Origin of the sequence: Bacillus sp. EU55, assembly GCF_038005925.1 — a bacterium.
GTDB classification, from domain to species: domain Bacteria; phylum Bacillota; class Bacilli; order Bacillales; family Bacillaceae; genus Bacillus; species Bacillus velezensis.
Map to the genome: position 1 here is coordinate 3,727,079 of NZ_JBBOUE010000001.1, position 115,343 is coordinate 3,842,421.

The following is a 115,343-nucleotide window of genomic DNA, read 5'->3' on the forward strand; positions in this document are numbered from 1 at the left end:
ACATATAGCCGTATGATTCAATAAGACCTAAAAGTGAGCCTTTACCGGTAAATGCATCCGCGTTGACCGTACTGCTGCCGACTGACACACTCGACACGAGGCCGCTGTCCTTGTCGTAGTTGATTTTCATTTCTGAAACTGTTTTTGTGTTACCGTCGAGCAGCGTACCGAGAGAATTGTTGTTCCCGTTCAGCAATTCGACGTTAACCGTGCCCTCAGCAGTCGCCAAGGCATGTCCGCCCGACTTATTATATGAAACTTTTATATTTGCCATAGAAGATAATTGATCAATTAATCTGTCTCTTTGGTCATACAAATCATTAGGGAGCATACCGCTCGGCTCAACTGCCGCTATTTGATTGTTAAGGTCATTCAGCTGATTGAGAATGGAATTGACCTGATCCGCTGTGTTATCCAGGTTCTTTTTAATATCACCCTGAATGTTAGTCAAAGAGGTAGATATATAGTTAAAACTTTCGGCAAGAGATTTCCCCTGCTCCTGCAAAACTGAGCGCGCTCCCGTATTTTCCGGATTCGTCGCCAGATCCTGAAGGGCATTCCAAAACGAACTGAGCGATCCGTTTAATCCGTTATCGTCAAGCTCTTTCATGACGCCTTCCATTTGCGACAATGAATTGGAACGGGCTGTATAGTACCCTAATTTTGTATTTTCAGTTCTGTACTGATAGTCTAAAAAACTGTCTCTGACGCGCTCAACTGAACCGGCTTTTACTCCTGTTCCGATTTGGCCGGCCGTCAGATCACTATTTTTTGATACTGCGGGATAAGGGCTCGTCGATTGTAATGTGACGCGCTGCCTCGTATATCCTTCTGTATTTGCATTTGCAACGTTATTTGAAACTGTGCTTAATGCAGTCTGCTGCGCACTCAATGCACGCCTTGCTGTTTCGAGCCCCATAAAAGTCGATGGCATTGAAAATCCTCCGTTCTAAGCTTTTGAATCGAATAATGTCAAACGGCTGACAGGCTTGCGCGCCGCTTGCGGCTCTTTATAATTCATATTCTCTTTTTCACCCGGCATGATCATATCGAATGCCCCGGAGATGAATTGTAAAGCCTGAATCGTGAGCTGTTTGTTCATCTCATTCACTTCTTTCAGACGGTCAAGAAGCGCAGACAAAGAGTGAAATAACCCTTCAAGCTCCTGTTTTTCACTGCCTGAAGTTCTGGAGATGCATGCAGCAATTGTATTGTCCTCACCGCGGCTGAGAAACTGAGAAGTTAACCTGATTCGTTCTTCCTCAGTCTGCCCGATTGCCTGAATATACTTTTGCTCTTTGGTCAATATGTTGGAGAGCTCTTTTGTTTTACCTGCTTTCAGCGCTTCCGTTTTCTCCTCAGACAGCGTGAGCAGATGTTCATGCAGTGCGCAAAGTCGCTTCAGTTGATCAATAATTGGCTTTGCTGACATTGGCTTTCTCCTTTTTATTGCTTTTTATAGAAATTCACTATATTTTCAGCGATGCTGTTTGAATCTATTTTATATGTTCCGCTCTCTATATCCGCTTTAAGCTGAGCGATTTTTTCCTGACGTGTTTTAGTGACCGCATCTGACGCATTTTGAAGCTCTTTTGCATGAGAAGAAATTTCCACTTTGTCCTTCGGCTTTGCAGCCTCTTTTTGTACGGCTTGCTTTTCGTAATTTTTTTGGTATGGATTAACGGATTGTGTTCCGTACTGATTGATTTTCATAGGATTCCTCTCGCTTTCTGTTCGCAGTCTAATTCTTTTATCGACTGCGTTATCAGTTAGTTTAGGGAATCAGGTGTTTTTGGTATTATAGGCATAGTATGTGTCTTTTGTACTGTTTTTTTCATCGAATTCAGCGGCTGTTTTTTGGTTCATATGGTCTAATTGCGACTCAATATCTGTCTGACAGGACTTGCAAAATTTCCCCGTCCTGATTGGATTTCCGCACCTTTCGCAAGGATATGCCAAATTTGGAAGGTGGCTGATCTGAATCCTTTTTTGTTTGATAAACTTGAGGATCAGCTCTTCATCCACACCTGTTTCCTCAGTGATCTGCTGCATCGTCGACTGTCTGTTGATCTGCTTTCTCAAAAATTTATAGACGGTTTCAAATGCTTTTTCTTCTTCTTTAATACATGCCTGGCACACGGTCTGCAGGTTCGTTTTAAAAAATAAAGCATTGCATTTTGGACAATTCGCCAATTCACCCATCGTATTAACTCCTATTCCTTCTTTAATCTGCCTTATATTTCTATCAATTATATCGGCAGAAAAAAAGAATGATTTAGCTCCTGATTAAAGTAAAAGAGGAGACCGATGACGCTTTACCCGCTGTCAGCAGGACTTCGGCGGCTTGATGCAGTGTGGCGCCCGTCGTATAAATATCGTCTATTAAGATGACGTTCATACCTTCGGCGGAGTTTTCGGCTGCTGAAAACTTTTTTTCTGCGGACAGCCTTTCTGTTTTGCTCTTTTTGGATTGTTTTTCATTGTTCAGTCGGATGAGGGGGGAAATGACGGGCATTCCGAGCAGAGAGGCCAGCAGCTCGGATTGATTGAATCCGCGTTCCGCCAGCCGTTCGCCGCTCAGCGGAATAGGGATGAGAGTATGTGTATTTGATGGATATGCCGCTTTAAAGCCGGCAGCAAAGTCACGTTCAAATGCTTGAATGATTTTCGCATCACCCCTGAATTTAAACCGGGCCAATGAGTCCTTCATCGCATCATTATACAAATATACCGAACGGTTTTGCCGCAGCAAAAAGCGCTTTTCCGTTTTTGATTCCCGGGCCGCACAATCAGCGCATTTTTCTTTTGACTCCCGAGGCCTCCCGCATATACTGCATACGGGACCTTCAATTTTTTCGAATTGGCGGCTGCATATGCTGCATATCTCTTGCTCGGGCGCCAGAGAAAACAGAGATCTCCAAGTCAATGAACTTGAAATTGGTGAGTCACACAATAAACAATTCAGAGATATTACGCTCCTTCCCGAGTTTCACAGGACTCGCTTGGTTTAACTGAAACAATCGCGGCTGATTCAGCCAGAATGACAAGCAGCGCCGTATTTTTCTGTTTATCAACCATCTCTGCTTTTGCATAAGCAACTTTCTTTTTATCAGTAACATATGCCGGTTCAGCCCGGTTTAACGAAAGAGCCAGTACATCATTTTTGCATACACGGCATGTGCATTTCATATGAAGCTGAGGCATATGGCGGTCGAGAAGTTCCCTTAATATGATTTCTTTAGAATTGACAAGCATGTTGACAGCTCCTCATAGGAAAGTATGAGTATACTGTATCACGTTTTCTGAAATTAACTAGTCCAACAATTTACTTTTTTGTGCCAATTTGTTCATATGTTCTATATGTTTTTTTGCTTCTTTCATTCCGTTTGTCATTCCGAAATGAAACATGACGACATCACCGCTGAAATGTTTATAGTGCCTTCCCGTTCTGCCTGCGATCTGCACGAGTGCGCTCTCAGTAAAGATAGGTGCTTCCGCGCCGAGGACACATGTCTGAACTTTGGGTACGGTAACTCCTCTTTCTAAAATCGTAGTTGTTACCAGCAGATCAAGCCGGCCGTCTCTGAACCGTTTCACTTTATCCTTTCTGAATGTGTCTTCCGCATGTACGCCTTCTGCCCTCACGTTTAATTTCTGAAAATAATCCGTTGTCTTTTTCAATACGTGTACAGACGGAACGAATAAGAAAACAGGCAGCCGTGATTGAAGTTTTTGCCGGACCCAATCCGTTAGTGAGTGCGGCAGTTTTCCTTTCTCAAGCTTCTTCTTCCAATTGCCGCACCACAAAAAACGCGGCTCCGGGAGAGGTTTTCGATGATATCTGGCCGGTATGCGGACGCTTTTCAGCAAACCGGCTTCAGCCTTCTTTTTTAATGCGTCTGAAGGAGTTGCCGTTACATAAACAAGGGCGCTGTTGCTCTTTCTGGCTTTATCAACCGCGAATCTTAATGTCTCATCGGCTGAAAAAGGAAATGCATCCACTTCGTCTATTATCATGACATCAAAAATGTCCCGATAGCGCATCAGCTGATGAGCGGTTGAAATCATTAGCGGAGTTAAACTGCCTTTGTCTTCACTGCCGCCGTACAGAGCAGAAACTTCAACATTCTCAAATGCTTTTTTCAGTCTCGGCAGAAGTTCAAGCACGACATCTGTACGCGGAGTCGCGACACAGACCCGCAATCCGTGATTCAGTGCAAACTCTATACCCGGAAACAGCATCTCTGTTTTCCCTGATCCGCAAACCGCCCACACTAACAGCTCTTGTTTCTCTTTTATCGCTTTTATAAGGGCGCCGGCCGCCTGCTTCTGTCCGTCTGTCAGTGTTCCTTCCCAAGCAAGCTTTACAGGCTCCCAGCTGCTTTCTGAGATTTGATTCCAAGAATATAATGACGTCAGTTCATCAGCCCTTCCCATGACGACACAGGCACGGCAATAGGTAATATGTCTTTTGGCAGAAGGCGCCCAGAATGCGGCAAAGCAGGATTGGTCAGACTGGCCGCATCGGCGGCAGACGTAACGTTTTTTCCTGCGGATGACAGACGGCTCGGCCGTTATATATTCTTTTTCTATAAAAGGACTGATACGCTGATCTGAAAACGGTATCTCAGATCTCAACAAATGCCTGCCGTAAAAGAAATCCCGCACCTCTGAAAATTCTGAAGCACCCTCGGACATCTCCCTGCCTCCTTTCTGCTCAAAGTATGCCTGCCGGGAATTTTTTTGTCGAATCACGAAAACTTAATAATAAAAAAATCTCCGCCCTTGAAAACGGAGATTTTCACTTAGTTTTTAAAGCACCAGCCGATTCCGATGGCGCCTTCCCCCAAATGGGTTCCGATCACGGCACCGAAATAGCTGTTATAGAATTCGACATGAGGATATTTACCGCTTAACTCCTGTATAATATCCGCCGCTTCTTCTTCCCTGTTTGCATGGATGACAGCTGCCCGCATCGGGATTCCTTTACTTGCATCCTCCCCAAACAGCTCAAAAATTCTCGAAATCGCTTTTTTGCGTGTCCGAATCTTCTCAAAAGGAACAATTACCTTATTGTCAAAATGAAGAATAGGCTTTACCTTTAACAGACCGCCGATAAAAGCCTGAGCACTGCTTAGACGCCCGCCCCGCTGGAGGTGTGATAAATCGTCCACCATAAAATACGCACGGACTGTTTTTTTCATTTCTTCCAGCTCTTTTATAATCTCTTCCGGTGAGTCAACACCGTCTTTAATGAGCTGTGCTGCCTTTAATGCATAAAAACCTTGTGCCAAACAGCTGATCTCTGAATCAAAGGGATAAACTTTAATATGATCAACCATAGTGTTTGCCGAGGCGGCGCTGTTATAAGTTCCGCTGATTCCGCTGGACAAATGTATGCTTATGACTGCGTCATATGTTTTGCCCAGTTCTTCGTACAATGCGATTAATTCACCGAAAGAAGGCTGGGACGTAGTCGGCAGCTCATCATGATTTTTTACTTCTTTATAAAAACTTCTCCAGTCGAGTTCTGTTTCTTCGCGGAATGTTTTTTCACCGAAAACCACTTGGAGAGGAATCATATGAATATGATGTTCTTCTCTCATCTCTTTCGGAATATATGCTGTACTGTCTGTTACAACTGCAATCTTCATCACTTTACCTGCCTTATTAAGTACTTAATAAGTATTTTAATAGATATGCAGCTGTAAAAAAAGACTTGCCTTAACAGGCAAGTCTTCTCACACATGGCTAACGCATCTCTACCCAGCCGTTTTTAATGGCTACGACAACGGCTTGTGTCCGGTCATTAACGTTCATTTTCTGCAAAATATTACTCACGTGATTTTTCACTGTTTTCTCACTGATAAACAATGATTCACCGATTCCGCGGTTGCTTTTTCCGTCTGCAAGCATTTGCAGCACTTCACATTCCCGTCTCGTTAATATATGTAATGGTCTCCGGATTTCCGGGTAAACCTCATGCTGAGGATGAGCAGAAACTCCGCTTGTCGCAAGACGGCGGAATTCGTTGACAAGATTGTGGGTTACTTTCGGGTGAAGGTAAGAACCTCCCTCGGCTACCACTTTCACTGCTTCGATTAAAGTATCTGCGTCCATCTCTTTCAGGAGATAGCCTCTTGCACCTGTTTTTAAAGCATGAGTCACATAGTTTTCATCATCATGGATGGAAAGGATAATCACCTTAGATTCAGGGTACAGCTCAACAAGCTGTTTAGTAGCCTCTACTCCATTTACATTCGGCATATTGATGTCCATTATGACAACATCGGGATGATAATGCTCGACGATTCGAGCCGCCTCATCTCCATCGTCACCTTCTGCTACCACTTCAAAGGTAGGTTCAAAATCCAATATTCTTTTTACACCCTCACGGAATAGTTGATGGTCGTCGATAATAACAATATTTACTTTAGTCACACGCTACGCCTCCTTATCCTATTGTTCTATATACGCCGTTGTTCGGTCAATATGTCTTTTGGCTCTATTTAACAAATTATAGGCCGAGAGATAACGGAACCTTAATCATGATAAATGTCCCAAGACCTATTTTAGAGTCTATCGTTATCGTTCCTTCAAGCAGATCTACTCTTTCTTTCATTCCCAGCAAGCCGAATGACTTGTTTTTCTTTTGTTTAGCATCCTTAATATCAAAGCCTTTTCCATTATCCTTAATGATGAGAACGACAAAATCAGCGGTTACTTCCACTTTTACTGTAATTTCCTCTGATTCTGAATGCTTGAGTGCATTTGTGACGGCTTCCTGAGCGAGGCGGAAAAGCGCCACTTCAAATTGCGGGGCAAGCCTTTGGTTCTCCGTGTCTCCTATGCACTGAAAATGTATTTTCACCTTTCCGTTGTATTCTTCAGTTGTATAAAGATATTTTCTCAGTGTCGGAATCAGCCCGAGATCGTCCAATGCCATCGGTCTTAAATCATATATAATCCTTCTGACTTCGTAAAGGGCATTCCGCACATTCTGCCGTAGATTTCTGATTTCCTGAAATCCGTCCTCCGTGCCGCGGTCGCGGAAGATCCGTTCAATTAATTCTGATCTCATCATGACATTTGCCAGCATTTGCGCGGGACCGTCATGAATTTCTCTGGAAACTCTTTTTCTTTCTTCCTCTTGGGCTTCAATGATTCTTAAACCGAAATCTTGTTTAGCCTGCGCATCGGCAAGAAGAAGCCCTACTTGGCGAAGGTCTTGATTCAGGTAATTCAGAACGACGGTTATTTGGCTGACCAATGATTCTGACCGTTCAATGATTTCCTGAAGCCCTAAAAGCCGGCGTTCTAAATCATCTCTTCGCTCCCGCAGCTGCTTTTCACGCTGTTGGATCATCGTCAGTTCCACTTGAAGTTTGTGCGCCTTTTCATAGGCGTTGCGAATTTCTTCTTCGCTGAACTTATGGAAATTTCTGCTTACTTCAGACAAGCGGTTTCGTGCGTGCCGCGTATGAACTTCAAGTTTGTCGCCCAGCTCAATGACTTCGTAGACCTGCTGTTTGATCTGTTTGAGTTCTTCAACCAGCTGCTCATATTGCTGGCGCGACTGCTCTCCGATTTGAAAAACCTCGTCCTTACTCCCGTCCACGGTTTTCAGCATTTTCATAAGTATAGAATCCAAAACTTTGGAGTCCATCTTCGATTTATTCATCTGTCTCCCTCCGTAACGGTGTTGTTATGTATTTTTATTATAAATGTAATTGAACTGCAATTTATGTCGAATTATAATGAAAGAATGCGTATATTCTAGAAAAAAACATTTTTATATAGTATCTTACTCTTTCATGATACCAAAATATGCGCAAAAATTCTAAAGTCTGTTCGAATTTGTAGAAACAAGTCTTTTAATGCTTGTCAGGAGGGTCCAGCAATCATGCTGCACAGCTATTTAACAGTTAAAGAAACGGGTGAACATGAGATTGTGATTGAAAAATCGCGTTTTATCTGTCACCTGAGCCGTGCTGCTTCTGAAGAGGAAGCGCAGGAATTTATACAAAAGATAAAAAAACAGCACTGGAATGCGACTCATAACTGCTCAGCTTATCTGATCGGCGAAACCGACCATATACAAAAGGCGAATGATGACGGAGAACCAAGCGGCACAGCCGGCGTCCCCATGCTGGAAGTGCTGAAAAAACGCGGTCTGAAAGATACCTGCGCGGTGGTTACCCGGTATTTCGGCGGAATAAAGCTCGGTGCAGGCGGATTGATTCGTGCATATGGGAAGTCAGTGTCTGAAGGCTTAAATCATATAGGAGTTACGGAGCGGAAGCTGATGCGGATTATGCATACATCAGCGGATTATACGTGGCTCGGCAAGATAGAGAACGAACTGAGAGAATCAGTTTTTTTACTGAAAGATATCCATTATGCGGATCATGTCGAATTTGAAACGTACGTTGAAGAAAAAGACAAAGACGAGTTTATCAAATGGATGACAGAACTGACGAACGGCAAGAGTAAGAATACAGAGGGAGAACTGACGTATTTAGAAACAGACGTCAGCCCTAAAGGAGACTAATGTAATGGCTGAACGTGTAAGAGTGCGTGTTCGAAAGAAAAAGAAAAGCAAACGAAAGATCATATTCAAACGGATTTTGCTGCTGCTTACCCTCGTTTTGTTAGTCGCTGCCGGGTTTGGCGGATACAAAGTATACAAAACGATCAATGCGGCAGATAATGCATATGATGCCCTTTCCCGCGGAGACAAATCAAAATTGCGGGATAAAGTCATCAATATGAAGAAAAAACCGTTCTCCATTTTGTTTATGGGGATCGAAAATTATGCCACCAGCGGAAAAGGCGGACGATCAGATTCCCTTATTGTCGTTACCCTTGATCCGAGAAATAAAACAATGAAAATGCTGAGTATTCCGCGTGATACGCGGGTGACGCTTGCCGGCGACACAACCGGTAAAAAATCAAAAATCAATGCGGCTTTTGCTAAGGGCGGAGCGGATGAAACCGTGTCAACCGTAGAAGATTTATTAGACATACCGATTGATAAATATGTCACTGTCGACTTCAATGGCTTTAAGGATGTTATTGATGAGGTAGGCGGGGTCGATGTAAAAGTGCCTTTTGACTTCGACGAGATGAGTGACGTCAGTAAAAAGAAACGGATCTATTTCAAGAAAGGAAACATGCATTTGAACGGTGAGCAGGCTTTGGCTTATGCGCGGATGAGAAAACAGGATAAGCGCGGAGACTTCGGCCGGAATGACCGCCAAAAGCAAATCCTAAATGCACTGATCGACCAAATGTCCAGAGCTGGAAATATTGCTAAAATCGATAAAATCGCTGAAACAGCGAGCAACAACGTCCAAACGAATATCCGAATCACTGAAGGACTCGCTCTTCAGCAGATTTACAGCGGCTTTACCAGCAAGAAGATTGATACACTGACCATAACAGGATCAGATTTATATTTAGGCGGCGGCGGAACCGCGTCTACGGGCGGAACATATTATTTCCAGCCCGATCCGACCAATCTCGAAAAAGTACGGCAGGAATTGCAGAAACACCTGGATTACCCGTCCGGAAGCAGCACGGCGTCCGATTCTTTCAGTAACTAAGTAAAAGAAGTACTATACTCCTCATTTAACCAGTACATGTCTAATTTCTGATATTGAATGAGGAGTATTTTTTTTAAAAAGTACTAAGGAGACTTTTGTGTTAATTGCTTAAAAAATGCATTCAGTTTTTTGTCATAGCTTATTTTCACCAAATTATTCAATATTTATACAATTCAAAAAATAAATCTTTTCTACTTGAACCTATTCACTATTTCAATCAATGAGTAAATTTACAAGTTATACTTAAAACTTTCTTATAAAGTATAGTATTCCACTTTATATAATTGTTATTTACAGAGTTTAATGAGGTAGTTCACATATTTAGTTTTTGTGCTTTCTCTTTTTAAGAGTCTTCATCTTGTTCAATTTATAGAAGTCTCCCCCTTTTTTTATTAAATCTCTACTGATCCCCATTTCAACACACTTCCCGTTTTTCATTACTAATACAGTGTCATTACCTTTAATCATACTTAATCTATGCGTAACTATAAATGCTGTTTTTTGTAAAATCAGTTCAGATAAAGCAATTTGAATTTCTTGTTCTGAATTATTGTCTAAAGCAGAAGTAGGTTCATCTAAAATAATAACTTCCGGATTTTTAATGAAAGCCCTCGCAATAGCTATCTTTTGTCTTTGACCTCCTGATAAATTGTTTCCATTCTCATTTATAATAGTATCTAGCCCCTTAGGTAAATCATTAATAAAATTATCCAGGGCAACTTTCTTTATTACATTTTGAAGAGTATTATTATCGATTTGGCCAGAACCATATGTGATATTTTTCCTGATTGATCCTGAAATTAATGTTGTATTTTGTGAAACCACAGCTAATTTATTTCTATAATTGTACAAATCAACCTCCCGCATATTATGATTATCTACTTTTAATACTCCCTTATCAGGTAAGCAAAAACCCATAATTAAATTTAGAATTGTGCTTTTTCCTGAGCCGGATTCTCCAACAATATATATATGTTCACCCTTCTCAACACTTATATTTAAATCTTTAACTGCTTTATAGGAACTATTAGGATAAGAATAACTTACGTTCTCAAATGTGAAATTCCCCTGTAAATTTATACAACTTAAATTTTTATCAGTGTTTTCATTACTTTCAGCTAATAAAACTTCTCCAATAGAATCAATTGACTTCATACCTTTAACAAAGATAGGATAAAAATTCACTATATTTATTATTTGATTAGTGATCGTTGAAAAGTAAACTTGATATAAAGCAATTTCCCCCACAGAAATAATACCTCTGAAAGCTAAAAAACCGGTAAAAGAAATACACAGAATTTGAATTAATTGGAAGGAAATCCAGCCTAAAGACGCAAATTTAGATGAATTTACATCTATTAGAAAACCTTTAGATTTCACTTTATGATTGATTTTACTATGCTCTTCTAATTCTAAATGATCCAAACCATGAGCTTTAGTCGTATAAAACATGTTTAACATCTCGAAAATTTTAGATGATAGCCGCTCATTTTCTTTATGAAAATCTTCATTGTTTGTAAGTATCTTTTTCCTCGTTAGTACAATTAATAAAGAAGCCACTGGGATTGTAATTACGAAAAAAATAGCGACATATACATTACTTATAGTCGTCAGTCCTATACCAATAATGATATTCATAACAGCAGGAAAAACTACTGTGTAAAATTGCATTGAAAGGTTTTGAAAAGCTTCGATATCTCTAGTCAACTTTGAATGTATTTTACCACTTTCCAAACTCTTTATAAATACAGGAGAAAAGCTAAATATTTTCTCGGAAATTGTCTTCCTTAGGCTGTACTCTACCATCCTTACTGAATTACTCAAATATCTTATTTGTAAAGATTGGGAAATGAGATTTTGGGTAATTATAAGCACACCTATGAATACGTTTATCCCAATATCAGTTATACTATTTTTTGTCGGATTTGATGCAATGTTAATAATGTTTGAAGCAATCAGCGGAATAACCCATACAGGAAGACTTTTCAATATAAAGAACACTAAAGATTTTAAAATGTCACTTTTCACAGTTTTAAATAAACCTAAAAATAGTTTTAGTTTTTTATCTTTTTTTAATTCAAATTCTTCAATAATTTCTTTAGTGATACTTTTATACTTCACAGTTGCACTCCCTTTGGTTCTAGTTTATCCCATACTGGTCCTTTAATTCATTTATTATTTCAAAAGTACTGGACAATAAAGATGTCTGTTGCCTATATATATTAGGTGTATATCCTTTAGTATAAATTACTTTATTTTTTAAGAATGGGTTATTAATTACTGCTTTTTCAATATATTTTTTTGCTATTTCTCTATCTTTTGTTAAAGAAGCAGCATTTAAATATAAATGAGATGCAAACGGCCAAATATTTAAAGCATCTAAGCAATATTTTTCTGCTAATTCAAAGTTATTATTTTGAACTTCTATTTCAGCAAGCATTACTAAAGCTCTTTGAGTTATATCATCTACCATTATTTTTATGTCTTCTAATAAACTTTCCGTAATGTTAAAATTCAACTTTTTTAAAACCTCTTTATAATCAATATCAAGTATTTTACTGATTATTATTCTGGCTTCAGGCAGTTTCTTCTCTAAAATATATAATTGTGCTAAGTAAAGATACGATAAGTAAGAATTTTGCATGTCTTTTTGAGCGGAAGTAATAAAACATTCTTCAGCTTCTTTATATCTATTAAGGGCTGTATATTCTACCCCCAAATAGTTAATAAGTCTGTATGCATTATTTTTTTCTATGTTGTGTTGTACTGTCTTTTTTATTTTATTGATGTAATTTTCTCTTTTTGCAGGTGTTCTATCTTTAATCAAGGCATCTAAGTGATGTATTGGTGATGGAATGAAACCTAAGTTTTTACCATTTGCATAAATAGTATCTGCAATTGTTGGATGAATATCTCCCTCAGCATAGTAAATTTTTTCTGTATTTTTAAATACCCTACAAGTTATTATAGAAGACCATTTACCATCTCCATAATAATTGTACATAGGCACCCTAAATCCCCATATATTATTGTTACATTTTCTGATTTCTTTATTAATAAGACATCCAAAATCTTTAGTTACCCTTTCATCTGCATCTAATGTGAGAATCCAATCGCCGTTTGCAATTTTTAAATACTCATTCCTTAATTCACTTTCTATACCTTCTTCTACAGTTATCACTTTACACCCTAAATCAGCCGCTATTTTATTTGTAGAGTCACATGATCCATTATCTATCACTATAATCTCATCAACAAATTCTCTTATACTCAAAATACATTCTTCAATATGTAATTCTTCATTTTTAGCTAAAATACAAGCAGATATTTTCACAGTTTAAACCACCCTTTACACAAAAGTTTTAGTTTTGTAATCCGTAATGTCACTACGTAAGAACAACTTATCAAAGTTAGCTTTTCCTACTTTAAAACCTTCAGCATATTTTTGGCCCAGCTTTATACCATTTATTCTATTTTTACATTCTATTAGTTCAATTAAATTAAAGTTCCTATTATTATACTTTGTTACTTGAGATTCAAACTTATTAATTATATTTTTTTTTCGTTCTATATAAATAGATATATCAAAGAAAATATTAGGTTCAAATCCTTTTGAAGAAAGCCCTTCATAGTAAAATACATTAGGGCAAAATCTTGTGGCAGATTCAACAATTTTAAACAGTTCCATGTGATCTTGGTGAGTATCATTTTTGTAGTTTGAAAAAACTATGTCTATATCATTTTCCAATATTATCTTTTCTATTTCATCAATTATTTTAGTATCTACTTTTAAACTGCCATCTTTTAATTTCATCCAGTATATCTTATCTACTCCCAATTCATTACAAGCATTTTGTTGTTCAATTATTCTTATATCTTCTTTCTTCATATTCCAATTTTCACCATTTGTCATAATTGCATATATGACATTACAACCAATTTCTTTAAACTTAAGCAAACTTCCTGCACAACCTAATTCAATATCATCAGGATGTGCACCTATTGCCAAGATATTATGCATAGTATCAATCCTTTCTTTAACAATAATTATCTTACCAATCTTTTGTATATTTGAATGTCTCTTAATTTATCTTTTTGCATACTGTATATATTATAATCGCCATTTAATCCTGAAATAGTTTTTATAAATCCGTTTTTTAAACACATAGAGTTCATTAGTTTATTTGATTTGTGTGTTGAAAATCTTATAACTTCATATTTAGATTGAATAAAAGCTTTTAATACTTCTCTAAGAAGAATTCTAAAAGCAGCAACATTTTTCCTATCCCTGGAATTTACAGTAAAGTTCTTAACATAAAAATTTTTATATTTTTCATCTTCTAGGAATGCTGTATACCCCATAATATTTTTCTTATTAAGCAATATTATATAAATAGTATTATTTCTCAACCTATTAATTAGTTCATTCCACCAACCTTCTAAAGAAAATTCAGTGTTATTATAAGAGTAATGTAAATCTCTATCAAATTCATATAATGATTTAATAACTTCGCCGTTTAACCCTTCTAATCTTTCATAGTTATTTAATCTTATTAGTTTCATTAATTCGATCCCTCTTAGAATTTAATAAATATGATTGAACTTCTGATATATTGTACCTTGCAACGAAATCTATAAAAGAAAAATTTCGCCAATCTAGTTGATCATCCTCACTTTCAAAACAAGGTTGTTGCCATTCATGCCACTCTACTAAAATATTTTCTTTGGAAAATAGCCCCGTATCCATGTAACTTTTTCCTGCGAGTCCAGATATATATGAAGTAGCATTAAATATTTTACATAATTCAACTAATCTCTTGGTTTTTGTATAATTTATATTAAAATTCGAAGAATAAGAAATGGTTTTTCTTATATTCAACATATTCAAAAAAGTTATTATACTGTTGACGCAAAAATCAGATAATAACTGATACTCATTTTTAAAAGCTTTATTGATTAATTCTTCTATGAAACACCAGTTCCTGGATTTCCCGTATAAATGCTTCATCTGTTGGATAGTAACTTTCTTAAATTCATTATAATCTTTAAATTTTATTTTATTGATTTTTTCCTTTTGAGATGCTTTTGAAATATTTGCCGTTATCCAGAATTCTTTTTCCGAATCTTTTAAATGTCTAACTTTGCATCTGTTTTGCCATTCTCTTCTTACAAATTGAACATCATCCAAAATTACCCATAAATCACCTGAACAAATTTTTTGAAGTACTTTAATGTTAGGAAAAAGATTAGGTTGATGTACTACAATTCTTTTAATTTTTTCTTTGTTTAGCCCATTTAAATAATAAGTGTTACTATCCATATTTACGCCCCTCCTAATTATTAATAACAATTATATTAACTCCATATTACTTTTTTTGTCAATTTTTGATTTATTTTTATCAACCAATCCCAAAAAATGTACATTTATTGTTATAAAAATTAAGAACAAAAAGCCAGTTACCTAACATCTTAGTAACTGGCTTCGTTTATAATTTAATTCCCACTCATATTATGCAGTATTGGATTAGTTTCTTTTTATCATCCTTTTATAGAACTTTATAAATGGTTTGAATTGTTCACTAACTAGTCCTGTAATTTCAACTATAATTTGAATGAATAATATTAAAATGAAAATGATAAACAGTGATAACCAAACGGTGGCACTTTTTAACAAAATAGCACTGAAACTAAAAATACAACCAATCAAGTAAATGATTACAACTGACATTCTGTGAGACAGACCATAGGCAATAAGCCTATGATGAATATGTGATTTGTCTGGAGTATAAAATGGTTGATTATTTATAATACGCCTAATTACCGCAAATGTTGTGTCAAAAATCGGAACCCCTAATATAATTATTGGAATTACGATGCTAAATAAAGTGACGCTTTTATATAAGCCTAACAATGAAAGAATTGAGATAACATAGCCTAAAAATAAAGATCCAGTATCGCCCATAAAAATTTTAGCTGGGTGAAAGTTATATACTAGAAAACCAAGAGTACTCCCGATAACAACTAGCGATAGTGACAAAATAAGCACTTTACCACCTGTAAATGCCATAAAAGCAATGGTAGATAATCCTATAACTGATAATCCTGCTGCTAAGCCATCTAAGCCATCAATAAAATTCATAGCATTTGTAATTCCAACAATCCAAAGAACTGTTAGTGGATAAGAAAGCCATCCAAGCTCTATGCGTTCACTTAGAAAAGGAACTGAGAAAAATTCCATTTTAAGTCCCGTACTTACAATCATAATTCCAACTGCTAATTGGATTATAAATTTAACTTTAGCACTCAACTGATATCGGTCATCGATGATTCCTAAAAAGATAATTACAAAAGCACCTACAATAATTGCTGTCATTTTTGTTTCATGATATATACCTGAACAAACAACACCTACAATTACTCCTATAAAAATAGCCAATCCACCCATACGTGGCATTGTTTTAGAATGAATTTTCCGATGATTAGGCTTATCTACAGCTCCTACCTTAATTGCAAGTTTTTTTATGAGAGGTGTAATTATTAATACTGTTAGTACCGATACAAAAAACGCAACAACTATGCGAAACATGCGTTCGTCAAGCATAAAGAAGTCTCCTTTGGAATTATATGAAGTCTTTTCTGATATTGAACCGTTCCTTCCATTATAATTCTTACTAGTTATTATAACAAGCATCATCAAAAAGAAACACGCAAATCAAAAAATGCGCTTTCCCTTTTAATGGGATTGCGCATTTTTCAATATACCCGTGCATTCGAGCATTCGGCCGAATAAAACATTCCAATCCCGTCTCCGGGCCAATTCACGGCGCAAAGCCTCATATGATCCGCTGCGGTCCGCTGCCAGAAGCGCGTCGCAGGCCGCGATGAAATCTGCGGGGTCACTCCCTTCAACGTATTCATAGACGAAAGGCCTTTTGATTTTTGACGTAGAAGAAAGGTTGCAGCCGACAACCGGTTTCCCGGCGGCTAAAAATTCAAAAAGCTTAAGCGGAAATACCGCATCATTATAAGGGGAATTTTTATACGGCATGATGCCGATGTCGACAAGCTGCATATAGGACGGCACTTCATTCGGGGCGGCAGGTCCCGTCCAGATGACATTCGGACGCTCCAAAAGCGACTCGAAATCCGGATCGTCCTGAGCCGTGTTCGGGCCTACCAATAAAATCGTCCAGTCAGGCCTCACATCTGCCGTTTCCGCCATAAGCGCAAAATCGAGCTTCGGTTTGATTCCGCCGATAAAACCGAGAACCGTTCCGTTCCGTCCCCGTAAAATGTCTTCATCCGGCTGTTTATTTTCCCGTGAAAACAGGTCATATTCCACTCCGTTTTCAATGGTGAACACTTTTTGGTGCGGATTCTCCAGCTTTTTTCCGACCTCCCGGTGCAGACAGTCAGATGTACATGTTATGGAATCGGCACGCTGAATGATTCTCATTTCCGCCTGTCTAATGATGTTTCTTCTAACATTTGACAGCACCCCGGACCGGCCGCTGATCGGAGCGGCCCACAGATCACTGCAATCGTAAATCACTTCATCCCAAGGAAACAGATCTGCCAGCAGCGGAAAACCGGGGAAGGTGTACCATAAGCAGCAGCGGGCCCCTTCTCCTTCTTCCTTCAGCATGTTCACCAATGGTGAAAGCTTATGCCTGTAACACATGTCTGTATACCTGCCGAAGCGGAAAGCTTTTTGCTGCATGAGATCCTTTACAGTGAACTGCCGGATTCCCTCGGCGATCCCGGCCATCTGACCATCATTGGCTCGCGGAGACGGGCATACCCAAATGACGCTTTTCGTTTCTTTTTGCCGGGCGAGAAATTCAGCCAGCCGGTGCCGTCTGTATCTCAGCCGGTCATGCCCCCATTCCGCCGCTCCGACGATTACGTGAATAATCGGTTCCACCTTCATCACCCAGCTCCTCTGACGCCTACAGTCTTTTCAAGACCGCGTTTTTTGCATATTGCATAAAACACCACGAAGCCTTGATAAAATGCAGGCGCTCAATTTCTCTATAAACAAACCACGTTTTTTTTGCGGCTTTCCACTTGTTGCTTGAAATCGAATTCTGCACAAGCCTGTATTCTGAAAGGCACTCATTCAGGCCGTAAGCCGTAAATCCCCTTTTCAGCAGGGAAAGCCATGTCGCTAAATCCTGCCGCGTTCTGATATCAGGCATTTGAATCTGCCCCGTCTGCTCTCTGTCAATCATGACCGTTAAACACCCGATAATCGTGTTTTTTAAAGCTTCATCATATGACAGGCTTTCAGGGGCTTGAATCGTTTTGTCCGTCGGCGTTCCGTCCTGCTCCATGACGCTGTAGCCCGTAAATGAAAAAGCGCAGGACCGCTCTGCCATAAACGCAAGCTGTTTTTGAAGCTTTTCCTTTTTCCATCTGTCATCGCTGTCCAGAAATGCGACATAACGGCCCTTGGCATGTTTAAGGGCTGTATTTCTGGCAGCCGCGGCTCCCCCGTTTTTATCTAAATAAACGACGCGGATCCGCTCATCCTTTTGTTCATATTGCCGTAAAATATCTCTCGTTCCGTCCGTTGAACAATCATCCGCAATGATCATTTCCCAATGGGGATGGCTTTGGTGTAAAACGGATTGAATCGTGTCTTCGATATATTCACTTGCGTTATAAGACGGTGTAATGACAGATACGAAAGGTTTCCAGTTTGTCATGGTCACATCTCCATCGCAGATTTTTACAAGGACTCTCTAAAAAACTCCGGAATGACAATGAACATAAAGGCAACTGCAATGCCGATTAAAACGCCCAGAACCGCTTTCTTTTTCGGCGGCATGCCTTGTCCCGCCGTTTCATTCATCGGCTCTGAATTGATGACGCCGGCCGCTTTCAGGTTCAGCTGCGTATTTTTCAATTCGTATAAAAATCGTTCCTTATCCACTTTGGCGTCCGCGCTGACGGTTTCTCCTTCAAGCGCAGCAATACTCTGCCGCACTACTTTTGCCCGTTTTTCAAACAGGTCCTGATCATTCTTCAGAAAAGTTGTTATGACGGCTTGAAACACCGATTCGGTCTCCTGTTTGTTTTGGCCGCTGTAGCTGACCGTGATCAATGAATCTGATTGTGTTTCGACAGTCAGTTTACTTTTCACGGCCGCTCTTTCTGCGTCTGTTTTATCAGGCAGAGCCTGCTTTAAAAAGGCATCGCTCGTCAAAAGGAGCGGGATTTCTTTTGTATTGTTATAAAGCGGATGATCATAATTTCCCGCCGCGATCGCGGCTTCTGATGTAAAACTGCTGTTTCCGCTGATTTTTGACGGCAATACATATCCCGCCGCCCCTAACACAACGGGCAGCGCAATGATCCAAATGATATTCTTTTTGATACGCCGGGTTATTCTTGTCAACATATCCTTCATCTCGCATCTCCCTGTTTTTCATAGTACGCCGTGACGGCAGGCTCCTTTTGTAAACGCCTCAATATATTGACCGCCGCGATCACGAGCGAGAGAAATACCCAGTGGAAAAATAAATTTGATACGGAGCTTGGGCTGATGCTGCTTACCAAAAAACCGGCCATCGCCGTGATAAGTCCTTCTGTGATCAGTCTTGACTGATTTTCCGATTTTCTTTCATGACATTTATAAAGTGTCCAAAAAAGGAACAAATAGACTGTCAGGTAACCGAGCATCGTAAGCACGCCGAAGTTCGCCATAATCTCGACGAGCCAGTTGTGCACCTCAACTACGCCGCCCGTATCATAAACGGGCTCTGCTTTTAAATAGTAAGAGACGTTTCCGGCACCCACTCCGAACCCCCAGGAATCAATCACATAGTGAAAGGCGTTTTTTAAAAGATTCGCCCTCGCGAGGTTGGAAGGAAGCGGTTGCTGTCCCGGCATCGCCTGCGGAGCTGAAAACAGATTCAAGACGGCATTGGTGATACGGCCCGCAAATAAAACCGCAAACAGCGCCGCACCCGCTCCCGCTGCGTACAGCGCGAGTTTTTTCAACAGGGAAGGCAGCAGGATGAAGACGTATACAGCCGCCCCCGCGCATATGCCCAGCAGACTCGCGCGCGAACCGGTCAAAATGATTAAATACAAAGCGCAGATCGCAAAGAGCAGGCTGACGGCCTTCACATAGCCGTTTTTCATATTTTTCACCGCCGCCGCATACAGAAAGAAACTGATGCACAAAAACGTCGCGAAATCATTTTGATTAAAGAAAACGGACGTCGGATAATGCTGTTTGTACTGCGGGCCGTTATAAAGCGTGGAGCTCGGCAGATGGTGGTGTGTAAAATGGTTGTAAAAGCCGATCGCCATCACAAAAATGGTCATCACAAGCCATATGCCGTAAAAAACCATCAGCTGATCAAAGCGCTGAATGAACATGACAATAAGATAAATCAAAAACATGCCCATTCCCATTAAAGCTAAATATTTAATCCCGTACGTCACGGATTTTGCCCACAATAACGATAGGAGACCGTATGTAAACCATAAGGCGAAAAACATCAGAACCCCTTTTACATTCACCCGATTCCATCTGTCAATATGATGACGGTTTGTCAGGATGCCGGCGATGTGAAGGGCGCCCGCTCCGATTAATAACAGCCGGTATATAAATAAGCTGAAAAATCCGAGATGGACCGCAAAGAAGGCCTGGTTTAAAAATGTACACGCGATCAGTACATAAATGAGCCCCATAAACATCTGACCGTTTGTTGTAAAGGCGGATAGCAAAGCAAGTCCGGCAATGCCGATCATGGCGGCAAGCAGCAGCACGGTGATTTTTCCGAAGCCGGCATCCGCCCTGACCGCCTCCAGCATGATGAATCCTCCTGTAATGAGAGCGGCAAGCAGCACAAGAACATGTGCCGCTGAACGATTGATACTCACATGGCAAACCCCTTTCCAAAACCGGCAGCCGAGCCGGGCTGCCGAGAGCCTGAAGACAAATCTTTTTCTATCTTGCCAGTTCTTTTATTTGCCGATCGGCATGAACCGCCGGACGTCCGACGGAATGATAAGTGAATCCTGAAACCCTCATATACTCCAGCGGAAATATATTTCTGCCATCAATGATGACCGGCTGTTTGAGCAGCTGCTTCACTCTCTGAAGATCCATCTCCTTGACTTCCGGCCAATCTGTTGTAATCAGGCATGCGTCCGCGTTTTTGATGGCACTGTACAGCTCTGTGTGATACTCAATGCCGCCGTCTCCTAATATCGCTGACGCTTCGGGAATCGCGATCGGATCATACGCTTTCACGTGAGCGCCCTGCTCTGTAAGACTTGTGATGATATCAAGAGCCGGGGCGGAGCGGACGTCATTTGTGTGCGGTTTAAAGGCCAGCCCCAGTACGGCCACGGTTTTCCCATTTAAGGGCCCGATGGCGCGGTTCAATTTTTCCGTAATACGGACCCGCTGCTTCTGATTGGTTTCAATGACGGCTTCCATCATTTGAAACGGATAGCCGGCGGTGTTTGCGATATGCAATAAAGCCGTTGTATCCTTCGGAAAGCAGGATCCGCCGAATCCGATGCCCGCCTGCAGAAATTTATTCCCGATCCGGCTGTCAAGACCGACGCCTTCTGACACGTGGGAAATGTCCGCCCCGACACGTTCGCAAATATTGGCGATATCGTTAATAAAAGATATTTTGGCGGCTAAAAAAGCATTTGCGGCATACTTAATCATTTCCGCGCTTTCAAGATTGGTCTTTACGATCTTCGTACGGAACGGCTTATGAAGCTCTTCAATGACCGAAGCGGCATGTTCGCTTGTGGCGCCGATAACCGCCCGCTCCATCTGCATCGTATCCCGCACCGCCGAACCTTCGCGGAGGAATTCAGGATTTGACGCGACATCAAACGGATATTTTCCCTTTGACGCTTCGCTGACGATTTGGTAAACGAGCTTTCCCGTCCCGACCGGAACAGTGCTTTTGGTGACAATGATTTTGTATCCGTTCAGCTGTTCTCCGATTGTTTGCGCCGCTGCCTTAATGTAGGTCAGATCGGCTTCACCCGTCTTTGACATCGGCGTACCGACGGCGATATAGATGATATCAGCGGCTTTCACAGCCGGCTCAATATCGGCCGTAAAGGATAACCGCCCGGCACTGACATTTTTTTCGGCTAATTCCTCAAGCCCCGGTTCATATATCGGGATGACTCCGTTTTGCAAGCTTCTGATTTTCGCTTCATTGATGTCACAGCAAGTCACATGATGGCCGATTTCCGCAAAACAAGTTCCAGATACAAGACCTACATACCCTGTTCCTAATACAGCGATTTTTTTCACAGCTTCATCCCTCTTTCGAAAGGTTCTCCTCTTGCCCGGCCCGGTTCATTACGGATCGGTATTTCTCTTTCAGCGCTTTCGCGTTTTGGCTTGCGTCAAAATACGTGCGGACGGTTTGATAAAGTTCCTCGGCTGTTTGCGGCGTCCAAGCCTCTCCTCCGTCATATCGCAGAATCGATTCTGCCAGCGTCTCAGGTGAACCCGGCTTGATCAGCAACCCCCGGTGTTTCCCGAATAAAGAAGCCAATCCTCCGACATCGGTGCAGATTACCGGCACCTTCAGAGCGAGCGCCTCAATGACCACAGTCGGCATGCCTTCGCTGTAGGACGGCAGCGCCATTACATCCGAGGCCAGCAGATAGTCCTGTACCTTGTCGTTCGGCACTTGCCCCGTGATGATATGAGCGGCTTCCCGCAATGAAGATGCGGCGGGACCGTCACCGACAAAGACAGCTTCATAATTTTCATCCAATGACTGAACGGCTTTTGATAAGTCGAAAACACCTTTCTCTTTGACAAGCCTGCCGATGAACACGATCAGTTTTTTATCCGGAGGAAGGCCGAGCCGTTTTCTGACGGCTTCTTTCGTCTCGTTCCTTTCTCGGAAGGCGTCAAGCGTGATGCCGATCGGAAGCACGCTGCACTCCGCTTCGATGAGCTTTTTCATTTGTTCCCGCAGACTGCCGCTCACAGCGTAAATATCGGCTGCTTCCCGCACCGCAAATGTAAATGCGCGATGAGCGCTTTTGCTGTAATGCGGATAGACATTGACATCACTGCCATGCAAGGTCAGCACATACGGAATGCCTAGAGCCTTCGACACAATGGCGGCCGCTCCGCCTGACGGCATGGCGAAATGCGCGTGAATCAGATCGGGCTTCAGGCCATGATTTCTAATCGCGGAAAGAACCGATGCCGTCATTCTTTTATGCGGCTGCGCCCATTTCAGCTGCCCGGGAACCGCCTGATAAAACGGCCGGTGGACGGACACGCCTTTCCGCCATTCATGCGCCGGCCTTATATCCTTTTGCCGATACGTCTTTTTCAGCACCCGGAATGGCGCGGCGAGTTTCGGCCGCGGACAAATGACGGTCATCTCCGCGCCAAGCTTTCTCAGTTCTTGCGCCTGTGTTTCATGAAAAACGCCTTCCCCCGGCTTTTCACTGCTCGGATAGACACTTGTCATCCACAATACCTTCATAGCAAACGTCCTTTTCTTAATTTACTTTTCATATGCGGATAAGCTTTTCCTAACAGGAATAAATAACACAACGCGCCGCAGACTACGGAGATTGCCAGACGCAGCTTGACATCAAGGCTGATCCGCTCCGTGCCGAAGCTGGCTGTAAAGGCGATGACACCCATTGCCGCCGTAAGCAGAAACGGTTTGGCCACGGCTTTGAAGTAAGCCGACAGACGCAGCTTAATGACATATGCCAACAGCCAGCGCCCGATCAGGAAATTCAGGATGCTGATGAAAGCGTACGTCCAGGCTACCGTCAAGAGATTTCCGGACAGCACGGCGGCGTACAAAGATGCACCATACAGCAGCATCACCCCGGCGTCCCAATAAAACGCCAGATCGGCCCGCCCTTTTGCGAGCAGCACAGATCCGTTCGGATTCATCAGAACCCTTAAAATCCCGACGATGGCGAGAACGTTTAAAACCGGGACAGCCGCCAGCCATTTTTCTCCGAATACCGAAGCCACGAATGCATCCGACACTGAAACCAAACCGAGCAAAAGCGGAAAGGATATCAGCGCGAGTATTTTGGTCATATTGAGAAATCCTTCTCTGATAACGCTGTTTTCATGCTTGTTTTTCGCAAAGACGGGAAACGCGACTCTCGTAATGATCGGATTAATTTTTAATACCGGAAGCGTGACAATCTGGTAGGCCAGATTGTAAATGCCAAGCGCCTCGGCGCCGATAAAACTGCCGATCAGAATCATATCAATATTCGCCCCGAGCCGGTTCACAAGCCGGGAAGACAGCTGAAAGGCCCCGAAAGAAAAGAAGCCTTTCATTCCTTTCAGATCAAAAACCAACGCCGGTCTCCATGTTTTTCTGTTTGACATCCAGTACAGAATGCCTTTTGACGATTGCAGCAGCACCTGAGAAATCACATAGGCGAGAATCGGGTCCGTATAAAAAACCGCGGCCGCCAAATACACGAAGGACAGCACATTTGAAAAGATTTCAATCTTGCTTAACGTGTTAAATGCCAGCGCTTTTTGCAGCATATACTGGTATTGCTGACCGATCGGCGCGATTAAAAACATGACGGCCAGCACGCGGATTAAATAGACAAGCTCCTCCCGCCGATAAAAATCGGCGATGAGCGGACTGCTGAAAAACAGCAGCGCAAACAGCGCAAGCCCCGTTATGATATTCAGCCAGTACAAGGAAGACATCTGTTTATCAGTCACATGATCTTTTTGAATGAGCGCGGCGCCAAAACCCATATCAAGCGCAATTTGGGCAAACACCACTACCGTTGTGATCATGCCGACAAGACCGAATTCAGCCAGTGACATGACCCGCCCGAGCAGGGCGAATTGGATGATTTGAATGACCGTAATACACGCTGTCGAAATACTTGTCCATTTGGCGCCGCTCAAGATTTGATTTGTAATACTAGGCATCGTTTTCCCTACTTTTTTGTCTGCTGACCAGAATTTTTATCGCGCCCCGTCACCGGTCCAGATCACTTTGCACGTTTTGAGCATAATCTTCAGTTCCAATGAAAAGGTCAGGTTGCGGATATAGTATAAGTCAAACATCAGTTTTTCCCTCGGTGTCATGTCATATCCCCCGTTGACCTGCGCCCACCCGCTTAATCCCGGCTTAACGGCCAGCCGCTCCGTAAACCCCGGAATCTCAGCCTGAAACTGTTCCGTAAACACGGGCCGCTCGGGACGCGGGCCGATCAGGCTCATTTCTCCCCGAAGCACATTTACCAGCTGCGGCAGCTCATCAATACGGGTCCTTCTGATAAAAGCGCCGACCTTTGTCACGCGGGGATCCTTTTTCAGCGCCCAGACCGCCCCCGATTTTTCAGCATCTATTTTCATAGAGCGGAGCTTATACAAATAAAACGGCTTCCCGTCTTTGCCTACCCGCTCCTGCTTATAAAAAGCCGGGCCGGGCGACTCCAAACGAATCAGTATGGAGAACAGGCCCATCACCGGGAGCGCCGCCAAAAGCCCCGCAAGCGCAAACACAATGTCCATGAATCGCTTAAAAGCCAAATAACGGGCCGTTCTTTCCGTAACGGCAGCGGAAGTCCCCTGCCGCACTGCATAGTTATTATTTACATTCATGCTTTTCTCTGCTCCCACTGACACACACCTCACGATTTGTTGGGATGTTTGATGACCTATGCCGTGAGTTTAGCAGATGGATGTTAATTGGAAGTAAAGGAAGCGTTAATGTTTATTAGAATGTTTCGATTATTGTTTTTTTATTGTAAATCTATTCATATCCATAAACGGCGGTTACTATAATTGAAAAGGATAATGATGAACTGATAACAGCGCAAAAAACCTGCCGGTCAAATTGACCGGCAGGTTTAATTTTTTTAAAATCTCCCCATAATTTCGAAACTTTTTTCGATAATATTCGACTATATTAGGATTTATTGTATTCTATTATAAAAAAATGCATTTGCTGGGAGTCCGATTTCCAATTAAAACAGATGAGGTGTATTGAGATGAGAAGTAAACGAAGAAAAAAGAAAAAGACTTTGTTACTGGTCTTTCTGACAATCATCGGTATTTTTATTTTAGTTTCCGGCGGCTTTACATACTACCTATGGCATAAAGCGGCATCAACCGTCGCAAGCATTCACGAAGACATTAACAAATCGAATAAACGCAGCACTGAGGTGAAAATAAATAAACACGAACCGTTCTCTGTCTTGATCATGGGAGTGGACGAACGTAAAAATGATAAAGGAAGGGCCGACTCGCTCATTTACCTTACTGTCAATCCAAAGACAAAAACAACGGAAATGGTCAGTATTCCGCGTGACACTTATACAAAAATTATCGGCAAGGGCACGATGGATAAAATCAATCATTCATATGCATTTGGCGGTACGCAAATGGCAGTAGATACTGTGGAGAATTTCTTGAACCTGCCTGTAGATTATTTCATTAAAGTAAACATGGAAAGCTTTAAAGATGTCGTTGACACTTTAGGAGGCATCACTGTCAACAGTACATTCGCTTTCAACTATGACGGTTATTCCTTCAGCAAAGGCAATATTTCATTAAACGGTGATGAAGCCCTCGCTTACTCACGAATGAGAAAAGAAGATCCTAAAGGGGATTTCGGGCGCCAAGACAGACAGCGGCAGATTATAGAGGGTATTATCAATAAAGGGGCAAGTATCTCTTCTGTCACGAAATTCGGAGATATGTTTAAAGTAGTAGAGAACAATGTAAAAACGAATTTAACCTTTGATGATATGTGGGATATTCAATCCGGCTATAAAGATGCCCGCAAGAAAGTGATTCAGCATGAGCTGAAGGGTGACGGCACTAAAATCAACGGAATTTACTATTATAAAGCAGATGAAAACGGTCTTGCTTCCATTACTAAAGAATTGAGAAGCAGCCTCAACCTTTAAACTAATGCAGAAAAAGCAGCTTCGCATACATTATGCGGAGCTGCTTTTTTGTTACACCTCGAAAGAATCAGGACGCTCTGAACGCAGTCCGAATTGATAGAGCAGCCCCTCAGCAATCCTTCTTGACGCCATGCCATCTCCATAGGGATTAGATGCCCGCGACATTTTTTCATATTCCTGCTTGTCTGTCAGCAGCTGTTTTGCCATCTGATAAATCGTTTCTTCATCAGTACCGGCTAATTTCAGAGTGCCCGCCTCCACTCCTTCGGGCCGTTCAGTCGTATCGCGCAATACGAGAACCGGCTTTCCTAAGGAAGGAGCTTCCTCCTGAACGCCTCCTGAATCAGTTAAAATAAAATACGACCTTGACGCAAAATTGTGGAAATCAATCACTTCAAGAGGTTCAATTAAATGGACGCGCTCCGAATCACCAAAGTGCTTATCAGCAGCTTCACGTACAGCGGGATTCAGGTGTACAGGATAAACGACTTGCACATCGCTGAATTCATCTGCGATCCGGCGGATGGCTTTAAACATATGTTCCATCGGCTGACCTAAATTTTCCCGGCGATGCGCCGTCAGTAAAATCATTCTGTCATTGCCGATTTTTTCAATAATGTTATGGGAGTATTCAGAGTGAACCGTTGTATGCAAAGCATCAATCGCTGTATTTCCGGTAACAAAAATGGAGCTTTCTTTTTTATTCTCATTCAACAAATTTTGCTTCGCTTGCTGAGTCGGAGCAAAGTGGATATCAGCAAGCGAGCCGGTCATTTGGCGATTCAATTCTTCCGGAAAAGGTGAATATTTGTTGCCCGTGCGCAATCCGGCCTCCACATGTCCGACTGCAATCTGGTGATAGAAAGCTGCAAGGCTTCCGGCAAAGGTTGTTGTCGTGTCACCATGAACAAGAACAATATCAGGTTTGATTTCCTTAAACAGGCCGTCCAGTTTTACCAGGGCGTTTGAAGTAATTTCAGCCAGCGTCTGCCGTTCTTTCATAATATTCAAATCAAAGTCAGGCTTAATTTGAAATGCGTGAAGAACTTGATCCAGCATTTGTCTATGCTGGGCAGTCACAGTGACATATGATTCTATTTCAGGGCGTTTTTTTAATTCGAGCACAAGGGGCGCCATTTTTATCGCTTCAGGCCTTGTACCGAATACCGTCATGACTTTAAGTTTTTTCATATCTCTTTCTCCTGTATCAAGTTTGTGATCATTTTTCATTATCAACCCATTTTACACGATATGATCCGCCGGTTAAATATCTTGTATTATTTTTCCCATAAATGAAAAAGGATATATCATTAAGGCTTTACGGATAAAACTTGTTTAATAATGGTTTATCTTATATCATTAAAAGTGTTAAAAATGAAATATCGGGTATACAGAAAATATCAGCAAGCCTGAGTCTGTATAGATATCTTAACTTATATTTAAGTGACGCTAAGGAAGGTGCTTTAAAGTGAAAAAAGTACGCAAAGCCATAATTCCCGCTGCAGGTTTAGGGACACGCTTTCTGCCGGCAACAAAAGCCATGCCGAAAGAGATGCTTCCGATTGTAGACAAACCAACGATTCAATACATAATTGAAGAAGCGGTTGAAGCGGGTATTGAAGACATTATTATTGTTACGGGAAAAAGCAAGAGAGCCATTGAAGACCATTTTGATTACTCACCAGAGCTGGAAAGAAACCTAGAAGAAAAAGGGAAAGTCGAACTCTTAGAAAAAGTCCGAAAAGCCTCTAATCTTGCTGACATTCATTATATCCGGCAAAAGGAGCCAAAAGGTCTTGGACATGCCGTTTGGTGCGCACGTAATTTTATCGGTGACGAGCCATTCGCCGTCCTTCTCGGAGATGATATCGTTCAAGCTGAAAAACCAGGGCTTCGCCAGCTGATGGATGAATATGAAAAAACACTTTCTTCTATTATAGGGGTTCAGCAAGTGCCTGAAGAAGAAACCCATCGTTACGGAATTATTGATCCGCTGACAAGTGAAGGCCGCAGATATCAGGTGAAGAACTTTGTTGAGAAGCCGGCTCAAGGGACTGCTCCGTCCAATCTGGCAATACTGGGACGTTATGTCTTCACTCCTGAAATCTTCATGTACCTTGAAGAACAGCAAATTGGTGCCGGAGGAGAAATTCAGCTTACAGACGCTATTCAAAAGCTGAATGAAATCCAGCGGGTTTTTGCTTACGATTTTGAGGGCAAAAGGTATGATGTTGGTGAAAAACTGGGTTTTATTACCACTACATTAGAATTTGCGATGCAGGATCGTGAACTGCGTGATCACCTTATCCCTTTCATGGAAGACCTGTTAAGAAAAGATGAATTATAAGAAAAAAAGCTGTTGGATTTATTCCAACAGCTTTTTATTTTATAATGCAGGTTAAAGTTTGATTATCGTTATTGATAATAAAAGCGTATTTATCATTTGCCGCAATAAATTGCCGATCACTGCTGCCCTTTATAACATCTTTATTATTCAGGGATAGATCTGCCGGAGTAATAGCTGATATTCCTCTGAAAACAAGCTGCTCGGCCTTGCCATTATTCACTACATAACTGACCTCGCCATTTTTAAGATATAGCATCTCCCGGCCGTTCACCACTTCTTTCTGCAGCTCTTTCATTTCTTGCTGAATATCATTAACGCGCTCACCGAGATGTGACACAAGTTGATCAGTATCACCCTGCTTTACATACGGAGAAAAAGCGGATGCTTTCACATTTGAACTTTTTTCGTTATAGACCGCTGCGTTTTCCGGGATATAGTACGTTTTATTGTTGACCTCGATCTTTGCTGATTGCCTGTCTTCAGATACCACTTTCACCTGAGCACCGAACGGAATAAGGAAGTCCGCCTTTTTTTTCAGCTCTGTATCTTTATAGGCCTGCGTCTGGTCTTTTAATACGAAACCTTTTTTGTTCACCAATATCTGGTCTTTCCCCTTGTTAACATCATCTTGATATCCGATCTTACCGAAGGAAGCGATAGTACGAAGCGGGGCGCTGAAAAACATGGTTCCTGCCATAAACACAAGCAGTATTGATAAAATAGCAATTTGAATAGCATTGACTGCTGATCCGGATTTACTATTTTTCTTTTGTTCCTTCACAATTGCCTGCTGCTCAGGCGATTCTTTTTTACGTTCAGCAACCTGATCTTTCTTATATTTCTCTTTGTCTTTTTTGGAGAGTTTATTAAACCAATCGATAAATGCTTTGTACTCTTTGACGACGGTTTCAGTGTCGTCGAACATTCTTAATTCACCATAGTGCATCCAAGCCACACGGTCACACATTTTTTCAATCTGACCAATGGAATGACTCACAAAGAAAATGGTTTTTCCTTGTTCTTTAAATTCCTGGATCCGGTCAACACACTTCTGATAAAATGTCTGGTCTCCTACGGAGAGGGCTTCATCAATGATTAAAATATCCGGATCTATATGCACGGAAATAGCAAAACCAAGGCGGGACTTCATACCGCTTGAATAGTTTTTCACCGGCTGATTAATAAAATCACCGATCTCAGCAAACTCAACTATGCTTTCATACATCTCATCGATTTCTTTATTTGTCAGCCCCATCATTAAACATTTAAGTCTTATGTTATCCCGGCCCGTCAAAGCATTATTTAAACCGGCTGCAATCGCAATCAGCGACGGCTGGCCGTTCATTTCAATTTCACCGCTTGTCGGCGGTATCACTTTTGCAAGCAGATTGGACATCGTCGATTTACCCGATCCGTTAATTCCCACAAAGCCGATTGTCTCCCCTTCATATACATCAAAGGAGACATTTCGCACAGCGAAAAAACCGTTATCTTTAGCAGGGAAAAACAAACCTTTTATTTTATCCGACTGTTTTTCATAAAGATGATACTGCTTTGAAACATTTCGAAACGAAACCTTTAGTTTCATCGTACAATCTCCTTACGTATTAAAGAAAGTCAATAAACTTATCTCTGAATTTCATGTGTAAAACAGAACCGACTGTTAACAAAAATAAGGTGAACAGCCAGAAATACAGTGTATATTTCACATCTTGAAAGAACCACTGACCATCTAATAAGCTGTTCCTGAAACCGTCAATTATATAAAAAAGCGGATTCAGCTTCAAGACAGGAACCAATTCCGGGTGAGCTGCCCCCAGCTTTGAGTTAATATCCCAAAAAACCGGCAGGAGGAAAAACAAAAGTCTTGTCACTGCCTGCAGAAGAAACTGATAGTCTCGGATCAGCACGCTGATTGTCGAATTAAACAAGCTGAACGAAAATAAGAAAGCCATCAGACAAACAAAATAATAAATATATTGAAGCCAATGAAGGCTCGGATAGATTCCGCTGGCGAGCAATGCAATGATATAGATCACCATCATAATTGCATAACTGAACAAATTAGAAGCGATGGCGACAGACGGCAAAGAACTGATTGGAAAATTCATTTTAGCCACCATTTTAATTCTTTTAAATACACTATTTGATCCGTCTAATATTGTCGGACTTATAAAAAACCACGGTATCAGACCTGCAAGCATCCACAAAATAAAAGGCACTTCTCCGGCACCTGTAGCCATCGGCCCCCCTTTTCTGATCCCCAATCCAAAAACAAACCAATAAGCAAGCATTTGAATAAGAGGATTTAAAAACTGCCATAAAACGCCTAAATAATTCATTTGATATTTAGACTTTGTTTCGTAGGCTGCTAAACGCATGATTAAAGGAAATGATGTTACTTGCTCTTTTAGTATTTTCACTACAGCATTCATTTTAATCTTCCTTAGGTTGATTTGATTTTATAAAGCATCGCTGATAATTGTACCAGAAATCAAATTTTTTTTCACTTTCAAGCCGCATGCAAATGCTGCTAAAAGGTTTGTAAAGCATAATAGAAAAACCCCTTGATACAAAGGGGTTTTTCTATTATTCAGATTCAAACACAATTTTCACGACTTTCTCAGAAGAATGTCCTGACTCAAGATAACAGAATTTGTCATAAAAAGGTTTGAATGAAACCGGGTGCTGATAATCCGGTGATGAAATATGTTTGATTGCCTCGATCGTTTCCTCTGTCGTTTTCACTAACGGACCAGGAGCATCTTTCTCAAAATCGAAATAAAACCCTCTGAGTTTATCCCGGTATGTTTCAATATCGGGAACAAAAAACAGCATCGGGCGTTTCAGATTTGCAAAATCGAAAAATACAGAAGAGTAATCGGTAATTAACAGATCTGAAATCATATACAATTCCCGAATATCTTCGTGTGCAGAAAAGTCGTAAGCAAACCCTTCAAACGGACCGAGGTCAAAATTTTCGGCCACAAGATAATGCATTCTCAGAATAACGAGATATTCATCTCCGAGCTCTTCCCTTAATTTATGCAGGTCTAAATCAAGGTCAAATTTATAACGGCCTTTAGCATAAAACTGGTCATCTCTCCATGTCGGCGCATAAAGAATGATTTTCTTATCCTCAGGCAGGTTTAACCTTCTTTTTATCGCTGTGATTGTCTCATTATTATTATCATTATGAAGAAAATCATTTCTCGGATAACCTGATTCAATCATAGTTTTATCGAATTGGAAGGCGCGCGCAAATATCTCAGACGAGTAGGCATTAGGAGAAATTAAATAATCCCAATTGGATGCCTCTTTAATAAAATTCTTTTTATATTTTTTCGTATTAGTACCCGGCATATGAACTTCTTCCATATCCATTGCAAGTCTTTTTAAAGGCGTGCCGTGCCATGTTTGAAGATAGGTTGTATGTTCCGGCTTTGGAATCCATAAAGGCAGACGGCTGTTGACGACCCAATATTCTGCCCGCGCCATAGCAAACAGCCACTTGATAGAAAGCCTGTTAATGTATTGAATGCCCTTCTCTTTAAAAGGCGCTGCATACTGTTTATTTACGCTCCAATACATTTTATATTCAGGATGATTGATTTGCATGTATTCATAAATGGCTCTCGGATTACAGCTGTATTGTTTGCCGTTAAAGCTTTCAAAAATAATGGTCTTGCTTTTAACAGGCATTTTGCTCGCCATTCTGAAAACAACTTTATAACCTTTCGTAATAAGGGAATTTCTGCGTTTTTTCAGTTTTTTCATTTTGGAAATGAAACGTTTTTTCTTCCCTTTTATGAAGTATCTCATCCTTGTTTTCAGGCTGTAGTCGTTCACACGGATACAGACAGTCTGCTTTTTCTTCTTTTTATATACCTCATACCTGACCGGTCCGCTGTCTTTATTCACAACGCTTATGAGGCCTTTCAGTTTATTTTTTCTGTCTCCGAGCACAAGCGGAGTGCTGCTGAGAACAATAGGTTCAGCTTTGTCGTTTTCACAATGAAACTCCATAAACATACGGTAGACAAATCGTTTTTCCAGAGAATAAGGAATATCTTTTAATGGAATTTTTATTTGGAAATCAAAAATTTCAGGGGTGAATGCATCTTCCCGAAGCTGTTCAATATTCTCCGTTTTTTTCGTCATTTTAATAGGGAAATGTTTCTCTACGGGATCTTCTCCCCCTTTTTTAATGACAAATTGCAGGTTTTTAACTGAAAGCTGATTCTCCGAACTTAGATATCCTGCATACCCTGAAATCATAATCTCTTCTGCCTTCAGCTGAATCTCATCAAACTTCACAATTTTCGCTTCTCTTTTTACCTTTAAAGAGAAATTGCCCTTATCGGTTGTATAAGGTAAAATTAACAGCTCAGTCGTATGATCAAGGTGGTAGGCACGCTCAATCGCTTCAGCTTCCACGGTTAAACGCACCTGCTTCGGCTGTTCTTCTTCCGCTGCCGGTTCCCCCAGTACCACATAAAAATCATAAGTCTGTCCCATTTCTAAAGGTTCAGGAAACGAGTGAATATTAATTGATGCACTATATTGAGCCGGGCTCTCTTTCTCTAAAATAACAACATCCTCGGCTCCGGAACGCCGTTCTTTTAATTTTAAATAACATTTCACTTCCTCAGCTAACGGTTCTTCGCTTTCAAGTGAAATAGAGAGTGCCAGGTCTCCCACATTATTTTTTAAGCTTTTCAAAATACATTTGCTCACGGTATTTTCATCCATACTTATTTTCTGCTCCTCTGAATTAAAGCTCTTCACTTAACCGATTTCACTTAATCGATGTGATCCTTTTTGTTTAATTTAATAGAGAAATTCCCTTTCACAGTCGTATAAGGTTCGAAAGTATATCCGTTATTCATAAACCGATCTTTTTCGCCGAAATTGACTTCACGGCTGGATACCCTTCTTAGAATACGGATATGGTTAGCTGTTATATATTGAATGTAAAAGTCAAGAACCGAAGTATGATTTGCGTCAATTTTTTCTTTTTGGATGTCCTTTTCAAAATCTATATAAAATGGCTGAGCCGGTTGATCAGCGGATACGGATATGATTTCAGATTTGTTTTTCCGATCAATCCCAACCATTCGGACTTTTTCAAATGCATCATTCTGGTCAGACACTGAAACGCTGATCGCTAATCCGTTGGCATTTTTTTCAAAAGATGTGATCGGGTGTTCTTTAGAACCGACTTTTTCAGCAAGCCGTTCCTTTTCTTTTCTCACTTCAACCATTTTGAAAAGAGCATATGACCAATTTTTAATATAGTTTGGTTTAGAGTATTTCTCCGCCATTTTAAAGGCTAGACGTGAAAATTGTTTGTGAGTGCTGTCATCTCTCATTAAAGAGATAATGGCCTCAGCCAGCTTTTCTATATTATATTGTTCAATTACATAGCCGTTTACTCCATCTTCTACCAAGCTTCTGGCACCGTAATCGTAATCGTAAGTTACGACCGGGCATCCATTGCTCAATGCTTCCATATTGGACAGACCGAAGCCTTCAAAGTGAGAAGTTGAAATTGTCAGCCACGCTTTTTGAAACTCGTAATCAGGGTTGTTCGTGTAGCCTTTCAGCAATACATTATTCTTGAGGTTTTGAGCTTTTATTTCCTTTTTGATTTTCTCTGTTTCTCCTCCAGAACCGAATATTTCCAGTTTCGCATCCGGGATTTCATTTACAACAAGTTTGAACGCTTTAACGGCATGCGTCAGGTTTTTCATTGGTACAATCCGAGAGATAATAACCGCTTTATTTCGTTCGCTCGGAACTTTCAAAACCTCTTCATCGAGCGGTTTATTAATCGTATGCGGTGTAAAAAAGAATGTCTCTTTTTCCCCTGAAATCAAACTGAAATCTGCAATCTGCTCCTCAGTGATAAAAAATACGGCATCAAGGTTATTTATTTGGCCGAAAAGTTCTTTATAGCGTCCTTTGATCTGGAACTTATTATCACCATAATGTTTATTGTGAATAATCGCAGCATAATAAGATGACGGCGCTTTTTTTACTCTGAAGACATGTTTATCCTGTAGTCTGCTGTCGACCAGAAATAGTTTAGGCCGATCGTTTTCTTTTTGGAGAATATCAATCCAATGCCTGCGCAACTCAAATTCATCTTTAAATGTTAAAGGGTCTTCTTCTGAGTACCAAGTAAAATGTGTGAATTTGACTGCTTCATTTTGGTCATCCCACATGAAGTGCTTTTCCAGATAAACGACATTTTCGCTGTTGATAAACTCCTGAAGGAAGATTTGATTCGTCTTTGTATCAAAATGAGAGACAATGACGGGTTTTCCTTCTTTATTGTATTCTTCCCTTTTGATTACTTGTTTTTCATCATTCAGGTAATCTACGTAACGCACGTCATCACTGCCTGAATAATAGGAAAGATTATAATCGTTTGATGATTTTCCGAACATTTTTGAGATAGTTTTGCTTACTTTCCCCTTGCTGACATGTTTTTTTATTTGATTCAGCTCAATTTTCTCCGAATAAATCCGCTTGCCTTTTGTTCTTTTACTTAAAAAGTCATCATACATGTTGATAACTTGTGTATATTGAGGGTCGGTTTTCTTTCTTTCAAAGAGTTCGTTTTTTTTTCTCCGAAATTCCAAATCAAATTTAAAAGTAAGAAAGGCGGTATTCTTTTGACTCTCTTCTCCGAATAGTTTAGAACGCAATAATAGTGATTTGGTCAGACCTCCGTAATCATCCGGGAGGCCTCCTGAGATAAAATAATACATCATATCGGGAAGCTCATTATTATCGTTAATAGGCTGATTGGACAAATTTTTTCTCCCTTTCACCATATGGAATTTAGTAAAACACTGCAAAATAATACTATTCCCTCAGATTATTATAACAAACCTATTTAAGCATCAAAAAGTACTCCTTATCAGCAAATAAGAAGTACTTTGAACAGTTCATGCATTCAATAATTCCGTATTACACCCCGGCAATTTCTTTTTTAATCTGTGTGGTGGAAATGCCCTCGGTTCTAGGGAGGTAGATGACTTCGCATTGATCTTTAAGGAAATCGAATTTGCCTTCCCAATCGTCTCCCATTACGAACACGTCGATGTTGTGATCCGCTACGTCACGTACTTTTTGATCCCAGCTGTTTTCCGGAATGACTTCGTCGACATAACGGATCGTTTCCAGAATCAGCTTTCTGTGTTCATAGCTGTGGTAGGCCTTTTTTTGTTTTTGCAGGTTGAACTCGTCTGTTGAGATGGCAACAACAAGGTAATCTCCAAGCTGCTTTGCGCGCTCAAGCAGTTTAATATGACCCCAATGCAGTAAATCAAACGTTCCGTAAGTAATGACCTTCTTCATGAAACAAAAGCTCCTTTCTATCATCATACGTATAACAAGCAACTGCTCTGAAATGCTGCGCAGCTGTATCCTTAATCACTAAAGTGCCAATTTCGTACTCATGGAACCTCATTATATCACATAGCCCTGAAAAGGTTAAGCCAATGTAAAACGAAGTTAAATTCCACTTATTAACAAATGTTATTACAATAGGAGTTTAGCAGGGTTTTTGCGCGTATGATTAAAGAAATTGTTATCTTATTTATATTTTTGTAAAACTATTGTTAAGTTTATCTGAAGGTATTATGTTAAAATAAAGCTTAGCCTAAGTCACGAAAAAGTGAAAGAAAATCCCGTACAAAAAGGAGGACGGCAGATGCAGACTGAAATGGTGCACAACCTTTCTTATGTTAATGGAAATTTACAGGAGTTTATTTCATATTTAGACACTTATTATATCGCACAGAAGCAAGGAGCCATCATTGCGACGGTCAATCCTGAGATCGGATACGCTGCGGCGAAAGACAAAGGTTATCATCAAGTCATTTCTTCCGCGGATTTCGTCCTGCCGGATGGTATCGGCGTCGTGTTAATGTCACGTTTGATGCAGCACCCGCTGAAATCAAGAATTGCGGGATTCGATGTGTTTCTTGCGCTGCTCGGCCTCGCAAACCGGCAGTCTAAAAAAATATTTTTATACGGAGCTAAACAAGACGTGCTTGACGCCGTTTTGAACCGGATCAGCAAAGAGTATCCGAATATTGAGGTTGTCGGAGCCAGCAACGGTTATGAAGCGGATAAACGCTTCGTCGCCAAACAGATTTCCCGGGCGAAACCCGATCTCGTATTTGTCGCCTTAGGATATCCCCATCAGGAACAATTTATTTATGAATACAAACATCTTTTCCCTCAGGCTGTATCGATCGGTTTGGGCGGAAGCTTTGATGTGTTCAGCGGAACGGTGAAACGCGCCCCTGAATGGATGATCAAAACGAATCTGGAATGGCTGTACAGACTGGTGACGAATCCGTGGAGATGGAAAAGGATGCTGAACATTCCGAAGTATGCTTTTACCGTTTTGAGAAATAATAAATCAAATAAAAGCCTGTATTCCAAGCAGGCAGAAGATCAAACGAAACAGCTTTAAACAAATAAAACAGCAAAAGAGATTGGTAATCTATGAACTTGCGATCTTTATTCGCCGCTTTTTATTCTATATATCTGTCTGTTCTCGGCGTTTTGTTCAAGCCTGTAAAGCCCAAGAACCATCTGACCCTGCTGGTATCTTTTGAAGAGAATGCGCAGGCTCTCATCCGTTCTTACAAAGCGCACGCTGAATCGCTTTCTTATGAAATGACGGTTTTGTATACGAGACACGCCGTCAGTCTGAAAAAAGAGCTGGAAGGTGTCGGCTCTTTTTATCTGAACGAAAAACATCCGCTGCATCTTTTGAAGGCTGTTTTGATCCTTTTTAAAAGCAAAGTGGTGATAACGGATAACTATTTCCTCATGACAAGCGCCTTAAACCGCCGGCCGCAAACGACATGCATTCAGGTGTGGCATGCGAACGGCTCTTTGAAAAAGTTCGGCCTTGAGGATGTGACGAATCAAAACCGCCCGGCATCAGACATCAGCCGTTTTAAAAAGGTGTACCGCTCGTTTGACTTTGTTACCGTCGGTTCAGACGCGATGGCTGACGTTTTTAAAAAGTCGTTCGGCATACGGGACGGCCAGCTGTTAAAAACGGGTGTCCCCCTGACTGACGTCTATTATGAAGAACACAAGCCCGAACTGAAGCACAAATGGCCGAAAAAAATCATCCTGTACGCACCGACATTCAGGGATTATGATATGCAATCCTTTCGGCTGCCATTCACCGAAGAACAGCTCACAAACGCGTTAAACGGAGAGTATATGCTGCTTGTAAAGCTTCATCCTGCCGTTTTGCATCAGATTTCGGCTTCGTTTGAAAGCGAACTGATCAAGAACGTGTCTGACATGCGTCTTCATGATCTCTTGAAAGCGGCTGATATTTTAATTACGGATTACTCTTCCGTGCCTTTTGAATTCGCGCTCTTAAATAAACCGATTTTCTTTTTCACGTATGATCTGGAGGAATATGATCAAAAACGCGGTTTAATCGACAATTATACGTCCGTCATTCCCGGAAAGGCTTGTCATGACAGCGAAGCCCTTCTGGAGGAAATGACGAAAAAGCCATTTCGTGCAGAAGAAATGAAGCGGTTCTCGGACAAATGGAATATGTATTCAGATGGGAATTCGAGCAGCAAACTGCTCCAATTTGCAGAAGAACAAATAACATACAAAAACACCTGTTCACACAATTGAACAGGTGTTTTATATATTTATATTGCTCCATAGTGTTTAAAAATAATCGTACAAACAAAAAGACATCTGTCCAATTCAATACTGAAAAAAGCTCGGAAGTATGACTCCGAGCTTTTTAACACGTTTATTTATAGACAGGAATATCATAGTAAAGCTGATAGTTATCTAACAGGCTATAGAGACTGTACATTCTGTTTACCTGCTTATACGCCCAACCAATATCAGATGCATATTGGTGGCTTACAGAAGGCTCCCATCTCATTTTATACAAGGTATCTTGGTTGTATACGGCATTGTGTATATAACTCTGTCCGATAAATTTGGCCCCTCCAGTAATCGCTGCTTCAGGACTGAACCATCCTTGGTTATATGCATATTGGGCACCCTTGTTCACAGCGTCTCCGTCATATGCACCTATGCCATACATGTTATATACCTTTCTCCCATTATAGGTCACACCGTTTGCCAGCTCTGAGGTACCGTTTCCGGTCTCTAATAAAGCGTGAGAAATCAGGTAGAGCTCATTAATACTGTTAGATTCAGCTGCCTTAATAAAAGCTTCACCTTTTCCTTCAAGAATTCCTTTCCCTTTTAAAATCTTCGTATTGACTTCTGATGCTGTCAGTCCTGCATATTTCGATAACTTCAAAAACTGAAAATAACTTTTATCTGACACAGAAAAGTTTGCGGGGTTTACATAGTAGGAAACTTCTTCCTCGCTTGCTTTCCGCCAACCCATTTTAATTTTTGCCCAGTTATTCTCTACACTAATGATATTAACCTTATAACCTTTTGTCACTGTTCCTATAATATTATTGCTCTTTACCTCTGGAGTAGACCTGACATTAAGAAAATCTGCGGTTACGGTAGAATTTGCACTATTAATATAAGATAGAGATACGTAGGCACTTGAATCCGTCTGCGGGTTCGCTTTTAACTGCTTCGCGACCATTTCACTCATCGTAATATTATAATTTGTTTCCATTATTTGAGGACCGCTTTTCACCTCAACACTTGAAACTGCCCACCCATAAAGCTGCTTCACTTTGCTTGCAGCCTTATCAGCATTGCTTTTTCCTGTAAATTGTTCAGTAATCACTATACTGTATATTGGATTGTTTTTAGTAGTGTAGCTTGCTGATAAGTTCTTTGCCTTAAAGAAACTCAGTCCTTTGTTTAAAGCCGACGATGTGCTGATTTGATCTGTAACTAATTTATATTGCGTGTATGTGCTTTTGCCATTTTGTTTGGCATTGCCTTTCGCATTATTTGTTTTAAAAAAAGTTAACACACGATCTATATCTTTTTGATTTAATAAGTCACTAACAGTGACTTGATATTGCGTATAAGCGGATTTACCGGTTTTTTCACTTACTGCCGTTAATTTTTTTGTCTTGAAGAAAGATTTGACTTGATTAATCTTAGCTGTGTCCAGCAAGGCTTCTGTCTTAATTTTATAAGTTATTCCTTTTGGTTGTTTTATAGATTTGGCAGTTGCATTAATACCGATTTTCTTTAAAGAGTTTAAACCTTTTGTTACTTTTGTTTTGTCAGCAGTCTGTTGTGATAACAGTTGATATTGATTAGCAGCTGTTTTTCCTGAATTTGATTTTGATGATTTTAATTTTTTTCTGCTAAGAAAATTTACTGCTTTATCCGCCTGTGCGTTTGTTACAGCATTTGTTATCACTTGATAAGTTGTTTGGGTTGAAGTTTTCTTTACAGCTGTATAAGTCATATGCCATCTTTTCTTCTTAAAAAAAGCTTGAAGACTTTTTAGTTTTTCCGGGCTGACATCCTTCATTTTCACAACATAATTACTTGTAGCACCAACTTTTTGGTAGGACCCTTTAACTCCTGTGTTATTTATTATTTGGCTGATCGAATTTTTAACCATGCTCAGCCCGTTAAAATAACCCGTTTCTATATTATACGATGTGATAGTTTTTTTATTATTGATGGTTTTGTAACTGCTTTTGACGCCTGTGCTTTGTTCAAGCTGTTTGATAAGACTTTTCGCCTCATCTGCTTTATTGATCAAAGAATTCGTTGTAACAATGTAGTAAGACTGGCCTTTATCAGTCATGTTTAACGTGGCATTCAGCCCAGAATCTTTTTGAAAACTGCTTTTCACTTGGGATGCTGTTTTCTCTCCTTGAATTTTTCCGGATTGAATTTGAATGATCTCCGGTTCCTGTTCAAGTTTTTGATAATTAGCATTGACTCCAGTCTGCTTCTTTAACTCTTGATTAGCAGACTTTGCACCGGCCTCACTTGTCAGCTCAGATGTAACAATGCTTATATAAGGCTGCTTCACACCATTCGGTTTAACAGTACCGGTTAATCCTGTTTCCTTTTTCATTTTATCAAGCAAGTTATTAGCCTGCTGTTCACCTGAAATAGTTCCGGAAACTGCAGTATAATAGGGCTGCTTACTGCCCGTCGGACTTGATGTTCCTTTAATGCCTGTCTGCTTCGTAAAATCGCTTAGTACGCTTTTAGCATTCGTTTCGCTTGTCAGACCTGAAGCAGATATTTGATAGTTCTTAGACGTTCCGCTCTTTTGATAGTCTGCTTTCCATCCGGTATCTTTTTTCAATTTTGTAACTGCCTGAGAAGCCTCATTTTCAGAAGCAAACTTTTGTGTTGTTTCTAACTGATAAATGGAATTGTCAATATAAGCTGCCTTTACTGAGTCTGTTATCGTGAAAAATTCAAGAGTAACCGCTGACAATAACATTGCGGCAGCCAAACTTTTTTTCATTACTTCTCCTCCTTCTCTATATTTATCTATCACACTATTATTTTTATCGGAAAGTGCTTTAATTTTTAAAGTGAAATATATATATAAAAAAACTTAATCCCAGAGCTGGGATTAAGTTTGGTTTTATATATGAGAAACGATGAGCGTGCAATCTCCGTTTATCGTAAAGTCAGGCATCTGATCCGGCAGTATGAAATGCGCGCCTTTTTTAAGCTCGGCGGACTTGCCTCCACAGTTGATGGAGCCGCTTCCTTCTGTGACGCTGCACAGCATAAACGGAGCATCCTGGGTCATTTCCGCCGTCCCGCTGATATCCCATTTGTATACAGAAAAATATTCTCCCTGCACAAAGGTTTTGATGGTGACGCCTTTTCTCGTTTCAGTTGATTCATCTAAAAATCCGTCCACATGAGGAACGGTCGCGGCGTTGACGGCATCGCGGATATGCAGATCACGCGTCCCGCCGTTCTGATCTGTACGCCCGTAATCATATATCCGGTAGGCCGCCTCTGAATTCTGCTGTGTTTCAAGCACGAGCGCCCCCGCGCAAATGGCATGGATGGTTCCGCTCGGCACATAATAAAAATCGCCGGGTTTGATCTTCACGCGGCGCAGCAGGCCTTCCCAGTCACCGCTGTTAATCATGGTGACAAGTTCCGCTTTCGAACGGGCCGTGTGACCGTATATGATTTCCGCGTTTTCTTTACAGTCAATAATGTACCAGCACTCAGACTTCCCCATTTCACCCTGTCCATGCTCCTCGGCGTCATAATCGTCAGGATGGACTTTAACAGACTGATGGTGTTTGACGTCCAGTATTTTCGTCAGCAGCGGAAACCGGTCCCCTTCCGTTCCGCCGAATAATTCTCTATACTGATCCCACAGTTCCATCAAGGTTTTCCCTTGATACGGACCGCTTTTGACCGTGCTCATTCCGTGCGGATGGGCTGATATCGCCCAGCATTCGCCGGTTGTTTCTGAAGGTATGTCATATCCGAATCGTTCGCGTAATAACGTGCCGCCCCATAATTTTTCTTTACATACAGGCCGTAAAAAAATCGGCTCTTGCGTCATGTTCGTTCCCCTCCCCTTAAAAAGCGGCTCATATCCCATTCCCCCTGTGTCTTTTTTAAAACACGGAGGGAGCCGCGGTTAAAAACAATATGTATAAAATGGCTGACCTGCTCATTATACCATTCGGATGGGGCGGAATGCTCAGTCATTTCCTATTCCAGAATAAAATGCCTTGTTTGTCGCAAATTAAAATAACTGATGGAAAGGGGGGAACATTATGACGATACATGCGGAGCTCGGCAAAAACCTTGAAGCGCTGAAAAAACGGTTCGGCCAAAGCGATGACATGATGTTTTATTCATTTACGTACGGAAACGGCAAATGTGACGCCTGTCTTATATATATAGACGGACTGACCGACAATCAATTGCTTGCGGAATATATTATTTCGCCCGTGCAGGAGGCCGCCCGGCATCAAGAGGAACCGGCTGAAACAACGCCGTCATCCATCTCTTTCGGCTATCGTCACACCCGGCTTTCTTCACTTAAGGACGCGGAGGCAGACATTTTCTCCGGCAAATCGGTTTTGCTGGCGGAGGGATGGGAGGAAGCTCTTTCGTTTGAGACGGAAACATTTAAAATGCGTGATATTGAAGAACCGTCTTCAGAAGTGCTTGAACGGGGGCCGAGGATAGGTTTTGTCGAAAAGCTTCGGACGAACACGGCGCTTTTGCGCGAGCAGTCCGGTGATCCCAACCTCCAGATCAAAGAGATCACACTCGGCGAACGGACAAAAAAGCGGATCGCCGTTGCCTACATTCGGGATATCGCGCCTGATGATGTTGTAAAAGAAGTGATGAAAAGACTGGATTCGATCACCATTGATGACATTCCGGAATCAGGAGCAATCGAACAGCTTATTGAAGATAACACGTATTCCATTTTCCCGACCGTCTTGACGACCGAACGGCCAGACCGGGTTATGGGCGCTCTTTTGGAAGGAAGGGTTTCCATTCTTGTAGACGGAACGCCTTTTACCCTTTTGGTGCCGGCTACCATTGATGAATTTATCCACTCACCTGACGATTATAATCAGCGGTGGGTTCCGGTTACCTTTCTCAGGCTGCTTCGGTATACATGCATTTTAATCACGATTTATTTACCCGGCCTTTACATATCGCTCGTTACGTTTCACACGGGGCTTTTGCCGACGAGAATGGCGGTTACGATTGCCGGGAGCAGATTGAATGTCCCGTTCCCTCCTTTTGTTGAAGCGTTCATCATGATTTTTACGATTGAGATGATCAGAGAAGCCGGACTCAGGCTGCCGAAGACGATCGGCCTGATCGGGGGCGTGGTGATCGGGCAGGCCGCTGTTCAGGCGAATATTGTCAGCGCGATGATGGTCATTGTCGTATCCGTTACGGCATTGGCTTCTTTTACGGCGCCCTCCTATGCGTTCAATTTTCCGCTGAGGCTCATCCGTATTTTTTCGATGATTTTGTCGGCGATATTAGGTTTATACGGACTGATCATGTGTTATCTGCTTGTCGTCGGCCATCTGATGCGTCTGAAAAGCTTCGGTCAGGACTATCTTATTCCGATCATGGCGCAGCCTGGCCAAGACTTAAAAGATACGATCGTCAGACTGCCGACGCCTCTTTTGAAAAAACGGCCGACCAGAAAAGAGACGAAAGATAAAATCAAGCAAAGGTGATCCCCATGAAAAAACCGGAAGACAAGCTGTCGTTTATGCAGACACTTCTCATGGTAAGCGGAACAATGATCGGAGCGGGCGTGTTAACACTGCCTCGCTCCGCCGCAACAGCGGACAGTCCGAGCGGATGGATCATTATTCTTGTGCAGGGTGTCGTGTTTATCGGCATCGTCCTGCTCTTTATGCCGTTTTTGCAGAAAAACAGCGGGGAAACCATATATGAGCTGAATCAAAGCATCATGGGACGCGCCATCGGTTCTCTTCTGAATTTATTCATCAGCTGTTATTTTGTCGTCACCGTCTGTTTTCAAGCCCGTTTTCTAGGTGAAGTCATCAATTACTTTTTACTGAAAAATACGCCGATGGGTGTCGTCATATTCATCTTTCTGGCGGTCGGCATCTACCATGTGACCGGCGGGGTCTATCCCATTTCAAAGCTTTATGCCTATCTGTTCCCGGTTACGATCGTCATTCTGATTATGCTGCTTATATTCAGCCTGAGACTGTTTAAGCTGGATTTCGTCCGCCCGGTCATGGAAGGAGGCTACAAAAGCTTTTTTGAGATGTTTCCGCGGACCCTTTTGTATTTTTCAGGGCTTGAGGTGATTCTGTATCTGGTGCCGTTTATGAAAAATCCGAAGCAGGCGAAAAAGGCTGCTGTCTTCGGCATCGCCAGCGCAGGCTTATTTTACAGCGTTACGCTGCTTGTCGTCATCGGCTGTATGTCGGTCGCTGAAGCCAAAACGGTGACGTATCCGACCATTTCCCTGATTCACGCCTTAGAAATCCGGGGTATTTTCATTGAGCGGTTTGATATCTTTCTTTTAATCACGTGGACATGCCAGCAGTTTACCTGTATGCTCGGCTCTTTTAAAGGGGCGCATATCGGATTAAACACCATTTTCAGACTGAAAAATAAAAACAATGCCTGGCTGATGGGGAGCTTATTGGCAGTGACATTCGGCCTTTCGATGTACCCCGATGATATCAACAGCGTGTTTGCATTCGCGAATATTCTCGGGTATACGTTTTTTGCCGTCATTATGATTCCTTTTCTCATCTGGTTTGTCAGCTGGATGAAAAAAATAGCCGGGAGGAAACAGACGTCATGACACTTTTCATAAAATGGGCGGCGGCGCTTTTCATACTGATGACGCTTTCAGGATGCTGGGACGCGAAGGAAGTCGAAAAGCTATCTTTCGCCCGGGGACTGGCGATAGACGAGACGAGTGACCGCCGATATAAATTAACCTATCAAAACCTGCTGCCCCAAAGTGAAAACAGCCAGGCTTCCGGCCGGCCCGTGTTTGTCAATGTGACGACGCGGGGGGATACCATTCTTGAAGCCGTCAGTGAAGTCGCTTTAAAAGATCCGCCTGTTTACAGCGATCACTTAAAAGTGCTGATATTCAGCGACAAATTGCTGGCCGACCAAAATATACTGCAGATGATGAATCATTTTATCCGCGATGATGAATTAAGGCGGAGCAGCTATCTCTTCGCGGTAAGAGGAAAAGCGTCCGATATTCTGACGGAGCCGACGCCGAATCAGCAGCAGCCCATGCCCGCGGAAAAGCTGATCGACCTTACGAACAACGGAAACTACAACGGGAAGATTTTACAACCGCTCCGAATCGGGAGGGCTTCAATTTACTGCCATAATAAACGCAGTTTTCTCATTCAGGCCGTCAGCAATCAAAAAGGAAAAACGGTGTATGACGGAGCGGCCATTATCAAAAACGCAAAACAAAACAGATTGGCGGGCTTTCTGTCACCATACGAAATACAGAGCCTGAATTGGCTCATGGGGACGATACGGGGCGGCGTGCTGCCCGCTTTGGATAAAGGGGGGCACCCGATTACCTTCGAGATCAAAAAATCAACATCCGCCATCACTCCCAGGCTGAAAAACGGGAAGCTGTCATTTCATGTAGCGGTAAAAACAAAAGGACTTTTGTCAGAGGATCAATATGCCGGAGAAGATTCATTCGATCAGCACTATTTAAACGGGCTGGAAAAGATTTTCGAAAAAAAACTGAAAAGCGATGTGAAAGAAGTCATCGATAAGCTGCAGAATCAATATGAAACGGACCCTGTCTTCTTTTCTGACAGAGTCCGCATTCAATATCCCGACTATTGGAAGAAAGTAAAGCATCATTGGGATGAGACCTTCTCCGAAGCGGCTTTTGACTATGATGTTTCCATTCAGATTACCAACTTCGGAACGATGGGACGGTAGCCTTCAGCCTGTTTTTTCGACACGGAGGAGAATTTGATAAATCCGGCTTTGTTCGGGCAGCTGTGTCACCGGAAATTGCATCGATTGCGCCATTCGTGTGATTTCCTGTAAAAACAGCTGCACCCGCTCATCCACGTGAACATACGTATAGGACTGCTTTTTCACAGCAAATGTCTCTTCCGGAAAGAGCGTGCGCACCGTCTGCGGCGTAAAAAACCGCAAGTGGGTGCGGTCGAGAATGCCGGCGTCTCTGTATGTCCAGTCACCGAGCAGAAGCGGGAACAGCGCTTCGGCGTGGGAAATATTCGGAATGCTGCAAACGATTGATCCGGCAGGCGACAAATAGGATGAGTACGTTTCAATGACGCGCCACGGGTCTTTTAAGTGCTCAAGGATGTCGGCGAAAATGATGCAATCAAAAAAGCCTTCCGGATAAGGAAGCTTCACTTCTTCGACATCTTCCTGCAGCACCGCTTCATAGTGTCCTTTTGCCGCTTGCGCCGCCAGCGGGTGCAGTTCTATTCCGTACAGTTCGCAAGGCTGTCTGTTTTGTAGTTCCAGCCCCGTAGCCCCCGCGCCGCAGCCGACATCAAGTATCCGTTTCGCCTCCCGGGGAACGAGCTCCGCAATTTCCGGTCTCGGATGAGTAAAGTACGTAAAATCAGTGCCCCATTTTTCCGTAAAACGCTGGCGGTTCTCCGAATATAACTGATTGATATTGATATCCTGATTAGCCGTAAACGTCGCATGTCCGTGGTGATGCACAAAGGCATCGAGGGCGATGTGCAGGCTGTAGCCTTTTTGCAGGGCGCGTAAACATAGGTCATCATCTTCAAAAGAACCGTATCCGAATTGCTCATCGAACGGGCCGATGTCTTCAATGACGCTTCTTTTCACCAGAAGACAGAAGCCGACAAGGCGCAGCACCCGCTTTGTATGATGCTTTTCCCGTGCGCAATACGCCTCCGCGAATGACTCCAGCTCATCAAGCGATTGATATGCGTCATGGATCATTTGCGCGCCGCTGACATAGTTGCTGACGGGCCCGACCATACCGGCTTTTTCAGAATGATACAGCACCCTCAGCATGGAGGTGAGCCAATTTTTCGTGACCATCGTATCGTTGTTCAGAAACAGCAGATTTTCTCCCCCTGCCGCTTCGATACCCTGGTTGCACCCCTTGGCGAACCCGAGGTTTTTTTCATTTAGGATGACTTTGACGTCAGGCAGATTTGATATGTATTCTCTCGTTCCGTCTGAGGAACCGTTGTCAACTATAATCAGTTCAATCTTATCTTTGTCGGTGTATCGTTCAATGCTGGCCAGACATTTTTTCGTCAGCTCAAGTTCATTATATGTAAGGATAATAATACTCGTTTTCACCGGCATCCCCGCCTTTATCGTGACTTTATACAACGTATGACATATCCCCGTCATTTATGTGACCGGGCGCCCGCTCGGCATCCGTTTTGAGGGGCCGGTGAATAACCGCCCCCCTAAAACTGAATATTACGGATGAACTGTCCGCCGATCTGATTCTGATCCCGAGCCTCCGTTACGGCTTTTCAGATCCTGCTCAATTTCTTCAAGGCTTTTCCCCTTCGTCTCGGTCACTTTAAACCGGACGAACAGGAATGCCAGTATCCCGATCGCGGCATAAATGAGAAATAAATAGCTGATGCCGACTGCTTCCATTAACATCGGATAGGTTAATGAGACAATCAATGTTCCGGCATGCAGCATCAAAGTGGAGACACCCGTCCCGATACCCCGGACATGCAGCGGGAATAATTCAGGAAGCATGACCCACACGGCAGGCCCCCAGCTGACCGCAAACACAATGATAAACAGGCCTAAACAAATCACCGTTGTCCATGATGCGGCTGCTGAATGTTCAAAGAAGAGATTGACCGCGGCCAATACGAGCAGACTGATGACCATGCCCGCATTTCCGGCCAGCAGCAGCGGCTTCCGGCCGATCTTATCAATGACTTTAATAGCCGCAAGCGTCATGATGACATTGACGGCGCCGATTCCGACCGTTCCCAATATAGACGCGGAATTGCCGAACCCGACACTGGTAAATGTTTTCGGGGCGTAATAAATAATTGTATTTGTCCCGATGAATTGCTGCAAAAAGGCAAGTCCGAGGCCGGCAATCAGCGCGGGTCTCACCCACGGCTCAAACAATTCTTTCAAGCCGCCTTCGTTTTCCTTTTCCGCTTCTTTCATCTGATCAATCTCATCATCAATATTCTTCGTTCCCCGCAATGATGAAAGGATTTCTCTTGCTTTCTCTTCTTTGCCGATCGTAAACAGCCACCGCGGGCTTTCCGGCATAAATAAGATTCCGATCAGCAGAATGACTGACGGCACAACCGCAAGTCCAAGCATCCAGCGCCAAGCGCCTGCATCGGCAAATATATAGTTCACGATATAAGAAACGAGGATTCCGACCGTAATCATCAGCTGATTCAGCGAAGAAAGCGCCCCCCGTTTATGTTTCCGATAAATAGAGCGGAACGATCGTTGTAGATGTTCCGACAGCCAGTCCGAGAATGATCCGGAAAAGAACCATCACCTCTGTATTCGGGGCAAAAGCGACTCCTAAACCGCCTATACAAAACAGCAGCGCCGCTCCCATGATGGCCTTCCGCCTGCCGAACCGGTCGGTCAGTTTGCCGGCGAATCCCGACCCGAGAATCGCCCCCGCCAATAACGAACTGACGACGAGGCCTTCTGTAAAGGCGTTCAGTCCCAGTTCTTTTTTCATAAATAAAATAGCTCCGGAAATGACTCCGGTATCATATCCGTATAACGCGCCGCCGAGTGCGCCGAAAAAATAGAGCCATTTATTCGAGTGTATGCTTTTCATGTTATGTAGACTCCCTTCATCCAACGCTGTATCCGCGCGGAATTGTTCTACTGCTTCTTTTGCCTGTTTCCGTCCGTTTCAAACCTTCCGCACCGTTAATATCCATTATTTTACTAATTATTTTTTACAAAGCGACGAAACATTTCCCGCTTCCTGCCGTCCAATATAATGTGAACCTGATGCAAAAATAACAGTAGATGTTGTCGAAATAGAGAGAAAGATTTGGAATTTTCTCATTTGAAGAGTTGCTCCAAGTCAACAATTATGGTACGCTTCACAAAGAATAGAAACGAGAGGTAATGATATGGAAGAACGATCTCAACGCAGAAAAAAGAAAAGACGCCTCAGAAAATGGGTGAAATTTGTACTGGTATTCGCCGCTTTCTTATTGTTGATCGCCGGTTCCGTGAGCACCTACGCATTTGTGAAATTGAATAATGCGACCAAAGAAGCGCACGTCAGCCTTGACCGCGGCGACCAGTCCGTAAAACGGATCAAAGAATTTGACCCGAAGAAGGATTCTTTCACCGTATTGCTTTTAGGAATAGACGCCCGTGACAGTAAGGGTGAATCAGTAGATGACGCAAGAAGTGACGCCAACGTGCTCGTCACCTTCAACCGGAAAAAGAAAACAGCGACGATGCTCAGCATTCCGCGGGATTCCTATGTCAACATCCCGGGACACGGCTATGACAAATTCGCGCACGCACATGCTTACGGCGGTTATAATTTAACTTATAAAACAGTAGAAAACATGCTTGATATTCCGGTAGATTATGTGGTTGAGAGCAACTTCGACGCGTTCCGCGATGTCGTCAATGAGTTGAACGGCGTTACGGTAAATGTGAAAAGCCAGAAAATTGCCGATCGTATTAAGGTCGATACAAAAGGAAAAGTCGTGCTGAAGCCGGGCGTCCAGACGCTTGACGGTGAGCAGGCACTGGCTTATGTAAGAACACGCAAAGCCGACACCGATCTGATGCGCGGACAAAGACAGATGGAAGTGCTGAGCGCCATTATTAAAAAATCTAAATCGTTAAGCTCGATCCCATCTTATGACGATATCGTCGACAGCTTAGGGAAAAACTTAAAAATGAACTTATCTCTTAATGACGCCATCGGTCTGTTCCCGTTTATCACATCGCTGAAATCGGTGGATTCTTTGCAGCTGACAGGTTCAGACAGCTATATTTACACTCCTCAGTACGGCAAAAATATTTATTACTTCAAGCTGAATGAGGAAAACCTTCAAGAAGTGAAAACGAAATTAAAAAATGATTTAAACGCGTAAGATGTCACGGCGGGGTTAGCAAATCCCGCCGTTTTTCTGTTGAAAAAAAGGACATGAAGGTATAGCCTTTTAACTGACGGCTTTCTGCTGATTTCGCACAAAGCTGAACATACTACATGAAGCAGCTTTATTTTTAAGGAGGGCATCCATACATATGAAATTGATAGCCATTGACTTAGACGGCACATTACTGAACTCGGACAGTGTGATTTCTCCGGAAAACAGAGCGGCTTTACAAAGAGCGGATGAAGCGGGCATTCTCGTGGCCATCTGCACGGGCAGAGCCACATTTGATGTAAAAGCGCTCTTAAAGGATTTGGATATTCCGATCATTGCGGCAAACGGCGGGACAGTCCATGACAAAGGATACCGCCTCGTCAGCCGGCTCTTAATGGATCAGCAGGCCGGGAAGGATATCGCCGCTTATTTAACGGACAACGACATTTACTTTGAGGTCTATACAGATGATCATCTGCTGTCCCCGTTTGACGGCGAGTCCAAACTGCAGGCAGAACTGGACATTCTGAAAAGCGCCAATCCCAAGGAAGATATTCGGACATTATGGGAGGGCGCAAAGACGCAGTTCAAACAATTCGGCATTAAACCCGTGCAGGATATACAGGCGATTTTTAACGGAGACGAACATGTTTACAAGCTTCTTTGTTTCTCTTTTGATATGGAAAAACTGAGAAACGCCAAAGAAGAAATTACACATCATCCGAAATTATCCCAGACATCTTCCGGGAAACACATTATCGAAATCCTCCCTGCCGGTTCCGGAAAGGGACGTGCTCTGACGGAGCTTGCCTCACTGTACGGAATTGAAAAACAGGATATTTACGCCATCGGCGACAGCCCGAATGATTTCTCCATGTTTGAAGCGGCGGGAAACCGCATCGCAATGGGCAATGCGATTGATGAACTGAAGGAAAAAAGCACGTATATTACAAAAAGCAACGATGAAAACGGCGTCGCATATTTCATCAACCGGCTTCTCGACAACGAGCAATAAAAGGCAAAAGCCAGGTCTTTCACGGCCTGGTTTTTCATGTTTCCCAAAAAAGGAATTCCCAAAAATGAAAATAAATTGTAAGATAAAGAAAAAAGGAGTTTCATGATGTCGAATGCAATCGCTATTATAGGATGTTTAGCTTTTCTCTGCGCAGTCGGATACGGAATATTCCATCTCATATGCAAAGCGGCAAAAAAAGACAAACATTTTTCAAAAAAGCTGTTTTGGCCCCTGCTCATCGGCGGATTTATCCTGCTTCTGACCGGCGCCTCCCTCGCAGAGCCGGACGCCTCGGCCGTGAAGGCAGAGGAGAAATACAGCACCCTTGATACCGCTTATCAAAAATTGACGAAGGAACACCAGGCGCTTGAGAAAAAATATGAAAACATCAGTGCCGCGGCCGAAAAGGAGAAATCCGAAGCCGAAGCCGGCAATGAAGAAAAACTCAGCAAACTCAGCCAAGAGATAAGCGAGCTGAAAAAAACAAACAAATCACTCAAACAAGACAATGAGAAATTAAAAAATTCACAAAAGAAGCTCGAAAAGACCGCTGAAACGCTTCAGTCAGAAAATAAATCTTTAAAGCGGCAGAAAGCAGAAACAAAAACATCCGAAAACGCGGAAACGGCGCAAAACAACGCCCCTTCCTCCGGCGGACATGCCGAGACGAAAGCAGCCGGCACCTCACAGGGATGCGACATTAAAGGCAGCCGGAACGGCATTTATCACACGCCGGGAAGTACATACTACGACCGGACGACAGATCCCGCGGAAATGTTCTGTTCCGTAGAGGATGCGGTAGCGGCCGGATACAGAGCGCCGAAACGGTAAAAGAAAAAGACGTCAGAGACACTCTCTGACGTCTTTTTTTTACGGAAGCCGGATGCCGCCCGCATATTTATCCTTCCAATAAGCGCTTGTGTTCATATTTGTTATGGTAACGCCTGCGGACACGGTGACATGAATCACTTGTCCGTTCCCGATATAAATGGCCGGATTCAGGCTTTCCGCTTTAAAGAAGACCAGATCGCCGGGCTTCAGATCTTGTTTATCGACCGGAACGCCTGCCTGCATCTGCTTGTCCGCATAACGCGGCAGGCTGATTCCTTTCGCTTTTTGATAGATGTATTGAACAAATCCCGCCGTATCAAAGCCGGTTTCCGGTGAAACGCCGCCTTTCAGATAAGAAATTCCGATATGATCGGCCGCTGTGGACACAACGGGATTTTCTTTAGAAATGGCTAAATTGCTGAATCGGCGCACCCCCGTAAAATGTTTTTTCCAGTAATCTTCCGACAAGTAAGAAATGGTGACTTTTGCGGAGCGGCTTGCTTGGATGAACCTTCCCTCTCCCGCATAAATGCCCGCATGGGAAATTCCTTTTTTATACGTGTCGCTGAAATAAATCACGTCCCCGGGCTTTATGCCGCTCAGTTTGATTTTCTCACCGACCAGCCACTGCTGTTCCGCAGATCTCGGCAGGTAAATGTGAAGCTTGTTTTCAAAAACATATTGAACCAGCCCCGAACAGTCGAATCCCTCCTCGGGCGTGCTTCCGCCGAATACATACGGAATGTCGAGGTAACGGGCTGCCTCCTGAACGATCGGATCATCAGCCAGTTCCGGATCTTTTGTAATCCGCTTTGCGCCAAGATATAAATTCATCCAATAACTGCTTTTTTGAAAGCGTGTGACGGTTACGCCTTCAGACGGAGAACTGTGTATCATCTCTCCGTTTCCGATATAAAGACCGTCATGGACGGGCGCGTTTTGTGTTGAATCCGACTTTTTGAAAAACACAAGATCTCCCGGTGAAAGGTCATTTTCTTTGACGGCGGCTCCGACTTTCCATTGATCACTGACCGTTCTCGGCAGATGGATGTTCTGCCTGCTGAAAAGATAATGGATCAATCCGGACGGATCAAAACCGTCCTCAGGCTCTTCGCCTCCGTAAACATATTTATTTCCGACAAGTTTTTGCGCGTCTGAAACGATCAGGACAGAAACTTGAGAATCCGCTTCAGCAATTTCCGTTCTCGTCACTGCAGGTGCCACAAGACAAATCATAAGGCCGGCAAGGATGTACTTCCTCCAGCTTGTGAGCATGTTTTCTATTCACCCTCCTTATTTTTGGTAGTTTTTACATCGGTAACTTTTAACAAATGTTTAGGAGAGTACACAAAAAAAGAATGCCCGATATGGGCATTCTTTACTGGATTCGGAACAAACAATATGCCGGCAAGCGGAATCATGCGCTTATTTTGCGCCCGCTGTGTCCTCTTGCTGAATTTTTTGCATTTCCGTGTCAATTTTTTGTTTTTCCTGATCTGTGAGCTGATCATTGTATTTAAACGCTGACATAAACATAAAGACCATAATGATCGCGGCAAACGGCCATCCCGCTTTAATGATTTTCATTTGTTTTTCACTCCGCTTTCTTTTTTAAGATATCGCTGTGATCCACATCAAACGTTAATTTTCCATCCTTGACGCTCCACTTGAAATTCGATTCTTTCGTCAGTTCACGTACGATCGTTTTATGATTGATGCTGCCTTTTTTAACCGGTGCAGGCGTTGCTTCATGAATATTCATCGGCGTGACTTCAAAGCGTCCCGTGCCGTTTTTCTGCAGATGATATTGAACAAGCGCCGTGTCTCTCGTTCTTGTCCACCCCTGGTCGAATACGAAGTTGCCCAGGCTGTAGAAAATAACGGTGCCGTGGTACATTTCGATCGGTTCCAGCACATGCGGATGGTGTCCGACGATAATATCCGCTCCGGCATCTGACATTGCTCTTGCCAATTGGCGCTGTCTGTCATTCGGATCATTATCGTATTCCTGTCCCCAGTGTGTTTGAACAATGACAAGATCGGCTTTCTTTTTGGCTTTAGAAATCATCGGAATAAACAGCTCTGGATCGGCCGGAAGCACACCCGGCGCATTTCGTTTCGCTGCAAAGCCTTTTCCGGAAACATCAGTGAAACCCAGTGTTGCGATTTTGATTCCGTTTACATCTTGATACGAAATGTTCTGCTCGGCTTCCTTCAGCGTGAGGCCCGCGCCGACAAGTTCAAGATTTTGCTTTGAAAACTCTTCAACCGTATCCCGCATTCCTTGAGGGCCGTAATCCATCGCATGGTTGTTGGCTGCCGTGAGAACGGTGAAATTCATGTCCTTCAATACTTTTACGGCATCTTTGTTTGACTGAAGGTGGATATTTTTTTCTGCTTCTTTGTAGTTCTTTTTATATGTAACCGGGTTTTCAAAGTTCCCCGACACATAGTCGGATGCTTCGAAGAATGGCTTTGCGTAACGGAAGACACTCTCCGTGCCTTTATGCTTTATCACTTTCTCGACATTCCGGCCCATCATAATATCTCCGACGAATGAGGCTGATACAAGGTCATCGGCATTTCTTTTCACACTCGGCGTTTCCGCCTTCCCTGTCAGGATGCAGACGAACATCAGGCAAAAGACGATCGGCAGCGCGATAAAAACGTGAAGATTGGTCTTCTTTTTCTGCTGTTTGGTCAGCTTCAGCAGTTTTTCTTGAAAGCTTAATTGTTTTTTCATCGTTTGACACACCTTACATTAGATTAAGTAGTAAGCAAACATAATGGCAAAAGTTGCGCCGCTTAAGAACAGCGTGCTGGCAAATGTAATCGTTAATCCCTGTTTCTGAATGGTATTGGCGATCAGACCCGGTACGATGATACCGATTCCGCGGAATTCTGATATCTCAAACGGTACGATCGGGTAAAGGAAATCAAGGGCGATTTTTAAGCAGATTCCCGTTATCAGCATAGCTGCGAACTTTCTGCGTCCGTACAAAATCATAAATCTGGATAAACCGTATTTGACGATCACGTATGTAAGAAGACTCACTAACAATACGAGTAAAATAAAGACCGGCTGGTTAAAAACGAGCCCTAAATAACCCGGCACGACTAAACCGGCAGGTACGATACCTGTTTTTTCCGCGAAAATTAAACTGATTAACACGCCTAAAATAAGTGAGATGTATAAATCTGATCCGAACATTTATCCTTTTCCTCCTAGCTAACGAGCTGTTTCACCTTATACTCTTGAATTTTTTCAATTAATGGTTCCGCTGAACCGTGGATATTGCCGACGCCATATATGACACGGTTTTGCATTCTTGTTTTCAGCACGTCCATGATTTCGTCTGTTGATTTATATTCCAGATCGTGCAGTGTATCGGCAGGAATCTTGCCTTCTTCATAAGCTCTGACGATCGGTTCTGTCGTCTCGCCGATGAGTATGAGTTCCTTCGTTTTAATGTACGGAAGCACGTCGTTTGCGAACTGAATCGTTCTGTCCACACGGTCGGCGCGGCAGTTCATGATAACGATAGGTTCATCTGTCGGGTAGCCGATTTCCTTTACACGTTTCCATATATTCAAAGTAGAAGATGCATCATTTGCGGCAAAGCCGTTTACGAAATGACCGGGCTCCTTCGTGCTGAGCAGCGGCAGGATTCTCATGGCGCCAGGATCAGGCGGCGCATTCAGCATTCCTTTAAACGCCGTTTCTTCATCTATCCCAAGAGCCTGGGCAACGCCGAGCGCAAGGGAAGCGTTATCAGGAAAGACCATATATTCAAATTTTCGAAGGTATTCATCTGTAATTTTAGAGTTATCCGCAATAATGACCTCGGTATTCCGCTCTGCGGCTTTTTCTTTAAAGAAGTCTGTGTATTCACTGTCTGTAATGACAAGGTGACCGTTATACGGTATCGTCGCGGTAAAAGCTTCAGCGATTTCATCAAGCGTCGGCCCCATGACGTCCATATGGTCTTCAAGCACATTCACGATGACGCCGATGTTGGCTTGAAGGAGTTCTTCCTGAAAGATAATCTGATAATCCGGGTTTACCGCCATACATTCACTGACAATGGCATTGGCGCCCCGTTCTACGGTTTCCTTCATTACTTCTTTTTGCTCGCCGATATTCGGGCCCTGCGGTTTCCGTTTGATCGGTTTCTCCTCAGGTGTATCCCAATAGATCATCCTTGCATCTGTTCCCGTCGTCTTTCCGACTGTTTTGTAGCCCGCCTCCATCAGTATTCCGGTCGTCAGCCTTGTTACGGTTGACTTTCCGCGGATACCATTAATATTGACGCGTACTGGCAGAGCATCGATATTCTTCTGATGCCGCCTTTTTTCAATGATTCCGATGATTAGTACGGCAGCACAGGCTATAATGAGTAACCACATTGATTTTTGACATCTCCTTCTGTATTGATAAATTCATTCATCAGTATATAGCTTCACTATGAATTCTCAATCGGCATTATGTAACATAATCTTCCCGCTTTCACTGAGCCAAACTTCTCTATTAGTGACGCTATTCTTCCTATGATCGAATTGCTTTTTTTGGGAATAGGCAGGACTTCAACCTTACTTCAATTTTTCAAAAGAAAAATGAATGCGTTTACATTTCCGCACAGAAATTCATTTGGACCAATGGGACTATACGCGTTCCGGAAGAAAAAGATGTAATGATAATCCATCTTTTACAGCCTGTTATATCAGCGTTTTCCGCACTGCGCATACGTTTCGGGACTCTATGTCCGCTGTGTGCAGACTGCCTGTTTTGTTAAGGATAAGGTCTTAAAGTCATTCATTTTTCCCCCGTATCCTGCTTTCAGTCCCATTCCAAAATAACTAGCGGAATGACTGGTACGTGACAGAAAAAGACGGGTCCGGAGTGTTTACAAGAAATACACATTTTATATGCGGAAAGCCTATCTCCTTTTAAAGCATTTACAGGACATTTATCACTCTTTTGAAATAATTTTAATAAATCTTTATATTCGTTCAAGAAATATTCATCCATAATTGTGAAGTTCTTGGTAAAACATCGAGAAACTCCTCTATTTTATAAAATGCATAAAAAAGGAATACCAGCTGAAAACTACAGATAACCGGGAAAGGAGGCGGTCTGATGTCTGCGGATAAACAAAACAAACGGATTCCCGGCGATTTTGAATCGGCTGTACGGGAAATGCAGGAGCTGATGTGTGTTTGCGGCGATTTTAAAATACGAAGGATCAAACTGCAGGACCGTCATACCGCTTTCTTTTATATTGAACAAATGATAGAAGAACAGAAGCTGAATGAGTTTCTGTTAAGCGACACCCTGCAGAACGGCCCGCTTGAGGAAACGATGAATGCCGTCAGCAGTGCGGAAACGGATGAAACCAGAAAACTCATTGACGGGATTTTGGCAGGCCAGGTTGTTTTTCTCAGCGATGCGTCAAGGAAAGCGAAGCTGTTTTCCGTCGGGCAGAATCCGCTGCGTTCCATTATGGAACCCGAATCTGAAAGTATCGTCCGCGGCGCCCATGACGGGTTTGTGGAAAGTTTGGAAACGAACATTCATCAGCTGCGGTTTCACATACAGGACCGCCATCTCTCCGTTCATTATATGGATATCGGGGAAAGAGCCAAATCAAAGGTTGCGGTTATCTTTGTTGAGAATATCGCCAATCCGGAGATTGTGGAGGAAGTGAAGCGGCGCCTGTCATACCTGCGTATAGACAGCGTGCTTGCGCCCGGAATTATCGAGGAATCAATAGAAGATAATTCGTTTTCCATTTTTCCGCAGATCGTTCATACGGAACGGCCGGATAAAGCAAAAGCATGCGTGATGGAAGGCTGTGTGCTGATCATGATGGATGGGAGCCCGTCGGCCTTGATTGCCCCGATCACGTTCTTTTCTTTTTTTCAATCGCCGGATGACTACAGCACGAGGTGGATTTCCGCCAGTTTTTTAAGAGTGCTGAGATTTTTCGCCTTTATGATCGCGATTACGCTGCCCGCTTTTTATATCGCGCTGATTGCGTTTCATTTTGAAGTCATTCCCAACGATCTGATTATCACCATGAAAAATTCGATTGTTGATATTCCCTTCCCTCCGCTGATAGAAGCCATGATTATGGAGATTACGATTGAACTGATCCGCGAAGCCGGTATCAGGCTGCCGAAACCGATCAGTCAGACGATCGGCATTGTCGGCGGTCTCGTGATCGGTGACGCAGTCGTTCAGGCGGGACTCATTTCTAATATGATGATCATCGTCGTAGCCGTTACGGCCGTTTCTTCTTTTGTGCTTCCTTCATATGAAATGAGCACCTCCATCCGAACGCTCAGATTTCCGCTTATGTTTCTGGCATCCTCGTTCGGTTTTATCGGCATCGCACTCGGCTTCGGGCTTATTCTGATGAACCTGTGCAAGCTTGAATCACTCGGCGTTCCTTATTTATCATCGCTGACGCCGTTTCATTTCAGTGACTTGAAGGATGCATTTATCCGGCTGCCGGCTTGGTTTATTAAAAGAAGGCCTTTTTATTTGAGACCGCAAGACTCAAAGCAGATGAAACATGTTCGGGGGTGGAGAAAAGATGAAGCCTAAAAAAATAAGCCCGCTTCAAGGCGTGTTTTTCATTAATCAGACGCAGATCAGCATCGGCATTTTGGCGCTGCCCCATTTACTGATGATGAAATCGGGAAGCAGCGGATGGATTTCCATTCTGCTTACCGGATTGCTCGTCCAGCTTACATTCAGCCTGTATATGATATTATTTCACCGGTTTCCGAAGCTGAACCTGTACGAAATGCTGGAGGAGGTGTTCGGAACACTTGCCGGCAAAGGGATGCAGGTGCTGTATATTTTATATTTCGCGTTTCTCTGCACGCTCATTCTTTCTGTATTTACACGGATATTGGATATCTGGGTGCTCCCGCAGACTCCGAATTGGGTGGTCAGCTTAATGCTGATCCTCGGCTCTGTCTATATCGCCCAGGCCCCGCTGAATGCGATCGCCAGGTTCAGCTTTATCTTAACGCCGTTTTTGCTGCTGATCTCTCTGCCGATTTTATACACGCTGGGAAAAGCCGATATCACATACATTATGCCGATTTTTCACGGAACCGCAAAAGACATGCTGACCGGGGTGCAGCAAACACTTGTCAGCATTACCGGCTTTCAGGCGGCGCTCGTAATCGGGCCCCTTATCAACTGCACCGTCAGCCAGCGCTACAAAATACTGACGATTTCAAACATCTTGATTATCCTTTATTACCTGTATATCACCCTTACTTGCTTTGTCACAATCAGCCCCGAAGAAATAAAAATAATCCCGGAGCCTGTGCTGTACCTGTTAAAAACCGTTTCATTCAGAATTATCGAACGGACGGATCTGCTCTTTTTGACGTTTTGGTTCGTGACCGTCTTTTCAACGCTGGCCAACGTGTTTTACTTGGCAAGCACCGGCATCGCCAAGCTGTTCAATCAAAAAGACCACAGCCGGTTTGTTTATCCGCTGGCCCTGCTCGTCTTCCTTCTGTCTATTTGGGCCACAAGCACGGATAAAACGATACAGCAGCTGGATCAGTTTTTCCGCATTTCCGATATTGTGTTTGTGTATTTGTTTCCGTTGTTTATGGTATTGATTGTCCTTGTACGCAAAAAGGGTGTCCGCCATGCGCATTAAAAAAGCGGTTCTTATCAGTCTCATGTGCGCAAGCCTGACACTTGCGGGCTGCTGGGATCAAAATTTGCTGAAAGATATTTCTCTCGTGCTGACCGCAAGCCTTGATGTTGATCAGGACGGTAAAAATAAAATCGGCATCACCTATCGGAAGGTTCAGTCCTCCCAGGCGGAACAGGAAACGGGCGGCTCATTCATTACGACGGTGCTCAGCGCTTCCGGGCACACCATCCGTGAAGCGCGGTTTCAATTGGATAAGCTTGTCGATCAGCGCATTGACACGTCCAAGCAAAGAGTCTTATTAATCGGTGAGAAAATGGCGGAAAAACCGCTTTTTCCTTATCTCGATGTCTTCTACAGAGATCCGAAAAGCCCGCTTCTCGCTCATCCGGCGGTTGTAAAAGACGGCGAGGCGATTGAAGTGCTGAAGCTGATCGTCCGGCAGAAATTGATCGTCAGCAAGTATTTAACGAATTTATTAACAAGCGCTAATGCGGAATCAAATATCAGCATGGAGAATTTGCAATCCATCCGTTCAAGCATGCTGACGGCTGATAAGGATTTCGCCCTTCCTTATTTATCGATTAACGGACAGACGATAAAGGTAGAGGGTTCTGCCCTGTTCAGCGGCCAGCGGAAAGTGACTGAGGTGCTCGGTCAGGATTCGACCCTCCTGACCCTTTTAAGCGGGCAATTTAATAAATCGGCTAATATTAATCTGAAGCTGTGGGACAAATACAAAATGGATATTGAAAATTATCTTTCTCTCGGCATCACGGATGCCACGCGAAAGATTGTATTTATAGATACAGATCCGCAGCATATAAAAGTGAAAATCCGTTTAAAACTGAATGCACGCGTCTTGGAATATCCAAAGGACAAGCTGAATTCTTATACGGCAATCGACCAAATAAACAAACAAGCCTCAGCAAATTTGAACAGCCAGGCCAGATCGGTGATCAGCCATATTCAGGAGCACAACTCGGATATCCTCGGCATCGGCCGGAACTATCAAACCCATTATTATGAGCGGGGCAAGCGGCTCAATTGGCGTGGGGTCTATCCTTCCATCGAGATAATCCCTGATATCAAAGTGGATATCTCACAAATCGGCATCGTGAACTAAAAGAGACCCCGGTCTCTTTTTTTGTTGCCAACCGAAATGATTCGTGTTACTCTTTTTATGTAAACGGTTACATGAATGAAGGAGGAGTGTTTGTTGGCAACGATTAAAGATGTCGCAGGCGCTGCCGGCGTCTCAGTTGCCACGGTTTCGCGTGTCCTCAATGACAACGGCTACGTGCATGAAGATACACGAACGAAGGTCATGCTTGCCATGGAGAAGCTGAATTATTATCCGAATGAAGTTGCCCGCTCTCTTTATAAAAGAGAATCCAGACTGGTCGGGCTTTTGCTTCCGGATATTACGAATCCCTTTTTCCCTCAGCTTGCCCGCGGGGCTGAAGACGAGTTGCAGCGGGAAGGATACCGGCTGATCATCGGCAACAGCGATGAAGAATTGGAAAAAGAACTCGACTACCTGCAAACATTTAAACAAAATCAAGTTGCAGGTATTTTGGCGGCCACCCATTACCCCGATCTTCCCGAATACAGCGGCAGCCTTTACCCGGTCGTATTTCTGGACCGGACAAAAGAAGGCGCCCCATCCGTATTCAGTGACGGACGGGCAGGCGGAAAACGGGCGGCTGAGGAAATGCTTCGCGGCAAAAGCACAAGCATCACGCTTGTCAAAGGCCCAGCCCACCTTCCGACCGCTCAGGAACGTTTTAACGGCGCACTTGATGTGCTGCAAAAAGCGGGCGCGCAGTTCAATGTCATCTCCGCCGCTTCATTTTCCATCAAGGATGCCGCCATTTTAGCAGAAGAATTGTTTGCAGCATACCCTGAAACCGACGGAGTCATTGCCAGCAACGACATTGCGGCGGCTGCCGTCCTCCATGAGGCGCTGCGGCTCGGCAAAAAAGTTCCGGAGGAGATTCAGATCATCGGATACGACGATATTCCGCAGAGCAGGCTTTTGTTTCCGCCTCTTTCAACCATCCGCCAGCCTTCATATGAGATGGGAAAACAAGCGGCAAACCTGCTGCTGCAATTGATAAAGAAAGAGCCGCCGAAAGAGACTGCCATTCAAATGCCCGTGACTTACATAAGAAGACAAACGACGAGAAAGGATGATCACCATGAGTGAAATTTGTGTTATCGGAAGCTGTTCTATGGATCTGGTCGTCACATCCGATCGGCGCCCGAAAGCCGGAGAAACCGTACTGGGCACAGACTTTCAAACCGTGCCCGGGGGAAAAGGCGCAAATCAGGCCGTAGCCGCTTCCCGCCTGGGCGCAAACGTATATATGGTAGGAAAAGCAGGCAATGACGGCTACGGAAAAGCGATTATTGAAAACCTGAAGGCAAACGGTGTCAATACGGACTACATGGAAACGGTTACACATAAAAAAAGCGGAACGGCTCATATTGTGCTCGCAGAAGGAGACAACAGCATCGTCGTCGTAAAAGGCGCAAACGATGACATCTCCCCCGCTGATGCCAAAAGCGCGCTCGCGAAACTTCCCGGCATTGATATCGTGCTGATCCAGCAGGAGATCCCCGAAGAAACCGTTGAAGAAGTGTGCAGCTACTGCCGCGAGCATCAAATTCCGGTGATCCTTAATCCAGCGCCGGCCCGTCCGCTGAAACAATCAACGATTGAGGATGCCGCTTATCTTACGCCGAACGAACATGAAGCAGCCATTTTATTTCCTGGCCGGACGAAAGAAGAGGCGCTAGCCCGATATCCCGGCAAACTGTTCATTACCGAAGGGAAACAAGGCGTGCGGTATTCTGACGGCACTGCAGAGAGACTCGTTCCCGCCTTCCCTGTGGAAGCGGTCGACACGACGGGAGCCGGTGATACTTTTAACGCGGCACTTGCCGTCGCACTTGCGGAAGGACAGGACATCGAACAAGCGCTTCTGTTTGCCAACCGCGCAGCCTCCCTGTCCGTGCAGCATTTCGGCGCCCAGGGCGGTATGCCGGATAGAAAAGCAGTCGAGGAGTTGCTGTCATGAAGAAACACGGAATGTTAAACAGCCACATTGACAAAGTATTAGCCGATCTCGGGCATACAGACCTCATCGCGATCGCCGATGCGGGTCTCCCCGTCCCAGACGGTGTCCCTAAAATTGATTTGTCCTTAACGGCGGGCGTTCCCGCCTTTCAGGACGTGACCAGCCTGGTAGCCGGGGAGATGGCAGTCGAAAAGGTGATAGCCGCTTCCGAGATCAAAGACGCCAATCCTGAGAATGCAAGTTTCATAGAAAGCCATTTCTCAGCGCAGACGATCGAGTACATGTCCCACGAGGAATTCAAACGGCTCATACAGAAAGCAAAAGCCGTCATCCGAACGGGTGAAATGACACCATACGCCAACTGCATCCTGCAGGCGGGTGTGATTTTCTAGAAAGAAGGGATCCAGCATGCACATCAGCATGACAGACATTCATAAAGCATTCGGGAAAAATCAAGTGCTCTCCGGCGTCTCATTTGGGCTTCTGCCGGGAGAAATCCACGCTTTAATGGGAGAAAACGGAGCGGGCAAATCGACGTTAATGAACCTGCTCACCGGGCTGCACCGCCTCGATAAGGGAAACATTACGATAAACGGAACAAATATGACCTTCTCCAATCCAAAAGAAGCCGAAAAGCACGGAATCGCCTTTATCCATCAGGAGCTGAATATATGGCCGGACATGACGGTGCTTGAAAACCTCTTTATCGGCAAAGAGCTGACGACGGCATGGAAACGAAGAAAATGAAAGCGCTAGCAAAATCACAACTTGAAAAACTGGGAGTCTCTCTGCCTCTTGACCGGGAAGCCGGACAATGTTCCGTCGGCCAGCAGCAGATGATTGAGATTGCTAAAGCGCTGATGACAAACGCCGAAGTCATCATTATGGACGAACCGACCGCGGCGCTGACCGAACGGGAAATCAGCAAGCTGTTTGACGTAATGACGGCGTTAAAGCAAGACGGCGTTTCAATCGTCTATATATCGCACCGAATGGAAGAGATATTTTCAATTTGCGACCGGATCACCATTATGCGGGACGGCCTCACTGTCGATACGGCGCATTTGAAAGATACTAATTTTGATGAAGTGGTCAAAAAAATGGTCGGCCGGGAGCTGACTGATCGGTATCCGACACGCACGCCGTCACTCGGCGATAAGGTGCTCGAAGTGAAAAACGCCTCAAAAAAAGGAAGCTTTTCACAGGTCAGTTTCCATGTGCGCGCCGGAGAAATCCTTGGTGTTTCCGGCTTAATGGGTGCCGGACGGACAGAAATCATGAGAGCGCTGTTTGGAATTGACCGGCTCGATTCCGGAGAGATCTGGATTTCCGGCCGAAAAATCGGCATTCGGGGTCCGGCTGATGCCATCCGCAAGGGACTCGGCCTGATTACAGAAAACCGGAAAGATGAAGGACTGCTTCTGGATACGTCCATTCGTGAAAACATCTCATTGCCGAACCTGACCAGTTTCTCTCCGAAAGGCATCATTGACCGAAAACGCGAGGCGGAGTTCGTCGAGCTGCTGATCAAGCGGCTGACCATTAAGACCGCGTCTCCGGAAACCGCCGCGCGGCATCTATCCGGAGGAAATCAGCAAAAAGTTGTTCTCGCCAAATGGATCGGAATCGGCCCAAAAGTTCTCATCCTCGATGAACCGACAAGAGGCGTCGACGTAGGTGCGAAACGGGAGATCTATTCATTAATGAATGAGCTGACCGACCGAGGCGTCGCCATCATCATGGTTTCTTCCGAGCTGCCGGAAATTCTCGGCATGAGTGACAGAATCATCGTCGTCCATGAAGGACGCATCAATGGAGAAATCAATGCGGCCGGCGCAACACAAGAACACATCATGACACTTGCCACGGGAGGGCAGCAGAATGAAAACTGAACCAATGACATCAACTGAACAACAGCGTTTTTCCATTCATACCTTTACGCAAAAACTCGGACCGTTTCTCGGCTTACTGATTCTTGTGCTGATCGTTTCCGTTTTAAACCCGAGTTTTCTTGAGCCGCTCAATATTCTCAATCTTCTTCGGCAGGTTGCGATTAATGCGCTGATCGCTTTCGGAATGACGTTTGTCATTTTAACGGGAGGCATTGATCTCTCTGTCGGAGCCATCCTCGCCTTATCGAGCGCATTGCTCGCCGGTATGATGGTATCAGGCATCGACCCGATCTTAGCCGTTATCATCGGCTGCGCGATCGGCGCCGTACTCGGCATGATAAACGGATTATTAATCACAAAAGGAAAAATGGCGCCGTTTATCGCCACTTTGGCGACAATGACGGTCTTTCGCGGACTGACCCTCGTCTATACAGACGGAAATCCGATTACGGGACTCGGTACAAATGATGCGTTTCAATTATTCGGGCGCGGTTATTTTCTCGGCATCCCCGTACCCGCCATTACCATGCTGATTGCATTTGCGGCCCTATGGGTTCTTCTGCACAAAACACCGTTCGGCCGCCGGACATACGCCATCGGCGGCAATGAGAAAGCGGCGCTGATTTCCGGTATCAAAGTGCCCCGCATCAAGATCATGATCTATTCTCTGACAGGTTTATTATCGGCGCTGGCCGGAGCGATTCTGACATCACGCTTAAATTCCGCACAGCCGACGGCCGGGGAATCATACGAGCTGGACGCCATCGCAGCGGTTGTACTCGGCGGAACGAGCCTGTCCGGCGGACGGGGACGCATCATCGGTACGCTGATCGGGGTTTTGATTATCGGAACGCTGAACAACGGCTTGAACCTTCTCGGCGTATCGTCTTTTTATCAGCTCGTCGTCAAAGGAATCGTCATTTTAATTGCGGTGCTGCTGGACCGCAAAAAATCGGCATAGTAGGAGGATCATGATGAAGAAGGCCATCATCGCGATTGCGGCATTATCACTGTTTTTGCTGTCCGCCTGTTCACTTGAACCGCCCCAATGGGCAAAACCGTCAAACACCAAACATAAAAAAGAATTCACACTCGGACTTTCCGTCTCCACTTTGAACAACCCGTTCTTCGTTTCATTAAAAGACGGCGTGATAAAAGAAGCCAAAAAACGGGGCATGAAGGTCATCATTGTCGATGCCCAAAACGATTCATCAAAACAGTCGAATGACGTAGAAGACCTGATCCAGCAGGGAGTCGATGCGCTGCTGATCAATCCGACCGATTCATCAGCGATTTCAACCGCCGTCGAATCTGCAAATTCCCTCGGCATTCCCGTCATTGCGCTTGATCGTTCAGCCGAACACGGCAAAGTCGAAACGCTTGTCGCTTCTGACAATGTCAAAGGAGGAGAAATGGCGGCCGGCTACCTCGCCGATCAGCTCGGAAAAGGCGCTAAAGTCGCGGAATTACAGGGAGTTCCGGGCGCATCCGCGACCCGGGAACGCGGTACGGGCTTTCATCATATCGCTGACAAAAAGCTGGATGTCGTAACGAAGCAAGCGGCGGATTTCGACCGTACAAAAGGATTGACCGTCATGGAAAACCTGCTTCAGGGCCATCCTGACATCAAAGCCGTGTTCGCCCATAATGATGAAATGGCGCTCGGTGCGCTCGAAGCGATCAACAGCTCGGGCAAACACATTCTGGTTGTCGGTTTTGACGGAAATAAGGATGCGATTTCCTCCATTAAAAACGGGAAGCTGACAGCCACGGTCGCCCAGCAGCCGGAGCTGATCGGAAAACTGGCGGCGGAAGCGGCGGAACAAGTGCTGAAAGGAGAAAAAATCAAAAAAACCATTTCCGCCCCATTGAAACTTCAAACGCAAAAGTAACCGTCCGATGTTTAGATTTCCGGAAAAACGTGAAAAGAAGATGTAAAAGGAGAGATAGAGATGAAGAAAACAGCCAAAGCGGCATCCATCCTGACCCTTGCAGCGGGAATATCAGCGGCTTCAGCTTTCGGAATAACGCCTCTTCCCAAGACACACGCGCAAGAAGCGGGCAAGATTGACGATCTGTACAGCTATCCGCTTGACTCTTATCTCGTTTCCGCGGAAGCATTGAACGTCAGAACAAAAGCATCAGCAGCCAGTCCGAGAGCTGATACCCTTCATTTAGGCGACAGCTTAAAGATCGTTTCATTCCAGAACGCTGACTGGGCAAAAGTACATTATAAAAACGGAAAAACAGGATTTGTATCTACTCATTATATTGTTAAAGAAGCAACAACCGTAAAAACGACGGCAAAAACAAAAGTATATACAGACAAACAAGCGGTCAAAGCTTCCCTTGCTAAAAACACGAGCGTTTCTTTCCTCGGATGGAAAAAGACATCCGGCGGCGGCATTGATTTCGGCTGGGCGCTTGTCGATTACGGGGGCGCAACGGGATATATCAGCACAAAAGATCTGCAAAAACTGACATAATATCAAAACGGATTTCGCAAATTCAGCGCGAAATCCGTTTTTTCTTTCTTGAGCAGTCAGAAACGTCTAAGGTTCGAAATATTTCTCAGGAAATATTATCGGATGAAGATGAATGCATACAACTCTAAAATGGCTTCTTTATGTAATCCGCCAGGCGTTTGGCATTGTCACGGATAGCCGCAGCATCGGCGCTGCTTACCCCGTACATCGCAAAAGCCGGCAAATAGGTCATACCCGTAAAATTAGCCATTGCCTGAAACGGCCTTAAGAGCTCGCTCAGTGAAAAATGGTTAGACCCGCCTGCCTGATATGCATCCTCTCCGGCACCTACGGAAACAGCCAGCAGCAATTCTTTGCCGTGCAGCGCCTTTCCTTTGGAGCCGTAAGCCCATCCATACGCCAGCACATGATCCATCCATGTTTTTAAAAGCGGAGGCGCACTGTACCAGTACAGCGGGAATTGAAATACGATCCGGTCATACTGTTCACACAGCTGCCGTTCCTTTTCCGCATCTATTTTCCCGTCCGGATATTCTTTATAAAGCTCACGGACCGTGATTTCATCATGATTTTTTAATTCTTCTGTCCACGCCTTATTGACCGCTGAGTTGTTCATGTCAGGATGAACCGCTAATACCAATACTTTCACAGCTACCACACCTTTCCCTTTTGACTGTATTTTACCTAATCTTTGCCGGTTCAGCCAAATAAAAAGAAAGCCCCCGAGAAAAATGGGGCTTTCTTTTTTAATTTATTCCGGGCTTCCTTCGGTTGTTTCGATGTCCTTCGCAAAATTCGGATTATCTAAATTTGCGTTGAAAAAGTCCGCCGTATTCGGAAGCTTGAGGTTCATATTCATTTTTTGAGAAATGGTCACTTTACAATCTTTAATGACATAGTCAAACACGTGTCCGCCGGAATTGCGTCCTTCATCAATGAAGTGCAGGTGATATCCGGAAACAGCGATGCCGTTTGCGTATCCCGGCGTCCAGAAGCCGGCGATTGTACCTTGAATGTCGTCAAAGTTGAACACAGGCTGTGTTTTCACCGCTTCGATCATCGGAACGTACGGTTTCTCCTGGCGTTCTACCGTTCTTGTCTGCACCTTTTTAAATACGCCGTCTAAACGGATCGCATAAAATAAGTTTTTACTAGGCAGAAGGCTGGCGATTTCCTGCTCGAATTCTTCACGGGTCATTTCGCCGTCGATCGTATGCGTCATATCCGGCGTGAAAAATGTGAATGAGCAGAATGGTGACAGGTCTCCGCCTTTAACAGGCGTAGCCGTACCGTCGCCGCGCAGACGGTAAAATTCTCCGTCAAATCCGATTAATTCGCCGTCCAGTTTGTTGAACGTGCCGATTCCGAAATCACCGAACTTCGGAATGTCAGCCATATCAAAATCTCCGTCATATACTCCGTCCAGCAGAGATGTCATTGTGGATACTTGATAGATCTGATCCTCAGGTGAGCCTTTTTCTCCGCGGCTCATCATATGGATGTCGCTTGCGTTTTTCATATTCCCTTCACTCCTTTTAAATTGGGCTGTTTTAGAAAACAGGTCATGGTGCGCAGAGTGCTAGAGAGCTTTTGCTTTCATTTTTTCTTTGAATTGCTTCGGAAGCATGTCGCTTGATAAATGGACATTGTCACTGTAATCGACAGGAATGTCAATGATGACAGGGCCTTCTGTGTTCAAGCCTTTTTGCAGCACGTCTGCCAGCTGTTCCGGTGACTCAACGCGCAAGCCGGTGGCGCCGAAGCTTTCTGCATATTTTACGATGTCAATGTTTCCGAAATCTACGCATGATGTACGGTTATATTTTTTCATTTGCTGGAATGCGACCATATCATATGTGCTGTCATTCCATACAAGGTGAACGATCGGCGCTTTTAAGCGGACTGCCGTTTCCAATTCCATTGCAGAGAACAGGAATCCTCCGTCTCCTGAAACGGATACGACTTTTTCACCCGGATTCACCAATGTGGCGGCAATCGCCCAAGGAAGCGCTACGCCCAATGTCTGCATGCCGTTGCTGATCAAGAGTTTCAGCGGCTCATAAGCGCGGAAGTAGCGGGACATCCAGATCGCGTGAGAACCGATATCGCAAGTGACGGTTACGTCGTCATCAATTGCATTGCGCAGTTCTTGGACGATTTGCAGAGGATGCACTCTGCCGGATTTATGGTCGCTTGGCGCCTTCTCGCTGTCTGTGAGCATCTGCTTTAATTCGCTCAGCACTTCTTGTTCACGGCTGCCCATATCAAATGTCACAGCGTCGTGTTCAATTTGTTTAACCGTAGCGGCGATATCGCCTAATAATTCTAATTCCGGCTGATAGGCATGATCGATATCGGCCTGGATTTCGTCAAGATGGATAATAGCACGGTCACCGTTTACGTTCCAGAACTTCGGATCGTATTCAATCGGATCATAACCGATCGTTAATACGACATCCGCCTGTTCAAGCAGAAGATCGCCCGGCTGGTTGCGGAACAGTCCGATCCGGCCGAAATATTGGTCTTCCAGCTCTCTGGACAATGTGCCGGCCCCTTGGTACGTTTCTACGAAAGGCAGTTTTGTTTTGGCAAGCAGTTTGCGGATTTGTTTTACCGCTTCCGGTCTTCCGCCTTTCATGCCGACTAACAGAACGGGAAGTTTCGCCGTCTGGATTTTCGCGATAGCCGCGCTGACCGCTTCTTCCGGTGCAGGGCCTTGTTTCGGCGCCGGCACGCTGCGTACGTTTTTCACGTTTGTGATTTCATTCACAACATCCTGCGGAAAGCTCACAAAAGCCGCGCCTGCCTGACCTGCTGACGCTGCCCTGAAGGCGTTTGTTACCGCTTCTGGTATATTCCCTGTTTCCTGTACTTCTACACTGTATTTTGTAATCGGCTGAAATAGCGCCGCATTGTCCAATGATTGGTGTGTCCGTTTTAACCGGTCTGCGCGAATTACGTTACCCGCCAGCGCCACTACCGGATCACCTTCTGTATTAGCCGTTAACAAGCCGGTCGCCAAGTTGGATGCCCCCGGGCCTGAAGTAACGAGACAAACGCCTGGTTTTCCAGTCAGTCTTCCGACAGCCGCAGCCATAAATGCAGCGTTCTGTTCGTGACGGCATAAAACCAGTTCAGGTCCTTTATCTTTTAACGCATCAAATACTGCATCAATTTTTGCACCCGGAATGCCAAAAACATGTGTGACACCTTGCTCCACTAAGCAATCAACAACAAGCTCCGCCCCCCGATTTTTTTCAGAGGTTTTTAGTTCATTTGTTGCTTTTGCCAACACCCTCACTCCTTATTATGCATATTAAATATAAAATTTTAAGTAATTTGTGATATTATTCACTATACACTCTTTGGAAATTGACCTCCAATATCAATTCGCCGTATGATTAATATGTTTCACGAATAATTAACAAAGAGAAAGGAATGGATAAGGATGGAGCTTCGCCATCTTCAATACTTTATTGCCGTTGCCGAAGAACTTCATTTCGGCAAAGCTGCGCTTCGGTTAAATATGACACAGCCGCCTCTCAGCCAGCAGATCAAACAGCTTGAGAAGGAAGTCGGCGTGACCTTATTAAAGCGCACGAAACGGGTTGTAGAGCTTTCAGCTGCCGGAGAAAGTTTTTTAAAACACAGCAGAAACGCGATCGAAGAAATAGACAAAGCGATTGAAATGGCGCAGAGAACGGCGCGGGGAGAGCTCGGCCGCCTTGTCGTCGGTTTTGTCGGCTCGGCCACATATGAATTTCTGCCGCCGATCATTCGGGAATTCCGCGAAAAATTCCCCTCCGTCAAGCTTGATCTGCGTGAAATTTCTTCTTTCAGACAGCAGGAAGAACTTCTGAAGGGGAACATTGATATCGGCATCCTTCATCCGCCTTTACAGCATTCCGCGTTACATATGGAAAAGGTGCAGAGCAGCCCGTGCATTCTGGCTTTGCCGAAGCAGCACCCGCTTACCGCTAAACAGACAATCGACATTCAGGATTTAAAAAATGAACCGATTATCACACTGTCGAAAGAAACATGGCCGACTTTATACCTAGAGTTTGTAAACTACTGCGAGCAGGCGGGCTTTAAACCGAAAATCGTTCAGGAAGCGACGGAGTATCAAATGGTGATCGGATTGGTTAGTGCCGGTATCGGCGTAACCTTCGTGCCTTCTTCTGCTAAAAAGCTGTTTAATCTCGAAGTCGCCTACCGCGGCATTAATCAGGTGCAGCTCACTGCCGAATGGGTCATTGCCTACCGCAAGGATAATCAAAACCCGATTCTGAAACATTTTCTGGATATTATGAATAAACGCCAGGCTTTATTGCAGGCGGATAAGGAAAATGCATAAAAAAGAGGGCCGCCGAAAGCAGCCTCTTTTTTTTGTGCTTTTATGGAATTTTACTAAATTGGTAGAAACGCTCAGTACACCTTACGACCTGTACCCGTATACATACAGTACAACTGATCAGGAGGGATAAAAATAACGGGGCGGCAATGACCCATCTAAAAGGAGGCAGAACACATTACACATATTACCGTCATTTTGACCCTGATTTCTTTCTTTGTGACCATTATTTTTATATTTTGGAGACCCGGGGGATTAAATGAAGCCTTTCCGGCGTCGCTGGGCGCCATTCTCGTTTTGTTATGCGGAACCGTTTCCTTTCATGATTTGGGGGATATAGGGTCAAAAGTCACCGGAGCATCAATCACCATTATCTCCACAATGATTATGGCGATCGCGCTGGAAAGCTTCGGTTTTTTTAACTGGGCGGCGGCCAAACTGCTTCACCGCGCCAAGGGATCGGGCATCCGGCTTTTTTGGCTGACCAACCTGCTCTGTTTTTCAATGACGCTCTTTCTGAATAATGACGGCAGCGTCTTAATCACCACTCCTATTTTACTATTGGTCTTACAATATCTCGGACTTAAAAGACATCAGAAAACACCGTATTTAATAAGCGGCGTATTAATTGCGACGGCGGCAAGCACCCCGATCGGCGTCAGTAATATCGTCAATTTAATTTCTCTCAAAATGATAGGCATGGACCTTTATTTGTACACCAATATGATGTTTATCCCCGGCACGCTGGGACTGGTGTTTATGGCCTTTCTGCTGTTTGCCGTTTTTTACCGCCGTTTGCCGAAACAGCTCCCCGATATTCCGGTTCATTTTGATTCGCTGGAACACAAACGATATCACCCGCTTCAGCCTCCGCCAGACCCGACCCAAAACAGCCGTACGAACATCATGTTTTGTGTTTTGGCATTTGTATTGTTCGTCCGGATCAGTCTGTTTGCAGCTTCTTACAACGGCATATCCGTTTCGCTCGTGGCTGTCATCAGTTCAGTCATCCTCCTTGGCTGGAGATGGTTTTATTTAAAAATCGGACCGGCAGACTTATTAAGGAAAGCGCCTTGGCATATCTTTATTTTTGCTTTCACGATGTACATTATCATCTACGGACTGCATAATATCGGACTGACGGCGCTGCTTGTTCAGTCTATTGAACCTTATGTCTCACAAAGCATTGCCCACGCTGCATCTATTATGGGCATTGCTACATCCGTCCTCTCTAATTTGTTCAATAACCATCCCGCCTTAATGATCAGCACTTTGACCTTAACTGAAATGTCCATCGACCCATTAACCGTAAAAATCATTTATTTGGCTAATATTATCGGCAGTGATATCGGATCATTGCTTCTGCCGATCGGGACATTAGCCACGCTGATCTGGATGCATATCATCAGACAGCACGGCGAAAAAGTTTCTTGGTCAGAATATATCAAAACGACCATTATCGTTGTCCCTCTCACTGTCGTGTTTACCATTACCGTTTTATATATTTGGATCAGTTGGATTTACCTTTAGCTCTGATGAAAAAAACTGCCTGCTGTATAAGAGAGGCAGTTTTATCATTTATGGCAGGTGCATAGTTTTTAAATGATTCAATTTCCAAAAAACAGTATCGCCGTCTGCATTGGTCAGTTCAAGAATATTATCTGAGACATCCTGTAACAGCCCCACTTTATTCGGTATATCTCCTAAATCCAGAATAATCAGCTTCCCGATATATCTTTTTAATTGCTCCTCAAAATTCCGGACAAGGGGCACATTAGCGGGAACAACCGGCAGCTCTGAACTGTTTAATGTATACGGCGTCTGCTCATCGGAATAGGGTGTCAGCCATTTCAAATGATGCATCGAGATGAAAAGAGTCTTATAAACCGGAGAGAAGAAAACAAAATAATCATTTAAAACACTTGTCACATACCCATGAATGGAACGGTCTCCCGTAACAAATATTTCTGTGAATCTGCCTTTTATATGCTGGAGGGTATTCCGGTAAGAAAATGAATGTTCCTGTTTTTCGGGATGCGGACTTTTTTTTCTTGCGTACGGTTCTTTATTCTCTTCGTCCGGGAGCGTCAATGTCATCCGCTGAAGATGCAGCAGCGGAATATAAAGAAACGTCCGGCCGTCATGAATCACAATGATATCCTGACCGATATCCAAAAGAGTTCCTGAAAATGTCGTATTCCCCGATATCTCAATATCGACTTGTTTATCCAGAAATCTGCTTAATGCAGCCATTTCATTCCCCCCCTCTCCCGCGTTTACGGACAATCTTTCCAATCATTTACGGCCGCGTTTCCACCGATAATCTATTGTCCTTAATACAGTGGCGTAGCTATAAGAGACCTCTTTCTCCCGTTTTGAGGATCGAACGGATCTTGATGATCTTTTCGACTTTTTAGAGGAAGTACGCTGCTCTTCGCGTGATTCTTCCTCATGCGGCTTTTCTTCTTCGGCGCTCTCTTTCTCACCTTTATTCTCGTCGTCTTTATTCTCCTCTTTTTTAGCTGCTCCTTTTGCCCCTTCGCTGATGCTCTTGATATGAAAAGGATAGATTCGAAGCACTTCTTTATCTTTCACAAGAGTGTAATGGCCGTCGGAATTATCCACAAGTATACCTTCAACGGCTTCAGGACCTCCGCGGTTGATGGATACCCATTTGTGGATCAGGCGTTTAAATATGCCGTGAAAATCATCAGCCATTTCAAATTCCGGGCGCTCCTCCTCTTGGCCGTCCTCTTCTTGTTCTGCACTGATGCTTTTGACATGGTCGGCGTTAAAATATACAATTCCGTCATCTTCCGTTTCCAGCACGAGAAAATCATCCCCTGTTTCGTGAAGCTTTCCTCTTTTCGATTCCGGACCTCCCTGATTCAATTGCACCGTGCGATTGGTCATCCGGCTGATCAGGTCTTGAAAATCATCAGCTTTTTCACATTCTGCCGCTTCGGACTGCGATACGGTTTCACTCGTATTTTCCGTCACACTTTTCACGTGTTTCCATTGATAATAAACGATTTTATTATCAACCTGAAGAGCGATATAATCTGATTGAATGTCTGCTAATCTCCCTGTCTTGGACTCCGGGCCTCCCCGGTAGACAGTAATTACCTTTCCTTCCATTGCATGCAAAAAGTTGTCATCAGACCGATGCCGCTTCGTATTGCGTTTCATCTATTGTCCTCCTAGTCATTTTTCTCATAATGTAAAAAGCATAATGCATATATACGTATCACGATTATTTTCGGGAACTGATTCACCAGCCTATTTGTAAAAATCTTTCTTCATTTCCAAATCAGATATTCCACCGCTCTAACTCACTGCTGATGAAGGCTGACCGCTCCTTAATGTATTCGCAAATCACTTCAGGCTCCCGGTCAAAGCAATCAATCTCTTCTTTCTTATATGGATCCTTCGCGACATGCGGCCTGATCTGCTCATACAGTGACATGACCTTCGGCTTCATATATTCAATGGTAAACCGGGTCTGAAGCGTCTCTTCCAAAAGCCGTTTGTACGCTTTGCGGAAATACGGTTCATCCAGAAGCCTTGCAGTCAAGGTATTAAACCCTTGTATTCTGACATAATCGGCCTCCATCCGATCACCGTGAATGTCTCTTCCCCACGTCGCATCGTAATCCCACGGAATGACTTCAAAAAGTCCCGTTTCATGATTCCGGTACAAAGCGTAATTATGAACAAATCCATCGTAGTTTGAGGTAAACACGATGCCCGCAAGCCACCGCAAATACTTATCGGCGTCCAAGTGTTTGACGATCTCCCCCTTGAACTCTGACTTCGGCACGGTATTAATTTTATAGATCATATCCTGCAAGTATAAATCGTCTTCTTTCGTTCCCGTTTTCTTTTCATAACCAAGCTCGAGCGACGTTTTCGTATCCCGCTCCAGATCACTGACGAGGGAGAAATTGGCGTCGTCATCAACCGCGTAAAAAACAGCGCCGTCCGCCAAATTCCGTTTCGCCAGAAAATATTCACCCACTGACTCCAGCTCAAGATACACCCCCTCATGTCTGCCATTGATTTGCAAGGTTACGAAATTCGCCTTTGGTGACAGCGTCCCAAGCTCCGCGAAGAAATCGAGAGACAGCTTATTCCGCATCATCGACGGATCTTTGTATTCAGCGTTTAAATGTATCTCTTTCGCCCTGCGAAATGTTTTCGGCGAATAAAAAGCGATATGATACGATTTTTTCTTAAAATCTCTTATATGAGAGCCGCGGTACGCCAGATCAATGTCAAGCCGTTTTTGATTCACTCTCAGCACCGCGGGCACCGGATCATCATCCCAAATGTCTTTTTTCAGCTCCATTAAGTCTTTCGGGTGAATAAACAGCTGGTATAGAGGCAATGTTGATTGGTCTTTCATCAGTAACCCTCCCTGTATTAATTTAGGCTGTGCTTTTTATATAAAACTCAGCGAATCACACATACACTTTTTTCATCCATGCGTACTATGTGGTAGTAAGGATCGCATCCTTAAAACATATATCATGAGGAGGTTTCAAAATGGGCCACTATTCCCATTCTGATATCGAAGAAGCAGTAAAGTCCGCAAGCACCGAGGGATTGGAAGATTATTTGTACCAAGAACCAAAAAGCAGTAAGAAGAGAAAATCTCGCAGCCATAAAAAATCTCGTTCTCACAAAAAATCTCGCAGTCATAAAAAGTCCCGTTCTCACAAAAAATCTCGCAGTCATAAAAAATCGTGCCGCTCTCACAAAAGATCTCGCAGCCATAAAAAATCCCGCTCTCACAAAAGATCTCGCAGCCATAAAAAATCCCGTTCTCACAAAAAATCTCGCAGCCATAAAAAGTCCCGTTCTCACAAAAAATCTCGCAGCCGTAAAAAATCTTGCCGGTCTCACAAAAAATCTCGCAGCCGTAAAAAATCTTGCCGGTCTCACAAAAAATCTCGCAGCCACAAAAAATCATGCCGCCGCAAGAAAAAACGCACGCAGAAAAAACCTTATCGTCCTCATAAAAAAGACCCTTGCAAAAAAGACGATTACTGCAGCAAAACAGAGTACTGGAAAGACGGGAACATCTGGGTTGTAAAGAAAAACTACAAGTAACACCATTCGTAAATAGGCTGCCGGCTAAACGGAAGCCTTTTTCCTCAATCAGATATATGCCACGTGATAAGATATGCAGCCGGTTTTCTTTTGTTGTGTTTCCGAATTTTCTTTCTGTATAATCAGGTCATACGATAAAGAAAGGCGGCCGAAATCATGCATATCTTACGAGCAGACGAACTGAACGCAAAAGACACTTACAAATTGCTTTCGGGCACAGTCGTTCCCCGGCCGATCGCATTTGTCACTACGCGGTCATCCATCAACGGCGCCGTAAACGCGGCGCCCTTCAGTTTCTATAACGTTGTCTCCGCAGAACCGCCGCTTCTGGCCATCTCAGTCAGCCGCGCGGACGGACGGCAGAAAGACACCGCGAGAAACGCAATCGCTCATCGGGAATTCGTCGTACACGTCAGTGATGAGTCCATTATTGAAGACATTAACAAAACGGCGGCAAAGCTTGATCCTGATGTCAGTGAGCTTGGCATGACAGACCTTTCTGTGACAGACAGCGCTTGCATCAGCGTTCTCGGTATAAAAGAAGCAAAAGTGAGGTTTGAATGTATACTCGAACGCCATCTTCCGTTCCAAAATGACAGCGGAGAAACGACGACAGACCTCATCATCGGCAGAGTCGTTTGTTTTCATTTGAATGACCAAGTATATGACGCCGATAAAGGCTACATACGGACAGATGAGCTGAAGCCTGCGGCAAGGCTCGCGGGGAATGAATACGCCAGACTCGGGAAGACATATACGCTTGTCCGCCCGACCTGAAGCAGGAACCATTATAATAGAAGAAACTAGTCAAAAAGACCCCTTTCGAAAGGGGTCTTTTTGAGTCTTTTACCATTTAACTCAGCCTAATGTCTTGTAGAATGCCGAAACTTACAAGGTCCTCACCCGTATGAAACGAGTGGCACATTTTTAGGAGGCAGACGATGGATTTCACTCAGTTACTGATTTTTTCAGCCGTATTTATTTTGCTCAGCCTTATGTTTCAAGTATTTGCCGTCAAAGTTCTCAATTTGCCAAAGCCTGTTAAAAAGCAGAAGCCGATAAACGGCACACATCGATTAATCGAAATCACACTGCTTATTACGGGCATCGCAGCGGTGAATTTTTTCAATGAAATGTACGTATTTGCGGGAGTTGTTTTCATGCTATTTTGCTGTAGCGGCTTAATGGAATGGCGGCACCGGCGGGAGGAAAAGCAATATGTGTACGATTCGTTTTACGCAGGTCTTTCTGCCGCGCTTGGCGTGCTTATTTTTTTCATCAGTTAGCGCAGCTCTATACTCCTGCGGCCGCTCCGTCGCCGCGCGGGTCGGCCCCGCCTTGGAGAAAGCCTTCTTCATCAATGACGATCGCTGCCGCATGGCCCATAAGCCCGTCAAAATCACCAACGGTCTCGACGCGGTGGCCGCTCTGCCTTAGGGCTTCTCTCGTTTCAGGGCTGATTCTGCTTTCAACCCTCAGCCCTTCATACTCCTCTCCCCATGTCCGTCCCCAGACCCAGCGCGGCTCATTGATCGCCTGCTGGGGGTTCATTTTGTAATCAATGATGCGCGTAATCATCGCTGTCTGAGTTTGCGGCTGGCCTTCTCCTCCCTGGGTTCCGTACAGGATGTGCGGTCTTCCTTCTTTACAGGCCATCGCCGGCATGAGGGTGTGGAACGTCCGCTTGCCGGGTTCAAGTGTATTGACATGAGATTCGTCCAGCGAAAAAAATGACCCGCGGTTTTGCAGCAGAATGCCCGTCTCCCCCGCTGTAACAGCAGATCCGAACTCGAAATAGAGGCTCTGAATAAAGGAAACGGCATTTCCTTCCGCATCGGCGACGGCGGCATAAGCTGTGTCGCTTCCGATCGGCCGGCTTACCGCCGGCGCAGCCGCGTTACCAATTTCTTCCGAAAGCTGCTTTGCATACCGTTTATCAAGCAGCCGATCCAGCGGAATATGAGAAAATGCCGGATCAGTCAGCACTTCATTCCGGTGCTGAAAACTCTTCTTCAGCGCCTCGATCAGCAGATGATAATAGTCAAAGGAACCGTGTTCGATCTGAGAAAAATCATAGTTTTCCAATATATTGAGCGTCATTAAGCCTGTAAAGCCCTGTGAATTCGGCGGAGCCTGATAGATTTTGCACCCGCGGTAATCGGAGGATACCGGGTTCGTCCACTCGCCGCGGTGGGCTTTAAAGTCATCAAGTGTCAGACGGCCGCCGTTGTTTTGCAGAAAGGATGTGATGCGTTGAGCGAGGTCTCCTTCATAAAAAGCGCTTCTGCCTTTCTCGGCAAGCTGCTCCAAGCTGGCCGCCAGATCCTTCTGGACAAACCGTTCACCGGGCATGGGCGCTTTTTTGTTTCTCGTAAAAATGGCCGAGGTGTAAGGCGTCGAGGCTAAAAGAGCGAGATTGCGTTCTGTGTGGGCGCACTGGTCGGCGGACACCGGAAATCCGTTTGCCGCATAATCAAGAGCTGGCTTCAGCACCTCAGCGAGCGAAAGACGCCCGTACGCCGAAAGCACGGCATCCCAGCTGTCCGCCATTCCCGGAACGGTAATGGCGCTTTCTGTCCCGCGCAGAGGGATCGCTTCTCTGCCCCGATACAAGTCTCTCGTCACATGCTTCCCTGAACGGCCGCTCCCGTTATAAGCTTTGATTCGTCCCGTTTCTTTATGGTAAGTGAGCCAAAATGAATCCCCGCCAAGACCCGTCATATGCGGATACACAACTGCCAGACAGGCGCTGACCGCCACTGCCGCGTCAAACGCGTTTCCGCCCTTTTCCAGAATGCCGGCCCCCGCCTGAGAAACGAGATAATGCGGACTGACGACCATTTGTTTCGTTCCGATGGTTGAAGTATTCATGGCAAGCCCCTTTACAAATTTTCTCAAGTATAAAAAGCGGCTTCGCGGCCATCCACATTCCTGAAAGAAAATCTCACACACTATTTACTTTTCGATAAGAAATAATTCTAAGTTATTACGCATCGAAAACAATAAAAAATTTTCCCCTTCATAACGTAATGTTTCATGATACAATAATGTCTACCAAATGAAGGAAGGTGAAGCGGGTTGGAACATGAATACAGCATTCCGAATCTTGTCCTTGATGAAACGGATAAACAGATTCTTTCGATTTTGCACGAGGAAGGGAGGATTTCCTATACAGACGTAGGAAAGCGGGTTAACCTGTCGCGAGTGGCGGTTCAGCACCGCATTCAGCATTTACTGGATGCCGGTGTGATTGAAAAATTCACCGCTGTCATCAACCCGGCGAAAATCGGCCGTCATGTGTCCGTGTTTTTTAATGTGGAGGTGGAGCCGCAGTATTTGGAGGATACCGCATTAAAGCTTGAAAAGGAGCCGGCCGTGACAAGCCTTTATCACATGACCGGGCCGAGCAAGCTGCATATGCACGGCATTTTCGCAAATGATCAGGAGATGGAAGAGTTTTTGACAAAACGGCTCTATACGCAAAAAGGCGTCGTCAGCGTCGACTGCCAAATGCTGATTAAACGGTATAAAAGCAGAACGGGCATGAAGCTGTAAGGAGGACATAGCCATGAAACATCCCTATTGGGACATTACGGCGGCGATGGTCCGAACGGGCATTCTCGGATTCGGGGGCGGCCCGTCGGTGATCCCGCTCATCCGCCATGAAGCCGTCAATAAATACAAATGGATAGATGATGATGAATTCGGAGAAATATTAGCGATCGCTAATGCGCTTCCCGGACCGATTGCCACAAAAATGGCTGCGTATCTGGGCTTTAAGCTGAAAGGCACGTTAGGCGCAATCGCGGCAACCCTCGCACATATTCTGCCTACATGTCTCGCTATGGCGGGCTTGTTTGCGGCTGTCAATGTCTTAAGCCACTCAGCAATTGTTGCCGGCATGATTGGCGCCGTAACACCGGTGATTGCGGTAATGCTCGGCATCATGGCGTACGAGTTTGGCCAAAAAGCGCTTAAAGGATTCGGCTGGGTCACGGGCATCCTGTTTTTTATCATCGCTTTTATCGGCCTGCAAACGTTACAGATCAATCCCGGCTTTGTCATTATCATTTTCTTGGCGTACGGCGCGTTTCATTTTAAATTAAAGGACAAAATCACAAATAAACGTTCAAAAGATAAAGGAATGTCGGCCTCATGATCATGATTTATATATTTATGGCGTTTTTTGTCGCAAACGTACTCGGATATGGAGGCGGACCGGCGTCGATCCCGCTGATGTTTGAAGAAGTCGTCAACAGATACAGCTGGCTCTCAAACGATCAATTCTCAAATATGCTCGCACTTGCGAACGCATTGCCGGGCCCGATCGCCACGAAAATCGCTGCGTATGTCGGCTACAGCGCAGGCGGGTGGCCCGGGTTCCTGATTGCGCTGATCGCCACTGTCGTACCGTCGGCGCTCGCATTGATCGTCCTCTTGCGCATCATTCAGCGCTTCCGCCAATCCCCTGTCATCAAAGGTATGACGCTGTCCGTCCAGCCTGTCATCGCCGTCATGATGCTTATTCTTACCTGGCAAATCGGCGCAGACGGCATCAAAGCGATCGGCTGGGTTCAAGCGATAGTGATTGCGGGGATTTCCCTTCTTGCCTTGACAAAATTCAAGATGCATCCGGCCTTCCTGATTGTCGCGGCGTTTTTGTATGGAGGGCTTGTGATTCCTCATTTATAAAGAAAAGCACCTGGACAGGTGCTTTTTTATTTTGGCCCAGAAATACCATTTGATATGACAACTGTTTCTTCGCCTGCATCACTCTTGATGATTTGCTTGACTTGCAGCGTTGCGCCTGCCATTCTCACAAATTGCTGAACCTGAGGCGAATTGGTTTCAGCCTGTATCCAAACAGAAGTCGGCTCTTTCCAAGCTAAAAAGAGTGCGAGTATCAACATACCAGAGATAACCAGCAGCAGCTTCATAGAGCATCACTTCTTTTCAATAAGCTGCTCGCAGCGGACAGCGCCTGATGATCATGAAGAATATCACCGGGACGATTGCCTTCTCCCAGCACATAGCCTTTAAAGGACATCCCCATAAAATGAAAAATATGTTCAAATTGCTGAATCAGCGGCAGCCCTTTTAGTTTAGGATTGTCTCCTCCCACTGCTGTTACATATGCCTGCTTCGCTGACATTTGCTGTTTAAAATCAGGAAATCTCGGATCTCTCAGCGTCTGTGACCAGCGATCAATAAACAGCTTTAATGTCCCTGACATGCCAAACCAATAAATTGGGGTGGCGAATACAAGAATATCGCACGGCAATATCCGCTCAATGATAGAATCGCAGTCATCTTGAACAGGACGAAAGCCGCCTTGGGCGTGACGCAGATCTTCAATTGGCTGGAGCCGATATTTCCGCAAATGAATGTGCTCCGCATCGAATCCTTGAACAGCCTTCTCCGCAAGAATATCCGTATTTCCGCCAGACCTCGTTCCGCCATGAATAACCGCAATTTTCATGATGCATCTGCTCCTTTGTTTACGAATGATTTTCTTCATCATATAATGGATTCATCAATCAATACAGATGATTATTTCGATTATTCCAATCGGTAAAACCGATTTAGAAAGGACGAGAACATATGGAATTGAAGCAGCTGATCACCTTTATTACGGCGGCAGAACATGTAAACTTCACCCTAACCGCCAAGATGCTTAACTATGCACAATCAAGCGTTACCTCTCAGATCAAATCACTTGAAGAAGAAATCGGGACTCCTTTATTTGAACGGCTCGGCAAGCGGCTCATCCTGACAGAAGCCGGCAAAACATTCAAATCCTATGCGGAGAAGATCATTGCGTTAACAGAAGAAGCAAAAATGGCCGCAAATCAAGTAAGAGAAACAACCGGAACCTTGAAAATCGGCGCGACGGAAAGCCAGTGCACATACCGCCTTCCGCCTATCATAAAAGAATTCAAACAGGCTTTTCCTCAAGTAAAGCTCATATTCAAACCGTATGTGTCCAACGAACAAGCGAAAGAACAGCTCTTACAGGGCCAGCTTGATATCACTTTCATTTTGGATGTGAACCGAACGGAAGACGCACTGCACGTTGAATCTTTGATTCAGGATGAAATCAAAATGGTAGCCGCCAATGATCATCCTTTTCCAGCAGACTCACCAGCAACATTGAAAGATCTTCAAAACGAAACCCTTCTGCTGACAGAGGACGGCTGTTCATACCGCACGCTCTTTGAGAACACTTTACATGACGCCGGAGTCTACCCTAACAAATTAGAATTCGTCAGCATAGAAGCCATCAAACAATGCGTGATGGCCGGACTTGGAATTGGACTATTGCCTGAAATGACAGTAAAAGACGATATTGCCGAAGGACGGATGAAAGAACTCAGCTGGCAGAATGAATGCCCTGTTTTTACTCAATTAGCATGGCATAAGGACAAGTGGATGTCTGCGCCATTAAAGGCTTTTATCGATTTGACGCGAAAAACATTCAAATAAAAATCTATCTGCAAGGACGACAAAGTTTTTAATAAAGCAGACACCAGGCATACAAAAAAACACTTGGTGGCTTAGAGCCCCAAGTGTCACACGGGATTTTTCCGATAAAACGTTCGCAAAACATGCGTTTCAAGGTCAGCCAGACGGACAGGGATCGGCAGCCTGCTTTCTCGATTGATCATTTTCATTGTGATCTGATAGCTGCTTTCTAAATCAATGTTATGTCCGCAAGACAAGAAAATAGGCTTCACATCCCGCCGCGTTCGCAGCGCCCGTCCATATACCTCGCCGTCAATGATAATATCGGTGTATGCGCCGACTTCATTTTCAGGCGTCACGAAATCGCAGCCTTTGATTTTGAGATAGGTTTTCGCTATCCCAATCGTCGGCTTACCCAGAAAAAAAGCCGCATGGGTGGCAACGCCCATATGATTGTAATGCAGATACCCGTTGCCATCAAACAAAAACACATCCGGCTCCGCCTCCAGCTTTTTCGCCGCCTCGATGATCAAAGGCAGCTCGCGAAACGCAAGAAAACCGGAAACATACGGCACGCCGATTTTCCCCATGCTGTGCACTTTTTCAATCACTTCTTTTGTATCAGCGTCAATCACGATGATACTGCATACGCCGTACGGTTCCCCGTCCTGCTCCCAATAAGCGAGGTCGACGCCTGCGCAGGTGTTGACGGAGTCTGGATGGATGACGGGGGATAGGTTGATACGATTTTGAAGGTTAAATTGGACCTGTAAAAAATCTTGTTCCTTTTTCATATCAAAATTATGCACATCAAATAATTTCATAACGATTGATCACTCTCGACCTAAATTAATGTGAGTCTCTCTTCTCGATTCTAGTATTTCAAAGTGAGGACTACTTGTATCTAGCTCATACTGATTTAATAGATTGCCTTCTTCATCCCAACTCTTTTCGCAAATTAGTATGGAATGCTCATACTGTTGCTCACTTTTTTTTCTTCCATTTTCAAACCAAATTATACTTTTACCATGCAATTGCCCATATCTATATTCTTTTTCACTTTTTTTATTCCCGTTTTCATAAAATTCACTTGTTAAACCATGAGCCAGCCCATTCTTATATTTAGTAAAATAGATGATTTGTCCATTTGGATATAATTCGTAAGCCAGCCCTGTAAACGGCTGGCCATTTTCGTCTTCAGGATTATCTAGTATCTCATCACTGACCGAAGAGAACCATAAATCCTCAAAGTCCACTCCTATTTCTTTTATATTCTTCATATCATATTCATTTTCCATACTTTAAAGCCTCCGGTATATAATTTGTATTTTGAGTTATATATTCACAATGTGGACATCTAGGCATTGGGACACCTTCTGGCATCTTTTTATTTATTTTCCTCGCACTTACTACGTATACCATTAATTCTTTTAATTCCGCATCAGGTCTTTGTAGTAATGCTTCATTTAGCGCATTAACTTCGGCATGAGAACCAGCCCCTGATGTTTTTATATAACCTTCCTTAAGTTCTACAGGCATATTTACGATTCTATCATGAATAAGTGGATGTAGTACCTTAGGTGGCTCCCCATCTATATTGTTAATTCCAAAATAATACTTGCCTGTTTTTTTGTCCAATACACCAGCTACCGCAGGACCTCTTTGTTTTTTAGTTAAACCAGATGATTTAATTTTACTAAGTTCGTTTAACACTTCTGCTCTTAGATTTATTCGATGGTGAAGATCTTCTTTAGACAATACACCATGCTTATTTCTTAAATATTGAAGCCTAGTTTGTTTTTCTTCACTAGTCTTAGCAATATTGCTACTAAGGCTTTCATTAGCCACTTTATTGACATATGGAGCATTTTTTTGGTACAACCGCTCAAAGTAGTGTGCCAATCCTGCTCCACCAATCATAGTAATAGCTTCCAGCGCCCCTTGCTTCCGCTTCTCCTCAGACACTTTGTTTCCGAACATATCTCTGCCTGTGACGGCTTCTGAGAATCCGTTTGAGGCGACAAGGCCGTATGCGCCCATTTCTGTCATTTTTAGAATGTCTAAGGATTTTCCTGTTTTATAGGCATCTAAAGCATGTTCTGCGGCAATGACGGTTTTCCCGGTTTTGTAAATGGCTTTTCCGCCTTTGAAAGCGCGGCCCGCCCAGCCGACGACCGGTATGAATCCGGCGGCGGCCATCGCTCCTGCTGTGACGCGTTCTGCGGTGGAGAGTTTTTCTCCGGTCACCGGATCAACGCCTTCGGCTGCTCTTTTATAATCATAATAGCCGGTGACTTCGCCGGTAAAGTTGCAGATGCCGTCCCATGTTTTTTCGTACCATGGTTTATTGGCTTCTTCTTCAGCCTTTTCCTGAAGCCGTCTTGCTTCGGCCTGCTGGGCTTTTGCGTCAATATAGCCCGTTCCCTGTTTTTCTGCCGCCATGACGCTTTTGTAGATTTCATTGCTGTGGAAGGCTTTTTTGTCATAGTACATAGGGGATGCGCTTTTCCCGTTGCTGGTGGCCTGCATGAGAACGGAATATTTGCTGAGCACTGCGTTGTCCAGAGATTCTAAGTTTTGATATTCAGCGGTCAGGGATTCATCAAGCGTATCGACTGCCGTGATCGTGTCGCGTCTGGTTTTCTGGGCATCGCCCATTTTATCAGCGTAATCATCCAGCGTATATGTGTCGAGATGAATAATATCGCTGATGCCTGACAAAATTGAATCGATTTCTGCTTTATGAGCGGAGACAATCTCTGAAGCTTTCAAATCCGCATTGGGCAGCTCATGCTCCAAAAATGAAGTCTCCACATATGTATCGCTGAGTTCTTGATCTTTAATGTCACCTGAAATGCCATTTAAAAACGCAATTTGAGCAGAGACAAGCGTCAGCCAGCTGTCGGCGATTTCCGCTTGTCCCTGAAAAAAATCTTTTATATTGTCTGCGCCTTTCCCTTTCAAAGCATCACCCAGATCGGCCACGCCTTGAAAGGCTTGTTTGAGCGCACGCAGCTGCTCTTCAAGGGCTTCGTATTGTTTCCTTCTCTTATCTGCTTCGTCCGTTAACGATTGTGATTCAAACACTTTGCTCATCGGCAAGTCCTTTCTTTCGTTATTTTACGGCGATCGCCTCGTCCTGTTCTTTCAAAGAATCTACGTTGTCTTTAACGTCCGCGATATTCTTATGAACGGCCTGCTTGTATTCGCTGATCATTGATACAAGCTTTGCCTCGCGGGATTGGTATTTGGAGGTATAGTCGAGCTTGTTTTTTCCGTTTGAACCGGCGTTCCCGATCGAAACGGCCTCCAAAGCGCTGCTGACGGATTCAAGCTGCTTCATGACGGCTCCGTATTTGAGTTTTATTTCTGCCATTAAAACCAACTCCAGCTTCTTTTGATTGATTGTATTTTTTCTCCGACCGTGTCAAGGGCTTCTTCTCCCAGCGTCAGCAGGTGCTCTGCCTCTCTCGCGATGCTTCTGGCGGCAAGGAGCCCTCCTTTTTCAATTTCAAGCTGTGTCATCTTTAAGCCGATTCGGTAAATATAACCGTCGTATTTGTCTGTGACGATTCTGTATGCTTCTGTATGGGCCTGATCGCGCCGGTCATCAAATTCTTCAGCAAAAGTGCCGGTCCAATGATGGTCCAGGTGCGGCTTGAGGATGTCTCTGATTTCAGATACGCCCTCTTCCTGCAGAGATTCTATCTCTCTTTTCGCTTCTTTTAATTTATCAATTTGGTGTTCAACCTCGCCCAGTTTATGGCTGATCGTGCTGTTAATATGGCTTAATGTGCTTGAATGGCTCATCTGTTTTCACCTCGTCTTACGCAAAAAGTCGTACAAAAAGCACAGACTTTTCCATACTATATTTCCATATATTATATTTTAAAATAGACAGAAAGCAGCTTAAATAGGTTAAATGACTTATTTTCAGCAGCCGAGATGCTCATCATTAACGCCAAAAGACTCACATAAACGGCATATCCATTCATTGATCTCCTCTATGTATCCATGATAAATTCCCTAAAAAAAAGGAGACAGTGATGAACCGTCTCCTTTGCCTTGTATCATGATTATCATACTGTCGTTAACTGCAGTCCCAGTTGTACAAAACGTTTGAGAAATCTTTTTTCTTCAAATCTTCCGGTCTGATAAAGAAATTGGCGATTCCCACATCTCCCCACATCGAATCAATGTCATCATCTGAATCAATTTGCAAAAGCAGAATCGTATGGTTTTGATGGGAGTAAGACCGCGGATCTTCCTGGGTGAAGGACGCATAGCCGCCGATTTTATGGCCGAATGCGTTCGCCGTATATTCGTCATACACCTCATCGTCAAACTGCTCGAAATAGTCAAAGGCATCCATCCCGGCATACCGCCCGAATTGAAAATCAGACGGGAGCACCCATTCAGCAGACAGCTCAGGGGTGATCAGCGCTTCGGATTGAATCGGAAAATCGTACTCCTCTTCAACCTGAACGAAAGAAAAATCATCCATGAGCTCCGCTACTTCTGCTGTCACATGTTCAAAATATTTGACGCAGAAACCCGTTTGCGCGCACCCGTCGTCAAAATTCAAACCGTATACGTCATCACTGACCGATATGTAAAACTGAAGAATGCCGGTGTCCGGAAAATCAGGAAGTCCGGGCATATCCGCAAAATTGATTTGAGCGAGAAGCTTCATCGGTCTGCCGCTTTCATCTTCAGGATATGGTTCATGTTTCGGAAAATAGGGGTCTCCGGCAATTTTACTGTCATACCGACCCGTTTCAGCTTTTTTGACGTGCAGTTTGATAAAGGGCCGTGCTGACGTTTCCAGCAGACCGCGGGATGATTCCATTTGCTTCGGCAATTTCCATGTTTTTTCCACGATAAATATCCCCTTCGTCTCTAATGATTGTATGATAAAAGGCCGGCGCAGTCCGCCGGTCTTTCAAGTGACAGAATCAGTCTGAGGCACGACGGCTCTTCTTCCGATTGAGATATATTCCACGCCCGCCTGTTCCGCTTCCTCAAGCGAGTGGCAGTTTCTCCCGTCGAAAATAACCGGGGTTTCCATCAGCTCTTTGTACGCTTCAAGCGGGAAGTGTTTAATTTGTTCCCAATCTGTCAGAATCAGTACGGCATCCGCTCCCCTGACGGCTTCTTCTATGGACTCCCGATAGGAAACTTCAGCCGGAAGCAGCCCGGAAGCCCGGAATGAAGCGATCGGATCGTACGCTGTCATCCGGGCGTCAAGAGCCGCCAGACGATCCGCAATGACAATGGACGGCGCGTCCCGCATATCATCTGTATTCGGCTTAAAAGACAGCCCTAATAATGCGATGGTTTTCCCCGTCACACCGCCGAGCCTGTTCAGCACTTTATCAACCAGCATGGACTGCTGGTTATTGTTGACTTTAATGACGGACTTCAGCAATTCAAAATCATGCTCCACATGTCCCGCGATCTGCACGAGGGCGTTTGTATCCTTCGGAAAGCAGGAACCGCCGTAACCGATGCCGGCTCTTAAGAATTGATTGCCTATCCGTTTATCCAATCCCATTCCGTGTGCGACTGATTCCACATCCGCACCGACTTTTTCACATATATGAGAAATTTCATTAATAAAACTGATTTTTGCCGCTAAAAATGCGTTTGACGCATATTTGATCATCTCAGCGCTTCTGATGTCCGTATGATATACCGGAATCGCAAGCGGCGCGAAAACCCGGTCAAGCGTTTCCCGCGTCTGCCGGTCTTCAGCCCCGATCACGATGCGGTCGCCGTGAAAGGTATCGTGAATCGCCGAACCTTCACGGAGAAATTCCGGATTCGAGGCGATTGAAATGTTCACGTCCGCTTTCAGCCGTGAATGAATAACTTCGCTGATCCTGTCATTCGTTCCCACGGGAACCGTGCTTTTTGTCACAACGATCGCATCTTTAGAAATATGTTCGGCAATCCGTTCGGCGACATTTTCAATATAAGTAAGGTTTGCGTGCCCGTCTTCTTTTTGCGGCGTTCCGACCGCTATAAAAATAACGTCCGCTTCCGCAAGCCCTTTTTCGTAGCTCGTTTCAAATGCCAGCCGATGCCGGCCGATATTTCGTTTCATCATATCTTCAAGGCCCGGTTCAAAGATAGGGGACAACCCCTTTCTCATCTGCTCAACCTTACGTTCGTCAATATCTATGCATGTTACGTCATGGCCGATTTCTGAAAGAGACACTCCTGTCACAAGACCGACGTAGCCTGTTCCGATCACTGTTATTTTCATCGTGTTCCCCCAACCGTTTAGAAATTGCTGCTGGGCAGCTTACCGTTATTATCATATGATCCCGGCGCCGGCGGAATGCCGGAAGCCTGAGGTCATGATAGGAAAAAACGGCGCCGGCCGCTGATAATAGCATAAGCATAAAAGAATCATCTTGCAAAACAGCCGCTTACGCTTCATTTAAACGGGATGGAGACGACGATTAAAAAAGACCCCAGCGCTTACGGCGGGCCACAGGCAGCGGAGGTTCCTTATAAACGGCTTTGTTTTCAGCGAGAAGCGCCGCATTTTCCGTGAGCATGTAAATCAGCTCAGCCCCTGCTTCTTTTTTCAGAACGCCGAGCGCCTCCTGATAATAAAAATTTCTCGGTCCGAGATTATGGGCGTCAGATGCGAGAAAGTGGATCAAATTCGCTTCCATCAGCTGCAGCGAAAAGGATTTCGCTTTCCGCCCGAATACTCCGGCAATGCAGCCGGCCGTCACTTGGGCGGCCGCGCCTTTCTTCACAAGACTGTATAGAACGGAAGGGTTTTCGCGAATTTCCCTGTTCCGCTCCGGATGGGCGATGACGGGGACATATCCGTTCAGCTGCAGTTCATAAAACAGCCTTTCAGCGTAGGCCGGGACATGATCCGCCGGAAATTCCGCCAGCACATACTTCGTATCATGGAGCGGGACAAGCGAGCCGCTTTGAAGACCTGTCAGCAGATCTCCGTCTGTTCTGATTTCCTGGCCGGGCAGAACAGTCAGCGGAATGCCTTCCTTATTCAAACGTTTGTTTAACATGCTGACCGCTTCGTTGACCGTATGTCGGTCCGTGTCATAGCGGTATTTCACATGATGCGGCGTCGCGATGATCGTATCAATCCCCTGTCTGACCGCTTCTCTCGCCATCTTCAGGCTTTCTGTATCATCCGCCGCGCCGTCGTCTATGGAAGGAAGGATGTGACAATGGATATCTATCATATTTCAATCCCTCCTTAAAAAGAATGGACCGCGCCCATTATGACATTATTGTCCGTAATAGGCGTAGTCCGAGTGTTTCGTTTGTTTCTTCCCGTTCATCACGGCCCCAAGGAGCTTGCACGGGCAGTAATCGAGCGCTTCTTTCGCCTTGGCCGCTTTTTCCTTGTCCGTTTTCCCGCTTGAGATCACCATAATGGCCCCGTCAGTGTAGCTGCCTAATATTTTCGTATCGGCTACGGCCAAAACGGGAGGCGTATCCAAAATCACTTTATCATAAACTGCGCCGGCTTCTGACAGAAGATCTTTCATGGCACCCGTCGATAAAAGCTCCGCCGGATTGGGCGGGATCGGCCCGCTCGTTAAAATATCCAGGTTTGCTTCATCAGCCGGCAGGACGGCTTTCTGAAACGGCATCTGTTTTAACAGCAGTGACGTTAATCCGGTTCCGTTGTCCAATTTGAAGGTGAAATGAACCGTCGGTTTGCGCAGATCCGCATCAATTAAAAGCACTTTTTTCCCCTGCTGTGCAAATACGACGGCAAGGTTGGCCGCGGTTGTCGATTTTCCTTCTTCCGGGCCGGCGGATGTAATCAAAAGGGACTTCACCTCCGTATCAACGGAAGAAAATTCAATGTTTGTGCGGATCGTGCGATATTGTTCTGAGTTGATGGATTTCGGCTCAGACATCGCAATCACGCTTCGTTTTCCGGGTTTGTCTTTTTTACGCGTCAACATGTCCGCCCCCCGCTTGTTTGGTTTCCGCCATCCTCAAGTTTTTGGCAACGCTGTCTTTAGTACTGATTGAAGTAACCGTTCCCAGGATCGGGATGCCGAGCAGCGATTCCAGCTGTTCTTCCGATTTGATCGTATTATCCAGATGTTCCAGCAAAAAGGCGAGACCGATTCCGCCCAAAAGTCCGGCGGCAAACGCAATCGCGATGTTCAGCTTACGGTTAGGCTCTGCCGGTGACTGGCTGTCCGCCGCTTCGGCCTTTGAAAGGATGCTGACATTATCCACGTTCATGATGGCGGTGATCTTGTCCTGAAAAACGGCTGCAACCGCATTTGCCATAACGGCCGCCCGCTTAGCATCCGTATCCCTCACGGCAATCGTCACGACTTGTGAATCCTGCTCGCTGGACACTGTGATTTTCGATTCCAGCTCTTTCGAAGTCATGGACAGATGCAGCTGTTTAATCACTTCGTCGAGGATGACCGGGCTTTTGATGATGACATTATACGTGTTGATTAATTGGAGGTTGGTTTGAACGTCATTGAATTGGACTTCTTTTTGATTGTTTTTGGATTGGCTGACCAAAATTTGAGTTGAGTTTTCATAGACCGGCGTAAGAGCGAAGAAACTGATGAGTCCGCCTGCGGCAGATGCCGCCGCGGTAATAATAAGTATAAACAGCAGACGCTTTCTCAGTATTGCGAATATTTCCTTTATGCTTGTAGATTCTCCCATATAACCTCCATATCACTTTCCGCGTATTCCCATTCCCTCCAATGATCTTTTCCAATTACGATTATACAGCTTTAAACTGTCATTTCTAACCTTTTCAAATGACAAAATTCGACAAAAATAGACAATCACTTCAATCTGTTTTATTTTTGTAAGCGCTTTAAATACTGGTGTCACAGGAAGATTAAAAAATCCCGCGGCCAAGAACCTGCGGGATTTTATGTTGCATATCCATTTTTAATATAAGAAATCAAATTTTCAAGCATTTCTTTTGTGGTCATCTCAGAGGACTGCTCACCAATGTCGTGCGCATGCATTAAAATCTTCAGAAACTCCTCTTGATCTAACTTCGTTTTCTTCATCATTCGTTTCCTTTCGGCTTCCATTAAATTGAAAACAAGATTATTATATGCTGTCGGGTGCTGTTTTGCAATCTCTAATACATCATTCGACACATTCGGGTTTTTATGTCCTTTTTTAGGAAAAACTTTTTCCGGGCCATGTGTTGCGATATAATAGAGGAATTGGAATCTTTTTATTTTGTGACTCGTTAGGAGCGATAATCATGCTTCAGGATATGATTGCTAAAGAAGATGTGCTCGCAGCGGCTGAACAGCTTAAAGAACTTCTTCCTTACAATGAAGACAATGTTCAGCTGATGAAGAAAGCACTCATTTTATATCGGCAGGATTCCGTCTATCGTATACAGGTTCAAACCCCGACAGAGATTTCCGCATATGTGCAGGATGTTGTGCCTGTAAGGGTCACGCTGAACTTATTTTTCATGGTGAAAAGCGGCTGCGCATGCCCGTCTGAGGCGATCTGCCGCCACGTGCTGGCCGTTTTTCTTTACGTATATGCCCAATTCGAGCGGGTCGGTACCTTTACCGAACATTGGCTGGAAAGAGAAAAGCTTGAGGAAAGCAGGGAGCTTGTCCGCCGGCAGTTTCAGGAAAAAGTGCTGCCGAATGAAGAGTGGCTGTCAAGCTGGCTCGCTTTTTTTGATTCGGAATTCTCGCTGTGGGAGGCGCGGACGCCGGCCGGAAGCCAGACGATGCAGGGCCTTTATTACGGCTATCTGTCAGCGCTCAAAAAACACGCCCCGAAAAAACCCGAGCTTAAAAGCTTATATCAGATTCATTCGGCGCTTGCCGTCTGGCTTCACATGTTCACTTTGATTGAGTCAGGCAGATTGGATGCCGAAAAAGATTATTACAGCATCAATCCCTACGTGGAACAGCTGATGGATACGATTTATTCCTCCATTGACAGACTGAAAACGTACGCCTTGTCTTTTTCACTCGATCCTTTTTTAGACCGGACGCCCCCGGTGCTGCGCAGACTGCTTGTGAAAGAAGAGCTTTTTCAATACGAACGCCTCCGGGTATTCGGTGAAATGTGGAGCGCGCTTTTGAACCGGCCGAAATGGGTCGCGCGTGAACAGGAGATTCTCGCACAGGAAAGCGGGCGCCGTTTTTCGCCGGAAGTGCGGTTCGGACGGCTTCATCTGGCCTTTTTGCAAAAAGATGATGAAGCGGTCTTCCAAGATATGTCCCGCTTCCCTCCTGAAGCGCTGCCGTATACCTTTCAATGGCTCGGTGAACTCACCGTGAAAAAAGACTGGAAACGGCTGAAAACATGGTATGGCCGGATCGAACCGCTTGCCGTGAACTATACGAAGCTTGATAAGCCGTTTAAAGAAATGCGCGACATCATCGGAGAGCTGTTCGCGCTATTGGCGGATTATGCGCGGCACTCACGGGATGATCAGCTGTTTGAACGGTTTGCTTCCGGCTGCCTTCCCTATACCTTTACCGAATACAGCCAGTATCTGTACGAAAAACGGCGGTACGCGGAGTGGGTGGAGATTCACAGCCTCGTCGGTTTTTCCGTCTGGGAAATCGAAAAGGACATCCTGAAGGAAATTGCCGCCAGTGATCCGGAAGCGCTCATCCCCTCCTATCACCGGGCGGCGGCCTTTTTTATCGACCAAAAAAACCGGAGCGCCTATAAAGAGGCTGCACGCCATCTGAAAAAACTGCGGACGCTTTATAAAAAGGCAAAAAAACAGCAGGTATGGGAGCGGTATATCAGCCGGCTGAGCGCAAGTTACAAGAGGCTGCGCGCCCTTCAAGAAGAATTGCAGAAAGGAAAGTTGATTGATGGCGAGTCTTAAGGAAATTTTCATTCATGTAGAACAAATGGAAGATTGGACATTTACGCTGTCAAGCCATGATGAGAAGGAGCAGCCGCTTACTCTCAGTCAGATGAAGACTCATTTGTTCCAATGGCATGAGTCCACCTTTTACGGAACGTTTCTTGAAGACGTCAGCTTCATAGGCACTCCGGCCGTTCTGCTCAGCCCGTGGATGACCGTCGAGCTGCTCGGAAAAAACTCGTTCAATTCATTCAGCACCGTGCAGCTGACAAAGGAAACGGAACCATTAATCGAAGCGGCTTCGACGATATACGAATTTATTGCCGACGGCGATTTTCTTCCGGACTATGAGGCTTGGCAAAATGGCGTCCTGCGCTTCAAAGACCGTGAGCTTTTGCTGGAAGGCTTTACGGCAGACTGGTTCTCAGCCGCGGTCCAGGACTACATTCAGTACAATGATGACCTGCTGGAAAAATGGCGGCAGATCGAAACCCGCTCACCGGCCGTTCATACGTTTAAAGGCTCCTTTTTGGATGAAGATGATTTTCTCGAGGGAATCGGCTGGCATGACGATCTGACGCCGTTTACCGTCGGGCTCCGATTAAACGAGCCTGATTTCGACGGTGACGACTGGAAAATCGAAATGTTTTTACGTGAGAAAAAAACCGGCTCCATCACCTTTTTTGACGGACTGAAGGGACTGAAAAAAGCGTGGCAGGCATACAGCGGAAAAATCGCGCGCGAACAGGACCGCTTCCGCAGAACGGTTCCCTGGCTTTCGTTTGATTCAGGAACGACGCTGATATCTGAAGAAGAGGCTTGGATCTTCTTATCGGAAGCGAGTGAGACGCTTGTCGATATGGGTGTGGAGATTCTTCTCCCATCATGGTGGCAGATTGTCCGGGACAGCAATATGATGCTCAAGGCGAAAGTGTCATCCTCCCCGCGGGGCGAGTCCTTCGTCGGCATGAACGCTCTGCTTGATTTCAACTGGAGATTCGCCACTAACGGAATTGAGCTGACAGAGGATGAATTCAATGAGCTTGTCGCAAACAACAGACGACTCGTCAACATCCGCGGCCAATGGGTGAAAATTGATCCGCAATTTATTAAACAGATGAAAAAACTGATGGAAAAAGCGGAATCTGAGGGCCTCCACATGTCCGACGTGCTGGCGCGCGAACTGATGGATCACGGGGAAAACGGAGCCGAGGACACGGACATCATTGACTCATCGGCATTTGCCGGGATCAAGATCGAATTATCAAAGCATCTCAGAAGCCTGATCCGCAAACTGACGGAAGCCCGGGATCTGCCGGAACATGAAGTCAGCGCCGCGTTTCAGGGCCAGCTCCGCCCTTATCAGATGTACGGCATGAACTGGCTTCTGTTTTTACGGGAAAACGGCTTCGGCGCCTGTCTCGCAGATGACATGGGACTTGGAAAGACGATTCAGATGATCGCTTATTTTCTCCATGTGAAGGAAAGCGGCCGGCAAAAAGCGCCTGCCTTAATCATTGCGCCGACATCGGTGCTCGGCAACTGGCAGCGTGAGCTCCAGACCTTCGCGCCGCAGCTGAAGGCCGTGCTTCATTACGGCCCCCGCAGGCCGAAGGGGGAAGCATTTGTCCCGGCCTATCAGGATGCGGATGTCGTTCTTACTTCTTACGGCCTCTCGCACGCCGATCAGGAAGAGCTTTCTTCCGTGACATGGAGCACCATCTGCCTTGATGAAGCGCAAAACATTAAAAACGCGCATACGAAGCAGTCCCGCGCAATCAGAAAGCTGAAAGGCGTCCATCATATCGCGCTGAGCGGAACACCGATGGAAAACCGCCTGACAGAGCTTTGGTCGATCTTTGATTTTATGAACAAAGGCTATCTCGGCAGTCTGACCGGCTTTCATAAACGCTATGTGCTGCCGATTGAAAAAGACCGTGACGAAAAAAGAATCAACCAGCTTCAGCAGTTAATCCGGCCGTTTTTACTGCGCCGGACAAAACGGGATGAAGAAGTGGCGCTTAATCTTCCTGACAAGCTGGAACAAAAAGAGTTTATCCCGCTCTCAGCCGAACAGGCATCCCTTTATGAACAGCTTGTCAAAGATACATTTGAACATATGGCTTCTCTGACCGGGATGCAGCGGAAAGCGCTGATTCTGAGCATGCTCGGCCGCTTGAAGCAAATATGCGACCATCCTGCGCTCTATTTGAAGGAAGAACAGACAGAGCTGTTAAACGGGAGATCCGTCAAACTGGAAAAGCTGCTTGACTTAATGGCGGCGATCCGCGGACAAGGGGAAAGCTGCCTCATTTTCACCCAATACATTCAGATGGGCAACATGATGAAGCGCCTCCTGGAAAAAACATTCGGAGAACCGGTTCAGTTTTTAAACGGCAGCCTGTCCAAGCAGGAACGCGATTCTCTCGTCGAACGGTTCCAGAAGAAAGAATACCCGACGCTGATTTTGTCACTGAAAGCGGGCGGAACCGGCCTGAATCTGACGGCTGCCAATCATGTCATTCACTATGACAGATGGTGGAATCCGGCGGTGGAAAACCAGGCGACCGACCGCGCCTACCGAATCGGCCAGGAACGGTTCGTCCATGTTCACAAACTCATTACGACGGGAACGATTGAAGAAAAAATTGATGCCATGCTAGAAACGAAACAAACGCTGAACGATCAGATTATCCAAAGTGAAAATTGGATTACCGAGCTGTCATCCGATGAGCTTGAAGAATTATTCACCCTCAGCGCATCGGCGCAATCACATTAAACGCAAAAAGACCGGCTCTCTCAGAAGAGCCGGTCTTTTATGTCGTCCTTACTGTTACGCCGCATTTGCCATGAATGCGTCACGCCAGTCATGAACAGTATCGCCATACCTTTCACAGTAAATTCCTGATCATATGCGCAACGCCGTTTTGATCATTTGTCAATGTAACGGCATCAGCGATCTCCTTAATATCTTCTCTCGCATTCCCCATCGCTATGCCTTTTCCGGCCGCCTGAAGCATTGAATAGTCATTTAAGCTGTCACCGACCGCGGCGGTTTCAGCCATCGGAATGCCTAGCTTTTGCGCCAGCCGTTTGAGCGCCTGCCCTTTAGAGGCGTTTCGAGACGCCAGTTCGAAGTTGTGATCGGCAGAGCTGACAAGGGTGAGGTCTTTCTGATCGCTGAATCGGTCCCAGCCCGCTTTCAGCTTCCGCTCATCAAACGAAAACCCGAGAATATTGTAAAAATCCAGATGTTCTTCTTTCTCAAAGAGCTCACGGTATGATTGAATGTAAGCAAAGCCCGACTGGCTGTATTGCACAGAAGCCGCCTGCTCCAAAATAGAAAGGTCGGTTTCCGGATTGGCGCTTTTTACCCGATCCATTTCGATATCGAGCAGCTGCCTGCCGGTTTCAGGCGTATAGATGGCTTTGTTTGTAAACACCTCATAGTAATATTGATTCTCTTCAAGCCAGGACAAAATCCCCCGGGCCCTTGTTTCTTCAATCGCATCACAATGGTACAGGCTGCCGTCAGGAGCATGAATGGCGGCTCCGTTTGCACTGATAATCCAAGTTTTTATGCCGAGCGGTTCGAATATGGAGTGCACGTCAAAATGCGCGCGTCCCGTGGACACCACGATTTCAATTCCCGCTTGCCGGGCTTCCCTTAAAGCCCGCTCGTTTTCATCGCTTACTTGATGACTGCTGTTCAGCAGTGTGCCGTCCAGATCTATGGCAATCAGTTTCACATGTCCTCATCCTCTTCTTCAGAATCAGTTACAAGCAATTCTACGCCGTGCCGGTCGAGCAGATCACAAAAATCCTGATCAGGCAGCCGATCGGTGATCAGCAGGTCAACCTCGTGCAGGTCTGCATATTGATAAAAACTCGTACGGCCAAGCTTGGAATGATCGCTCAGCGCAATCACCTGTTCCGCCTGCCGGATCATTTTACGCTTGACCATGCCGTCTTCTTCATGCGGTATCGTCAGACCGTTTTCCGAGATGCCGACAACGCCGATCAGCACCTTATCGGCGTGATAATCCCCCAGTTTTTCTACCACAGAAGCGCCGTATAAAAACCGGTGTTCCTTTTGCAGCTTTCCGCCGAGCAGATGAATGTCAATTCCCTCTTTTGCAGAGAGGATATCGGCCTGATTGATCGAATTTGTAATAACAGTGCAGCCGGTGACATTTAAATGTTCGGCGCAGGCCTGCACGGTTGTGGAGGTATCCAGGATGATCCGGTCTCCTTTATGGATCAGGGAGGCGGCCAGTCTGCCGATTTTGTTTTTCTCTTCAGAAACGGTTTTCAGCCGGCCGGAATAGCCAGGCACTTCCTGATGCACAGACGGCAGAATCGCGCCGCCCCGTGTTCTGATAATGGCTCCGCGCTCTTTCAGCTTGACAAGGTCCCGTCTTGCGGTGTCTCTTGAAATATGAAGCAGCGAACATATCTGTTCAGCGGTGATCCGCCGATGCTGTTTCAAATATTCCATTATCGCAATCAGTCTTTCTTCTTGATACACGTCCTCATTCCTTTTTTCGTCACTTATCTGTAAGTAATTATAAGTTTTTATCTTAAAACATTCAATTATTTTAAGTGTTTATAAGCAAAATCACTTCTTTTTAACCATTTTTTAGATCCCGAACCAAAAAACCAGTCTTTCGACTGGCGTATAGGAAGGGGGTATTGCGGGGCCCGCCAAAAGGCGGGAAAAAGAGGAAAAAAAGCATGTTATTCAGCCAGCGGCTCTTTCCGTTTTTGATCCATAAACCGAACGGTATCAGCCATGACCTCAGTCACATAAACTTTTACGCCGTCTGTCTTTTCATAGCTTCTCGTCTGGATTCTGCCGCTCACACCGACCAATGACCCTTTTTGGCAGTACAATGCTGTGTTTTCAGCGCTTTTTCTCCAAATGGTGCAGTTGACAAAGTCAGTCCCGGTTTCACCTGACGCGCTTTTAAAATTGCGGCTGACAGCCAAGGTAATATGAGCCACGGCAATGCCCGCTGATGTAAAACGGAGCTCCGGGTCTTTCGTCAGCCGGCCGACAAGCATCACGTGGTTAAACAAGCCGTATCCTCCTCTCTTTTTCGAGGGTGGCTTCATTGTAGTACAAGAGCTCCAGAAAGCAAAAAGCGGAAAAAACCGTTATCCGTTTATGCCTCTCTTATGATTTCGCTTTTCTTTCAGATAAAAAAAACTTTTTCTTTTGACCGCTTATGTAATATGTATTTTTGAGCAGCCGCGAGAAAAGTTTCGTTTTAAGCCAGTTTTTCTCAAACATCCTGACGAACTTTCCGCCGTCCCATGCGAACCAGTAAAAACTCAGCTTTTTATCAGTCAGTGAAAGCTGAATTTTATACTGTTCCATGCGGTCTTTTGTTTCATACAAAAAGACGACATTCCCTCTTCTGTTAAGATGCACCTCGCACTCTTCCTTTTTGGATACTAAGTAGGAATGATCGTCCTCCCGCCTTAAGCCGTCTTCTATATAAATTTCCTTCAGGCGCAATTGATTCATAAGCATCTCTCCATGACTATATTCTTTTACATTATAATGAATAAATAGAAATGATTAAATGTTGACCGCCTACAAAAATGATGAAGCATGTCTTACAGCATTTTCCCGGAAAAAGTGATATGTGTTATAATAAATGAACGAAAAAACATGGACAACAGGGGTGAAAATAGAGATGAAGACCTTTAAACTGGTTGATCTGAATGTGGAACGTTTAGATAAAGACGATCGGCCGATTGAACAGTTTCCCCTTTTAGACGGATTGATTATCAATAAAGAAGACGGTGAAAACCATTGGTTAATTGAAGCTCTGGTGCCGGCCGAACACTTTTCTTTTTTTGACATGCTGATGAAAAGCCAGAAAGAAGCGAAGGTGTTTGTAACGATTACGAAAAAAAGCAACCGTCCCGCCCAGCTGACGGGAAGCATCAAAAATATCGTCGAGCTGGAAAAGAGTATACAAGTTTTAATTTACGGTCAAATGGTGTCAAGAAATCACCCCGGATCAGAAAGCATTCTGGAGTCGCTCGTGAAAGAAGGATATTCAGGCAGCCGGCTGATTGAAGCGTTCAAACAAAAATTATAATCATGAAAAAGGCCGGACGTTAATCATCCAGCCTTTTTTTATGCCCTAGTCATTGTGATGCGCCCGCTGTTTCAGCAGATCTCTGATTTCAGTCAGCAGTTCTGTCTGCTGATCTGTTTCTTCGGCTTCTTCCGCCTCTTCTTCTGCTTCTTTTTTACGTCTCAGCTTGCCTAATGTGCGAATCACGATAAAAATAGAAAATGAAATAATGAAGAAGTTCACAATCGTTTGTATAAAGCTTCCGTACTTGATATGGGCGTCGCCGAATGTCACTGCCAGTCCTGAAAAATCAAGGCCGCCAAGAAGAAGACCGACAAGCGGCATAATGATATCTTCAACGAGTGACGTCACGATTTTTCCGAAAGCGCCCCCGATGACAACACCGATTGCCAGATCCATGATATTGCCCTTCATCGCAAAGCTTTTAAATTCTGACCACATTACATTCACCCCATTCTACACGAAATGGGCTTTTTTATAAGCCCATTTGTTTATTTTTATTCTCCGAGCGCAAAGGTTAATTCGGCTTCACACACGAGCTCGCCGTCAACTTTGGCAACGCCTTTTCCGCGTCCGATCGTACCGCGTGCACGTGTAATGTCCACTTCAAGCTCCAGCTTGTCACCCGGTTTTACCTGCTTTTTGAAACGGCAGTTATCAATCCCCGCAAAAAACGCGAGTCTGCCTCTGTTTTCTTCTTTAATCAGCATCGCCACAGCTCCGACCTGCGCCAAAGCCTCTACGATTAATACGCCCGGCATAACAGGGTATTCAGGAAAATGGCCGTTAAAAAAATCTTCATTCGCCGTCACATTTTTATATCCCGCCGCCCGTTTTCCTTCTTCGACTTCCGTAATTCTGTCTACCAGAAGAAACGGATAGCGATGGGGAATAATTTCTTTAATTTGCTGAGTATCAAGCATTCTCTTGACATCTCCTTCATCGACAATAGTATGTATAGAAGGTATAAGTGGTAACCAATCTGTACATTTGGAAGTATATTATGAATCAATTTCTTTTTCAACCGCGCTATAAACTGTAACCAGCTGGCAATGAGCCTCGTCCATTAATGTGTTATGATAAATAAAGATTTTTACCCTAAGCAAAGAGGTTGGAAGATGATTGCTAAGTTTACTGAGAAACGCACGCTGGTGATGCTGAATGAGTGGTATGACGCCATGGGAAAACGCCAATTCGATCTAGCCCGTTCCCTTCACGAACAAATCAATCAGCATCTCCCCAAATTACAAAAGAATGCAAAGCTCAATCTTAGATATCAGCTGTTTTTTGCACGGTTTCAGCTGCTATTTGAGAAAAAGGACGGCCTGAATAAACTGTTCTGTGAGCTGAAGCGGCGCAAAGATGAGATGGATCATGAATTAACTTATTATTTCCATTTTTCTAAAGGATTATTCCATATGGTGAACGGCACTCCGAACCGGGCTGTCTGCCGCTTTAAAGAAGCCGAACAGTACCTGCCGGCCATCCAGAACCGTATTGAAGCCGCTGAATTTTATTATAAAACAGCGGGTGCTTATTACATGATGAAGTCGCCTCCGCTTTCCATTCAATATGTCAACAAAGCGCTGAAGATCTATCAAAGTGAATTCGGCTACATCAAAAAAACGCTCAGCTGCCAGCTGCTTCTCGCCGTAAATTACATAGACGAGGCACGCTATGAAGACGCTGAACAGCTCTTCAATGAATCCATAAAAATAACAGACCGCATCAATGACAATAACCTGCTGTGCCACGCTTATTACAATTTTGGTTTTTTAAAGACCGCTCAGAAAAAAGATAAAGAGGCGCTTCCTTTTTACAAAAAGGTATTGGGCAATCAGCGTTTTGAAAAGGAGTCTCCCGTTTCCTACCTTCATTGTGTATACGAAGCGGTCAGAGCACTTTTTAAAACCGGATGCCCCGCCGAAGGACAAACCGTGCTGCAGAAAGGATTATACATAGCTGACAAAGTGCAGAGCAACATCATGAAACTGAAGCTGGCCGCGCTCAAAACACTGTATACCTCTCAGGAGGATCCGTACGACCGATTGCAGAAGCTCGTGCTGGAGCTGCAGAAAATTGAAGCGTGGGTGGATTTGGAAGTGCTGCTTCAGGATATTACGGATTACTACAAAAAAAAGGGCGATTTTGAGAAAGCCGCATTTTTCATCATGCGCGGCTGATCAAAACGCCCCTTCTTTTATTATCTGACTGAGTTGATTAAGCCCAGCATTTGGTCTCCCAATGTAATCGTGCGGCTGTTCAGCTGGTAAGAACGCTGCGACACGATTAAGTCGGTCATTTCCTTAGACATATCGACATTTGAATTTTCAAGCGCCCCCTGCTCCATGCCGATCCCCTGCCGGTTTGCGCCAGTCAGCTCTTCAATCGCTGAAGCTCCCGCACCGTTTACGGAAAACAGATTATCCCCTTCCGCATGAAGCGCCTGAGGGTTATTGACATTGACGATGCCGAGATTAAACGTCTGGGAACGGGTCCCCGCCTGGTCTGAAGCTGTCAGCGTTCCGGTTTTGCTGATTTTCAGCTTAGTCAGCGAGCTGTCAATTTGGATGGGCTGACCGTTCTCATCGAGGATGGGATTGCCTCCCGCCGTCATCAGCTGCAGAACCCGGTTATTTCCGCCGGCCGGCTTGAGGGTGAGTGAGCCGTCCCTTGTATACACCCGCCGTCCGTCCGCTTCTGCCTGGAGATATTGATATGGTGATGTGAACGCGATATCAAGGTCACGGTCAGTTTTTTTGATGCTTCCCTGCCCTGAATCCAGCTGCGGCGTCATCATCGCTCCGGCGCCGAGACGCAGGCCGGGCGGTGTTTTCCGCATGTTCGGCGAATTTTCCTTTTTATCATCTATTTGATCATACTGCTGCCTGATCAGCTCGGAAAAGCGGGAGTCCCTCGCTTTATAGCCTGTCGTATCACTGTTTGAAAGGTTGCTGCTGACTGTATCCATCTGCTGTTGAAGCTGGTTTAAGGCTGTTGAAGCCGTCAGCATTGATCTGAGCATCATAATTGAACGTCCCCCATTTTATTACACTTTGCCGATTTCATTTGCGGCTTTATCCATGCTTTTATCGTAAGCCTGAATGACTTTCTGATTGGCTTCAAATGATCTGTATGCTTCCGTCATTTCTGTATACGTGCTTGTCACGTCCACGTTTGAAAGCTCCGAGACGCCTTGTTTTAAGGTATACGAGACTTGGGGATTCGCCGCCGCACTCGGCAGTTCAGAGCCGTCGGCCGTGCTGTATAGGTCATTGCCGTCCCGTTTCAGATTGCGCACGTCTTCTTCCATTCTGATGTCAATCTGCCCTGCCGGCCGGCCGTTTGTTGTGACCGTGCCGTTTTCTGATACGGTGAATTTTTCATTGTCGACTGTAATCGGCTGTCCGTTTGTTGATAAAACAAGATTTCCGTTTATCGTAAGCTGATTGTTTTCATTTAATGAGAAAGTGCTGCTTTTTGAGTAGCGGACGCCGCCCGCAGTCTGAACCGGATAAAACAGCTCGGCGTTTTCATTCGTTTTGGCATTCTTGGGAACTTGATTCTCCATAAGCGCGATATCCGTCGGCTGATCGGTCGTTTTCAGGCTGCCCTGCGTGAACAATGGTTTCAGCTCCTGCATGTATACGCCTGTGTTGACGGAGCCGATTTTCGTTTTTTTATCGCCTTCTATTCGGCTCAGAAGCATCTCGGGAAAGGCGCGGATTGAACCTTGATCCTCTTTGTACCCTGATGTATTCGCGTTTGCGATGTTATTTGACAGCATTTCCGTTCTTCTCTGCTGTGTAATCATTGCGGACGTTGCGGTATATAATCCTTTTAACAAGTCTTCCACCTCTGAAATAGCATTATTTCCAGTTGCCTCACCGGAACATTTGTTCTATAATGAAAATCAGCATTTTTCTTATTATCGGATTTACATTCCCGTTCGTGAAGGGTTTGGCAGAAAAAAACCCCATTCTTTTTCAGAATGAGGTTTTATCATCAGCTCAGTTTGCGTTTTGGAAGCTTGTCCATGTTATCCAGCATGACGCCGGTTCCGACCGCAACACAATCCATCGGGTTCTCAGCGACAAGAACAGGCACCCTCAGCTCTTCGGCAAGAAGCTGGTCAAGCCCGTTTAACAGCGCTCCCCCGCCGGTAATGATAACGCCGCGGTCGATGATGTCAGCGGACAATTCAGGCGGTGTTCTTTCAAGAACCTGCTTGGCGGCCTGCACAATGACGGCAACTGATTCACGAAGGGCTTCTTCTACTTCTTTGCTGTTTACTGTAATCGTTCTCGGCAGACCGGAAACCATGTCACGGCCGCGGATGGTGATTTCTTCATGACGTGCGTCTGGGAAAACCGTTGCGACCTTCACCTTAATATCTTCAGCGGTACGTTCACCGATCAGCAGCTTATACTCGCGTTTGATATAATTTAAGATTTCCATGTCAAACTTGTCCCCAGCCATCTTAATAGAAGAGGAGGTGACAATATCGCCCATAGAAATAACTGCGATATCTGTCGTACCGCCTCCGATGTCAACAACCATGTTACCGCTCGGCTGGAAGATTTCCATACCCGCGCCGATAGCGGCAACTTTCGGTTCTTCTTCAAGGTACACATGCTTTCCGCCGCTTTTTTCAGCTGCTTCTTTAATCGCTTTTTGCTCAACGGATGTAATATTCGTCGGGCAGCAGATCAGCATGCGCGGTTTTGAGAAAAGTCCTTTTACATTCAGCTTATTAATGAAATGTTTCAGCATGGCTTCTGTTACTTCGAAGTCTGCGATTACGCCGTCTTTCAGCGGACGGATCGCAACAATATTCCCAGGTGTACGTCCAACCATTCGTCTGGCTTCTTCACCGACAGCCAGCACTTTGCCGCTGTTTTTATCAAGTGCCACAACGGAAGGCTCATTCAGAACAATTCCTTTTCCTTTTACATGGATCAGTACATTTGCGGTACCGAGGTCAATTCCAATATCCCTTGCAAACATCTATTTATATCCTCCTTGATATCTGTTTCACAGTAAAATATCCACATTGTGCCCTAATTATATATATTATCATAATTTATCAAAAAAAAGCTGCTGAACGATATAAGTTCTTGACAAAATTTTGCGGATATTCGCGAAACCGCCCGGAGGAGAAAAAAGGGCCCGGCAGACGTCAGGCGCTACGGCTGCTGAACGGGCTCCCCTTCAAGAATTTCATCCTTCTTGTACTTTAATTTCGTCGCCTCGCCCCCCCTTAAATGTCTGATGGATTTATGATAATCGAGTATTTCTTTTACTTCATTCGCCAAGTCAGGATTGATTTCAGGCAGGCGTTCTGTCAGATCTTTGTGTACGGTACTTTTGGAAACACCAAACTCTTTCGCAATGACACGAACGGTTTTTTTCGTCTCCACGATATACTTACCAATCTTGATTGTTCGCTCTTTGATGTAATCGTGCACACCACTCGACCTCCCCAGTTGGATGTGAGAAGTGTGAAATGAGATCCGTATTCTGTAACAGATTCACTGATGATGCAGCTTCTTCGTTGTCCGATTATATAAGAAGGTTTTAGAAATATGCCCACGATCCCTCACCTCAAACACTCTCTTTGATAGGTTTGTAACAGTGTATTAGCAATGAATTGGGAATATGCTAAAAACTCAATAAGGACAAGGGGCGGGTCATAATTTTCTGCTTTTTGAACGGGGGGTTTACATCCGCGCGATCCTGCTGTAGAATGAAACAGCACAATTAGTTACTTAGGTAAGTTTTTTGAAAAGGAGAACGGAAATGATCCACGTCAACAGACGCCTCATTCATCAAATCAATCAATGCGCCCGCCTGATTACGAAGAAAGCCAATGAACGGCTGGAACCATTCGGCCTGTACTCCTCTCAATGGTCAATCCTATATTGCTTAAAAACGATCGGGCCGATGACCCAAAAAGAAATCTGGTCCTATCTGAACGTAGAGGCGCCGACCGTTACCAGAACGATCAAACGCCTTGAAGAAAACGGCTGGATTCAGCGGGAACAGGGAGAAGACAAGCGGGAAAAGCTCGTCGTCCTGACGAAGGAAGCTGAATTGAAATACAACAGCATCAATCAAGAGATGCTGAAGTTCGAGGAAGACATGCTTGCGGATTTCCAAGATGGAGATAAGGAAGCTTTTTCTGAGTTTCTGAATGTGTTTTTAATGAAATAATAAAGAAAGGGAAGTGCTGTACTTTTGAGTAAATCTGACTCGATCTGGACCAAAGATTTTATTATGGTCGTACTCGTAAATTTATTTGTCTTTGTGTTCTTTTATACATTTTTGGCCGTGCTGCCTATCTATATGATTCAGGAGCTTGGCGGCAGTGAATCGCAAGGAGGGCTTTTGATCAGCCTGTTCCTGTTATCTGCTATTATCACCCGTCCTTTTTCAGGGGCGATTATTGAACGGTTCGGCAAGAAAAGAATGACGATTGTATCTCTGGCGCTGTTCGCCCTGTCTTCTTATCTGTATTTGCCGATACACAATTTCTATCTGCTGCTCGGACTGCGTTTTTTCCAAGGCATCTGGTTCAGCATTTTAACGACGGTCACGGGCGCAATTGCCGCTGACCTTATTCCCGCCAAGCGGCGCGGTGAGGGACTCGGTTATTTCGCGATGTCTATGAACCTTGCCATGGCGATCGGTCCGTTTCTCGGACTGAGCCTTGTGAAAGTCATATCGTTCCCGGTGTTCTTTACGCTTTTTGCCGTATTTGTTTCTTTAGGCTTGCTGATTGCTTTTATGATTCGTGTGCCGGATCAAAACAACAGCGGAACGACTGTCTTCCGTTTTTCTTTCTCCGACATGTTTGAAAAAGGCGCGCTTAAAATCGCGATTGTCGGGTTGTCCATTTCTTTCTGTTATTCAAGTGTGACTTCATATTTATCCGTTTATGCAAAGACGATCCACCTGTTGGATGTCAGCGGCTATTTCTTCGTCTGTTTCGCCGTGACGATGATGGCCGCACGTCCTTTCACAGGAAAGCTGTTTGACAGAGTGGGGCCGGGAATCGTCATCTATCCGTCGATTATCGTGTTCTCCGCGGGGCTTTGCATGCTGGCGATGACAAACAGCGCCCTCATGCTTCTCTTGTCCGGTGCCGTAATCGGCCTCGGATACGGCTCTATCGTACCTTGTATGCAGACGCTGGCGATTCAGAACTCGCCCGGACACCGTTCAGGCTTTGCGACGGCTACCTTCTTCACTTTCTTTGACAGCGGGATTGCCGGCGGGTCATATGTATTCGGCCTCTTCGTCGCTTCCGCCGGATTCCATTCGATTTATCTGGCCGCGGGGCTGTTCGTCCTGATTGCTTTGCTCCTGTATGGCTGGAGCCAGAAAAAAAGAACGCCGCTTGAAGCGGACGGAAACGTTTCAATCGCAGACTGATATGACAAAAAGCCGGGGGCAGCCCCCGGCTTTTTTTATTCGGCCGCTCTTTCCCGCACGATTCGTCCCTCCGCTTTTGCATAAGGAGGATGAATATACATAAGCGCCGAATAACCGAGACACGACAAAATGACACCCGCAAACCAGGAAATATCATAGATGCCGGCGAACGCCGGGACGTACATCCCGATTAAAGAAATAAACGCGCCGAGAAAAGTCGCGGCAAAGGCCCGGTAATTATAGCCTTTGTAATAAGTGTACTGTCCGGTTTCCGAATAAAGGTCTTCAACTGAGAGCTGCCTTTTTCTGATGATAAAATAATCAGCCATCATCACCCCGGCCACCGGTCCGAGCATCCCGCCGATGAGTCCGAGAAACGCATAAACATTCGTGGCGCTCTCCATCAGCTTCCACGGTATTGTGAACAGAGCCAAAACGGCGGTCAAATACCCTCCCCTCCTGAATGTAATATACTTCGGCAGGACATTCGCCAAGTCATAGGCCGGTGACACGATGTTTGCCGCCACGTTAACCGAAACGGCGGCGATGCAAAGTGTGATGACCGAAAGAGCGATAACGAAAGGATTATCAAACCGGGCCAAAATCTCCACCACATCCCAAATCGGTTCTCCGAATGCTACCTGTGATCCGGATGTCACTGTAATGCTCGCAAACGCGAACAGCGCAAACGTTCCCGGCAGGCCGTAAAACTGGCCGCGAATCTGTTCTTTTTGCGACGCGGCGAATCGGGTGAAGTCAGGGATATTCAGAATCAGCGTCGCCCATATTCCGATAATGCCCGTTACTCCGGCTGCAAACGGCCAAAACGTTTCAGAAAAGGTATGAAATTTTCCCGGCTGTGAGTAAATCGGACCGAGCCCGCCGGCAATATCTATCGCCCACCAGACCATGCCGCCGAATACGAGATAAACAAGCGGGCCCGCCCATACTTCAAATTTTTTGATTGATTCCATGCCGTGCCGCAGCACAAGCAGATGAATGCCCCAAAAGAAAATAAACGACAGAAAGCCCGGCAGATGAAGTCCGAGTATATTCCAATCTCCGCCGAGGCTTCCCCAGCCCGGCCATATGTTCAGCAGCAGAATGTGTAAAGCTGTGCTCCCGGCAAATGTTTGAATTCCGAGCCACATAATGGCCGTAAACGCCCTGAGAAGCGCCGGAATGTTTGCGCCGTATATTCCGTAAGAAGCCCTGATAATGACCGGAAAAGGCAGGCCGTATTTCGTTCCGGCATGGCCGTTCAAGGCCAAAGCTGCGAACAAAATGAGTGACGCCGTCACGATAATGGCGAGCACCTGCCACGGAGAAAGACCGATCGCAATGAGCCCGCCCACAGTCGCATAGGTCGGGATATTATGAATACAGCCCATCCAGATGGATGCAAAATTAACCGCTTTCCATGTCCGTTCGCCGTCTTCTAAAGGCAGTAAATCTTTGTTGCTTAGCCGATCACTCGTTGTTTTTGTCATTTTCTCCCTCCCGCATGTACGTTTTCCTTACATCACATGTGAAAAAATATAACTGAAAATTCCGTAAATAACATTGGTCGCTGTCGACAATAATCGTTTTGATTTTTGAGCACATTACACAAAAAAAGAGACGGGGAGAGCCCGTCTCTTTTTGTTGCGCCTGTTAAGAGGCTTTTTTGAGGAGAACCGAAAACCGGAACGCCATCAAAAGGCTTACAGCGCCGACAACGATAAGAATCGTCCCAAGCATATGAAAATGGCCGGCGGTAATTTCTTTTCCGAAAAGAATGCCCAAAATGACAGAAGACAAAATCGAACCGAGATACCGGCAGGTCTGAAACAGGCCGGACGTTGTTCCGACCATGTCGGCGGGGCTCGTTTTCAGCATGGCCGCCTGAAACGTGACATTTCCGAAGCCGTAGCCGACACCCAGCACGGACAGGATCAGCCCTTTTCCTATCATGGGCGACTGAAGAAAGAAAAACGTTAACAGCACCGCCCCGATCGCGGTCAGACAGGTTCCGGCAACAATCGGCTGAAGAAGCCCTTTCTTATCTATCCATTTTCCGGTCAGAGGTGACACCAGAATACTCATGCCCGACATAAACAGCATAATCAACCCGCTTGTCTGAACGGACAAATGCATTTCATCCTGAAAATAGCTCGGAAGCCCGAAAAAGATGCAGTAAAAGAATATATTCAGCAAAATAAATTGAATATACACCGACGATAGTTTCCGATGCGTTTTAAACAGCCTGACATCAATAAACGGCTTCTCTGTTTTCAGCTCACGCCAGATAAACAGCCCGACAAACAAAAGCCCGAATACGCCTTCTGTATAGTGAGGCTTCGTACTGAAGGACAATAAAAACGACAGGAGAAGGATAATCGCTCCGGCAAACAGGAGTATCCCGATCGTATCAAGCTGGCGGAGCACACCTTTCAAGCCGCCGATCTCGCGTTTTTCATCTTTCGGAAACATATACATTCCGAGAAAAAAGCTGAGAATGATAAACGGCAGATTGACGAAAAAGATTGCCGGCCACCCTCCCCAAACGATCAGAAAACCGCCGAGAGTCGGACCGAGCGCCGTCATGGCTGATGCAAAGATTGACAGGACGGCCAGCGCCGAAGCCTGCTTCTCCCGTATATTTGAACGGATCAATCCGACGCCGGACGGATATATCGCGCTGCTTCCGATCGATTGAAAAAGACGCATGATCAGCAAAGTCATAAAAGTCGGCGCAAACGGCGCGCCGACCGCTGAGACGGCAACAAGCAGAAGCCCGATCAAAAACAGCTTCTTCCTGCCGAGCATATCACCGAGCTTCCCGGTAACAGGCTGCGCCACCGCGCTGGCCAGATAAAAGGACGATATCAGCCAGGACACCGTTGTAAACGACAGGTGAAATTCATGCTGAATACTGTGAAGCGCAAGAGAAATCATCGACGAGTTCAATGGGTTCAGCATCGTCCCCGAAGCCACGGCCGTCAAGAACAGGACGCGGCTTTTTTTGGAGATTGTCATTTTGTCTGTGCGATAAATTCTTCCGTCGTCCGGCTTCTGCCGATTTTCGGGAAGATAAACTTGAGTGTCGCTTCATGCTGTTCATCGCTGAATGTCGCCATCGCGTCAGTTACGAAAACTTGCTGATACCCGAGCTGAAAAGCTTCTCGCGCCGTGCTTTCCACACCGATGTTTGTCGCAATCCCGCATAACACAATCGTGTCGATTCCCCGTCTTCTGAGCTGAAGATCCAGGTCCGTGCCGAAAAACGCGCCCCACTGCCGTTTTGTTACCGTATAATCGTTTTCTTTCACTCCGATGTCAGGCACAAATTCAGCCCAATCCGCCGGCGGGGCCGAATGGCCCGCCGCCTCTTCATCCGTCAGCGGCTTCAGCGCATCCGCTCCGTCATGAAAATCCACGTTCACAAAGCTGATAAATCCGCCTTTTTCCCGGAACACATCAATTAATTTTTTCGCGTTCGGCACAACGGTACCGCTTTTATCCATCGGCACAATGCCTTTTTGTAAATCAATAATGACCAAAGCCGTTTTTTCAAATTGCAGATTCAATGATGTTGTCATAATGATTCCTCCTGATGCAGTTAGTGTTTCTCACCCCGTTTATTTTACTCTTTCCCGGACAGGATTTCTTCCGCCGTGCTCCGGCGCTCTTTTTATGGATATAAAGTCGCACGACACCCATTTGAAAAAGCAGCATTATGAACGCAAAAAACCATGTCAGATAACCTTACATGAAAATGTTTTATCGTTCTTTTTTCTCTATAATAATGAATTAATCACAATTACATTCTGAATGAGACGGAGGAATACAACATGCAGATGGGCGATACAGTATTTATGTTCTTTTGCGCTTTACTCGTGTGGCTGATGACCCCCGGGCTGGCTTTGTTTTACGGCGGAATGGTAAAAAGCAAAAACGTGCTCAGCACGGCGATGCATAGTTTTTCTTCTCTCGCCATCGTATCCGTCGTTTGGGTTTTGTACGGATATTCACTTGCTTTTGCCCCCGGCAATACATGGCTTGGCGGGATTGAATGGGCCGGGCTGAAGGGGGTCGGCTTTGAACCCGGAAGCTACAGTGATACGATCCCGCATTCCTTGTTCATGATGTTCCAAATGACGTTTGCCGTACTGACGACGGCCATTATTTCCGGAGCATTTGCTGAACGCATGAGATTCAGTGCTTTTCTTGTATTTTCCTTTTTGTGGGCTTCCCTCGTATATACGCCCGTTGCGCACTGGGTATGGGGCGGCGGCTGGATCGGCCAAATGGGCGCTCTTGACTTCGCAGGCGGAAACGTCGTTCACATTTCTTCCGGAGTCGCCGGGCTTGTGCTGGCGATTGTGCTCGGGAAACGCAAGGACGGCACGGCGGCTTCGCCTCACAACTTAATTTACACGTTCTTGGGCGGAGCGCTCATCTGGTTCGGATGGTTCGGCTTCAATGTCGGCAGCGCCCTCACGCTCGACAGTATCGCGATGTTTGCCTTCATTAACACAAACACCGCGGCTGCAGCCGGAATTATCGGCTGGATTTTAATCGAATGGATGCTGAATAAAAAACCGACCATGCTGGGCGCTGTATCAGGCGCAATCGCCGGGCTTGTCGCCATTACGCCGGCTGCCGGGTTCGTTACGCCGTTCTCTTCCATCGTAATCGGTTTCATCGGCGGGCTTGTCTGCTTTTGGGGCGTTTATTGGCTCAAAAAGACTTTCGGTTATGATGATGCGCTTGACGCTTTCGGACTGCATGGGATCGGCGGGACATGGGGCGGCATCGCGACCGGTTTATTCGCCACCGCTTCCGTCAATGACGGCGGGGCAAACGGGCTGTTTTACGGCGATCCGGGACTGCTCTGGAAGCAGATTGCGGCCATTGCGGCAACCTATGTATTTGTATTTATTGTCACTTTCGTTATCATTAAAATTGTAGGTCTGTTCATTCCCCTGCGCGCCAGTGAAGAAGAAGAGTCACTTGGGCTTGATTTAACGATGCACGGGGAAAAAGCATATCAGGACTTATAAAGTGAGGAGTGGCTTAGATGAGCGGTCAAATGTTCAAGGTAGAAATCGTTACGCGTCCGGCTAAGTTTGAAACATTGAAACAGGAACTCGGTAAAATCGGAGTCACATCGCTGACCTTCTCCAACGTACACGGCTGCGGCCTTCAAAAAGCCCACACCGAACTGTACCGCGGAGTCAAAATTGAAAGCAATGTGTATGAACGGCTGAAAGTGGAAATCGTTGTCAGCAAGGTTCCCGTTGATCAAGTCGTGGAAACAGCGAAAAAAGTGCTGAAAACGGGAGAGCCCGGCGACGGAAAAATATTCGTCTATGAAATCGGAAACACGATTAATATCCGCACCGGAGAAGAAGGACCAGAAGCTTTATAAACAGATAGAACGCCCGGAAACAGAAATGTCCCGGGCGTTTTTTCTGGCTTCATTAAAAAGAAGAAACCTTTTTTTCATGCGGGACAGGCCGCTTATGCCGTACGGGTTGTTTTTTCGCATATGTACTGATATTGACCAGTATGCCGCACAAAAACAGCGTCATAATCAATGAAGAACCGCCGTAGCTGATAAACGGAAGCGGCACACCCGTAACCGGGAGGAGTCCGCTCATCGCTCCCAAATTCAATACAACCTGAAACATTAATTGAAACGTAATTCCGATGGCAAGAAGCTTCCCGAACGGGTCATCAGCCCGCACGGCCGTTTTTACGCCGAGAAGCATTAACGCAAAATATAATCCCAAAACGATCAGAACACCGAATATCCCCAGCTCTTCGCTGATCACGGCCATAATGAAATCGGTATGCGCCTCAGGCAGATAGTTCATTTTTTCAACACTGTTTCCAAGCCCTCTTCCGAAAAACCCGCCTCCGGAAATAGCAAAATAGGATTGAATCAGCTGATAGCCGTCCCCGTTCGCGTCACCAAACGGATTGGTAAAGGAAACGAGGCGCTTCACACGATAGGAAGCGGAAAATGCGAGATAAACAACCCCCGACACTGCCGTCGCGCCGAGCACGAACAGATGGCGTTTTTTCAAGCCGGCACATAATAAAATCGACCCGCACGCCGCCAGGATTAAGGAAGCCGTCCCTAAATCAGGCTCCGCCAATGTCAGCAGAAAAGCGGTCCCCAAAATCACTAAAGGCGGCAGAACCCCTTTCACAAATTGATGAATGTACGGCTGCTTTTTCGTATAAATCGAAGCGAAATACAAAATCATGGCGATCTTCGCCAATTCAGACGGCTGTACGACAAGCGGGCCCGCTCCCAGCCACCTGCGGGAAAAATTCCGCTCCAGCCCGATTCCCGGTATCAATACGAGCAGCAGCAATACCAGCGAACCGACCACAAACAGCGGTACAAGCCGCGCATACCGCTTATACGGCAGACAGGCGGCAAATAGAAATAAGCATAATCCGATCAGTAAAGAGGTACTTTGTTTGTGGAAGAAATAGGATGGATCTCCGTACCGCTGAGACCCCATCACATCACTGGCGCTGTACACCATTAACAAGCCGAATCCGCAAAGCAGCATAATGACAAACACAAGCGGCAGATCGGCATTTTTCAAACGTTTCAGCAACGGACAAAACTCCTTCGGCTATTCTTTTCCCGCATACTTGACGCACAGTAATACAGTCACGTTTCATTCTGTTTACTTTTTTATGATTATTTTTAATACCAATTGTGTCTCATAGAAAAAAGCATTACACTGTTCATATAAAATAAAGATAAAAGGTGATATTTGTGAATTACGAACTGTTTAAAGCGATCAATGGTTTGTCGCACCATAGCGCCATTCTCGACTCTATCATGGTATTTATAACGGAATACGCCATTTACGCCTACGCCCTTTTCCTGCTTGCCATGTGGCTGTTCGGAAGCACAAAAGGCAGACAAAACGCCCTGTACGCGGGCTTCACGGGTGTTGCGGCGCTTATCGTCAACTACCTCATCACGAAGATCTATATCGAGCCGCGCCCCTTTGTCGAGCATACGGTTCATACACTGATCCCTCATGCCGCGGATGCTTCATTTCCGAGTGACCATACGACAGGCGCTTTGGCGATTTCAATTGCGATTCTGTTCCGCAACAAAAAACTCGGCTGGCCGCTTGTGATTTTCGGCCTTTTGACCGGCTTCTCAAGAATTTGGGTCGGCCACCATTATCCGATCGATGTGCTCGGAAGCATTATCGTTTCCCTCATTGTCGGATTCCTGCTGTTCAGATTTTCAAATGTGCTTCGTCCGATTGTCGATCTGATCGTGCGAATCTATGAAAGTATCGTTCATAAAAGCAAATCGACAAACCATAATATATAAAAAAAAAGCCGGCGTCTGTCACAGACTGCCGGTTTTTGTATGTTTGGCTGTATGCTTTTTCCTTTGTAAAGCACAGAATGCGGCAATGCCGAGACTGTCAATCAGCACATCGCGGAGGCATCCGTTTCTGCCGAAAAAGAGCTGGACGATTTCTGTTAGGAAAGCGGCGGCCAATGCA

The 115,343-nt window shown here is 44.9% G+C and carries 111 protein-coding genes and 3 pseudogenes (2 of these 114 running past the window's edge); 40 read left to right on the forward strand and 74 right to left on the reverse strand.

Annotation, left to right across the window (positions count from 1 at the left end):
• The 10 genes from flgK to degS form a co-directional block, all read right to left on the reverse strand.
• A protein-coding gene (gene flgK, locus NYE50_RS19035; RefSeq protein ID WP_014419008.1) for a flagellar hook-associated protein FlgK crosses the window boundary here: on the reverse strand, window positions 1–934 show its 5' portion. The gene continues 584 nt to the left of window position 1, outside the view; the window shows 934 of its 1,518 coding nt (coding positions 1–934); its start codon is at window positions 932–934; its stop codon lies beyond the left edge, outside the window.
• Window positions 935–949: 15 nt separating this feature from the next.
• On the reverse strand, window positions 950–1,432 hold the full coding sequence (locus NYE50_RS19040) for a flagellar protein FlgN (RefSeq protein ID WP_003151394.1): 483 nt from the start codon (window positions 1,430–1,432) through the stop codon (window positions 950–952).
• 14 nt (window positions 1,433–1,446) lie between these two features.
• On the reverse strand, window positions 1,447–1,713 hold the full coding sequence (gene flgM, locus NYE50_RS19045) for a flagellar biosynthesis anti-sigma factor FlgM (protein WP_003151393.1): 267 nt from the start codon (window positions 1,711–1,713) through the stop codon (window positions 1,447–1,449).
• 69 nt (window positions 1,714–1,782) lie between these two features.
• On the reverse strand, window positions 1,783–2,202 hold the full coding sequence (locus NYE50_RS19050) for a TIGR03826 family flagellar region protein (RefSeq protein ID WP_061861586.1): 420 nt from the start codon (window positions 2,200–2,202) through the stop codon (window positions 1,783–1,785).
• A 73-nt stretch (window positions 2,203–2,275) separates the two neighbouring features.
• Complete coding sequence (locus NYE50_RS19055; protein ID WP_201448519.1) at window positions 2,276–2,965, reverse strand: phosphoribosyltransferase family protein; 690 nt, start codon at window positions 2,963–2,965, stop codon at window positions 2,276–2,278.
• A gap of 5 nt (window positions 2,966–2,970) precedes the next feature.
• A complete protein-coding gene (locus NYE50_RS19060) occupies window positions 2,971–3,255 on the reverse strand; it encodes a late competence development ComFB family protein (RefSeq protein ID WP_159354645.1) in 285 nt (94 codons plus the stop codon).
• Window positions 3,256–3,312: 57 nt separating this feature from the next.
• Window positions 3,313–4,698, reverse strand: a complete 1,386-nt coding sequence (locus tag NYE50_RS19065) for a DEAD/DEAH box helicase (RefSeq protein ID WP_159354646.1) — start codon at window positions 4,696–4,698, stop codon at window positions 3,313–3,315.
• A 107-nt stretch (window positions 4,699–4,805) separates the two neighbouring features.
• The gene (locus tag NYE50_RS19070) at window positions 4,806–5,654 is read right to left on the reverse strand and encodes a DegV family protein (RefSeq protein WP_003151387.1); all 849 of its coding nucleotides are present in this window, start codon (window positions 5,652–5,654) and stop codon (window positions 4,806–4,808) included.
• 97 nt (window positions 5,655–5,751) lie between these two features.
• Entirely contained in the window at window positions 5,752–6,441 is a 690-nt protein-coding gene (degU, locus tag NYE50_RS19075) for a two-component system response regulator DegU (RefSeq protein WP_003219701.1), read from the reverse strand.
• A gap of 76 nt (window positions 6,442–6,517) precedes the next feature.
• Window positions 6,518–7,681: a two-component sensor histidine kinase DegS gene (degS, locus tag NYE50_RS19080; RefSeq protein WP_007407484.1), complete on the reverse strand. Its 1,164-nt coding sequence runs from the start codon at window positions 7,679–7,681 to the stop codon at window positions 6,518–6,520.
• A 222-nt stretch (window positions 7,682–7,903) separates the two neighbouring features.
• On the opposite strand from degS, the gene NYE50_RS19085 reads away from it, so the two are divergent.
• Entirely contained in the window at window positions 7,904–8,551 is a 648-nt protein-coding gene (locus tag NYE50_RS19085) for a YigZ family protein (RefSeq protein ID WP_007614107.1), read from the forward strand.
• 4 nt (window positions 8,552–8,555) lie between these two features.
• Window positions 8,556–9,587, forward strand: a pseudogene (locus NYE50_RS19090) (LCP family protein); the annotation flags it as partial.
• A 339-nt stretch (window positions 9,588–9,926) separates the two neighbouring features.
• On the opposite strand, the gene NYE50_RS19095 reads toward NYE50_RS19090, so the two are convergent.
• From NYE50_RS19095 to NYE50_RS19160, 14 genes are all read right to left on the reverse strand, one after another.
• Window positions 9,927–11,726 carry an ABC transporter ATP-binding protein gene (locus tag NYE50_RS19095; RefSeq protein WP_159354647.1) on the reverse strand — a complete coding sequence of 600 codons (1,800 nt, stop codon included), beginning with the start codon at window positions 11,724–11,726 and terminating at the stop codon, window positions 9,927–9,929.
• 19 nt (window positions 11,727–11,745) lie between these two features.
• Window positions 11,746–12,939: a tetratricopeptide repeat-containing glycosyltransferase gene (locus tag NYE50_RS19100; protein ID WP_159354648.1), complete on the reverse strand. Its 1,194-nt coding sequence runs from the start codon at window positions 12,937–12,939 to the stop codon at window positions 11,746–11,748.
• A gap of 15 nt (window positions 12,940–12,954) precedes the next feature.
• Window positions 12,955–13,626, reverse strand: a complete 672-nt coding sequence (locus NYE50_RS19105; RefSeq protein WP_159354649.1) for a PIG-L deacetylase family protein — start codon at window positions 13,624–13,626, stop codon at window positions 12,955–12,957.
• A 26-nt stretch (window positions 13,627–13,652) separates the two neighbouring features.
• On the reverse strand, window positions 13,653–14,168 hold the full coding sequence (locus NYE50_RS19110; RefSeq protein WP_159354650.1) for a hypothetical protein: 516 nt from the start codon (window positions 14,166–14,168) through the stop codon (window positions 13,653–13,655).
• On the reverse strand, window positions 14,146–14,925 hold the full coding sequence (locus NYE50_RS19115) for a WbqC family protein (protein WP_159354651.1): 780 nt from the start codon (window positions 14,923–14,925) through the stop codon (window positions 14,146–14,148). The genes NYE50_RS19110 and NYE50_RS19115 overlap by 23 nt, the downstream gene beginning before the upstream one ends.
• 204 nt (window positions 14,926–15,129) lie before the next feature.
• The gene (locus NYE50_RS19120) at window positions 15,130–16,206 is read right to left on the reverse strand and encodes a glycosyltransferase family 4 protein (RefSeq protein ID WP_159354652.1); all 1,077 of its coding nucleotides are present in this window, start codon (window positions 16,204–16,206) and stop codon (window positions 15,130–15,132) included.
• Between the two features lie 132 nt (window positions 16,207–16,338).
• A complete protein-coding gene (tuaH, locus tag NYE50_RS19125; RefSeq protein WP_172869604.1) occupies window positions 16,339–17,535 on the reverse strand; it encodes a teichuronic acid biosynthesis protein TuaH in 1,197 nt (398 codons plus the stop codon).
• A 19-nt stretch (window positions 17,536–17,554) separates the two neighbouring features.
• On the reverse strand, window positions 17,555–18,313 hold the full coding sequence (gene tuaG, locus NYE50_RS19130) for a teichuronic acid biosynthesis protein TuaG (RefSeq protein WP_003151380.1): 759 nt from the start codon (window positions 18,311–18,313) through the stop codon (window positions 17,555–17,557).
• A gap of 23 nt (window positions 18,314–18,336) precedes the next feature.
• Entirely contained in the window at window positions 18,337–19,017 is a 681-nt protein-coding gene (gene tuaF / locus NYE50_RS19135; protein ID WP_156735502.1) for a teichuronic acid biosynthesis protein TuaF, read from the reverse strand.
• Window positions 19,014–20,501, reverse strand: a complete 1,488-nt coding sequence (tuaE, locus tag NYE50_RS19140; protein WP_159354655.1) for a teichuronic acid biosynthesis protein TuaE — start codon at window positions 20,499–20,501, stop codon at window positions 19,014–19,016. Before tuaE ends, tuaF begins: the two co-directional genes overlap by 4 nt.
• A 67-nt stretch (window positions 20,502–20,568) precedes the next feature.
• Entirely contained in the window at window positions 20,569–21,909 is a 1,341-nt protein-coding gene (tuaD, locus tag NYE50_RS19145; RefSeq protein ID WP_159354656.1) for a UDP-glucose 6-dehydrogenase TuaD, read from the reverse strand.
• A gap of 4 nt (window positions 21,910–21,913) precedes the next feature.
• Window positions 21,914–23,110, reverse strand: a complete 1,197-nt coding sequence (gene tuaC / locus NYE50_RS19150; protein WP_224988308.1) for a teichuronic acid biosynthesis protein TuaC — start codon at window positions 23,108–23,110, stop codon at window positions 21,914–21,916.
• Window positions 23,107–24,555, reverse strand: a complete 1,449-nt coding sequence (gene tuaB, locus NYE50_RS19155) for a teichuronic acid biosynthesis protein TuaB (RefSeq protein WP_159354658.1) — start codon at window positions 24,553–24,555, stop codon at window positions 23,107–23,109. Before tuaB ends, tuaC begins: the two co-directional genes overlap by 4 nt.
• A gap of 36 nt (window positions 24,556–24,591) precedes the next feature.
• A complete protein-coding gene (locus NYE50_RS19160; RefSeq protein WP_003151373.1) occupies window positions 24,592–25,251 on the reverse strand; it encodes an exopolysaccharide biosynthesis polyprenyl glycosylphosphotransferase in 660 nt (219 codons plus the stop codon).
• Between the two features lie 371 nt (window positions 25,252–25,622).
• Between NYE50_RS19160 and tagU the strand changes: the two genes are divergently transcribed.
• Window positions 25,623–26,543, forward strand: a complete 921-nt coding sequence (gene tagU, locus NYE50_RS19165) for a polyisoprenyl-teichoic acid--peptidoglycan teichoic acid transferase TagU (protein ID WP_104842874.1) — start codon at window positions 25,623–25,625, stop codon at window positions 26,541–26,543.
• Window positions 26,544–26,594: 51 nt separating this feature from the next.
• On the opposite strand, the gene wecB is transcribed toward tagU, so the two are convergent.
• Entirely contained in the window at window positions 26,595–27,734 is a 1,140-nt protein-coding gene (gene wecB, locus NYE50_RS19170) for a non-hydrolyzing UDP-N-acetylglucosamine 2-epimerase (protein WP_063636501.1), read from the reverse strand.
• 277 nt (window positions 27,735–28,011) lie between these two features.
• Between wecB and galU the strand changes: the two genes are divergently transcribed.
• A complete protein-coding gene (galU, locus tag NYE50_RS19175; RefSeq protein WP_015240700.1) occupies window positions 28,012–28,890 on the forward strand; it encodes a UTP--glucose-1-phosphate uridylyltransferase GalU in 879 nt (292 codons plus the stop codon).
• Window positions 28,891–28,924: 34 nt separating this feature from the next.
• Here galU and tagH read toward each other — a convergent pair whose 3' ends face one another.
• The 5 genes from tagH to tagD all read right to left on the reverse strand — a co-directional run bounded on the left by tagH (window position 28,925) and on the right by tagD (window position 36,258).
• Window positions 28,925–30,478, reverse strand: coding sequence for a teichoic acids export ABC transporter ATP-binding subunit TagH (gene tagH, locus NYE50_RS19180; protein WP_029972833.1), 1,554 nt, complete (start codon window positions 30,476–30,478; stop codon window positions 28,925–28,927).
• 19 nt (window positions 30,479–30,497) lie between these two features.
• Window positions 30,498–31,325 carry a teichoic acids export ABC transporter permease subunit TagG gene (gene tagG, locus NYE50_RS19185; RefSeq protein ID WP_017418800.1) on the reverse strand — a complete coding sequence of 276 codons (828 nt, stop codon included), beginning with the start codon at window positions 31,323–31,325 and terminating at the stop codon, window positions 30,498–30,500.
• Between the two features lie 154 nt (window positions 31,326–31,479).
• On the reverse strand, window positions 31,480–33,642 hold the full coding sequence (locus tag NYE50_RS19190) for a CDP-glycerol glycerophosphotransferase family protein (RefSeq protein ID WP_224988310.1): 2,163 nt from the start codon (window positions 33,640–33,642) through the stop codon (window positions 31,480–31,482).
• 50 nt (window positions 33,643–33,692) lie between these two features.
• Window positions 33,693–35,711 (reverse strand): alpha-glucosyltransferase N-terminal domain-containing protein, encoded by a 2,019-nt coding sequence (locus NYE50_RS19195; protein ID WP_159354660.1) that lies wholly within the window; start codon window positions 35,709–35,711, stop codon window positions 33,693–33,695.
• A gap of 157 nt (window positions 35,712–35,868) precedes the next feature.
• Complete coding sequence (gene tagD / locus NYE50_RS19200; RefSeq protein ID WP_003151361.1) at window positions 35,869–36,258, reverse strand: glycerol-3-phosphate cytidylyltransferase; 390 nt, start codon at window positions 36,256–36,258, stop codon at window positions 35,869–35,871.
• A gap of 355 nt (window positions 36,259–36,613) precedes the next feature.
• On the opposite strand from tagD, the gene NYE50_RS19205 reads away from it, so the two are divergent.
• Window positions 36,614–37,384: a WecB/TagA/CpsF family glycosyltransferase gene (locus tag NYE50_RS19205; protein ID WP_224988311.1), complete on the forward strand. Its 771-nt coding sequence runs from the start codon at window positions 36,614–36,616 to the stop codon at window positions 37,382–37,384.
• 32 nt (window positions 37,385–37,416) lie between these two features.
• The gene (locus NYE50_RS19210; RefSeq protein WP_159354662.1) at window positions 37,417–38,586 is read left to right on the forward strand and encodes a CDP-glycerol glycerophosphotransferase family protein; all 1,170 of its coding nucleotides are present in this window, start codon (window positions 37,417–37,419) and stop codon (window positions 38,584–38,586) included.
• Window positions 38,587–38,710: 124 nt separating this feature from the next.
• On the opposite strand, the gene NYE50_RS19215 is transcribed toward NYE50_RS19210, so the two are convergent.
• Together NYE50_RS19215 and manA are read right to left on the reverse strand one after the other, a co-directional pair.
• Complete coding sequence (locus NYE50_RS19215; RefSeq protein ID WP_224988313.1) at window positions 38,711–41,350, reverse strand: N-acetylglucosaminidase; 2,640 nt, start codon at window positions 41,348–41,350, stop codon at window positions 38,711–38,713.
• Between the two features lie 123 nt (window positions 41,351–41,473).
• On the reverse strand, window positions 41,474–42,424 hold the full coding sequence (manA, locus tag NYE50_RS19220; protein WP_159354663.1) for a mannose-6-phosphate isomerase, class I: 951 nt from the start codon (window positions 42,422–42,424) through the stop codon (window positions 41,474–41,476).
• 217 nt (window positions 42,425–42,641) lie between these two features.
• Between manA and NYE50_RS19225 the strand changes: the two genes are divergently transcribed.
• From NYE50_RS19225 to NYE50_RS19235, 3 genes are read left to right on the forward strand one after another with little or no spacing between them, the layout of a single operon-like run.
• Window positions 42,642–44,081, forward strand: a complete 1,440-nt coding sequence (locus tag NYE50_RS19225; RefSeq protein WP_224988315.1) for a spore germination protein — start codon at window positions 42,642–42,644, stop codon at window positions 44,079–44,081.
• A gap of 5 nt (window positions 44,082–44,086) precedes the next feature.
• Complete coding sequence (locus NYE50_RS19230; protein WP_014419033.1) at window positions 44,087–45,193, forward strand: GerAB/ArcD/ProY family transporter; 1,107 nt, start codon at window positions 44,087–44,089, stop codon at window positions 45,191–45,193.
• The gene (locus NYE50_RS19235) at window positions 45,190–46,320 is read left to right on the forward strand and encodes a Ger(x)C family spore germination protein (protein ID WP_014419034.1); all 1,131 of its coding nucleotides are present in this window, start codon (window positions 45,190–45,192) and stop codon (window positions 46,318–46,320) included. The genes NYE50_RS19230 and NYE50_RS19235 overlap by 4 nt, the downstream gene beginning before the upstream one ends.
• Window positions 46,321–46,323: 3 nt before the next feature.
• Here NYE50_RS19235 and NYE50_RS19240 read toward each other — a convergent pair whose 3' ends face one another.
• Together NYE50_RS19240 and NYE50_RS19245 are read right to left on the reverse strand one after the other, a co-directional pair.
• Window positions 46,324–47,736, reverse strand: coding sequence for a bifunctional glycosyltransferase family 2 protein/class I SAM-dependent methyltransferase (locus tag NYE50_RS19240; RefSeq protein WP_022553879.1), 1,413 nt, complete (start codon window positions 47,734–47,736; stop codon window positions 46,324–46,326).
• Window positions 47,737–47,829: 93 nt separating this feature from the next.
• Window positions 47,830–49,195: pseudogene (locus NYE50_RS19245) on the reverse strand (sugar porter family MFS transporter).
• A gap of 304 nt (window positions 49,196–49,499) precedes the next feature.
• On the opposite strand from NYE50_RS19245, the gene NYE50_RS19250 reads away from it, so the two are divergent.
• From NYE50_RS19250 to NYE50_RS19260, 3 genes are all read left to right on the forward strand, one after another.
• Entirely contained in the window at window positions 49,500–50,486 is a 987-nt protein-coding gene (locus tag NYE50_RS19250) for an LCP family protein (RefSeq protein ID WP_159354665.1), read from the forward strand.
• Window positions 50,487–50,640: 154 nt separating this feature from the next.
• Window positions 50,641–51,498 carry a Cof-type HAD-IIB family hydrolase gene (locus NYE50_RS19255; RefSeq protein ID WP_021494856.1) on the forward strand — a complete coding sequence of 286 codons (858 nt, stop codon included), beginning with the start codon at window positions 50,641–50,643 and terminating at the stop codon, window positions 51,496–51,498.
• Window positions 51,499–51,603: 105 nt separating this feature from the next.
• Window positions 51,604–52,329, forward strand: a complete 726-nt coding sequence (locus NYE50_RS19260) for a sunset domain-containing protein (protein WP_038461639.1) — start codon at window positions 51,604–51,606, stop codon at window positions 52,327–52,329.
• A 39-nt stretch (window positions 52,330–52,368) separates the two neighbouring features.
• On the opposite strand, the gene NYE50_RS19265 is transcribed toward NYE50_RS19260, so the two are convergent.
• From NYE50_RS19265 to pgsB, 5 genes are all read right to left on the reverse strand, one after another.
• Window positions 52,369–53,604, reverse strand: a complete 1,236-nt coding sequence (locus NYE50_RS19265; protein ID WP_159354666.1) for a C40 family peptidase — start codon at window positions 53,602–53,604, stop codon at window positions 52,369–52,371.
• A 150-nt stretch (window positions 53,605–53,754) separates the two neighbouring features.
• Window positions 53,755–53,916, reverse strand: a complete 162-nt coding sequence (locus tag NYE50_RS19270) for a hypothetical protein (RefSeq protein ID WP_003151344.1) — start codon at window positions 53,914–53,916, stop codon at window positions 53,755–53,757.
• Window positions 53,917–53,923: 7 nt separating this feature from the next.
• Window positions 53,924–55,072 (reverse strand): CapA family protein, encoded by a 1,149-nt coding sequence (locus NYE50_RS19275; protein WP_159354667.1) that lies wholly within the window; start codon window positions 55,070–55,072, stop codon window positions 53,924–53,926.
• 18 nt (window positions 55,073–55,090) lie between these two features.
• Window positions 55,091–55,540 (reverse strand): poly-gamma-glutamate biosynthesis protein PgsC, encoded by a 450-nt coding sequence (gene pgsC, locus NYE50_RS19280; RefSeq protein ID WP_003151340.1) that lies wholly within the window; start codon window positions 55,538–55,540, stop codon window positions 55,091–55,093.
• 14 nt (window positions 55,541–55,554) lie between these two features.
• Complete coding sequence (pgsB, locus tag NYE50_RS19285) at window positions 55,555–56,736, reverse strand: poly-gamma-glutamate synthase PgsB (protein ID WP_003151337.1); 1,182 nt, start codon at window positions 56,734–56,736, stop codon at window positions 55,555–55,557.
• A 730-nt stretch (window positions 56,737–57,466) separates the two neighbouring features.
• Here pgsB and NYE50_RS19290 point away from each other — a divergent pair.
• The 10 genes and pseudogenes from NYE50_RS19290 to NYE50_RS19335 all read left to right on the forward strand — a co-directional run bounded on the left by NYE50_RS19290 (window position 57,467) and on the right by NYE50_RS19335 (window position 67,475).
• Window positions 57,467–58,936, forward strand: coding sequence for a spore germination protein (locus NYE50_RS19290; RefSeq protein WP_159354668.1), 1,470 nt, complete (start codon window positions 57,467–57,469; stop codon window positions 58,934–58,936).
• The gene (locus NYE50_RS19295) at window positions 58,926–60,017 is read left to right on the forward strand and encodes a GerAB/ArcD/ProY family transporter (protein ID WP_159354669.1); all 1,092 of its coding nucleotides are present in this window, start codon (window positions 58,926–58,928) and stop codon (window positions 60,015–60,017) included. The genes NYE50_RS19290 and NYE50_RS19295 overlap by 11 nt, the downstream gene beginning before the upstream one ends.
• Window positions 60,007–61,140 carry a Ger(x)C family spore germination protein gene (locus tag NYE50_RS19300; protein WP_159354670.1) on the forward strand — a complete coding sequence of 378 codons (1,134 nt, stop codon included), beginning with the start codon at window positions 60,007–60,009 and terminating at the stop codon, window positions 61,138–61,140. The genes NYE50_RS19295 and NYE50_RS19300 overlap by 11 nt, the downstream gene beginning before the upstream one ends.
• A gap of 93 nt (window positions 61,141–61,233) precedes the next feature.
• Window positions 61,234–62,223, forward strand: coding sequence for a LacI family DNA-binding transcriptional regulator (locus tag NYE50_RS19305; RefSeq protein ID WP_159354671.1), 990 nt, complete (start codon window positions 61,234–61,236; stop codon window positions 62,221–62,223).
• Entirely contained in the window at window positions 62,216–63,097 is an 882-nt protein-coding gene (gene rbsK, locus NYE50_RS19310; protein ID WP_159354672.1) for a ribokinase, read from the forward strand. Before NYE50_RS19305 ends, rbsK begins: the two co-directional genes overlap by 8 nt.
• Window positions 63,094–63,489: a D-ribose pyranase gene (gene rbsD, locus NYE50_RS19315; protein ID WP_159354673.1), complete on the forward strand. Its 396-nt coding sequence runs from the start codon at window positions 63,094–63,096 to the stop codon at window positions 63,487–63,489. The genes rbsK and rbsD overlap by 4 nt, the downstream gene beginning before the upstream one ends.
• A gap of 16 nt (window positions 63,490–63,505) precedes the next feature.
• Window positions 63,506–64,989, forward strand: a pseudogene (locus NYE50_RS19320) (sugar ABC transporter ATP-binding protein).
• A complete protein-coding gene (rbsC, locus tag NYE50_RS19325; protein ID WP_159354674.1) occupies window positions 64,979–65,950 on the forward strand; it encodes a ribose ABC transporter permease RbsC in 972 nt (323 codons plus the stop codon). The pseudogene NYE50_RS19320 and the gene rbsC overlap by 11 nt, the downstream one beginning before the upstream one ends.
• Before the next feature lie 13 nt (window positions 65,951–65,963).
• On the forward strand, window positions 65,964–66,881 hold the full coding sequence (gene rbsB, locus NYE50_RS19330) for a ribose ABC transporter substrate-binding protein RbsB (RefSeq protein WP_159354675.1): 918 nt from the start codon (window positions 65,964–65,966) through the stop codon (window positions 66,879–66,881).
• A 60-nt stretch (window positions 66,882–66,941) separates the two neighbouring features.
• Complete coding sequence (locus NYE50_RS19335; protein ID WP_159354676.1) at window positions 66,942–67,475, forward strand: SH3 domain-containing protein; 534 nt, start codon at window positions 66,942–66,944, stop codon at window positions 67,473–67,475.
• Between the two features lie 124 nt (window positions 67,476–67,599).
• Here NYE50_RS19335 and NYE50_RS19340 read toward each other — a convergent pair whose 3' ends face one another.
• The 3 genes from NYE50_RS19340 to alsS form a co-directional block, all read right to left on the reverse strand.
• Entirely contained in the window at window positions 67,600–68,124 is a 525-nt protein-coding gene (locus NYE50_RS19340; RefSeq protein WP_020956445.1) for an NAD(P)H-dependent oxidoreductase, read from the reverse strand.
• A gap of 102 nt (window positions 68,125–68,226) precedes the next feature.
• Entirely contained in the window at window positions 68,227–68,994 is a 768-nt protein-coding gene (budA, locus tag NYE50_RS19345) for an acetolactate decarboxylase (RefSeq protein ID WP_003151318.1), read from the reverse strand.
• 60 nt (window positions 68,995–69,054) lie between these two features.
• Window positions 69,055–70,767, reverse strand: a complete 1,713-nt coding sequence (alsS, locus tag NYE50_RS19350) for an acetolactate synthase AlsS (protein ID WP_159354678.1) — start codon at window positions 70,765–70,767, stop codon at window positions 69,055–69,057.
• A 156-nt stretch (window positions 70,768–70,923) separates the two neighbouring features.
• Between alsS and alsR the strand changes: the two genes are divergently transcribed.
• Together alsR and NYE50_RS19360 are read left to right on the forward strand one after the other, a co-directional pair.
• Window positions 70,924–71,832 (forward strand): acetoin biosynthesis transcriptional regulator AlsR, encoded by a 909-nt coding sequence (gene alsR / locus NYE50_RS19355; RefSeq protein WP_007407528.1) that lies wholly within the window; start codon window positions 70,924–70,926, stop codon window positions 71,830–71,832.
• Between the two features lie 195 nt (window positions 71,833–72,027).
• Complete coding sequence (locus NYE50_RS19360; protein ID WP_159354679.1) at window positions 72,028–73,359, forward strand: arsenic transporter; 1,332 nt, start codon at window positions 72,028–72,030, stop codon at window positions 73,357–73,359.
• Window positions 73,360–73,407: 48 nt separating this feature from the next.
• On the opposite strand, the gene NYE50_RS19365 is transcribed toward NYE50_RS19360, so the two are convergent.
• From NYE50_RS19365 to NYE50_RS19375, 3 genes are all read right to left on the reverse strand, one after another.
• Window positions 73,408–74,082 carry a DUF2642 domain-containing protein gene (locus tag NYE50_RS19365; RefSeq protein ID WP_159354680.1) on the reverse strand — a complete coding sequence of 225 codons (675 nt, stop codon included), beginning with the start codon at window positions 74,080–74,082 and terminating at the stop codon, window positions 73,408–73,410.
• A 42-nt stretch (window positions 74,083–74,124) separates the two neighbouring features.
• Window positions 74,125–75,018, reverse strand: coding sequence for a hypothetical protein (locus NYE50_RS19370; RefSeq protein WP_053574032.1), 894 nt, complete (start codon window positions 75,016–75,018; stop codon window positions 74,125–74,127).
• A gap of 121 nt (window positions 75,019–75,139) precedes the next feature.
• Window positions 75,140–76,234: a CotH kinase family protein gene (locus tag NYE50_RS19375; protein WP_159354681.1), complete on the reverse strand. Its 1,095-nt coding sequence runs from the start codon at window positions 76,232–76,234 to the stop codon at window positions 75,140–75,142.
• A gap of 140 nt (window positions 76,235–76,374) precedes the next feature.
• On the opposite strand from NYE50_RS19375, the gene cotG reads away from it, so the two are divergent.
• The 3 genes from cotG (at window position 76,375) to NYE50_RS19390 (ending at window position 78,227) form a co-directional block, all read left to right on the forward strand.
• Entirely contained in the window at window positions 76,375–76,941 is a 567-nt protein-coding gene (cotG, locus tag NYE50_RS19380; RefSeq protein WP_021494842.1) for a spore coat protein CotG, read from the forward strand.
• A gap of 156 nt (window positions 76,942–77,097) precedes the next feature.
• A complete protein-coding gene (locus tag NYE50_RS19385) occupies window positions 77,098–77,718 on the forward strand; it encodes a flavin reductase family protein (protein ID WP_159354682.1) in 621 nt (206 codons plus the stop codon).
• A 164-nt stretch (window positions 77,719–77,882) separates the two neighbouring features.
• Window positions 77,883–78,227 carry a DUF4181 domain-containing protein gene (locus NYE50_RS19390; RefSeq protein ID WP_014419052.1) on the forward strand — a complete coding sequence of 115 codons (345 nt, stop codon included), beginning with the start codon at window positions 77,883–77,885 and terminating at the stop codon, window positions 78,225–78,227.
• Between the two features lie 7 nt (window positions 78,228–78,234).
• Here NYE50_RS19390 and ggt read toward each other — a convergent pair whose 3' ends face one another.
• Entirely contained in the window at window positions 78,235–79,812 is a 1,578-nt protein-coding gene (gene ggt, locus NYE50_RS19395; protein WP_159354683.1) for a gamma-glutamyltransferase, read from the reverse strand.
• Between the two features lie 207 nt (window positions 79,813–80,019).
• On the opposite strand from ggt, the gene NYE50_RS19400 reads away from it, so the two are divergent.
• From NYE50_RS19400 to chrA, 3 genes are read left to right on the forward strand one after another with little or no spacing between them, the layout of a single operon-like run.
• Window positions 80,020–80,496 (forward strand): Lrp/AsnC family transcriptional regulator, encoded by a 477-nt coding sequence (locus NYE50_RS19400; protein WP_022553893.1) that lies wholly within the window; start codon window positions 80,020–80,022, stop codon window positions 80,494–80,496.
• A gap of 13 nt (window positions 80,497–80,509) precedes the next feature.
• Entirely contained in the window at window positions 80,510–81,100 is a 591-nt protein-coding gene (gene chrB / locus NYE50_RS19405) for a chromate efflux transporter subunit ChrB (RefSeq protein ID WP_017418772.1), read from the forward strand.
• On the forward strand, window positions 81,097–81,633 hold the full coding sequence (gene chrA / locus NYE50_RS19410; RefSeq protein WP_017418771.1) for a chromate resistance efflux protein ChrA: 537 nt from the start codon (window positions 81,097–81,099) through the stop codon (window positions 81,631–81,633). The genes chrB and chrA overlap by 4 nt, the downstream gene beginning before the upstream one ends.
• Before the next feature lie 26 nt (window positions 81,634–81,659).
• Here the strand turns inward: chrA and NYE50_RS19415 are convergent, their stop codons facing one another.
• Window positions 81,660–81,878: a hypothetical protein gene (locus NYE50_RS19415; protein WP_146737818.1), complete on the reverse strand. Its 219-nt coding sequence runs from the start codon at window positions 81,876–81,878 to the stop codon at window positions 81,660–81,662.
• Complete coding sequence (locus NYE50_RS19420) at window positions 81,875–82,420, reverse strand: flavodoxin family protein (RefSeq protein WP_007614245.1); 546 nt, start codon at window positions 82,418–82,420, stop codon at window positions 81,875–81,877. The genes NYE50_RS19415 and NYE50_RS19420 overlap by 4 nt, the downstream gene beginning before the upstream one ends.
• Window positions 82,421–82,542: 122 nt before the next feature.
• Here NYE50_RS19420 and NYE50_RS19425 point away from each other — a divergent pair, with 122 nt between their 5' ends.
• Window positions 82,543–83,424: a LysR family transcriptional regulator gene (locus NYE50_RS19425; protein WP_017418769.1), complete on the forward strand. Its 882-nt coding sequence runs from the start codon at window positions 82,543–82,545 to the stop codon at window positions 83,422–83,424.
• A gap of 86 nt (window positions 83,425–83,510) precedes the next feature.
• Here NYE50_RS19425 and NYE50_RS19430 read toward each other — a convergent pair whose 3' ends face one another.
• The 11 genes from NYE50_RS19430 to NYE50_RS19480 all read right to left on the reverse strand — a co-directional run bounded on the left by NYE50_RS19430 (window position 83,511) and on the right by NYE50_RS19480 (window position 92,462).
• Window positions 83,511–84,227 (reverse strand): endonuclease V, encoded by a 717-nt coding sequence (locus NYE50_RS19430; RefSeq protein ID WP_159353523.1) that lies wholly within the window; start codon window positions 84,225–84,227, stop codon window positions 83,511–83,513.
• Between the two features lie 9 nt (window positions 84,228–84,236).
• A complete protein-coding gene (locus NYE50_RS19435; protein WP_044802938.1) occupies window positions 84,237–84,701 on the reverse strand; it encodes a toxin-antitoxin system YwqK family antitoxin in 465 nt (154 codons plus the stop codon).
• Complete coding sequence (gene ywqJ / locus NYE50_RS19440; RefSeq protein WP_159353524.1) at window positions 84,691–86,499, reverse strand: LXG family T7SS effector putative deaminase YwqJ; 1,809 nt, start codon at window positions 86,497–86,499, stop codon at window positions 84,691–84,693. Before ywqJ ends, NYE50_RS19435 begins: the two co-directional genes overlap by 11 nt.
• Before the next feature lie 19 nt (window positions 86,500–86,518).
• Window positions 86,519–86,779 (reverse strand): YwqI/YxiC family protein, encoded by a 261-nt coding sequence (locus NYE50_RS19445; RefSeq protein ID WP_007614257.1) that lies wholly within the window; start codon window positions 86,777–86,779, stop codon window positions 86,519–86,521.
• Complete coding sequence (locus tag NYE50_RS19450) at window positions 86,779–87,213, reverse strand: DUF5082 family protein (protein WP_014419065.1); 435 nt, start codon at window positions 87,211–87,213, stop codon at window positions 86,779–86,781. The genes NYE50_RS19445 and NYE50_RS19450 overlap by 1 nt, the downstream gene beginning before the upstream one ends.
• Window positions 87,214–87,493: 280 nt before the next feature.
• Complete coding sequence (locus tag NYE50_RS19455; protein WP_029972855.1) at window positions 87,494–88,282, reverse strand: YwqG family protein; 789 nt, start codon at window positions 88,280–88,282, stop codon at window positions 87,494–87,496.
• 63 nt (window positions 88,283–88,345) lie between these two features.
• Window positions 88,346–89,671: a UDP-glucose dehydrogenase family protein gene (locus NYE50_RS19460; RefSeq protein ID WP_039253554.1), complete on the reverse strand. Its 1,326-nt coding sequence runs from the start codon at window positions 89,669–89,671 to the stop codon at window positions 88,346–88,348.
• A 199-nt stretch (window positions 89,672–89,870) separates the two neighbouring features.
• Window positions 89,871–90,635: a tyrosine-protein phosphatase gene (locus NYE50_RS19465; RefSeq protein WP_014419068.1), complete on the reverse strand. Its 765-nt coding sequence runs from the start codon at window positions 90,633–90,635 to the stop codon at window positions 89,871–89,873.
• A 45-nt stretch (window positions 90,636–90,680) separates the two neighbouring features.
• Complete coding sequence (locus NYE50_RS19470; RefSeq protein WP_015418389.1) at window positions 90,681–91,370, reverse strand: CpsD/CapB family tyrosine-protein kinase; 690 nt, start codon at window positions 91,368–91,370, stop codon at window positions 90,681–90,683.
• Window positions 91,357–92,103 (reverse strand): YveK family protein, encoded by a 747-nt coding sequence (locus NYE50_RS19475; RefSeq protein WP_007407552.1) that lies wholly within the window; start codon window positions 92,101–92,103, stop codon window positions 91,357–91,359. The genes NYE50_RS19470 and NYE50_RS19475 overlap by 14 nt, the downstream gene beginning before the upstream one ends.
• A 215-nt stretch (window positions 92,104–92,318) precedes the next feature.
• Window positions 92,319–92,462 (reverse strand): hypothetical protein, encoded by a 144-nt coding sequence (locus tag NYE50_RS19480; protein WP_003151259.1) that lies wholly within the window; start codon window positions 92,460–92,462, stop codon window positions 92,319–92,321.
• Window positions 92,463–92,665: 203 nt separating this feature from the next.
• Here NYE50_RS19480 and NYE50_RS19485 point away from each other — a divergent pair, with 203 nt between their 5' ends.
• Complete coding sequence (locus tag NYE50_RS19485; RefSeq protein ID WP_159353525.1) at window positions 92,666–94,276, forward strand: SWIM zinc finger family protein; 1,611 nt, start codon at window positions 92,666–92,668, stop codon at window positions 94,274–94,276.
• Window positions 94,263–97,037: a DEAD/DEAH box helicase gene (locus NYE50_RS19490; RefSeq protein ID WP_159353526.1), complete on the forward strand. Its 2,775-nt coding sequence runs from the start codon at window positions 94,263–94,265 to the stop codon at window positions 97,035–97,037. The genes NYE50_RS19485 and NYE50_RS19490 overlap by 14 nt, the downstream gene beginning before the upstream one ends.
• A gap of 112 nt (window positions 97,038–97,149) precedes the next feature.
• Here NYE50_RS19490 and NYE50_RS19495 read toward each other — a convergent pair whose 3' ends face one another.
• The 4 genes from NYE50_RS19495 to NYE50_RS19510 all read right to left on the reverse strand — a co-directional run bounded on the left by NYE50_RS19495 (window position 97,150) and on the right by NYE50_RS19510 (window position 99,788).
• Entirely contained in the window at window positions 97,150–98,007 is an 858-nt protein-coding gene (locus NYE50_RS19495) for a Cof-type HAD-IIB family hydrolase (protein WP_159353527.1), read from the reverse strand.
• The gene (locus NYE50_RS19500) at window positions 98,004–98,786 is read right to left on the reverse strand and encodes a DeoR/GlpR family DNA-binding transcription regulator (RefSeq protein WP_016937688.1); all 783 of its coding nucleotides are present in this window, start codon (window positions 98,784–98,786) and stop codon (window positions 98,004–98,006) included. The genes NYE50_RS19495 and NYE50_RS19500 overlap by 4 nt, the downstream gene beginning before the upstream one ends.
• 209 nt (window positions 98,787–98,995) lie before the next feature.
• The gene (gene ssb, locus NYE50_RS19505) at window positions 98,996–99,337 is read right to left on the reverse strand and encodes a single-stranded DNA-binding protein (protein WP_045926379.1); all 342 of its coding nucleotides are present in this window, start codon (window positions 99,335–99,337) and stop codon (window positions 98,996–98,998) included.
• Window positions 99,338–99,434: 97 nt separating this feature from the next.
• Window positions 99,435–99,788, reverse strand: a complete 354-nt coding sequence (locus NYE50_RS19510) for a hypothetical protein (protein WP_060964082.1) — start codon at window positions 99,786–99,788, stop codon at window positions 99,435–99,437.
• Window positions 99,789–99,960: 172 nt separating this feature from the next.
• Here NYE50_RS19510 and NYE50_RS19515 point away from each other — a divergent pair, with 172 nt between their 5' ends.
• Window positions 99,961–100,371: a YwpF-like family protein gene (locus NYE50_RS19515; protein WP_016937685.1), complete on the forward strand. Its 411-nt coding sequence runs from the start codon at window positions 99,961–99,963 to the stop codon at window positions 100,369–100,371.
• A 45-nt stretch (window positions 100,372–100,416) separates the two neighbouring features.
• Here the strand turns inward: NYE50_RS19515 and mscL are convergent, their stop codons facing one another.
• Both mscL and fabZ read right to left on the reverse strand, forming a co-directional pair.
• Window positions 100,417–100,812, reverse strand: a complete 396-nt coding sequence (gene mscL, locus NYE50_RS19520; protein ID WP_049627557.1) for a large conductance mechanosensitive channel protein MscL — start codon at window positions 100,810–100,812, stop codon at window positions 100,417–100,419.
• A gap of 56 nt (window positions 100,813–100,868) precedes the next feature.
• A complete protein-coding gene (gene fabZ, locus NYE50_RS19525; RefSeq protein WP_003151242.1) occupies window positions 100,869–101,294 on the reverse strand; it encodes a 3-hydroxyacyl-ACP dehydratase FabZ in 426 nt (141 codons plus the stop codon).
• A gap of 195 nt (window positions 101,295–101,489) precedes the next feature.
• Here fabZ and NYE50_RS19530 point away from each other — a divergent pair, with 195 nt between their 5' ends.
• Window positions 101,490–102,554 (forward strand): response regulator aspartate phosphatase, encoded by a 1,065-nt coding sequence (locus tag NYE50_RS19530; protein ID WP_224988317.1) that lies wholly within the window; start codon window positions 101,490–101,492, stop codon window positions 102,552–102,554.
• 20 nt (window positions 102,555–102,574) lie between these two features.
• Here NYE50_RS19530 and NYE50_RS19535 read toward each other — a convergent pair whose 3' ends face one another.
• From NYE50_RS19535 to spoIIID, 4 genes are all read right to left on the reverse strand, one after another.
• Window positions 102,575–103,396 (reverse strand): flagellar hook-basal body protein, encoded by an 822-nt coding sequence (locus NYE50_RS19535; protein ID WP_029575297.1) that lies wholly within the window; start codon window positions 103,394–103,396, stop codon window positions 102,575–102,577.
• 24 nt (window positions 103,397–103,420) lie between these two features.
• Window positions 103,421–104,218: a flagellar hook-basal body protein gene (locus NYE50_RS19540; RefSeq protein ID WP_224988319.1), complete on the reverse strand. Its 798-nt coding sequence runs from the start codon at window positions 104,216–104,218 to the stop codon at window positions 103,421–103,423.
• A 158-nt stretch (window positions 104,219–104,376) separates the two neighbouring features.
• Window positions 104,377–105,378, reverse strand: a complete 1,002-nt coding sequence (mbl, locus tag NYE50_RS19545; protein ID WP_003151237.1) for a cell shape-determining protein Mbl — start codon at window positions 105,376–105,378, stop codon at window positions 104,377–104,379.
• Window positions 105,379–105,557: 179 nt separating this feature from the next.
• On the reverse strand, window positions 105,558–105,839 hold the full coding sequence (spoIIID, locus tag NYE50_RS19550; protein WP_003151236.1) for a sporulation transcriptional regulator SpoIIID: 282 nt from the start codon (window positions 105,837–105,839) through the stop codon (window positions 105,558–105,560).
• Window positions 105,840–106,170: 331 nt separating this feature from the next.
• Here spoIIID and NYE50_RS19555 point away from each other — a divergent pair, with 331 nt between their 5' ends.
• Window positions 106,171–106,584: a MarR family winged helix-turn-helix transcriptional regulator gene (locus NYE50_RS19555; RefSeq protein WP_159353529.1), complete on the forward strand. Its 414-nt coding sequence runs from the start codon at window positions 106,171–106,173 to the stop codon at window positions 106,582–106,584.
• 24 nt (window positions 106,585–106,608) lie between these two features.
• The gene (locus tag NYE50_RS19560; RefSeq protein ID WP_024085905.1) at window positions 106,609–107,805 is read left to right on the forward strand and encodes an MFS transporter; all 1,197 of its coding nucleotides are present in this window, start codon (window positions 106,609–106,611) and stop codon (window positions 107,803–107,805) included.
• A 35-nt stretch (window positions 107,806–107,840) separates the two neighbouring features.
• On the opposite strand, the gene NYE50_RS19565 is transcribed toward NYE50_RS19560, so the two are convergent.
• The 3 genes from NYE50_RS19565 to NYE50_RS19575 form a co-directional block, all read right to left on the reverse strand.
• A complete protein-coding gene (locus tag NYE50_RS19565) occupies window positions 107,841–109,295 on the reverse strand; it encodes an NCS1 family nucleobase:cation symporter-1 (protein WP_224988321.1) in 1,455 nt (484 codons plus the stop codon).
• A 163-nt stretch (window positions 109,296–109,458) separates the two neighbouring features.
• Window positions 109,459–110,823: an MFS transporter gene (locus NYE50_RS19570; RefSeq protein ID WP_159353531.1), complete on the reverse strand. Its 1,365-nt coding sequence runs from the start codon at window positions 110,821–110,823 to the stop codon at window positions 109,459–109,461.
• Window positions 110,820–111,386: an isochorismatase family protein gene (locus NYE50_RS19575; RefSeq protein ID WP_159353532.1), complete on the reverse strand. Its 567-nt coding sequence runs from the start codon at window positions 111,384–111,386 to the stop codon at window positions 110,820–110,822. The genes NYE50_RS19570 and NYE50_RS19575 overlap by 4 nt, the downstream gene beginning before the upstream one ends.
• Before the next feature lie 252 nt (window positions 111,387–111,638).
• Between NYE50_RS19575 and NYE50_RS19580 the strand changes: the two genes are divergently transcribed.
• Window positions 111,639–112,850 carry an ammonium transporter gene (locus NYE50_RS19580; RefSeq protein WP_025285402.1) on the forward strand — a complete coding sequence of 404 codons (1,212 nt, stop codon included), beginning with the start codon at window positions 111,639–111,641 and terminating at the stop codon, window positions 112,848–112,850.
• 17 nt (window positions 112,851–112,867) lie between these two features.
• The gene (locus NYE50_RS19585; RefSeq protein ID WP_014419080.1) at window positions 112,868–113,218 is read left to right on the forward strand and encodes a P-II family nitrogen regulator; all 351 of its coding nucleotides are present in this window, start codon (window positions 112,868–112,870) and stop codon (window positions 113,216–113,218) included.
• Window positions 113,219–113,270: 52 nt separating this feature from the next.
• Here NYE50_RS19585 and ftsW read toward each other — a convergent pair whose 3' ends face one another.
• On the reverse strand, window positions 113,271–114,425 hold the full coding sequence (gene ftsW, locus NYE50_RS19590) for a putative lipid II flippase FtsW (protein WP_015418402.1): 1,155 nt from the start codon (window positions 114,423–114,425) through the stop codon (window positions 113,271–113,273).
• 164 nt (window positions 114,426–114,589) lie between these two features.
• Between ftsW and NYE50_RS19595 the strand changes: the two genes are divergently transcribed.
• Window positions 114,590–115,165, forward strand: a complete 576-nt coding sequence (locus NYE50_RS19595) for an undecaprenyl-diphosphatase (RefSeq protein ID WP_159353533.1) — start codon at window positions 114,590–114,592, stop codon at window positions 115,163–115,165.
• An 18-nt stretch (window positions 115,166–115,183) separates the two neighbouring features.
• On the opposite strand, the gene NYE50_RS19600 is transcribed toward NYE50_RS19595, so the two are convergent.
• A protein-coding gene (locus NYE50_RS19600) for a VanZ family protein (RefSeq protein WP_015418403.1) crosses the window boundary here: on the reverse strand, window positions 115,184–115,343 show its end. The gene runs 263 nt beyond the window's last position; 160 of the gene's 423 nt are visible here — the last part of the coding sequence; its start codon lies beyond the right edge, outside the window; the stop codon is at window positions 115,184–115,186.

Coding starts and splice junctions, on each gene's coding strand:
- NYE50_RS19040 (WP_003151394.1), bottom strand. CDS start 1,432: ATGTCAGCAAAGCCAATTATTGATCAACTGAAGCGACTTTGCGCACTG.
- flgM (WP_003151393.1), bottom strand. CDS start 1,713: ATGAAAATCAATCAGTACGGAACACAATCCGTTAATCCATACCAAAAA.
- NYE50_RS19050 (WP_061861586.1), bottom strand. CDS start 2,202: ATGGGTGAATTGGCGAATTGTCCAAAATGCAATGCTTTATTTTTTAAA.
- NYE50_RS19060 (WP_159354645.1), bottom strand. CDS start 3,255: ATGCTTGTCAATTCTAAAGAAATCATATTAAGGGAACTTCTCGACCGC.
- NYE50_RS19065 (WP_159354646.1), bottom strand. CDS start 4,698: ATGTCCGAGGGTGCTTCAGAATTTTCAGAGGTGCGGGATTTCTTTTAC.
- NYE50_RS19070 (WP_003151387.1), bottom strand. CDS start 5,654: ATGAAGATTGCAGTTGTAACAGACAGTACAGCATATATTCCGAAAGAG.
- degS (WP_007407484.1), bottom strand. CDS start 7,681: ATGAATAAATCGAAGATGGACTCCAAAGTTTTGGATTCTATACTTATG.
- NYE50_RS19085 (WP_007614107.1), top strand. CDS start 7,904: ATGCTGCACAGCTATTTAACAGTTAAAGAAACGGGTGAACATGAGATT.
- NYE50_RS19105 (WP_159354649.1), bottom strand. CDS start 13,626: ATGCATAATATCTTGGCAATAGGTGCACATCCTGATGATATTGAATTA.
- NYE50_RS19110 (WP_159354650.1), bottom strand. CDS start 14,168: ATGAAACTAATAAGATTAAATAACTATGAAAGATTAGAAGGGTTAAAC.
- NYE50_RS19115 (WP_159354651.1), bottom strand. CDS start 14,925: ATGGATAGTAACACTTATTATTTAAATGGGCTAAACAAAGAAAAAATT.
- NYE50_RS19120 (WP_159354652.1), bottom strand. CDS start 16,206: ATGCTTGACGAACGCATGTTTCGCATAGTTGTTGCGTTTTTTGTATCG.
- tuaH (WP_172869604.1), bottom strand. CDS start 17,535: ATGAAGGTGGAACCGATTATTCACGTAATCGTCGGAGCGGCGGAATGG.
- tuaG (WP_003151380.1), bottom strand. CDS start 18,313: ATGACAAACTGGAAACCTTTCGTATCTGTCATTACACCGTCTTATAAC.
- tuaF (WP_156735502.1), bottom strand. CDS start 19,017: ATGAAGGATATGTTGACAAGAATAACCCGGCGTATCAAAAAGAATATC.
- tuaC (WP_224988308.1), bottom strand. CDS start 23,110: ATGAAGGTATTGTGGATGACAAGTGTCTATCCGAGCAGTGAAAAGCCG.
- tuaB (WP_159354658.1), bottom strand. CDS start 24,555: ATGCCTAGTATTACAAATCAAATCTTGAGCGGCGCCAAATGGACAAGT.
- tagU (WP_104842874.1), top strand. CDS start 25,623: ATGAGAAGTAAACGAAGAAAAAAGAAAAAGACTTTGTTACTGGTCTTT.
- wecB (WP_063636501.1), bottom strand. CDS start 27,734: ATGAAAAAACTTAAAGTCATGACGGTATTCGGTACAAGGCCTGAAGCG.
- tagH (WP_029972833.1), bottom strand. CDS start 30,478: ATGAAACTAAAGGTTTCGTTTCGAAATGTTTCAAAGCAGTATCATCTT.
- tagG (WP_017418800.1), bottom strand. CDS start 31,325: ATGAATGCTGTAGTGAAAATACTAAAAGAGCAAGTAACATCATTTCCT.
- NYE50_RS19190 (WP_224988310.1), bottom strand. CDS start 33,642: ATGGATGAAAATACCGTGAGCAAATGTATTTTGAAAAGCTTAAAAAAT.
- tagD (WP_003151361.1), bottom strand. CDS start 36,258: ATGAAGAAGGTCATTACTTACGGAACGTTTGATTTACTGCATTGGGGT.
- NYE50_RS19205 (WP_224988311.1), top strand. CDS start 36,614: ATGCAGACTGAAATGGTGCACAACCTTTCTTATGTTAATGGAAATTTA.
- NYE50_RS19210 (WP_159354662.1), top strand. CDS start 37,417: ATGAACTTGCGATCTTTATTCGCCGCTTTTTATTCTATATATCTGTCT.
- NYE50_RS19215 (WP_224988313.1), bottom strand. CDS start 41,350: ATGAAAAAAAGTTTGGCTGCCGCAATGTTATTGTCAGCGGTTACTCTT.
- manA (WP_159354663.1), bottom strand. CDS start 42,424: ATGACGCAAGAGCCGATTTTTTTACGGCCTGTATGTAAAGAAAAATTA.
- NYE50_RS19225 (WP_224988315.1), top strand. CDS start 42,642: ATGACGATACATGCGGAGCTCGGCAAAAACCTTGAAGCGCTGAAAAAA.
- NYE50_RS19230 (WP_014419033.1), top strand. CDS start 44,087: ATGAAAAAACCGGAAGACAAGCTGTCGTTTATGCAGACACTTCTCATG.
- NYE50_RS19235 (WP_014419034.1), top strand. CDS start 45,190: ATGACACTTTTCATAAAATGGGCGGCGGCGCTTTTCATACTGATGACG.
- NYE50_RS19250 (WP_159354665.1), top strand. CDS start 49,500: ATGGAAGAACGATCTCAACGCAGAAAAAAGAAAAGACGCCTCAGAAAA.
- NYE50_RS19255 (WP_021494856.1), top strand. CDS start 50,641: ATGAAATTGATAGCCATTGACTTAGACGGCACATTACTGAACTCGGAC.
- NYE50_RS19260 (WP_038461639.1), top strand. CDS start 51,604: ATGTCGAATGCAATCGCTATTATAGGATGTTTAGCTTTTCTCTGCGCA.
- NYE50_RS19265 (WP_159354666.1), bottom strand. CDS start 53,604: ATGCTCACAAGCTGGAGGAAGTACATCCTTGCCGGCCTTATGATTTGT.
- NYE50_RS19270 (WP_003151344.1), bottom strand. CDS start 53,916: ATGAAAATCATTAAAGCGGGATGGCCGTTTGCCGCGATCATTATGGTC.
- NYE50_RS19275 (WP_159354667.1), bottom strand. CDS start 55,072: ATGAAAAAACAATTAAGCTTTCAAGAAAAACTGCTGAAGCTGACCAAA.
- pgsC (WP_003151340.1), bottom strand. CDS start 55,540: ATGTTCGGATCAGATTTATACATCTCACTTATTTTAGGCGTGTTAATC.
- pgsB (WP_003151337.1), bottom strand. CDS start 56,736: ATGTGGTTACTCATTATAGCCTGTGCTGCCGTACTAATCATCGGAATC.
- NYE50_RS19290 (WP_159354668.1), top strand. CDS start 57,467: ATGTCTGCGGATAAACAAAACAAACGGATTCCCGGCGATTTTGAATCG.
- NYE50_RS19295 (WP_159354669.1), top strand. CDS start 58,926: ATGAAGCCTAAAAAAATAAGCCCGCTTCAAGGCGTGTTTTTCATTAAT.
- NYE50_RS19300 (WP_159354670.1), top strand. CDS start 60,007: ATGCGCATTAAAAAAGCGGTTCTTATCAGTCTCATGTGCGCAAGCCTG.
- rbsK (WP_159354672.1), top strand. CDS start 62,216: ATGAGTGAAATTTGTGTTATCGGAAGCTGTTCTATGGATCTGGTCGTC.
- rbsD (WP_159354673.1), top strand. CDS start 63,094: ATGAAGAAACACGGAATGTTAAACAGCCACATTGACAAAGTATTAGCC.
- rbsC (WP_159354674.1), top strand. CDS start 64,979: ATGAAAACTGAACCAATGACATCAACTGAACAACAGCGTTTTTCCATT.
- rbsB (WP_159354675.1), top strand. CDS start 65,964: ATGAAGAAGGCCATCATCGCGATTGCGGCATTATCACTGTTTTTGCTG.
- NYE50_RS19335 (WP_159354676.1), top strand. CDS start 66,942: ATGAAGAAAACAGCCAAAGCGGCATCCATCCTGACCCTTGCAGCGGGA.
- budA (WP_003151318.1), bottom strand. CDS start 68,994: ATGAAAAACGCAAGCGACATCCATATGATGAGCCGCGGAGAAAAAGGC.
- alsR (WP_007407528.1), top strand. CDS start 70,924: ATGGAGCTTCGCCATCTTCAATACTTTATTGCCGTTGCCGAAGAACTT.
- NYE50_RS19365 (WP_159354680.1), bottom strand. CDS start 74,082: ATGGCTGCATTAAGCAGATTTCTGGATAAACAAGTCGATATTGAGATA.
- NYE50_RS19370 (WP_053574032.1), bottom strand. CDS start 75,018: ATGAAACGCAATACGAAGCGGCATCGGTCTGATGACAACTTTTTGCAT.
- NYE50_RS19375 (WP_159354681.1), bottom strand. CDS start 76,234: ATGAAAGACCAATCAACATTGCCTCTATACCAGCTGTTTATTCACCCG.
- cotG (WP_021494842.1), top strand. CDS start 76,375: ATGGGCCACTATTCCCATTCTGATATCGAAGAAGCAGTAAAGTCCGCA.
- NYE50_RS19385 (WP_159354682.1), top strand. CDS start 77,098: ATGCATATCTTACGAGCAGACGAACTGAACGCAAAAGACACTTACAAA.
- NYE50_RS19390 (WP_014419052.1), top strand. CDS start 77,883: ATGGATTTCACTCAGTTACTGATTTTTTCAGCCGTATTTATTTTGCTC.
- ggt (WP_159354683.1), bottom strand. CDS start 79,812: ATGAATACTTCAACCATCGGAACGAAACAAATGGTCGTCAGTCCGCAT.
- chrB (WP_017418772.1), top strand. CDS start 80,510: ATGAAACATCCCTATTGGGACATTACGGCGGCGATGGTCCGAACGGGC.
- chrA (WP_017418771.1), top strand. CDS start 81,097: ATGATCATGATTTATATATTTATGGCGTTTTTTGTCGCAAACGTACTC.
- NYE50_RS19415 (WP_146737818.1), bottom strand. CDS start 81,878: ATGAAGCTGCTGCTGGTTATCTCTGGTATGTTGATACTCGCACTCTTT.
- NYE50_RS19420 (WP_007614245.1), bottom strand. CDS start 82,420: ATGAAAATTGCGGTTATTCATGGCGGAACGAGGTCTGGCGGAAATACG.
- NYE50_RS19425 (WP_017418769.1), top strand. CDS start 82,543: ATGGAATTGAAGCAGCTGATCACCTTTATTACGGCGGCAGAACATGTA.
- NYE50_RS19430 (WP_159353523.1), bottom strand. CDS start 84,227: ATGAAATTATTTGATGTGCATAATTTTGATATGAAAAAGGAACAAGAT.
- NYE50_RS19435 (WP_044802938.1), bottom strand. CDS start 84,701: ATGGAAAATGAATATGATATGAAGAATATAAAAGAAATAGGAGTGGAC.
- ywqJ (WP_159353524.1), bottom strand. CDS start 86,499: ATGAGCAAAGTGTTTGAATCACAATCGTTAACGGACGAAGCAGATAAG.
- NYE50_RS19445 (WP_007614257.1), bottom strand. CDS start 86,779: ATGGCAGAAATAAAACTCAAATACGGAGCCGTCATGAAGCAGCTTGAA.
- NYE50_RS19450 (WP_014419065.1), bottom strand. CDS start 87,213: ATGAGCCATTCAAGCACATTAAGCCATATTAACAGCACGATCAGCCAT.
- NYE50_RS19460 (WP_039253554.1), bottom strand. CDS start 89,671: ATGAAAATAACAGTGATCGGAACAGGCTACGTCGGTCTTGTGACAGGA.
- NYE50_RS19465 (WP_014419068.1), bottom strand. CDS start 90,635: ATGATAGATATCCATTGTCACATCCTTCCTTCCATAGACGACGGCGCG.
- NYE50_RS19470 (WP_015418389.1), bottom strand. CDS start 91,370: ATGTTGACGCGTAAAAAAGACAAACCCGGAAAACGAAGCGTGATTGCG.
- NYE50_RS19475 (WP_007407552.1), bottom strand. CDS start 92,103: ATGGGAGAATCTACAAGCATAAAGGAAATATTCGCAATACTGAGAAAG.
- NYE50_RS19480 (WP_003151259.1), bottom strand. CDS start 92,462: ATGAAGAAAACGAAGTTAGATCAAGAGGAGTTTCTGAAGATTTTAATG.
- NYE50_RS19485 (WP_159353525.1), top strand. CDS start 92,666: ATGCTTCAGGATATGATTGCTAAAGAAGATGTGCTCGCAGCGGCTGAA.
- NYE50_RS19490 (WP_159353526.1), top strand. CDS start 94,263: ATGGCGAGTCTTAAGGAAATTTTCATTCATGTAGAACAAATGGAAGAT.
- NYE50_RS19510 (WP_060964082.1), bottom strand. CDS start 99,788: ATGAATCAATTGCGCCTGAAGGAAATTTATATAGAAGACGGCTTAAGG.
- NYE50_RS19515 (WP_016937685.1), top strand. CDS start 99,961: ATGAAGACCTTTAAACTGGTTGATCTGAATGTGGAACGTTTAGATAAA.
- mscL (WP_049627557.1), bottom strand. CDS start 100,812: ATGTGGTCAGAATTTAAAAGCTTTGCGATGAAGGGCAATATCATGGAT.
- fabZ (WP_003151242.1), bottom strand. CDS start 101,294: ATGCTTGATACTCAGCAAATTAAAGAAATTATTCCCCATCGCTATCCG.
- NYE50_RS19530 (WP_224988317.1), top strand. CDS start 101,490: ATGATTGCTAAGTTTACTGAGAAACGCACGCTGGTGATGCTGAATGAG.
- NYE50_RS19535 (WP_029575297.1), bottom strand. CDS start 103,396: ATGCTCAGATCAATGCTGACGGCTTCAACAGCCTTAAACCAGCTTCAA.
- mbl (WP_003151237.1), bottom strand. CDS start 105,378: ATGTTTGCAAGGGATATTGGAATTGACCTCGGTACCGCAAATGTACTG.
- NYE50_RS19555 (WP_159353529.1), top strand. CDS start 106,171: ATGATCCACGTCAACAGACGCCTCATTCATCAAATCAATCAATGCGCC.
- NYE50_RS19565 (WP_224988321.1), bottom strand. CDS start 109,295: ATGACAAAAACAACGAGTGATCGGCTAAGCAACAAAGATTTACTGCCT.
- NYE50_RS19570 (WP_159353531.1), bottom strand. CDS start 110,823: ATGACAATCTCCAAAAAAAGCCGCGTCCTGTTCTTGACGGCCGTGGCT.
- NYE50_RS19575 (WP_159353532.1), bottom strand. CDS start 111,386: ATGACAACATCATTGAATCTGCAATTTGAAAAAACGGCTTTGGTCATT.
- NYE50_RS19580 (WP_025285402.1), top strand. CDS start 111,639: ATGCAGATGGGCGATACAGTATTTATGTTCTTTTGCGCTTTACTCGTG.
- NYE50_RS19585 (WP_014419080.1), top strand. CDS start 112,868: ATGAGCGGTCAAATGTTCAAGGTAGAAATCGTTACGCGTCCGGCTAAG.